Annotated in this window: 73 protein-coding genes; 52 read left to right on the top strand and 21 right to left on the bottom strand. The window is 46.8% G+C overall.

Features of this window, described 5'->3' with window-relative positions:
- From AB4Z17_RS02110 to AB4Z17_RS02070, 9 genes are all read left to right on the top strand, one after another.
- Window positions 1-4,381: S-layer homology domain-containing protein (locus tag AB4Z17_RS02110; RefSeq protein WP_441957866.1), on the top strand; the 4,381-nt coding region annotated here is incomplete at its 5' end.
- Window positions 4,382-4,671: 290 nt separating this feature from the next.
- Window positions 4,672-6,705: a hypothetical protein gene (locus AB4Z17_RS02105; protein WP_441957864.1), complete on the top strand. Its 2,034-nt coding sequence runs from the start codon at window positions 4,672-4,674 to the stop codon at window positions 6,703-6,705.
- A 64-nt stretch (window positions 6,706-6,769) separates the two neighbouring features.
- The gene (locus AB4Z17_RS02100; RefSeq protein WP_441957862.1) at window positions 6,770-7,417 is read left to right on the top strand and encodes a hypothetical protein; all 648 of its coding nucleotides are present in this window, start codon (window positions 6,770-6,772) and stop codon (window positions 7,415-7,417) included.
- A gap of 114 nt (window positions 7,418-7,531) precedes the next feature.
- A complete protein-coding gene (locus AB4Z17_RS02095; protein ID WP_441957860.1) occupies window positions 7,532-9,757 on the top strand; it encodes a GH92 family glycosyl hydrolase in 2,226 nt (741 codons plus the stop codon).
- Complete coding sequence (locus tag AB4Z17_RS02090; protein ID WP_441957858.1) at window positions 9,744-11,798, top strand: hypothetical protein; 2,055 nt, start codon at window positions 9,744-9,746, stop codon at window positions 11,796-11,798. Before AB4Z17_RS02095 ends, AB4Z17_RS02090 begins: the two co-directional genes overlap by 14 nt.
- 288 nt (window positions 11,799-12,086) lie before the next feature.
- Window positions 12,087-13,010, top strand: coding sequence for a PLP-dependent cysteine synthase family protein (locus AB4Z17_RS02085; protein WP_441957857.1), 924 nt, complete (start codon window positions 12,087-12,089; stop codon window positions 13,008-13,010).
- Between the two features lies 1 nt (window position 13,011).
- Complete coding sequence (locus AB4Z17_RS02080; protein WP_441957872.1) at window positions 13,012-14,148, top strand: bifunctional cystathionine gamma-lyase/homocysteine desulfhydrase; 1,137 nt, start codon at window positions 13,012-13,014, stop codon at window positions 14,146-14,148.
- 86 nt (window positions 14,149-14,234) lie between these two features.
- Window positions 14,235-15,362: a copper amine oxidase N-terminal domain-containing protein gene (locus AB4Z17_RS02075; RefSeq protein ID WP_441957855.1), complete on the top strand. Its 1,128-nt coding sequence runs from the start codon at window positions 14,235-14,237 to the stop codon at window positions 15,360-15,362.
- A gap of 271 nt (window positions 15,363-15,633) precedes the next feature.
- Window positions 15,634-17,214, top strand: a complete 1,581-nt coding sequence (locus AB4Z17_RS02070; RefSeq protein WP_441957853.1) for an ATP-binding protein — start codon at window positions 15,634-15,636, stop codon at window positions 17,212-17,214.
- Between the two features lie 65 nt (window positions 17,215-17,279).
- Here the strand turns inward: AB4Z17_RS02070 and AB4Z17_RS02065 are convergent, their stop codons facing one another.
- On the bottom strand, window positions 17,280-18,101 hold the full coding sequence (locus AB4Z17_RS02065; protein ID WP_441957851.1) for a hypothetical protein: 822 nt from the start codon (window positions 18,099-18,101) through the stop codon (window positions 17,280-17,282).
- Between the two features lie 185 nt (window positions 18,102-18,286).
- Window positions 18,287-19,084 carry an AraC family transcriptional regulator gene (locus tag AB4Z17_RS02060; protein ID WP_441957849.1) on the bottom strand — a complete coding sequence of 266 codons (798 nt, stop codon included), beginning with the start codon at window positions 19,082-19,084 and terminating at the stop codon, window positions 18,287-18,289.
- 117 nt (window positions 19,085-19,201) lie between these two features.
- Between AB4Z17_RS02060 and AB4Z17_RS02055 the strand changes: the two genes are divergently transcribed.
- The 6 genes from AB4Z17_RS02055 to AB4Z17_RS02030 all read left to right on the top strand — a co-directional run bounded on the left by AB4Z17_RS02055 (window position 19,202) and on the right by AB4Z17_RS02030 (window position 25,765).
- Complete coding sequence (locus AB4Z17_RS02055; protein ID WP_430055861.1) at window positions 19,202-19,651, top strand: SRPBCC family protein; 450 nt, start codon at window positions 19,202-19,204, stop codon at window positions 19,649-19,651.
- A 462-nt stretch (window positions 19,652-20,113) separates the two neighbouring features.
- Complete coding sequence (locus AB4Z17_RS02050) at window positions 20,114-20,893, top strand: Cof-type HAD-IIB family hydrolase (protein ID WP_441957847.1); 780 nt, start codon at window positions 20,114-20,116, stop codon at window positions 20,891-20,893.
- A gap of 282 nt (window positions 20,894-21,175) precedes the next feature.
- The gene (locus AB4Z17_RS02045; protein ID WP_441957845.1) at window positions 21,176-22,939 is read left to right on the top strand and encodes an ABC transporter ATP-binding protein; all 1,764 of its coding nucleotides are present in this window, start codon (window positions 21,176-21,178) and stop codon (window positions 22,937-22,939) included.
- Window positions 22,936-24,726 (top strand): ABC transporter ATP-binding protein, encoded by a 1,791-nt coding sequence (locus AB4Z17_RS02040; RefSeq protein WP_441957843.1) that lies wholly within the window; start codon window positions 22,936-22,938, stop codon window positions 24,724-24,726. The genes AB4Z17_RS02045 and AB4Z17_RS02040 overlap by 4 nt, the downstream gene beginning before the upstream one ends.
- Before the next feature lie 13 nt (window positions 24,727-24,739).
- On the top strand, window positions 24,740-25,276 hold the full coding sequence (locus tag AB4Z17_RS02035; protein ID WP_441910617.1) for a GNAT family N-acetyltransferase: 537 nt from the start codon (window positions 24,740-24,742) through the stop codon (window positions 25,274-25,276).
- Between the two features lie 105 nt (window positions 25,277-25,381).
- Window positions 25,382-25,765 (top strand): GNAT family N-acetyltransferase, encoded by a 384-nt coding sequence (locus AB4Z17_RS02030; RefSeq protein ID WP_076268532.1) that lies wholly within the window; start codon window positions 25,382-25,384, stop codon window positions 25,763-25,765.
- Window positions 25,766-25,993: 228 nt separating this feature from the next.
- Here the strand turns inward: AB4Z17_RS02030 and AB4Z17_RS02025 are convergent, their stop codons facing one another.
- From AB4Z17_RS02025 to AB4Z17_RS02015, 3 genes are read right to left on the bottom strand one after another with little or no spacing between them, the layout of a single operon-like run.
- Window positions 25,994-26,515 (bottom strand): GNAT family N-acetyltransferase, encoded by a 522-nt coding sequence (locus AB4Z17_RS02025; RefSeq protein ID WP_441910616.1) that lies wholly within the window; start codon window positions 26,513-26,515, stop codon window positions 25,994-25,996.
- Window positions 26,516-26,532: 17 nt separating this feature from the next.
- Window positions 26,533-28,692 (bottom strand): ABC transporter transmembrane domain-containing protein, encoded by a 2,160-nt coding sequence (locus AB4Z17_RS02020; protein ID WP_441957841.1) that lies wholly within the window; start codon window positions 28,690-28,692, stop codon window positions 26,533-26,535.
- Between the two features lie 23 nt (window positions 28,693-28,715).
- Complete coding sequence (locus AB4Z17_RS02015; RefSeq protein ID WP_441957839.1) at window positions 28,716-29,246, bottom strand: hypothetical protein; 531 nt, start codon at window positions 29,244-29,246, stop codon at window positions 28,716-28,718.
- Between the two features lie 175 nt (window positions 29,247-29,421).
- Here AB4Z17_RS02015 and AB4Z17_RS02010 point away from each other — a divergent pair, with 175 nt between their 5' ends.
- The 10 genes from AB4Z17_RS02010 (at window position 29,422) to AB4Z17_RS01965 (ending at window position 40,856) form a co-directional block, all read left to right on the top strand.
- Window positions 29,422-30,240, top strand: coding sequence for a protein-glutamine gamma-glutamyltransferase (locus AB4Z17_RS02010; protein WP_441957837.1), 819 nt, complete (start codon window positions 29,422-29,424; stop codon window positions 30,238-30,240).
- 148 nt (window positions 30,241-30,388) lie between these two features.
- Complete coding sequence (locus AB4Z17_RS02005) at window positions 30,389-31,069, top strand: response regulator transcription factor (protein WP_076268528.1); 681 nt, start codon at window positions 30,389-30,391, stop codon at window positions 31,067-31,069.
- The gene (locus AB4Z17_RS02000; protein WP_441957835.1) at window positions 31,066-32,442 is read left to right on the top strand and encodes a sensor histidine kinase; all 1,377 of its coding nucleotides are present in this window, start codon (window positions 31,066-31,068) and stop codon (window positions 32,440-32,442) included. The genes AB4Z17_RS02005 and AB4Z17_RS02000 overlap by 4 nt, the downstream gene beginning before the upstream one ends.
- A gap of 222 nt (window positions 32,443-32,664) precedes the next feature.
- A complete protein-coding gene (locus AB4Z17_RS01995; protein WP_441957833.1) occupies window positions 32,665-33,531 on the top strand; it encodes an AraC family transcriptional regulator in 867 nt (288 codons plus the stop codon).
- A 142-nt stretch (window positions 33,532-33,673) separates the two neighbouring features.
- On the top strand, window positions 33,674-34,627 hold the full coding sequence (locus AB4Z17_RS01990) for an ABC transporter permease (protein WP_339206306.1): 954 nt from the start codon (window positions 33,674-33,676) through the stop codon (window positions 34,625-34,627).
- A 22-nt stretch (window positions 34,628-34,649) separates the two neighbouring features.
- Window positions 34,650-35,543 carry a carbohydrate ABC transporter permease gene (locus AB4Z17_RS01985; protein ID WP_441957831.1) on the top strand — a complete coding sequence of 298 codons (894 nt, stop codon included), beginning with the start codon at window positions 34,650-34,652 and terminating at the stop codon, window positions 35,541-35,543.
- 59 nt (window positions 35,544-35,602) lie between these two features.
- Complete coding sequence (locus AB4Z17_RS01980; RefSeq protein ID WP_441957829.1) at window positions 35,603-37,252, top strand: extracellular solute-binding protein; 1,650 nt, start codon at window positions 35,603-35,605, stop codon at window positions 37,250-37,252.
- A gap of 149 nt (window positions 37,253-37,401) precedes the next feature.
- The gene (locus AB4Z17_RS01975) at window positions 37,402-38,397 is read left to right on the top strand and encodes an N-acetylglucosamine kinase (protein WP_441910609.1); all 996 of its coding nucleotides are present in this window, start codon (window positions 37,402-37,404) and stop codon (window positions 38,395-38,397) included.
- Window positions 38,382-39,701 carry a 6-phospho-beta-glucosidase gene (locus AB4Z17_RS01970; RefSeq protein WP_441957827.1) on the top strand — a complete coding sequence of 440 codons (1,320 nt, stop codon included), beginning with the start codon at window positions 38,382-38,384 and terminating at the stop codon, window positions 39,699-39,701. Before AB4Z17_RS01975 ends, AB4Z17_RS01970 begins: the two co-directional genes overlap by 16 nt.
- A gap of 168 nt (window positions 39,702-39,869) precedes the next feature.
- Window positions 39,870-40,856, top strand: a complete 987-nt coding sequence (locus AB4Z17_RS01965; RefSeq protein WP_441957826.1) for an oxidoreductase — start codon at window positions 39,870-39,872, stop codon at window positions 40,854-40,856.
- A 52-nt stretch (window positions 40,857-40,908) separates the two neighbouring features.
- Here AB4Z17_RS01965 and AB4Z17_RS01960 read toward each other — a convergent pair whose 3' ends face one another.
- A complete protein-coding gene (locus AB4Z17_RS01960) occupies window positions 40,909-41,331 on the bottom strand; it encodes a DUF4395 domain-containing protein (protein ID WP_441957824.1) in 423 nt (140 codons plus the stop codon).
- Window positions 41,332-41,533: 202 nt separating this feature from the next.
- On the opposite strand from AB4Z17_RS01960, the gene AB4Z17_RS01955 reads away from it, so the two are divergent.
- From AB4Z17_RS01955 to AB4Z17_RS01905, 11 genes are all read left to right on the top strand, one after another.
- Window positions 41,534-44,149: an SLC13 family permease gene (locus AB4Z17_RS01955; RefSeq protein ID WP_441957822.1), complete on the top strand. Its 2,616-nt coding sequence runs from the start codon at window positions 41,534-41,536 to the stop codon at window positions 44,147-44,149.
- Between the two features lie 26 nt (window positions 44,150-44,175).
- Window positions 44,176-45,939 carry a CHASE2 domain-containing protein gene (locus AB4Z17_RS01950; RefSeq protein WP_441957820.1) on the top strand — a complete coding sequence of 588 codons (1,764 nt, stop codon included), beginning with the start codon at window positions 44,176-44,178 and terminating at the stop codon, window positions 45,937-45,939.
- Window positions 45,936-48,098 (top strand): FecR family protein, encoded by a 2,163-nt coding sequence (locus AB4Z17_RS01945; RefSeq protein WP_441957818.1) that lies wholly within the window; start codon window positions 45,936-45,938, stop codon window positions 48,096-48,098. The genes AB4Z17_RS01950 and AB4Z17_RS01945 overlap by 4 nt, the downstream gene beginning before the upstream one ends.
- A gap of 268 nt (window positions 48,099-48,366) precedes the next feature.
- Window positions 48,367-49,830: a stalk domain-containing protein gene (locus tag AB4Z17_RS01940; RefSeq protein ID WP_441957816.1), complete on the top strand. Its 1,464-nt coding sequence runs from the start codon at window positions 48,367-48,369 to the stop codon at window positions 49,828-49,830.
- 41 nt (window positions 49,831-49,871) lie between these two features.
- Window positions 49,872-50,693, top strand: a complete 822-nt coding sequence (locus tag AB4Z17_RS01935) for a class I SAM-dependent methyltransferase (RefSeq protein ID WP_441910602.1) — start codon at window positions 49,872-49,874, stop codon at window positions 50,691-50,693.
- A gap of 144 nt (window positions 50,694-50,837) precedes the next feature.
- A complete protein-coding gene (locus AB4Z17_RS01930; RefSeq protein ID WP_076268514.1) occupies window positions 50,838-51,437 on the top strand; it encodes a TetR/AcrR family transcriptional regulator in 600 nt (199 codons plus the stop codon).
- Between the two features lie 231 nt (window positions 51,438-51,668).
- Window positions 51,669-52,445, top strand: coding sequence for an ABC transporter ATP-binding protein (locus tag AB4Z17_RS01925; protein WP_441910600.1), 777 nt, complete (start codon window positions 51,669-51,671; stop codon window positions 52,443-52,445).
- Window positions 52,446-52,492: 47 nt separating this feature from the next.
- Window positions 52,493-53,518 carry an aliphatic sulfonate ABC transporter substrate-binding protein gene (locus AB4Z17_RS01920; RefSeq protein WP_441957814.1) on the top strand — a complete coding sequence of 342 codons (1,026 nt, stop codon included), beginning with the start codon at window positions 52,493-52,495 and terminating at the stop codon, window positions 53,516-53,518.
- 79 nt (window positions 53,519-53,597) lie between these two features.
- On the top strand, window positions 53,598-54,398 hold the full coding sequence (locus tag AB4Z17_RS01915; RefSeq protein ID WP_441957870.1) for an ABC transporter permease: 801 nt from the start codon (window positions 53,598-53,600) through the stop codon (window positions 54,396-54,398).
- The gene (locus AB4Z17_RS01910) at window positions 54,398-55,219 is read left to right on the top strand and encodes an ABC transporter permease (protein WP_441957812.1); all 822 of its coding nucleotides are present in this window, start codon (window positions 54,398-54,400) and stop codon (window positions 55,217-55,219) included. The genes AB4Z17_RS01915 and AB4Z17_RS01910 overlap by 1 nt, the downstream gene beginning before the upstream one ends.
- Window positions 55,220-55,254: 35 nt before the next feature.
- Window positions 55,255-56,610 carry an LLM class flavin-dependent oxidoreductase gene (locus AB4Z17_RS01905; RefSeq protein WP_441957810.1) on the top strand — a complete coding sequence of 452 codons (1,356 nt, stop codon included), beginning with the start codon at window positions 55,255-55,257 and terminating at the stop codon, window positions 56,608-56,610.
- A 420-nt stretch (window positions 56,611-57,030) separates the two neighbouring features.
- Here AB4Z17_RS01905 and AB4Z17_RS01900 read toward each other — a convergent pair whose 3' ends face one another.
- Window positions 57,031-57,228 carry a sporulation protein Cse60 gene (locus AB4Z17_RS01900; protein ID WP_076268509.1) on the bottom strand — a complete coding sequence of 66 codons (198 nt, stop codon included), beginning with the start codon at window positions 57,226-57,228 and terminating at the stop codon, window positions 57,031-57,033.
- A 544-nt stretch (window positions 57,229-57,772) separates the two neighbouring features.
- Between AB4Z17_RS01900 and AB4Z17_RS01895 the strand changes: the two genes are divergently transcribed.
- On the top strand, window positions 57,773-59,122 hold the full coding sequence (locus tag AB4Z17_RS01895; protein WP_441910596.1) for an asparaginase: 1,350 nt from the start codon (window positions 57,773-57,775) through the stop codon (window positions 59,120-59,122).
- Window positions 59,123-59,142: 20 nt separating this feature from the next.
- A complete protein-coding gene (locus tag AB4Z17_RS01890; protein WP_441957808.1) occupies window positions 59,143-61,368 on the top strand; it encodes an asparaginase domain-containing protein in 2,226 nt (741 codons plus the stop codon).
- Window positions 61,369-61,541: 173 nt separating this feature from the next.
- Here AB4Z17_RS01890 and AB4Z17_RS01885 read toward each other — a convergent pair whose 3' ends face one another.
- Together AB4Z17_RS01885 and AB4Z17_RS01880 are read right to left on the bottom strand one after the other, a co-directional pair.
- Window positions 61,542-63,062 carry a glycoside hydrolase family 43 protein gene (locus tag AB4Z17_RS01885; RefSeq protein WP_441957807.1) on the bottom strand — a complete coding sequence of 507 codons (1,521 nt, stop codon included), beginning with the start codon at window positions 63,060-63,062 and terminating at the stop codon, window positions 61,542-61,544.
- 107 nt (window positions 63,063-63,169) lie between these two features.
- Window positions 63,170-63,871: a peptidylprolyl isomerase gene (locus AB4Z17_RS01880; protein ID WP_441957805.1), complete on the bottom strand. Its 702-nt coding sequence runs from the start codon at window positions 63,869-63,871 to the stop codon at window positions 63,170-63,172.
- 401 nt (window positions 63,872-64,272) lie between these two features.
- On the opposite strand from AB4Z17_RS01880, the gene hisS reads away from it, so the two are divergent.
- Window positions 64,273-65,562, top strand: a complete 1,290-nt coding sequence (hisS, locus tag AB4Z17_RS01875) for a histidine--tRNA ligase (RefSeq protein WP_441957868.1) — start codon at window positions 64,273-64,275, stop codon at window positions 65,560-65,562.
- A 108-nt stretch (window positions 65,563-65,670) separates the two neighbouring features.
- Here the strand turns inward: hisS and AB4Z17_RS01870 are convergent, their stop codons facing one another.
- The 5 genes from AB4Z17_RS01870 to AB4Z17_RS01850 form a co-directional block, all read right to left on the bottom strand.
- Window positions 65,671-66,168: a MerR family transcriptional regulator gene (locus AB4Z17_RS01870; RefSeq protein WP_441957803.1), complete on the bottom strand. Its 498-nt coding sequence runs from the start codon at window positions 66,166-66,168 to the stop codon at window positions 65,671-65,673.
- A gap of 248 nt (window positions 66,169-66,416) precedes the next feature.
- On the bottom strand, window positions 66,417-66,893 hold the full coding sequence (locus AB4Z17_RS01865) for a glutathione peroxidase (protein ID WP_339206340.1): 477 nt from the start codon (window positions 66,891-66,893) through the stop codon (window positions 66,417-66,419).
- Between the two features lie 179 nt (window positions 66,894-67,072).
- Window positions 67,073-67,564 (bottom strand): hypothetical protein, encoded by a 492-nt coding sequence (locus AB4Z17_RS01860; protein WP_441957801.1) that lies wholly within the window; start codon window positions 67,562-67,564, stop codon window positions 67,073-67,075.
- Between the two features lie 88 nt (window positions 67,565-67,652).
- On the bottom strand, window positions 67,653-68,630 hold the full coding sequence (locus AB4Z17_RS01855; protein WP_441957799.1) for an aldo/keto reductase: 978 nt from the start codon (window positions 68,628-68,630) through the stop codon (window positions 67,653-67,655).
- 53 nt (window positions 68,631-68,683) lie between these two features.
- Window positions 68,684-69,133 (bottom strand): MarR family winged helix-turn-helix transcriptional regulator, encoded by a 450-nt coding sequence (locus tag AB4Z17_RS01850; protein ID WP_076268501.1) that lies wholly within the window; start codon window positions 69,131-69,133, stop codon window positions 68,684-68,686.
- A gap of 204 nt (window positions 69,134-69,337) precedes the next feature.
- On the opposite strand from AB4Z17_RS01850, the gene AB4Z17_RS01845 reads away from it, so the two are divergent.
- Complete coding sequence (locus AB4Z17_RS01845) at window positions 69,338-69,574, top strand: DUF6953 family protein (protein ID WP_441910590.1); 237 nt, start codon at window positions 69,338-69,340, stop codon at window positions 69,572-69,574.
- A gap of 224 nt (window positions 69,575-69,798) precedes the next feature.
- The gene (locus tag AB4Z17_RS01840; protein WP_076268500.1) at window positions 69,799-70,164 is read left to right on the top strand and encodes an IDEAL domain-containing protein; all 366 of its coding nucleotides are present in this window, start codon (window positions 69,799-69,801) and stop codon (window positions 70,162-70,164) included.
- Between the two features lie 132 nt (window positions 70,165-70,296).
- On the opposite strand, the gene AB4Z17_RS01835 is transcribed toward AB4Z17_RS01840, so the two are convergent.
- The 3 genes from AB4Z17_RS01835 to AB4Z17_RS01825 are packed head-to-tail and all read right to left on the bottom strand — an operon-like array spanning window position 70,297 to window position 73,540.
- Complete coding sequence (locus tag AB4Z17_RS01835) at window positions 70,297-71,286, bottom strand: 2,3-diaminopropionate biosynthesis protein SbnB (protein ID WP_441957797.1); 990 nt, start codon at window positions 71,284-71,286, stop codon at window positions 70,297-70,299.
- Between the two features lie 48 nt (window positions 71,287-71,334).
- Window positions 71,335-72,282, bottom strand: a complete 948-nt coding sequence (gene sbnA, locus AB4Z17_RS01830) for a 2,3-diaminopropionate biosynthesis protein SbnA (protein WP_441957795.1) — start codon at window positions 72,280-72,282, stop codon at window positions 71,335-71,337.
- Between the two features lie 13 nt (window positions 72,283-72,295).
- The gene (locus AB4Z17_RS01825) at window positions 72,296-73,540 is read right to left on the bottom strand and encodes a hypothetical protein (RefSeq protein WP_441957793.1); all 1,245 of its coding nucleotides are present in this window, start codon (window positions 73,538-73,540) and stop codon (window positions 72,296-72,298) included.
- Window positions 73,541-73,731: 191 nt separating this feature from the next.
- Between AB4Z17_RS01825 and AB4Z17_RS01820 the strand changes: the two genes are divergently transcribed.
- The gene (locus AB4Z17_RS01820) at window positions 73,732-74,529 is read left to right on the top strand and encodes a YheC/YheD family protein (protein WP_441910586.1); all 798 of its coding nucleotides are present in this window, start codon (window positions 73,732-73,734) and stop codon (window positions 74,527-74,529) included.
- Window positions 74,530-74,735: 206 nt separating this feature from the next.
- Here the strand turns inward: AB4Z17_RS01820 and AB4Z17_RS01815 are convergent, their stop codons facing one another.
- A complete protein-coding gene (locus tag AB4Z17_RS01815; protein WP_441957791.1) occupies window positions 74,736-76,406 on the bottom strand; it encodes a PucR family transcriptional regulator in 1,671 nt (556 codons plus the stop codon).
- 218 nt (window positions 76,407-76,624) lie between these two features.
- Here AB4Z17_RS01815 and AB4Z17_RS01810 point away from each other — a divergent pair, with 218 nt between their 5' ends.
- The 8 genes from AB4Z17_RS01810 to AB4Z17_RS01775 all read left to right on the top strand — a co-directional run bounded on the left by AB4Z17_RS01810 (window position 76,625) and on the right by AB4Z17_RS01775 (window position 86,817).
- Entirely contained in the window at window positions 76,625-77,386 is a 762-nt protein-coding gene (locus AB4Z17_RS01810; protein ID WP_339206353.1) for an ABC transporter ATP-binding protein, read from the top strand.
- Window positions 77,387-77,427: 41 nt separating this feature from the next.
- Complete coding sequence (locus tag AB4Z17_RS01805) at window positions 77,428-78,282, top strand: ABC transporter permease (protein ID WP_441878021.1); 855 nt, start codon at window positions 77,428-77,430, stop codon at window positions 78,280-78,282.
- 57 nt (window positions 78,283-78,339) lie between these two features.
- The gene (locus AB4Z17_RS01800) at window positions 78,340-79,407 is read left to right on the top strand and encodes an ABC transporter substrate-binding protein (RefSeq protein WP_441957789.1); all 1,068 of its coding nucleotides are present in this window, start codon (window positions 78,340-78,342) and stop codon (window positions 79,405-79,407) included.
- Window positions 79,408-79,610: 203 nt separating this feature from the next.
- Window positions 79,611-80,984, top strand: a complete 1,374-nt coding sequence (locus AB4Z17_RS01795) for an allantoinase (protein WP_441957787.1) — start codon at window positions 79,611-79,613, stop codon at window positions 80,982-80,984.
- A 28-nt stretch (window positions 80,985-81,012) separates the two neighbouring features.
- The gene (gene allC / locus AB4Z17_RS01790) at window positions 81,013-82,299 is read left to right on the top strand and encodes an allantoate deiminase (protein WP_441957786.1); all 1,287 of its coding nucleotides are present in this window, start codon (window positions 81,013-81,015) and stop codon (window positions 82,297-82,299) included.
- The gene (locus AB4Z17_RS01785; protein WP_441957784.1) at window positions 82,296-83,522 is read left to right on the top strand and encodes a pyridoxal-phosphate-dependent aminotransferase family protein; all 1,227 of its coding nucleotides are present in this window, start codon (window positions 82,296-82,298) and stop codon (window positions 83,520-83,522) included. The genes allC and AB4Z17_RS01785 overlap by 4 nt, the downstream gene beginning before the upstream one ends.
- Window positions 83,523-83,651: 129 nt before the next feature.
- Window positions 83,652-84,524, top strand: a complete 873-nt coding sequence (locus AB4Z17_RS01780; RefSeq protein ID WP_441957782.1) for a hypothetical protein — start codon at window positions 83,652-83,654, stop codon at window positions 84,522-84,524.
- Window positions 84,525-84,810: 286 nt separating this feature from the next.
- A complete protein-coding gene (locus AB4Z17_RS01775; protein ID WP_441957780.1) occupies window positions 84,811-86,817 on the top strand; it encodes a copper amine oxidase in 2,007 nt (668 codons plus the stop codon).
- A gap of 72 nt (window positions 86,818-86,889) precedes the next feature.
- Here AB4Z17_RS01775 and AB4Z17_RS01770 read toward each other — a convergent pair whose 3' ends face one another.
- The 3 genes from AB4Z17_RS01770 to AB4Z17_RS01760 all read right to left on the bottom strand — a co-directional run bounded on the left by AB4Z17_RS01770 (window position 86,890) and on the right by AB4Z17_RS01760 (window position 90,522).
- Complete coding sequence (locus tag AB4Z17_RS01770) at window positions 86,890-89,028, bottom strand: sensor histidine kinase (RefSeq protein ID WP_441957778.1); 2,139 nt, start codon at window positions 89,026-89,028, stop codon at window positions 86,890-86,892.
- A complete protein-coding gene (locus AB4Z17_RS01765) occupies window positions 89,006-89,722 on the bottom strand; it encodes a winged helix-turn-helix domain-containing protein (protein WP_441957777.1) in 717 nt (238 codons plus the stop codon). The genes AB4Z17_RS01770 and AB4Z17_RS01765 overlap by 23 nt, the downstream gene beginning before the upstream one ends.
- A 185-nt stretch (window positions 89,723-89,907) precedes the next feature.
- Entirely contained in the window at window positions 89,908-90,522 is a 615-nt protein-coding gene (locus tag AB4Z17_RS01760) for a PH domain-containing protein (RefSeq protein WP_430055751.1), read from the bottom strand.
- 273 nt (window positions 90,523-90,795) lie between these two features.
- On the opposite strand from AB4Z17_RS01760, the gene AB4Z17_RS01755 reads away from it, so the two are divergent.
- Window positions 90,796-92,235, top strand: a complete 1,440-nt coding sequence (locus AB4Z17_RS01755) for an amino acid permease (protein ID WP_441957774.1) — start codon at window positions 90,796-90,798, stop codon at window positions 92,233-92,235.
- A gap of 557 nt (window positions 92,236-92,792) precedes the next feature.
- On the top strand, window positions 92,793-93,270 hold a 478-nt coding region (locus AB4Z17_RS01750; protein ID WP_441957772.1), incomplete at its 3' end, for an S-layer homology domain-containing protein.

Genomic DNA, 93,270 nt, shown 5'->3' with positions numbered 1-93,270 from the left:
GGATGGCATTCAGTCCTTTGCCTTGCAAGCTTATTATTTCTCCGGATCAACTGCGGTCATTACGTTCTATGGCTCAGCGGACGGTTCTGCTTGGACAGAAATTCCTTCTCAATATTCAGATCCTGTAGGAACAGGCTCCGGCTGGTATGGAACGGAATACAGCTCTTCGGGAGCCCTGCCAAGCGGAATCGATTATTTGAAAATTGAAGTGAGCGGAGACATCGATACTTGGCTTATGCAGCTTGGATCGTTTACGGTTTCCAATCTGTCAACGGCACCTCAGACGATTGACGATAAGCTTGATGACATTTCCAAGCTTRCTTCGTTTACGGCTAATTGGTCGATTGACAACACGAATCCGGCTTTTTTTGGCGGGGATGCTTCTAGAATTGTGAGAACGGCCGTATCGGATGAGTTAGTCGTTTATCATCTGCATGGCATTAAGCATTTTGCAGCAAGGCTTCACTCCTTCGCAGGTTCAACGGGCGTTATTACGTTTTATGGCTCGCCGGATGGCGCGGTGTGGACAGAGCTTGCTGCTGTGCATGATACGCCTGAATCGACCGGGGACGGGGCTTGGTCAGGGGCTACATATACGCCGGCTGATCCGCTGCCCGCAGACATTAATTATTTGAAAGTAGAATTATCTGGCGATCTGGCGAATTGGCTCATGCAGCTGGGCTCTGTAACGCTTGCGAATGTGGTGCCTGGAAACGGCGGCGGCACAGGTGGCGATGGCGATTATTTCGTAGATGCCGCGGCTGGCAGCGACAGCAATGACGGCAAATCGCAAAGCACGGCATGGAAATCGTTTGCGAATGTCAATAATACGACTTTTGCAGCGGGTGACCGCATTTTGCTTAAAAAAGGCAGCGTATGGAACGAGCGGCTGTATCCCAAGGGAAGCGGGACAGCGGAAGCGCCGATAACGATTACGTCTTACGGCAGCGGCAGCAAGCCAATCATTAACGGCGGCGGCATGGCCGGGGGCGCTGTATATCTTCGCAATTCTTCGAACGTCGTTATTCAAAATTTGGAGGTAACCAACTACGCCGCTGAACGCGGAACGACGTACCGAGAGGGCATTCTTGTTGAAAATGCAAACGCGGGTACGCTGACAAACATTCAGATTTTGGATAACTATGTGCATGACGTATCCAGCAGCTTCAGATATCCGACCGAATCAGGAGCAGAGGGCGGACCACATGCCTTTGGGGGCATTTCCGTATATGTAGGCGGCACCACCGCAACGGATAAGTTCGATCAAGTGCTCATTCAAGGAAATACGGTGGAGCGTATTGGACGAACGGGCATTGTCGTATGGGATCAGCGCTGGAATGGGCAGAATTTCGCTTCAACTGGCGTGAAAATCCGTCAAAACTATGTGAAGCAAGCCGACAGCGACGGCATTCTTACTTTCGGCGTCGATGGCGCGTTAATTGAACATAATGTGGCAGAAGGCGGCGGCAATTACTCTGAGGTTGGTGAGTTTAACGGTTCGGCTGCAATTTGGCCGACTCGAGGCAAAAATAATGTGGTGCAGTTTAACGAATCCTTTAATACGAATAAGCCGGAAGGCGACGGTCAAGGCTTCAATCTAGATATTGATACGAACAACAGCGTCGTTCAATACAACTACAGCCATGACAATAAAGGCGGCTTTATTCTCTTTGTGGATGCGCGCTTAACACCCGGCGTTCTGGTCGGCTCTTCAAACAATGCGGTTAGATACAACATCAGCCAAAACGACCTGACTCATACGTTTAACTTTGCGGGCGGAGTTTCGCCTAATACGCAAATTTACAACAACAGCATTTATATCGGAACAGGTCAAAATACGAAAATTATGGATCATGAGTGGAACGAAGCAGGGGACCTGCAGGCGGCTTTTTCATTCAAAAACAATCTTATTTATAATCTTGGAACAGGCGATTATCATGTGCCGGGCATGAATGGCGCTTTTGACCATAACTTGTTTTATGGCAACCATCCGATCAATGAGCCTGCTGACCCGAACAAAGTTACGGCTAACCCGATGCTCGTTTATCAAGGCGGCGGCAGCAAAGGCTGGAACACGGTTGATGGTTACAAGCTAAGAGCCGGCTCTCCTGCTTTGGGTGCTGGCACGCTCATTGCTGACAATGGCGGTTTTGATTATTGGGGTAATCCGGTATCGGGCACGGAAGCTCCGAATATTGGCGCTTATAATGGAGCAGGCTTAAATCCGGCGACGCTGCCGGAGCCGCCTGTCGATGATTTGAGATTGTATTTCCAAGGCTTGAAGGTCATACCGATAATTACCGACGATGGCGGCAGCAAGTCGCTCCGTCTTCAGTTCGTAAACAGCTCTGAAAAAGACAGCTTAACGGTTGGAAAGATTGCTTGGGAGGTTGGCAAAGGTTCGGGTCTCGGCACAATCAGCGGCACGGATACGAAAGTCCCTATCGTCGCGCCAAGCGGGCAATCGACGTATGTTATTCCTTTGCCGGGCTTGGCTGAAGGGGTTAAATATCCACTTGATTTGAAGGTTGAAATTGCCGGATATGAGAACATTCATATCACAAAAGAGATTGATTTTAACCGTATATTGCATGAAACGGACAGCCGCCAGCCTATAACGATTGATTTGGCGAATGGCAGCAATGTGATCACAGGTTTTCAAGGCGACGATGACTTAAGCGGTACAGCCAAGCTGCGCTGGGATGAAGGCTTTTTCTATCTCTCAGCAAGCATTAAAGATGATGTGTTTAACCATGCAGCCTCCGGCAGCTCGATTTGGCAAAACGATGGTATTCAGTTCAGCGTAGCGCCTGGCGTTCCCGGCGAGAGCCAGTCCTGGTATGAATACGGCATTTCGCAGACGCCGGACGGGCCGCAAATTTATCGCTGGCTTACAATGCAAGGCAAAGCAACAGGTTCGGTAACGAACGGGACGCTTAACGTAACGCGAAATGAAGAGACGAAGATAACTTCCTATGAGCTGAAGCTTCCTTGGAGCGAGCTTTATCCGATCCAAGCCGCTGCGAATCAAGCATTAAGCTTCTCGATGCTGGTCAACGATAATGACGGTGCAGGCCGCAAAGGATATATCGAGTGGGGCTCGGGTATTGGCGGAGTGAAGGACCCAGCGCTATTCCGTACCTTCCAGCTGCTGGCTAAAGCAACGGTCACTCCACCGACACCAGGGGGAAGCACAGGCGGCAGCGGCAGCAATGGCAGCTTGAACACGATTGATAAGGGCATCATTACAGCAAAAGGAGCTAGTATCGACAAGGGGATTGCTCAAATCAATATTTCCAACGAGGAGCTTAACAAAGCACTCGAAGGGGCGAAAGACGGGCAATTGTTCATTAATGTGGTACCGTCTGGAGCATATGCGAAGGGTGCTGCCATTCACATTTCCGCAGCAGCGCTAAAGGATGGGAACGATAAAGCGAAAACCATAATCGTCACAGCAAATGGCGCATCGCTTTCCATTCCAGTAGAAGCTCTCTTAGGTAGCCTTCCAGCTGGCTCGAAGCAGGTGGAGATCTCAATTGTCCAGCAAGGAGATGCCTCGCTTCCACAAAGTTTGCAGCAAAAATGGAAAGGCAATCCGATTTACGATTTCACCGTTAAAGCTGATGGAGCAGCTGCCCGCAAGTTTGATTCGAAGTCGCCAATGACGGCGACAATGAAATACGAGCTGAAGCCAGATGAGCAGGCTCATCAGGTTGTTGTATATACAATTCTAGAAGATGGCCGTGTAGAAGCGGTGAAACAAATAAAATACGACTCCGTTACGGGGACGGTAACTTTCCAGACTAATCTTTCTAGCCGTTACGCAGCTGCCTATGCAAATGTACATTTTACAGACGTCAAAGCTGCATCGCGGACGATTATTGAAGCTTTAGCAGCTCGTGAAATGGTGAAAGGCGTGGGGGAGAGCAGGTTTGAGCCTAATCGTTCCATTACCCGCGGCGAGTTTGTTCAGCTTCTCGTCAATGCCCTCGATTTGGCACCTGCTGCTGCAGGGTCTAGCAGCTTTACGGATGTCCGTAAGGAAGCATGGTATTATGCTGCGGTTTCCACGGCTCAGGCACTGGGTATTGTAAACGGAAAAGGAGACGGCTCGTTTGGCGTATCGGACGTCATTACCCGTGAGGAAATGGCTGTCATTGCCTTCCGCGCAATAGGGGCGGTTGTGAAGCTGCCAAAAGCGGCTGGCGAATCGGATATTTTTAAGGACCAGAGCCAAATAAGCAGTTACGCTTTGGAGGGAATTATTGTTTTGCAGCAGGCGGGATTCATCAAAGGGTACGAGGATGGATCATACAAACCAAAAGGCTTGTCTACCCGCGCGGAAGCAGCAGCAGTTATTTACCGATTGATGGGGTTATAGGTTTGTTGAAAGGACTGCTCTCTTGTTGAAAAACAGGAGGGCGGTCTTTTTTCTATAGTAAAATCGGCTGGTTGCTGGAAATTTGCAAGGAGAACAAGGATTTTGAAGGAAATTAAGCAAAAAAGGATGCCTACTTAACCATTTCGCAGCATTGACCCCTAATCAAATAAAATGGAATCGCTTACATTTGTAGTGCGTACGAAAGTGAATTTGCTTTCAGAACGCTATTATGCAGAAAAGGAGGACAGGGATAAACGTTCTTTATACCGACTATTGAGGAGGAAAAAGAAATGTTGTTGATTAAGCAGGCTCGAAGATTAGGAACAATGGCTTTGATCGCTATTCTGCTTATACCTTGGTTATGGCTGCCGAGTGCAACCGACAGGGTTTATGCGGCAAACGCAACGTATTATGTAGACTCTGCTGCAGGAAGTGATACGGCTAGCGGCACAAGCACGGGAACCGCATGGCGGACATTAGCGAAAGTGAATGCGGTGACGTTCCAGGCTGGGGACAAAATTTTGTTCAAAAGAGGGGGCAGCTGGAACGGACAGCTGCATCCGCTAGGTTCAGGAAGCTCCGGCAATCCCATTACGATCGACGCATATGGCACAGGCAATCGTCCGTTGATTAACGGCGGCAGTATCGCTTCTGGAGCAGCGGTATACCTCGTTAATCAGCAATATTGGGTTATTCAAAATTTGGAAATAACGAACAATTCGGGATTAGACAATTCTGGCACAGCAACGACAGGAGGCGTCCCCCGGCATGGCATTTACATTGAATCAAATGGGGGAGGCAAGCTCAATTATTTTCGAATCGCCAATAACTACGTGCATGATGTGAATGGATGCTTCAACTGCGGAGCGGTCGCCCCGCATACAAACGGCGGAATAAGCATGTTTGCTGGCGGAAACACAGACGGCTTCAACGATGTAATTGTGGAGAACAACACGGTGGATCATGTCGGTCGAAATGGCATCAACATTTGGGATGCCAGCTATCATGTTGGGGATCAGACAGTCGTTGTTGCTTCGCAGCTTAGCACCGGTTTAAAGGTACAAAATAATAGCGTATCTTATACAGATGGCGATGGCATTCTTGTTTTTGGTTTTAAGGATTCTATTATTCAATACAATGTGGCAAACGGAGCGGGGCAAAAGATGATTGCGGGCTTTAATATGAATGCAAGCGCCGGAATTTGGCCTACTCGTTCCATCGGTACGATTGTGCAATATAACGAGGCTTACGGCACTCGAACGACAGATACGGACGGGCAAGGTTTTGACGTCGATCTGGGTCATTATGGAGCGATTGTCCAACATAATTACAGTCATGACAACGAAGGCGGGTTCATACTGTTGATGGGCCCTTATACGAACACGAGTACAATTCGCTATAACCTAAGTGTTAATGATGCGTATGGCGGAGAAAAGGGGGTCATTACCTTCTCATATGGTGTTCCAGAGGGAACTAACATCTACAACAACACGATCTATATTGGTTCGGGGCTGAAAAATCCGATCTATTGCGATGGCTGTGATGCGAATACGCCGGGGACATGGAGCTTTAGAAACAATGTCATTTACAACATGGGTACAGGTACTTATTCGTATCCAAGCGTAGGAGCGACTATTGATTACAATTTGTTTTACGGCAATCATCCTGCCAGTGAACCGGCAGATGCCCATAAGCTGACCTCTGATCCGCTGTTTGTGAGTGCGGGCGGCAGTGCGCCGGGCTTAAGCTCAGCAGATGGTTATAAGCTTGAAAGCGGATCTCCAGCGGCTGGAAGCGGGCTGCTCGTTGCCGGCAATGGCGGTAAGGATTATTTCGGAAACATAGTGTCAAATACAGCTGTTCCAAGCCGAGGTTTCCATGAAGCCGGTACGTTTACAGCGCCTACTCAATTAATAGATGATGCAATGGATTGGAGCGTTTCGAGCTCGCACTCAACCAACATGACGTTTGATGCAACAAATCCCTCTTATTTTAACGGGGATACTTCACGTTTTAAACGCAGTTCAACTGCAACGGGCTACGTTGTATACAACTATGCAGATATGGTGCAATTCTCAGCAAGCATTTATGAATTTAATATTAACCTCGCTAAGGTGAAGTTTTATTCTTCTTCGAATGGCACAACTTGGACGCTTGTTACAAGCGCCTATACGACGCCTGTGGCAACTGGTGCGGGCTGGGCGGCAACGCAGTATACGCCAGCAGCTAATTTGCCTGCTGGCACCAATTACTTAAAGGTGGAGTTTTCGGATACTTCATCCGCATGGGGAACGCAGCTCGGCCAGATTGTCATTTCGAAGTAGCTTTGCAGCGTGAAGGGCAGCTTTTCCTGCTGCTCTTCCATTTCTTTGAGAAAGGCGTGACAATATGCTTGTTAAACGCTTCATTGGTTTGTTGCTATTTCTAGCTGTCCTATTTCTTGCGAGCTGCTCTGAAAATACCGTGGCTGAGACGGACTTGTCTAATATAAATGTACAAGAAATTGTGGCTACGGTTAATGGAGAACCGATTCGATACGGTGAGCTTTCGATTATGATGCAGCGCAAACGAAGTGATGCTGTTCGATATTTTTATGACAATTATCAAGCAGAGGATAGTGCGAATTATTGGACTACTATTTATGGCAAAGAGAAACCAATGGATTGGCTTAAAGCCGCAGCACTAGATGAAGCCGTGCAAATAAAAATGCAGCAAATCATCGCGAAAAACGAGGGTATTGTTCAGCGTATTGATTATATAGATTTTCGAGAGAATTGGGTGCTGGAAAATAACCGCCGCAAAAAAGCAGCAGAGCAGAAGCAGCTCATCTACGGCCCTCTGCAATACGAGGAGAATGCTTACTATGAGTATGTCTTTAGCAATATGGTGCTTCAGTACAAAGAAAAGCAGAGGGAGCGTTCAGGCTTGACGGTTGATGAAGCGGAACGGTTGTACAAAGGGCAGCTGGAGCAAAAGCTAAGCACTGCAGTGGAAGTCATTGAGCACGCTGTCTATGATCGCATCCAAAATCCATAGCCCAGCAAACGATTTCGCAGGGTTGTCGGATGTTATCCTACGATATAAAGCGCTATCATAAGATGAAAATGTCAGGCCAAATCAACATTAGCCAACTACCCGGAGGTCGTTTCCATGAACTATTTGTCTTATGTTAATCCGCTGCAAGGAACGGATTCTGTGTATACGTTCTCGAACGGAAATACGCTCCCGCTCGTTTCAAGGCCTTGGGGTACTGCTTCATGGAGTCCGCAATCCCATGAGGACGGAGCGGGGTGGTTTTACCATCCCTCCCACCGCAGATTTCAAGGCCTGCGGCTAACGCATCAGCCTAGCCCGTGGATAAGGGATTACGGGCATCTTGTTCTCATGCCGCAGAGCGGGCCCATTTATTTAGATGCGGATTCCCGTGCTTCCTCCTATAGATCAGATGAAATGGTCGTGCAGCCGCATTATTTTCGAATTCGGCTTCCGCGTTACGAAGCATCGCTGGAGCTGGTTCCGGGAATGAGGAGTGCGCGCCTTACATTTACTTTCGACAGGAGAGAGGACTGCAGAGTTATTGTGTCTCCTTTTGAAGGGGAATCCTCAATTTTAATTGATAGCGCCAATCGCCGCGTGACGGGCTTTACTCGTGCTCATCACGGGGAAGTACATGAGAATTTTGCGATGTACTTTGTTATGGACTTTGATTGTGATTTGCAGGATGAGCAAAGCGGTACATTTAATGGGGATTTCACTGCGTGCGAGCAGCTGGCAGGAGCGGGAGAACGAGTAGGCGCTTTCGCTGGACTTGCTGTCCCTGCGTCTGGGATCGTCAATGTTCGCTTGGGCACTTCCTTCATCAGCCATGAGCAGGCGCTTTGGAATATGCAGCAGGAGCTGGGGAATTTAAGCTTTGCGCAATTGCAGGAACAAGCTGCACAGGATTGGGAACAACGGCTGAGCACAATAAAGGTGGAAAGTGAAGATAAGGATGAGATGAGCACCTTCTATACATGCTTATATCGCACCTGTCTATTTCCTCGTACATGGCATGAATACAGCCCTAATGGGGAACAAGTACATTTTAGTGCATATGACGGTAACGTTCATAAAGGCCCTATGTATATGGATATTGGTTTTTGGGATATCTATCGTACGAGCCTTCCGCTGTACAGCCTTTTATTTCCCACCATGCTGGGTGAAATGACAGAAGCATGGGTTCATATTTATAAGGAAAGCGGCTGGATGCCCAAATGGATTTCGCCTGCGGAACGAAGTGCCATGCCGGGTACATTAATCGATGCTGCAATAGCGGATGCTTATGTGAAAGGAATTCAAGGGTTCGATGTGCAAGCGGCCTACGAGGGGCTGCGCAAGCATGCCACACTCGCATCAAGTGATGGAAAGCATGGACGAAAAGGATTGGCAGCCTATTTGGAATATGGCTATCTGCCCGATAATCTTTTCCACGAAAGCGTTAGCAACGCCTTGGATTATTATTACGGTGACTTCTGCATTGCTCAGATGGCGAAAGGCCTCGGCAAAGCGGAGGATTATCGTTTCTTTATGGAGAGAGCGGCGAACTATAGCAAACTGTTTGACGCTGGCGAGGGTTTCATGAAAGGCCGCAATGAGCAAGGGCAGTGGCAGGAGCACTTCGATCCTTTGCAGTGGGGCAACCCGTTTTGTGAAGGCGGAGCTTGGCAGTGCAGCTGGTCCGTACCGCATGATATAGCTGGGTTAGCAGAGCTGATGGGCGGAAATGATGCTTTTGCGAAAAAGCTCGATGAACTGATGACGATGCCTCCGTTGTTCAAAACGGGCACGTACGGCACGGAAATCCATGAAATGTCGGAAATGGCTGCGATAGATTTCGGCCAGTTTGCCATTAGCAATCAGCCTAGCTTTCATATTCCCTATATTTATACCGTAATCGGCAAGCCGTCCCGAACGCAATATTGGGTGAGAAAAGCGATGAAAGAGCTATTCAGCAGCAGGCCTGATGGACTGCCTGGCGATGAGGATAATGGGAGCCTCAGCTCGTGGTATATATGGAGTGCGCTTGGCATGTATCCATTCTGTCCCGGAACTCCGGAATATGTCATGGGCAGCCCCTTGTTCCGCAAAGTGACCATTCAATTGGAGAACGGCAAGGAGCTTGTCATTGAAGCGGAGAACAACGGCGCTGAAAATGTATATTGGGATAAACTGAGTGTAAACGGCGAACCGTGGCATAAATTGTCGATCAGTCATGATCAGCTGGCGGCTGGAGCGGAGCTTCAATTCCATATGGTAGACGCGCCTTCTGGGTCAGTAACACTAAGTAATGCTTTGCCATACTCAATGAAAAATGAGGCTGCTTATGAGCCCGAATAATTTGATTTTTGCTCCTGGCCGTTATGTCCCTATTAGCTCGTTTACTAGTCTTGACGGTACCTCGTCGTTCGCAGATATAAAGGTGAACCCGAAGCTTTTAGCAGCTCTTACGGAAAGCGAAGCAACGATTAAAGCGGCTCGTTATACGGATAAAAAAGTTGAGTTTTTGGAAGTAGAGCAGGTGGATTTCTATCGCGGGCTTGTTCGAATACAATCGGCGACAGCTGGCATTTATACCATTGTCACAGAGAAGCTGAATAATGATTTTCCGATTGTGACGAATTGGAATGCCGCATTAAATGGCGGCAGAGGCGGTCCACAGGCATGCGGCACCGATGGAATCGGCGTTCTTCGACTGCATGAGGAAACGGGCGAACGTGAAGTCGAACTTCCGCTGCAGGACAATGATATCGCCAGTCCTTATTATTACCGGACGGATGCTTATGCTTTGTTCGCAGGGGAAAAGGGCGGCGAGCATCAAAGGACGCCAGCCTATGAATGCTATATTGGCGAGACGTATAGCGTGGTTCGCGTGACGGATGAAGCAGCTTTGAAGCTATCGGATGAAGTGATGAAACTTACGGGTTATCCAGTCATTTTCCGCCATCCGGGGACGGCACTTGACGAGCTAGAAGGAGTACCTGCCTTTCAGCTTGTACATGGACGTATTGCGGGTCAAGGCGAGCATCGCAGTATGGTTAGCTACATCCTTCCTCCGGAGTGGTCTCGTACACCTGAAGCAAGGTATCCTGCTTTATTCAGCGGGTTTTATGATCAGAATGAAAATGTGTTCGCAAACGTTGGGCCAGCTCTTCTAAACGTGCTTGGCCTGACGTTATTGGACACAGGGAAAGGTGCAGTCGGCATCATATGGAACGGCGGGGGTTCGTTCGGTACGAGAACGATGCACGGCTCTGTGTATGAGAACTTGGACGATCTGTTCCTGACCGCTATAGAGCAGTTCGCCGTGGATGGGAATGCCATTGTGACGGTTGGCGGCTCACGCGGAGGCATAACAAGCTTAATTGCGGCGGGTAATCCGAATAGCAGCGTGTACTCCGTTCGTTATGCCATCTGCTATAATGTGCCGCTCGCTTTTGGAAAACCCTTTAAGGAAATGCTTAATCCTACCTGTCCGATATGCTGGCGCGCGGTTTGCGAGGATACGGGCTATAAATACGCGTGGCAGCCTGGCTGGCAGGATGCGGACGGCCGCAGCGCAGTCAATCTATTCTTCACAACGCTGCTTGGTACTGATGATATGGAGCTTATTGCGAGCGAGCGAAGCCCTGCGTCGAATCAAATCATACATGCCTTGAAGTCCAAAGGGACTAAGGTCTGGCTGACACACGGAACGCATGACGCGTATACCTCAAGCTGGCTGTCCTTTGAGTGGGCTGATCGCGCCCGCAGGCATGGCGTGGACGTTAGGCATGAAATCGGCTACCGTTACGGACATAACAATTGTACAGACCCATTCCAAAGCGCAAAAACCTGCTTAGCAGCTCTTCTGAATCAAGTAGATTTGCCAATAGAGGGGATATGGCATTATCGCAGAGCTAGCGAGGTGCAGGAAGAGTGGGAGCGATCGGAGCTATTCGAGCCGACACATCAGCCGGTATTTGTGGAAGCGCCTAAAATTGCGGTTGTGGGATTGCCTATTCTTCTTATCGTCTATGGCGAGCCGGGCATGGAATACGAGTTGATTTTGCATCCTTCGAGCGAGGTGGAATGGGCGGAGCCTGTTGTTCTCATGGCAGGTACGATGAGCCAGTTGGAAGGCTATCGCACGACATTTTCCTTTGAGAAAACCGTTCAGATCGTGTCAGAGCAGATTAGGCCTGGGTTGTATGAATACCGTTTGCTTTTTAGAAGAAATGGCTCGGAGAAGTGGGAGAACACGGCTGTATATTGCCCGCATCCCGGCTTTGAAGGACAGGCGACGCTTACGGTAACAAAGGACATTCCGAACTTCGCAAGCAATGAGTGGCTTGAACAGACGACAAAACATGCAATTGGTTGGGGACTAAGCGAGGCTTAATGATAAGGGGATGCTCCTTAAGTAGACTTTTCTACTTGAGGAGCATCCCCTTTTTTAAAATATAAGAATTTATAAGTTTTTTAGCTAATATAGGGTTTATATTTCTCCGTCAAAGCTGCTTCAGCATCCAGAGGACGCTGAAGGCGTTTTTGCTTGTAGGCTTGAATAACGCCTAAAAGTAGGCTTACGGGACATAAACACAAAGAGAAGCAGGTTCATATGATGAAGAGTATAGCCCGAGTAAAGGATGCGCGTAGGAGGAAATAGGAGTCGTGGGAGGGATTGCAAATGGCGTTGTATCACAATATCCACGCACTGATTGGCAATACACCGCTAGTTGAGCTTACAGGTTTTGCGCTGCCAGAAGGTGTAACGCTTTATGCGAAGCTTGAGTATAAAAATCCGGGAGGAAGCGTCAAGGATCGGCTTGGTGTCGAGCTGTTGAATGCCGCGTTCGCAAACGGACAGCTGAAGCCCGGAGGAACCGTTATCGAAGCGACAGCAGGCAATACGGGAATAGGTCTGGCATTGGCGGCGATCGGACGGGGAGTATCGACGATCTTTGTTGTCCCCCATAAATTCAGCATAGAGAAGCAGCAATTGATGAGGGCGCTTGGCGCACAAGTTGTAAATACGCCAACAGAGCTTGGCATAGCAGGCGCGGTGCAGAAGGCGGAAGAGCTGATGAAGGAAATACCCGGTTCCTATTCGCCAAGGCAGTTTTCTAATGCAGCAAATCCGTTAGCCTATTACAAAACGTTAGGCCCCGAGCTATGGCATGATTTGAATGGTACGGTTGATGTGTTTGTTGCCGGAGCGGGAACGGGGGGCACCTTCATGGGAACAGCGCAGTATTTGAAGGAGCAGAGCCCAAAGGTGAAGACGGTTATTGTTGAGCCGGAAGGCTCCATACTTGGCGGCGGAGCACTAGGGCCGCATAGGATAGAGGGAATTGGCGTGGAGAAGCTGGCTCCATTTATGGATAGCAGCTATTTCGATGCCATTCATACGATAAAGGATGAGGATGCTTTTGCAAGGGTGAAGGAGCTGGCGCAGCTCGAAGGAATGCTTGTCGGCAGCTCATCGGGCGCCGCTCTGCATGCTGCGCTGCTTGAAGCGGAAGCAGCTGCGCCCGGCAGCCGAATCGTTACTATTTTTCCAGATGGCAGTGAGCGGTACTTAAGCAAACAGATTTACAACGGAGGTGCTTAAGCTGAGGCGAAAAACAAAGCTCATTCATGGAGGCAGCCCTTTTGACCCTTTTACAGGTGCAGTCAGTGTTCCCATTTACCAAGTGAGCACCTATAAACAGGACGACATCGGCGTTCATAAAGGCTATGAATACTCACGTACGGGCAATCCAACGCGTCATGCACTGGAGCAGTATATTGCTGATTTAGAGGAAGGTGCAAGAGGTTTTGCTTTTAGCTCAGGCATGGCAGCGATTAACGCTGTATTTTCGTTGCTGAGCGCTGGCGATCATATTATTTTGACGGATGATGTGTATGGGGGAACGTATCGCATTGTGACGAAGGTGCTCAGCCGACTGGGGATTGAAGCGACCTTTGCGGATACGACGAGCCTAGAAGATATGGAGAAGGCGCTTCAGACGAATACAAAGGCATTGTTTGTGGAAACACCGACAAATCCGCTGCTTAAAGTAACGGACATTGCAGGTGTAGCCGCTTGGGCCAAAGCGAGGCAGCTGCTATTCATTGTGGACAATACGTTCAGCACGCCATATTGGCAAACCCCGATAACGCTAGGCGCTGATATCGTGCTGCATTCCGCTACCAAATATATTGGCGGGCATAGCGATGTTGTCGCTGGCCTGGCTGTTGTGAGCAACGATAAGCTGGGAGAAGAGCTGCATTTTGTGCAAAATGCGACGGGAGGCGTGCTTGGCCCTCAGGATTCGTGGCTGCTCATCCGCGGATTGAAGACACTTGGCCTGCGCATGGAAGCTCATGAAGAAAATGCTGAAGCAATCGTCGCTTATTTATCGCGTTTGGAAACCATTCAAAACATCTATTACCCGGGGCTGCCGAGCCATCCGCAGCATGAGCTTGCGAAGAGGCAGGCACGCGGCTTTGGCGGCATTATATCATTTGACGTAGGCAGCGCAGAGAAAGCGTCTGCGATGATCAAAAAGTTAAAATATTTTACGCTTGCCGAGAGCTTAGGTGCTGTAGAGAGCCTTATTTCCGTTCCCGCGAGAATGACGCATGCATCTATACCAAGCGAGCGGCGGAAGCAGCTTGGCATTACGGATGGTTTAGTGCGAATATCAGTCGGGATTGAAGACAGCGAGGATCTGCTTGAAGATCTAGAGCAGAGCCTTAAGTCATGAAAAATTAGCCGATTGCAACTTATATTCATCTTTGTTCGTTAGTTTGGGTACGCACCAAAAGACTAACAACAAAGGATGGTAGACAAATGGTCTTTAAACAATTGTTAAATAAAAACCTCATGATAGCATCTCTTTCGTCCGCTTTATTTCTTAGTGCAGCAGCTAGCGGAGCAACCGCTTATGGCGCTTCAGCCGTTTCGCCTGCTCCTCTTCAATTTCAAATAGGAAGCACCAAATCGATTGATTACCGCGGAGAGCATAAGCTTGCGGTGGCGCCTTATTTACAGAACGGCATTGCGATGGTCCCTGTCAGAGCGCTGGCTGAGGGATTGCAAGCAAACATTCAATTGGATGCGGCAGCGAAACAAATTATTTTAACCCGTGCTGGACTTGCAGTGACTCTCACTCAGAATAGCGATGCGGTAGTTGGGAGCTTCATTAAAAATGTGAAGCTGCCTGCCAAAGTTGTTGTTATTAAAGGCACGACCTTCATACCAGCAAAAATGGTGGCACAGCTGTTAGGAGCAAAAACGAGCTGGGACGCGAAGCAGAAAAAAGTTACCGTACAAACGAGTGAGGCTGCGCTATCGCTCCATTATAACTTTGATCAGGGCGAGGAAGGCTGGAAGGGAGCTTTTGCCGATTTGCCAGTAGACTACAATCCGGATATTTACGAGCTGCAATATGCTAGAGAACTGCTTCCCCTTGCGAATAACAAGACCAATTACGCACTGAAGCTTAAAGGGATGAATCGCAGCGATGATTTGTTCATGTTCGCGACGAAGAAGGTCGATGGGCTGAAGCCAAATACGGTATATCAAGCATCATTATCCTTTAAGCTGTATACGGATCAATCGGGCGGCATGATGGGGGTTGGCGGCGCTCCTGGAGAGGCTGTCAGCATTAAAGCAGGATTTGTAAGCAAGGAGCCTCAAGCTGTCAAGGTTGATAGCGGTGGCGATCATTACTATCGAATGAATTTGGATAAAGGCAATCAGAAGACCGAAGGCAAAGATATGAAGATCGTTGGAAACATGGTGCAGCCGGATGATTCGCTGAAAGGCTTTCAGCCAGTCGCCATGGATTATACGGCAACATTGCAAACCAACGAGAAGGGTGAGCTTTATGTCATTGTGGGCAGCGACTCCGGCTATGAGGGCCTGACAACTTTGTACCTCGACGACATGAAAATTGAGCTTTTGCCAAAGGGCTAATCATAACATTGCATAACATTGAAAAAAGCGATTTCTTAATGGTTCTTAACTATTAAGCATCGCTTTTTTTTATTTTAGGATTGATTTGGTGTAAATTTCGAGCAATGGAATGTCGCTTTTTGGGGTCTCGACGCTGATTTTGGAGATTGTTGTAGATAATAAGTGATTTTTAATGAATTTGGGAAGGAATATGCCAGGTTAAACTAGAATATTGGATAATGTCCAACAAAATGGAAGCTAGCTGTCCTGGAAAGGTTAATTGGTATACCATATGATAAATAACGATTTAATCATAGAATCACATCGAAAATGCGAGCAATATGGACTTAATCGTGATGAACTGCCTATATTTACCCAGCGGTTTACGGATGCGGAGCTTAAAGCTCAGCAGGGCCATTATAAAGAAACGATTGAAGTTATCAGCGTGTTTGTAGAAAAATTTTTATCGACCGTTGCAGATGACCCTTTTTTCCTTGCCATATCAGACAATGAGGGGTATATCCTTGAGTTCAGAGGAAACGCTTCTATTATTAATCAGGTGCGCCAGCTAGGTATTGTTGAAGGCGTGCGATACTGCGAAGAGATCGGTACGAGCTCGGTTGATCTATGTTTGCGTGAACAGCTGCCTATTCAGCTCGTAGGCGAAGATCATTATCAGAAAGTACTACATCAGCAAGCTTGTTATACAGCTCCTTTTTTTATGGAGGACAGCGGTCAGCTGCTTGGTTCGATTTCGATCATGACGGAAATTCAGTTTGCCCATCCTCATTTGCTTGCACTTTTATGCACAATCGTTGATTCTATCGAGCGAGAGCTGCTGCTTCGTAAACACAATACACAGCTTCAAATCTTAAATCAGGTTCTTCTGGAAACGAATTATTATGGTGTCATTATTGCCGATGCGCAGGGTGCAATTGTAGAAATAAACAAATACTGCGCTGCGATATTGAACAGTTCGGATCATGAAAAAAATGGCTGCTTAGGCACAAGTGTATTTGAAGTCGGCATCATTGGTACTTATTTTGAACGCGTTATGAAACGCAGTGAGTACTGTGTAGGGATCGAGCTATCTATTCTGGTTGAAGAGAAGCTGCGCTACTACATGCTGGATGTGGTTCCTATCTACGACAGCGAGCGCCAGCTTACGCGGGTTGTCGGCAGCTTGCGGGATATTACGGAAATGAAGATCGCGGAAGAACTTCTTCGCAATAGTGAGAAGCTTGTGTTTGCAGGCCAGCTGGCCGTCAGCATCGCGCATGAGATTCGAAACCCTATGACTACAGTTAAAGGCATGCTTCAATTATCCAGCAAAACGACKAATCCCCATCATTACAACTTGATGATGTCAGAGCTGGAGCGGATGAATGCGATTGTGGGCGAATATTTAATATTGGGAAGACCGCAAGCGATTCAGTATAAGGAAGAAGATTGTGATGTTATTTTACAAGAGGTCATATCGGTGTTCGAGCTTCAATTTGAGATGAACGGCATTCAAATACGGAGCGCAAAAGTAGGCGAGACAAAAATTCTATGCGACCGCGATCAAGTCAAACAGGTATTTTTAAATATTTTAAAAAATTGCATGGAAGCTCTGCCCTTCGGCGGAGAAGTTAACATTAAGCTCGATGTGGTGGACAATTATCAACGCATTCAATTTATCGATAACGGCGTAGGTATGACGGATGAAGTGATGCGGCGTATTGGACAACCGTTCCATACGACAAGACGGGACGGGAACGGCTTAGGCATGATGATTGTAGATAAAATAGTATCGTCGCATGGGGGACGATTATCGTTGTCCAGCGAGCTTGGTGTAGGTACTATTGTTGAGGTATGGCTCCCTACTGTATAAAGATGATGAATCATAAATGGAAGCGCGTTTCGGATGCCGAGACGCGCTTTTTTGCTGTGCTTTGCTTACTTGATAGCTGCTATTTGCGCGTCGACTTTAGCTATAATGCTCATCGTCTGCTGCTCATAGGTGTATGTTTTTTGTTTCTGCTCGTTAATTTGCTTTGTGTAAGCGAGCATGCGAGTAAAAGAGCTTGAGGTTGCTGTTGTATCGCCTTTTTTCAACACTTGATTCAAAATGGATGTCTCCGTCGTGAACTGTTTCTTTATACTGCTGATGGTGCTCTTGGATGCTTTGATTTTCACCTTAAGCGGGTCGATGCCGCTCAGCAGCTCGCGCAAATCTTTTATCGTTTTGGCGGTGCTCGCTTTGGCTGTTCTAAGCGCCGTTTCTTTGCTGCGTATATCTAGCTTGGCGAGCTGAACGGCAGCTTTAGTCGTTTCGACCTGCGGCTTCAGCGCATTCGTAAGCCACTTATCCTTGAACGATTTGGCGAGGCTCAGCTGTTGATTCAAGGAATCATAAAGGTTGAATAGGGCTTCGTACTTCTTTTTGGTTTGCACGACAGCTGCCTCTAGCTGAACCAGCTTCTCCGCACCAACTTCTTTAATCCGCTTGCGAGTAGCGAGAACGGTCTCCTCGTTCTGGTAATGGAGCTTGTCTATCCGCACATCCCAATCAAGGGTCAGCTTCTGAATTTCTTGCAATTCCGTGTATTGAGACGTTAACTTGGCAGAGGTACCTTTATCCGCGGTTCCTTTCATCTTGTCAAAAGCTGTTTTGGCAGTAACGCTGAATTCATACGGTGCGGCAGCAATGGTAGCTGGACTGAAAAACGCAAGCAAGAGCGCAAACAAAACTACAGTTAATTTGGAAGCAGATGGCATGATCGATAAAACCTCCTTTGGTTTTGGGCAAACAACGCAAAAAAAGCACCTGCAAGATAGGCGGTATACGCCTTCTCTTACGGGTGCTTCCATCGTAAGCCGTGCTTATTTTATTAATTTTTATAAATATACAGGATCATTTAAGCCTCAGTCAAATTGGCTAAGCAGCAGGCAAACTACAAAGCTTATCGCTTTGCATATTCATCAGGCGTTTTCCCAATAATGGATTTAAAGTCCTTAATAAAATGTGATTGATCATAATAGCCAAGCTCTGCTGAGAGCTTAAGTGAATCATAATGAGTGCTCTTATCGATCGCTTCCGCCGCATTTTGCAGCCGGTACAGCTTAATCACCCACTTTGGCGTTATTCCGACATATTGGCTGAAGAGACGCTGCAGCTTCCTTTTGTTAATATCGAAGGTTTCGCATAGCTGCTCTACCTTGGTCAGTTCTTGATCCTCGTGTATTCGTGAGATGATCTGATTGACGAGTGTAATCGACTCATCCGGCTGCGGGAGTTGACGTAGAAGTAAGGCTTCGGTAAGTGCGATCATGCCAGCAGGATCTGCTGCCAACCTTAGCTGCTGCTCGTACGCGATAGCTTCCGTCCCAAAAACAGCCTGAATCGACAACGCTTGGTCCGTAAGCTCTGCTAAAGGCGAGTTTAGAAAAGGATAAAAACCGCCAGGCTGAAACTTAATTCCGAATACTCGTCCTTTGCCTTCAATTTTTTTCGTATACATTTGACTGGCAACGCCATAAATGCCGCTTTGGTGGTCTTCGATAACGAGATTGACGCAAGGATTCGGCACGACATCCTGAAAATAAGGAGCATGGCCTTCTAAATCCCAGTTTATTATCCAGTAATGCTTAATGAATGGAAGGAGAGGATCGGAAGGAGCATAACGGGAAAGCTGAAATTTTTTCTCGCTCTCACTCCGCTGTAAAATACCCAAACTGCGTTTTTGGTCGATAGTGTTCATTACTATATCACTCCTATTGATCAATTTGTCGCGTTTTTACAATACGATCCTAGCAGATAGTTTTATACTACGAGTAGAAAACATCAACCATTTTAAATAGAAAAAGGAGTGCAACACATGGAGTTTAAATATGAGTTTTATATTGGTGCAGCGCCCGAGAAGGTATGGGATGCCTTCGTATCGCCTGAGGGAACGCGTCAAACATTTTTTGGCTGTATTATTGAATCAACTTTCGAAGTAGGCTCATCGCTTAAATATGTTGGGCCAGGTACGGAAGGCGATGAAACCGTTCATATTTATGGTACTATTTTAGCATATGAGCCAAGCAAAATACTTAGCTTTTTGGAGCATCCAGGTCCTTCTTATCGGTCGAATCATGCGGAGCTGGAGTCAAGGATCACTTTTACTCTAGAAGAGGTTGGGGCTACGACGAAGCTGACTTTGGTTAATGACCAATTTACTGAAGACCATCCTTCGATTCCAACGACGGATAGTCAGTGGTGGATGATTCTAAGCAATTTGAAAACCTTTGTTGAGACGGGCAAGGGATTGGATTATGGTTGGTAACGATATTAAAAAATTTAGTAGCATCAGCAGCCGCTGGTGCTATTTTTTTGTTGAATTCGGTAAACGCTTGTTTAAACTCTTAACAGCAATAAGTTCAACGGACATGAGATGCGTTATTTTGCGGAATTCCCCTCTAATTGCTTAGCTTACGGACATATAGGCCCTTATTTGGGTTAAAAAGCTGATTTGACACCCCAATCCGCCCGATTAGCGTATCGTATGTCCGTTACCCCGCCACTTTTATCTTTATTTCATGAAATAGCGGATCCTATGTCCGTTAGATGATAAGTGGCATGCTGCACCACTGCACACTGCACGCTGCGCGCTGTGAGGTAAAGCTTTCAATGGCGGGTAGAGCTTGCAAAATAAGGCGAAAGATTTCTTTTCATGGCTTAATTCTTTATACTGTATAAAAAGGACAGGCGTCATACGTCTGCGACAACGGATAGGAGAGAACAGAGAATGGGGTATAAAATCGTTTTTTTTGATATCGATGGCACGCTAATTAATGAGCATAAGGAAATTCCGGCAGATACGATCAAAGCTATTGCGGAGCTGAAGGAAAGTGGAGTGGAGCCGGTTATTGCAACAGGAAGAGCGCCTTACTTTATAAAGCCGCTTGCTGAGCAGCTTGGCATTGAGTCATTCGTATGTCTAAACGGCGGATACGTTGTGTACAAAGGAACTCCGCTATACAGACGAGAGATCGAAAAAGGCCGTTTGGAGAGACTTGTAAAGGTTGCAGCTGAGCATAATCATGGACTCGTATTTGAAGGGGAGCATAACTTTTTTGCGGACAAAGAGGATCATCCCTTTATTATAGATTCGGTAAATTCATTAAAGGTAGATCTGCCAGGCTATAATCCGGAATTTTGGAAAACGGACGATATCTTTCAAGTGTTTCTACACTGTGAGAGCCACGACGAGCATCTGTATGATGAATTGCATGACGAGCTGAAGCTTATTCGCTGGCACCCTCAAGCGATTGATGTTCTTCCCGCAGGCGGCTCCAAAGCTCAAGGAATTGAGGCATTGCTCGAGAAACTTGATTACACAACTGCCGATGCGGTCGCTTTTGGAGATGGCTTGAATGATATTGAAATGCTGGAGACAGTAGGCCTAGGCATCGCAATGGGCAACTCGCATCCAGACCTGCTGCCATTCGCAGATTATGTGACAACGCATGTGGATGATCAGGGGATTCGCAACGGATTAATCAAGGCTGGTTTGTTAAAGGGATAATACTGGATTTGTGTGAGTATATGCAAAAATAGAAGTAAACAAAAAAAGCTGGCGCGTACTTATAGCGTTAGCTTTTTCTTATTAGTAGCCACTTGAATCTACATCCTCAGATAGAAACGGCGGAATCCTTTCGCTTCCTTTTTAGCCCCTTACCCGTTATAACCTTTAATAATCGCTTTCTGTGCTAAGCGGCTATAACTGTTCTTTACCTTGCCACCAGTCCTCTCCTCATTTTAAGATAAATATGAAATATATGGATGGTGTGTTTGGAGGCAATAGAAAATGAATATCCCCATTAAACAATATTGGAGACTGTTAAGCACTTATTTAAAGCATGAGCGGCACAAGCTCGTTCTGCTCTCTGTACTGCTGCTTGCCAGCATTGGTTTGCAGCTTTGGAATCCGCAAATCATACGGCATTTTATTGATAGCGCGCTGCAGCCTGGCATTCAGATTAATGATCTTATCGGCAGCGCTTTGCTGTTCATTACGGTTGCGCTTATGCATCAGCTCGCTAGCGTTTCCTCAGGCTATATTGGAGAACAAGTCGGCTGGACAGCAACGAATGAGCTAAGAGGTGATTTGGCGAAGCATTGCTTGCACCTCGATCAGAGCTTTCATAAGGAGAGAACGAGCGGTGAATTAATTCAGCGGATCGATGGCGATGTGAATGAGCTGTCGCATTTTTTCTCCAATTTCATATTTGTGTTGGTTGCGAATCTGCTGCTCATAGCAGGTGTACTCGTATTGATGTTCCGCGAGGATTGGCGCTTAGGGGCAGGCATGACGGTTTTCGTCGTACTGACGATATTCGTGCTTCAACGAATACGAACGGCTTTTTCGCCTTTTTGGGTGAAATCAAGCGAAGTACAAGCGGAGTTTTATGGGTTTGTTGGCGAGCATTTGGCGGGAACAGAGGATACACGCGCAAATGGAGCAAGCGAATTTGTGATGAGGCGATTTCATGGACTGCTCCGCAAAATATTTCCGATTACGCTGAAAGCAAGCATAGGCGGATATTCGATGTGGGTATCCACTATTTTTGTATTTACGCTTGGCCGGTCACTTGCATTATTATATTGCGCATATTTGTGGACAACGGGTTCGATGAGCCTTGGCACGATTTATTTGGTCTTTACGTATACCGAGCTGCTCAATCATCCGCTTGAGCAAATCCGTACACAAATTCAAGATTTACAACGGGCGGATGCTAGTATTGTAAGGGTTAGCGGGCTAATCGCTACGGAATCTAAGCTAAAAGAGAAAGAGATAGCGGCTGATATGCCTGAAGGCGCGCTTTCAGTAAGCTTTTCGAATGTCGCATTCGCTTACACAGGTGAGGACGGGGACGGGGAGCGAGTGCTCTACGATGTCGATTTTAAACTTCAGCCCGGTCGAGTGCTCGGTTTGCTTGGACGAACGGGGAGCGGTAAAAGTACCTTGGCCAGACTGCTTGTTCGCTTCTATGATGTGAAAGCAGGGTCTATTGAGCTGGGCGGTACAGATATTAGGGATTATACGCTGGCTGACCTGAGAGGCCGAATCGCGATGGTATCTCAAAATATTCAGCTGTTTCAAGCGACCGTGCGAGATAATCTCACGCTTTACGATCCAACGATTTCGGATGAGCGGCTGCATGATGTATTAGAAGATTTAGGACTGGGCGCCTGGTTAGCTTCGCTTGGCGAAGGGCTGGATACTCAGCTGGCCTCAGGAGGAAGCGGTTTGTCGGCTGGAGAAGCGCAGCTGCTTGCATTTGCTCGTGCTTTTCTCTCTAATCCGGGTCTCGTCATTCTTGATGAGGCGACTTCAAGGCTCGATCCTGCTACGGAAGCGCATATTGAGAGGGCAATCGATAAACTGCTAGAAGGGCGCACTGCCATTATTATTGCCCACCGGCTTGCTACAATTAAACGAGCGGATGACATCCTAATTTTAGATGCTGGAACGCCCGTGGAATCCGGCAATAGATCGAAATTAGCGGCTGATCCAAGCTCAAGGCTATACCAATTACTGCAAACCGGCGCTGTGGAGGTGCTTGTATGAACAGCAAAGAAATGACAACGGTGCAAGCGATGTGGCGGCTTATTTGCTATCGCCCGGTTCTCTATTCTGCCAATGCTATCCTTTGGGCGACCATTCATCTATTCCCGCTGCTGCCCGGCTTAATCATTCAGCAATTTTTTGATTCGCTCACAGGTCATGCCAGCTGGTCGCTTAGCGCTTCAAACCTAGCCATCTTGTTAATGGCTGTAGCTGTCGCGAGAATCGTTACGATCTATGCGGGTGCTTTGACGGATACGATCCACCGCTTTAGCATGGGATCTTTGCTTCGGTGGAACATGCTGCGCTGGATTTTGCGTCAGCCGGCAGCGGCGGCCATTCCGATCTCTCCAGGCGAGGCCGTTACACAATTTCGAGACGATGCCAATCAAGCAGAGGATGCCATCAGCTGGACGCTTGATTTTATTGGCAAATTGTTATTTGCGGCAGCGGCAATCTTCATTTTACTGCGGGTTAACGTCAGCATTACTTGTTATGTATTTCTGCCGCTTATACTCGTTGTATCAGTCACCCAGCTTGCTTCCAAGCGCCTGCAGGCCTACCGTGCTACCAGCCGCGATGCTACGGGCAAAGTCACGGGTATGGTCGGTGAAATGTTCAGCTCGGTGCAGGCCATTCAACTTGCTGGCGCGGAGAAACGGTTTATCGACAGACTTCGCTTATTGAATAAGCAGCGCAGGCAGGCTGCGCTTAAGGATCGATTATTCACATCAATACTTGATTCGGTATTTTCTAATATCGTGAATATAGGAACAGGATTTATTTTGCTGCTGGGCGCTTCTGCAATGCAGCGCTCGGAGCTGAGCGTCGGTGACTTTGCATTATTCGTTTATTATTTAACGTTCGTGACCGATTTCACTGCGTTTTTTGGCAGATTTTTAGCTACGCTGCAGCAAACAGGCATTTCGTTTAAGCGAATGGTGAAGCTGCTGCAAGGCGCATCAACCGAAAAGCTTACCGAGCATACCCGCTTGCAGCTGGGCGGTGCATTTCCTGAAAACGATCGCGCTTCAAAGGAGCAGGAGGAGGCTCCATTTCGTACGCTTTCAGTACGGGGACTCAGCTATCGGCATAAGGATTCCGGCAGAGGAATTGATGATATAAGCATGGAGCTGACAAGAGGCAGCTTCACCGTTGTAACGGGGCGGATAGGTTCAGGCAAAACAACGCTGCTCCGCTCTGTGCTTGGGCTGCTGCCTCCTCAGGCGGGAGAAATTTGGTGGAATGACGAGCGCGTAGCAGATCCGGATTCTTTTTTTGTTCCGCCGCGCAGCGCCTATACCTCGCAGGTTCCTAATTTGTTTAGCGAAACGCTTGAAACGAATATTTTGCTTGGTATGCCAGATGTACCAAGCCGCACGCAGAAAGCCATTCACACCGCTGTGCTGGACAAAGATATTTTGCAGCTTGAGCATGGACTCGAAACGATGATTGGGCAACGCGGCGTGAAGCTGTCTGGCGGTCAAGCACAACGTACAGCGGCTGCCCGCATGTTCGTTCGTGAGCCGGAGCTGCTCGTATTTGACGACTTATCGAGCGCGCTGGATGTGACGACAGAGAAGCTGCTTTGGGAACGAGTGGAACAGACGCCGCATGCGGCATGCCTGATTGTTTCCCACCGCAAAGCCGCTTTGCAACGTGCCGATCATATTATCGTCATGAAAAATGGGAAAATAGAAGCGCAAGGCAGTCTACAGCATTTGCTTGCGGTTTCAGCGGAAATGAGATTGTTATGGGAAGAAGAAAATATGGAAGCAGCAGAAGAGTAAGGGGATGATCAAAATGCGTGAAGACATGCAAATAAGAGCGATGGAAAGTGATGATGTCAATGTCATTTTTCATGCGATTGAACATCAAGATATTAGTAAGCGATTAGATTATATTGCAAGATGCTGGGAAGAAAATAAAACGGGACAGCGCGTCACCCTTGTCGCTTTCTACGAGGGTCAGTTCGCTGGATGGCTGCATCTGCTGTCACAATCGTATTACCCTTATTTTCAGCAAAAAAACATTCCTGAAATAAACAATTTTGATGTAATCCCAGCCTTGCGGCGCAAGGGGATTGGAAATGCTTTGATGGATGGCATTGAGCAGATTGCATTTGAAAAATACGGAATTGTTGGCATCGGTGTAGGGCTCTACCCTAGCTATGGCAGTGCACAGCGCATTTACGCTCGCAGAGGCTATATTCCTGACGGTAGAGGGATTTCGTACGAGAACGTTATTGTAAAGCCCGGCAGCATGGTTCGTCTCGATGATGAACTGGTGTTGTACATGGTGAAGGAAGCGCCTAATTCCTCTTCGGAAAATAGCAAATAGATTGCCCATACGATTCATTGTTCCTCTATCGGGGTAAGAAGTAGTAGACCGATAGCTTGACCACAAGAAGCTATAACTAACAGCTTTCTAGGAGGTGCAGCAACAATGGATACAGATAGAGACTTGTATGGCGAAGTAGAAGAGGAAATATTGGCACAAAAGCAAGGAAACAGCTACGTTCTGACAACAACCAAAGGAACGATCGGTAAGATCACTTACACGATGGTCGACGTAGACACCTGGGTCATTGACCACACATATGTGGATGGCGATTATCGCGGCCAGCATTTGGGGCGGCAGCTGCTTGACTTTGTAGTAGAAGAGGCTAGGGAGAAGGGGAGGCGGATTATTCCTTCTTGCTCCTATGCGTTAGCCGAGTTCAAGCGGAATCCCGCATATGAGGATGTATGGGATAAAACAAACACGGAATATTCCGATTCGTACAGCTCCAGCGGAGCGGGTGCAGCAAGCGGCGGTTTGTCCAACTAATAAGCAATAAAAAAGAGCTGTCTACCTACAAAGGTGGATGGCTCTTTTGCTGCCTATAACGATTACTTCGCAGTAGTTACTCGAGCTTGTTCATTCAGCTTAAGCAGGTTTGAAAATTGAAGAGGTTTGCGGTCGTTTTTATTGTTTAGATCTACTCTTGGTGGATACATATATAGGCCTCCTTTGCTAATACGATAGTTTCACAGTAACATATGGAATAAAGTGGAGTCAATTGTCATTTTTTGTTCGATTTAAGTAGTGAAGAAGTTGGTTGAAATCAGTGGAATAGGCATTTTCTATTTCATGGTACCCATCTCTTTGTCCTACTATAGTCGCAAATTTGGAATAAAGTCTGTTCAGATAGGCATGGCTTGCAAGCGCGTGAAATTCAAATGTCCTGACCTTCGGATTCTCAGCGGCGATATGGTTTGCTAGAAAACGAAAGCCGTTAATGAACAATCGGCCGCTTCGATAGGCGTCGTTTATAATGACGGAATCTACGAAAGCAATTTCCCCTTCGCGAACAGGCTCATATTCCGTAGACAAATATCTATAATGCGCCCATCCAATCGTGTCGCCCTCCAGGCTCAGGATTAGCATTACTTTGGATTGCTGTATAGACTGTAAAATATGATATAAGGTATCCGGAAGCGAAAACTTGCTGCTGAAATCGGTGCGATGCCTGATGAAATATAGGGCATACTGTGCTAAATCAGCATCATTCTTACAAACGCGGTACTGCGCAAGCATCGATAAGCAGCCTCCTTCTATTTTCGTTCCTTCAGCGTTTGCCTGACTCGGTTATTGATTTCAGGATGTTTAGATAACACGTAATGAAGCCCTTTCCTCTGCAAGGTAAGGAACACGCAAGGCGTAATGGCTGTGATATCGGCTGTGCGCGGCACATTGTTAAGCAAAGCAATTTCGCCAAAATGGTCTCCGTCCTCTAATATGGCAAGTCGAAGCTTTCCATCAATCGCATTTGCGTCCTTGCGTGATACTTCAACCCGGCCGCGTGCAATCAAGTAAAATTTCTCACCCTGATCACCGGCATGAATAACAGGTTGGCCTGCGCTAAATGTCTCCGTGTTGAATAGACTTCTAATTTCTTTCAGTACTTCGTTATCAATACCTTGAAAGAAAGGAAGCTTTGCGAGCCTTTCCTCATCAATATCAGCTTCCTGCCCGCTATTTGAAATCAGCATACCATTCTGCTTTTCCCATAATTGTTTATAATAGCCTCCGCGTGCAAGCATTTCTTCGTGAGTCCCAATGTCGACCAGCTCACCTTTATCAAACACAAAAATGCAATCTGCACCTGTTATAGAAGATAAACGATGAGTAACGGTTATTACGGTTCGATTGCGTGACAAATCCCTAAATGTCCGGTTAATAGATGCCTCAGCTATCGGGTCTAGCGCAGAGGTAGCTTCATCCAACAATAATAGTTGGGGATCTTTTAATATCGCGCGAGCAATGGCGAGCCGCTGCCTCTGCCCTCCAGACAAATTAGACCCATCATCCAGCACCAGCGTATCGTAACCATTTGGCAGCGTCATGATGAACACATGAATTTCAGCTTGTTTCGCAGCTTCTATGATTTCTTCCCTCGTTGCCGTTGGTTTGCTGATGCGAATATTGTCCATAATGGAACCTCGGAAGAGAAAGTTATCTTGAAATACAACGCCTAGCTGATCTCGGTAAGAGCTTCGACTGAGTTCCTGCATGGGAATACCATTGATTTCGAGCTGACCTGCACTCGGGTCGTAGAAGCCCAGCACCAGCTGTACGAGCGTGCTCTTGCCAGAGCCGCTAGAGCCTACGAATGCAGCTGTTGTTCCAGCTTTAATATGTAAATTAATCTTTTTAAGTGCTTCCTGCTCCTCGTTATAGCGAAAGGAAACGTCTGAAAAGCGAATATCCGGCAAATGATTTAGGGGGCTCGTCATAAGTGCTTTGCCCGTTGTTTCCTTAGGCGCTTGCAGCAGCTTGTTCATTCGCTCAATGCTGACGGAAGCATCCGTAAAGACTGGAATCGTTGCGGTTAAATTAAAAACGGAATTTCCCATTGAAGTATACATCGTAAAAAAGGCAACCAAAGCCCCGATCGTAATATGCCCGTGAAGTGCGAGATAAGAGCCAAGCCCAATAATGGATAAATTGATCAGGAGTAAGCTGATCAGCGGAATTCGCTCCAGCTGAGCGTTAATTACATTTTTTCGATAGTGAATGAGATACATCGTTTGCAGTCTGCCCACAAATTTATGTGTCATCGCCTGCTGAAGATTAAAACCTTTGACTACTTTTTGCGCTCTAATGTTTTCCTGTATGTCGCCTGTTAAATGATCGAGTTGCTCCTTATGAGCGACGTTAATGGCTTGCGCGCGAGCGCCCAGCAAGTAAGGACCGGCAAAAATAAGGGCTGCCCCAAACAATATGGCTAGTGCCATACTCCACTGCAAATAAAATAAAACCGCGGTGCTAATGACTACAACGGAAAAAGATTGTATTCCTACCGTCAGAATTGCGTTCATTGCTCGCTCAATGGCAGGAAGATCGACTGTGAAATAGGAGAGCAGCTCACTTGAGCGCGTCTTCTGGAAGAAAGCGAGGTTCACTTGCTGCATATGCTCAAATAATTGCTTGCGCAAATCCTGCTGCACCCTTGCACTCAGCTTGGCAAGAGCATAATCGCTGAAAACACCAGCGCTGAGGCAGAAGATGCCGCTAGCCGCCAGAATGATGATGATAAGTGAAAAGGCATGCAGGTCCTTAGGAAGGATGGCTTTGTCGATTAGAAATTGAAAGCTCAGTGGCGCTAATGACATGAAGATGAGATCCAAAAATAGCGTAACGAAAAAAAATATAGCCAGAGGCTTGTAGGCACGCATATAGCCTGCTAATTGCTTAAGAACAATAAATACCATGACGGATTGTGCTCCTTCTGAGCTTAGAAATAAATTTCATGAGGGTATTTCATCACATCATCGTGCCATTGGGTGAAATCCATTACATACTCTTCAATAACGCCATGATCCGTATCCTGAACCGCCACTTTCCTGGCTGACTTCGCGCAAAGGCGCTGAAGATTCGGCTGTGCGGGTATCCAGAACCGAAGCTCTGTAACAGGCTGTTTCAACTGGGCTAAGTATTGAGCGAGAAACTGTGAAGCCTGGAGAAACAATCGGGTGCTTCGATAGCTTTCCTTAATAAAAACCGTCTGAATCTGAACGATATGCTCATTTTCATAGTTTTGATCTCCGGTGCCGTGTATGTACCCTATTGCGCCTATGATTTCATCATCGGGATTGCGAAATAGAATAGATTCTTTCTCCATAAACAGAGGGCTTGAAAGATAGCTGAGAGAGACCGGAAAGGAATAGGGCAGGTTTAGCTGCACGAAATGCTCCAGCAAAAAAGTGATGAAGGCCTCTTGATACTTGGCAGTAGAGCAAATATTGAAATAATAGCTCATAGACATAATTACCTTCCTTCAAAATACTAGCCAAATTATACCATGATCTGACAATGAACAGAAGATTGATTGTATATTCGACAACATTTGCAGCGCTCTTATTCCACATCTATGCTCACATTTTTTCAATTTACACGTACAATAACCTAATCGATTTGGAATGAAATGGAGGGAAACTAAGGTGATACTTGTTGCGGGTAGTCCTACGTTTTCGATTAATCCTTTGACGTTATCGGAGATTGAACGAAAAATACTGCAAGAGAAGCAGAAGAGCCAGGTTGTCTATCGCTATCCATCGGTTGATGCGCTCGAATTTGAGCTGAAAACGCGCATGCATACGGTTGAAGCAGCCAAAGCGCTTTATGCCAGTGGAGTGAGCTTTGCGACCTTTGCAGGGTCAAAATGCAATGAGCAATACTGGACGCGTACGGAAAACGGCGGCTTTCAGCTAAAGGGAGGCGTACTGCCTTCGGTTGGCATTAACGATATTTTTGAAAATGGACATTTATACGGCTTTGAATGCGCAGGCGCCATTATCATTATCTTTTATAAGGCAGTGCTTGATACGGTTGGCGATGCCGTGTTCAACGCTTATTTTAAAAACCTGTTTTTAAGAGACTGGCAATACGACCGTGATTTAAGCTTAATAACTACCTATGATAAAAATGAAGCCTACCCCGGCGACGCGCTCTACTTCAAGAACCCTCACCATGATCCGGATACACCGGAATGGCAAGGTGAGAATGTCATCATGCTGGATGATGATTTGTATTTCGGCCATGGCATCGGCATTGAATCCGGCAAAGATATTATTAATGCGTTGAATCGCATGCGCTTTGAGAATGCCTCTATATCTGCGTACTTGCAGGATATTGTGGTCCATCCAGATTATGAATACTTGCGCGGCTTAAACGTTAGGGACGTTTGGTGGGACGGGGCAAGCGATTCCGAACAGCTTGGCATTGCGGCAAGAATAGGCACGGGTTCGGCTATTTATTAAAATGATTCGTGTCTTTGAAAATGGTGAAAAGACACCTGTAGGAGATGCGTTTGCTGCCTCTCGAATACAGGTGTTTTCGCTTCGCGTGCATGGAGGAGTATAATGGAAACAGCTATGATAAATATGATCATTTGTAGGGAGCAAGCCAATGAGAATGCATGTGTTAATTGTAGATGATGATCCTTCCATTCGGGAACTTTTGCGTTTTGTTTTGGGCAAAGACGGCTATGTCGTTCTCGAAGCGGAAAATGGACAAGCAGCGTCCATCTTGCTTGAGAATGAACAGGTGCATCTTGCTGTCGTCGATATTATGATGCCCGGTAAAAATGGGTACGAGCTGTGCCGCGAAATCAGAGAGCATTATGACATTCCAGTTATGATGCTGACTGCAAGAGCGGAGATGGAGGACAAGGAGCAAGGGTTTGACTCCGGGACGGACGATTATTTAGTTAAGCCGTTTGAGCCAAAGGAGCTTTTGTTTCGCATAAAAGCGCTGCTGCGCCGCTATCGCCTTGTATCCTCTGAGGTTATCAAGCTCGGGAACGTCTCCATTGATCGAAGAGGCTATGAAATTAAAATAGGCGATGAAGTGATAACCCTGCCGCTGCGGGAATTCGAGCTGCTGTCACAGCTTGCAAGCCACCCGGGCCGCATTTATACACGGGAACAGCTCATTCAGCTCATCTGGAGCGCGGATTTTAAAGGAGACAGCCGCACGGTTGATGTTCATATCAAACGGCTGCGCGAGCGCTTCGCGGATTGTCAGGACGATTTCACGATAACAACGATCAGGGGTCTCGGCTATAAGCTGGAGGTGCATGAGGGATGAAGTCGCTGTATGTTCGAATTGTGTTCACGTTTGTGATGGTCGCTATGATTAGCCTCATTCTAGGCTTGCTATTTACGGGGCTGTACTACCAAAATAATCAGCAATCCAGCAATGAGCAAAAAATGATCGCGATCGCTCAAAACATCAGCACCCAATATGAGCAAAATCCGCAAATGGATCTGGACAGCTATCTGACGCATATTGCAGCACTTGGCTTTCAAATTTATTTGGTTCGTGACCATTTGCAAGGACAAGCCTATGGCTCGCCGTTCAAGCATGGAAAGCTGAGCGAGCAGCAAATGCAATCGGTGCTGGACGGAGCTATTTATCGGGGGCTGGAGGAACAGAAGGGACGGCTGGAGCTGTTCTCTTATTTCAAAAATAGTGTTTTGAACACAGCGGGTATGAGAGTTCAGACGCAGGATGGATATGCAGCGCTGTTTATCCGTCCTGACTTGCAGCAGCAAATTGGCGAAATACGTATTATTGCAGCGATATTGATCGGCGCTACCTTCGTCATCAGCTTGCTGTTAATTGTGTTCTTATCGCGCCTCATTGTGAAACCGGTTAATGAGCTTACCAGAGCAACGAAAAAGATCGTTGCAGGTGATTTTGAAGCGGGGCTGCAGCTCTCGCGCAAGGATGAGATCGGCGAGCTGGCACGCAACTTCTCGGTGATGTCGGTGGCGATTAAGCAGCTGGATCAGATGCGGCAAGAATTTGTGGCGAATGTCTCGCATGAATTTCAGACGCCGCTTACATCCATGCAGGGATTAGCCCGGGCTGTGCTCGATAAGGAAACGACGCCGGAGCAGACGGATAGCTATATGGCCATTATAGAAAAAGAAAGCAAGCGTCTATCCCGCATGAGCAAGCAGCTTCTAACACTTGCTGCGCTCGACAAGGATAATAAGCCGCTCCATAAGACAAGCTTTCGTTTAGACGAACAGCTGCGACAGCTGCTAATTACACTCGAGTGGCAATGGTCGGAGAAAAATTTGCATTTGGAGCTTGAGCTGCCGGATACGACGATCCATGCTGATCAAGAGTTGCTCTATGAGGTGTGGTTAAACCTGATTGCCAATAGCATTAAGTTTTCGGATGCAGGCAAGCCGATCAGCATTAAAATAGTGGAAAGCGACGTCATTACAGTTGTCATCGAAGATTGGGGAACAGGCATATCGGAGGATGATCTCCCATTCATTTTTGACCGTTTCTATAAGGCAGACAAAGCTCGCAATGATGCTGCTTCAGGCAGCGGGCTTGGACTCTCTATCGTGCAGAAATTGGTGGCTTTGCATCAAGGCAGTATCGATATTCAAAGCAAACGGGCAGTTGGAACAACGGTTACCGTTACCCTTCCGCGAGCATAAGTTTTTATGTCATTAGTTGTCAATATAGAAAATGCCTCATTCCTTTAAATATAAGGGGAATGAGGTATTTTTATTTTGTAAAGATGTATGTTTTATGTGAGGTTATTCGGTTGAAAATCTTGTAACATGAATAAAAAAGGTTTTTAATTGTTTAATCTTATGTTAGTTTTATGTCATTTACATGCTTTGTGAAGCTCATTTTCAAGCTGAGGAGTGGTTTGTATGACAGAGTTGTCAAATATGGATATTCCGAAAGAAAAGCTCATATTGGCTAAGCATTATCCCATTCAAGTATTGGAAACGATAGGCGTCAATGCGACCTATCAGAAGCTTCATTGGCATGATGTGCTTGAAATCAATTTAATTAAATCAGGAACCGGCTATTACATCATTAACGGGCAAACATTTGAGTTTCAAGAGGGTGATATTTTGCTTATTAACTCGAATGATTTGCACTGCGCTTACGAAACCAAGGATTTGGTCATGCAAGTGATCTGCTTTGATGCTTCTTGGCTGCTAAATATTGTCCGTTATGATTCAGAAATTTTGCATCCCTATAAGGAAATGGGGGTCCATTTCACTAATTTGCTGGACCGCAATGAGCCTCATATGAACGAGCTTAGAAGCCTGCTTCTTGAAATTCAGGATGAACATGATCAGGAGCAAACCTCTTACGGTTCTTTGGTTTATTCAAATTTAATCCGCTTTCATGCATGCGTAAATCGTTACTTCCGCAGAGAGGGGTTAAATCGGGGAAAGGACAGCATCGGCGCAAGACAGCTGGACAAAATGCGCAAGGTCATTTACGACATGCAAAAAAACTTTGCATATCCATGGACGCTTGAGGAACTCGCAGGACTTGTTTACTTAAGCCCCTCCCGTTTTAGCGATATTTTCCGGCGTACAGTAGGGACGCCTCCGCTGCTTTATTTGATTCATATTCGCTTAGAGCATGCCGTCATGCTGCTCGAAACCAGCGATATGAAAATTACAGAAATCGCACTGGAATGCGGTTTTCGCAGCTTATCTAATTTCAACCGTTTATTTAAGAAGCACATTGGCTCCTGCCCGAAAATCGCAAGAGGCTAAATCATTTGGAAACAGTAAGATAGTGTCAGTTATCAATCGTTTAAGAGGAGAATCAACACAGCGGAAAAGATAAAATAAACACATGACGAATGGATAACGCATTTATGTTACTTTAACTAACATTAGAAAAAAGGGGGGGAGCATGCTGCAAACAGATCTACAAACCAAACAGCATGTGTACAAGCAGCCCGGGCAGACGAAACGCTTTATCAAACAATGGGATATTCAGCTCATGGTTATACCAGCGTTGCTCTTCATTTTTGTCTTTAACTACATTCCCATGTATGGGGTGCTGATGTCCTTTCAGGATTACAGCATTTTCAAAGGGTTCATGCACAGTCCGTGGGTAGGGTTTAAACATTTTGAAATGTTTTTTAATGCTCCTGAGTTTTGGGTGGTTATGCGAAATACACTCGTCATCAGTTTGCTGAAGCTGGGCATTGGATTTCCAGCGCCAATCGTATTGGCACTGATGCTGAATGAGATTAATAACCGTACGTTTAAACGAATTATTCAGACGGTTAGCTATTTGCCTCATTTCTTGTCATGGGTTATCGTGTCGGGCTTCGTAATATCGATGTTATCCACTGATAACGGAAGCTTAAATATGCTGCTGGAATCCGTGAATCTCATTAAAGAGCCAATCAATTTCTTATCCTTGCCGGAGTATTTCTGGGCGATCCTTGTCACAACCGGTGTTTGGAAGGAAATTGGCTTTGCTTCTATCGTTTACTTAGCTGCTATTGCAGGCATTAACCCGCATTTGTATGAGGCGGCTTCAATTGATGGAGCCAGCAGAGTGAGACAAATTGTTACAATTACGATTCCATCGATTATGCCCGTTGTTGTTGTGTTCTCGATATTAGCAATTGGCAACCTGTTGAATGCCGGATTTGAAGATATTTTGCTGCTAGCTGGGAATCCGGTGCTGCGCGACGTAAGTGATGTTATCGATACTTATGTATATAGGCTGGGTATTCAAAATTCCCGTTTCTCTTATGCAACGGCTGCCGGTCTATTCAAAGCAATTATTAGCGTCGGCTTATTAGCAGGAGCAAACTATTTGGCTCGCCGGTCAGGCAACAGCTTGTGGTAAAGAGAGAAAGGGCGGCGAAACGATGAAATTATCCTTTGGCGACAAAACATTTATGGCAGTCAACTATTTTCTATTGTTTGTGTTAGGCTTCACAGCCTTCTATCCATTCTGGAATGCTGCAGTGATTTCCTTTAATGCGGGAACCGATACGATGCTCGGTGGAATTACATTTTGGCCGCGCGTCTTCTCGCTAGACAATTATGAGGTCGTTTTCAAGGACAAACGACTTATAGATGGATTTATTATTTCTATTCTTCGTACGGCCATAGGTACGCTCCTATCCATTGCAGCAACAGCGATTTTTGCTTACGGAATGAGTAAGCGAAATTTAGTTGGACGAAAGTATTACATGATCTTTTGCGTGTTGACCATGTACTTTAGCGGCGGCTTAATTCCAAGCTACCTGCTCATTCGTGAGCTTCATTTGATGAATTCGTTCTGGGTTATGATCATACCGGGAATTATCAGCGTATGGAACATGATCATTTTCCGAACCTTCTTTCTTGGCATACCAAATGGGCTTGAGGAATCGGCACAAATTGACGGCTCCAGCAACTGGGGTATTCTATTTCGCATTGTACTTCCTCTATCGGGGCCTGTCATTGCAACGCTTTCGTTGTTCACGGCGGTGTATCACTGGAATGATTGGTTTTCACCGAGTCTTTATATTTCGGATATTAACCTATTGCCGATTCAAACGAAGCTGCAGCAAATATTGAACTCCAATATTATGCTGGAGCAAATGTCCCAAATGGATTCAGCGGCACAAGGCCGAATGAGTGCAATGAAAGCAGTAACTTCAAAGTCGTTATCCATGGCAACCATGATGGTGGCGACCGTTCCGATTTTATGTGTGTATCCTTTTGTACAAAAGTATTTCGTGAAGGGTGTTCTCGTTGGTTCTTTGAAGGAATAACAAAGGGTTTAAAGCGTCAGCTTTAACCATAGATAGACAAGCAGAAGGGAGTTTAAGCGATGGCTAAATTCAGTAAAGCTTTTCATGCAGCATTGTCAATCACACTTGTCGTTGTACTTGCACTAACAGGATGTTCTAGCAATAATGGGGCGAATTCCGGGGTAAAGGAAGGAACCGACAACAAGCCGGATTCAAGCAAAGCTGCGTTTGTGCTGGGGGATCAACCGCTCGAGTTTTCTTTTTACGGCCATTATGATTGGTATACGATGYCTCCTTGGGGCGACGATTTATCGACGAAATGGATTAAGGAGAATAAGAAAGTAAATGTGGTGCCAATCAGCTCAGGAGGCAATGCGAAACAAAAGTTCAACACGATGATTGTAGCGGGAGAGCTGCCTGATGTGATCTGGATGGAGCGCAACGCAGACGTAGAGAAGCTGCGCTCAGAAGGAATGCTCGTTGCTTTTGACGATTACTTAGATAAATATCCGAATTTGAAGAAATGGGCTGGTGAGGCTACGCTTGATATGCTTCGCTCATCCGACGGCAAGCTGTATCAGTTTCCGAACTGGTATACGACGCAGCCTAATGGCAATGCAGGTTATTTGGTAAACAAGAAGATCCATGGTGAGCTTGGCAAGCCGAGCTTGGAAACAACGGATGATCTTTATGCTTACTTGAAGATGGTGAAAGAGAAATATCCGGATGTAGTCCCTCTGGAAGTAGGCCAAAGCGCTTCGGGTATCGATATTATGGCATCCGCTTTTGCTGAAAATCGTCCTTATACGTACAATGCAATGATGGCTGTACCGTCAGGAGATAAGCTGGTATCGATCTTTACAGATCCTGTCTACCGGGAATCGATTCAATACGCAAGCAGATTATACCGTGAAAGATTGATTTCGCAGGATAGCTTTACGCAAAAGGCGGAGCAGGTCGAGCAGAAGATTGTAACGGGAAAAATAGCGGTTTACGCGGCTTCCAGCCCGACGGAGTATGGTGCGAAGGGCAATGCGCTATTAGCGGCAAAGGACCCAAGTGCGGGGTATTTCATCACATGGCCGGTTCATAAAGCGGGACTTGATAAAAACAAAATATTCCCTGGCGATTACAAGCAGCTAGGCTGGAACGTCAGTGTCATTACGAAAGCGGCCAAAAACCCAGAAGCGATCTTCGCATTTTTGGATTGGTTCACGGGTCCAGAAGGACAGCGCCTAAGTATGTGGGGACCAGAGGGGATTTATTGGGACGGAGTGGATGCTGATGAAGCGCCATTGTTCACCGATAAGTTTGTAAATGACGTGGAAGAGCGCGAGGCATTAATGGCTTCAATCGTTAACTTTCAATGGGTAGGAAATACGGTATATGTAGACAACTCGAAGATGAAGTTTGAATCCACGCTGCCTGTGGAGAAACGGAGCTGGGAAACGTACTGGCAATCGGAAATTACGTGGAAAACGCAGCTCGATACGACAGAGTTCGTTAACTTGGACCCTGCTGGAGATACAGATGAGGGAATCGTTGGTTCAAGCGTATTCTCAATCTATGAGAAGTCGAGAGCGAAAGCGATTATGAATGCATCCTCCGATGCGGAAGTTAATCAAATTTTGGATAAGGCTGAAGCCGATGCACAGCAAGCTGGTTATGAGAAGCTTTTGAAATACAAGACCGAGAAGTGGCAAGAAAATGTAAGCAAATTAAAAAAATAGTGGTATTAATTACAGGCTAGCTGGCTTTAACTGCAGCAGTGGGATTGGAGGCTATATTCTCTATTGTTCATGCTTAAGCGATAAGTTTGCATGCATGGCGAGAAGAGAATAGCCTCCAAAACCAAGTATTCGCATGGGAGAGAATATAATTGACATATTATTTGGGTGTGGATGGTGGAGGCAGTAAAACGATCGCAGTTGTATGTGACGATATGGGGAGGGTTGTGGGCGCTAGTGAGAGCGGCTGCGGCAATCATCAATTAGGAGTAGAGCTTGCTAGAAGCAATATTCAGGCTGCTGTTATCCATGCCATGATGCATGCGAAGGTAACTGAGGAGCAAATTGCGTATGCGGTATTTGGTTTGGCGGGAGCAGATCGCGAGGCTGACTTTCAAATATTAAGGCCGATGATCGCGAAGCTTGGGTTTGAAAACTACGAGATCGTTTGCGATACGGTAATCGGTCTGAGGGCCGGTACGAAGCAGCCGGATGGGGTTGTTGTCATTTGCGGCAGCGGGACAAACAGCTTTGGCGTTAATCGCTATGGCGAGAGCTTGCAATGCGGCGGATTCGGTTATGCTTTCGGTGATTTTGGCGGAGGAAGCTTGCTGGCAGTGGAGGTTTTTCGTTCAGTTATACGCTCATGGGAGGGCAGAGGGCAAGCTACCTTGCTTACGGATCTGACCCTTGAACAACTAGGCTACGACACCGTTGAAAATATGTTCCACGACTACTTGAATCAGGGCAGGATGATTCCTCACCAGCTTGCGAAGCTGCTGTTTGAAGCGGCGGAGCAAAAGGATGAGGTAGCTTGCAGCATTCTGCAGAGGCAGGGCGAGGAGCTTGGCATGACGGCGAGTGCTGTCATTTCGAAGCTGAATATGAATCATGATGTATTTGATCTCGTTATGGTTGGCAGTGTGCTGACCCGCGGCGACAGCCGCTACGTTGCGCCTTATTTGGAGGAGCATGTGAAACGGGCAGCTCCAAATTGCAGCTTGACCGTGTTGACGATGGAGCCTGTGGCAGGCGCAATTTTATTAGCTATGGATAAAACGACTTCTTCTATTGAAGAGTCTGTATATGCTTGTTTACAACAATGTTTATCAGTGAAGGAGGCGCAAGCAGAATGGGTGATCGATTAAAGGTAGTCGTTATTGGCGGAGGATCTTCTTATACGCCAGAGTTAATTGAAGGTTTTATATTAAATTATGCGACCTTTCCTGTGGCGGAAATTGTGCTAGTAGACATACCGGAGGGACGGAATAAGCTGGCTATTGTCGGTCAGCTTGCCAAACGCATGATTGAGAAATCAGGCTTGCCTATTAAGCTGGATTTGACGCTGGATCGACGTTCGGTGCTGGCGGATGCTGACTTTGTAACGACGCAAATGCGTGTCGGCCGATTGGAAGCGCGCGGCTGGGATGAGTCTATTCCGCTCAAATACAATATGATTGGGCAGGAGACGACGGGTGCAGGCGGGATGATGAAAGCTCTGCGCACCATTCCTGTTCTTCTTGAAATCTGCAAGGATATGGAGGAGCTTTGCCCAGAGGCATGGCTGCTTAATTTCACCAACCCGGCCGGCATGGTTACAGAGGCTATCCATAAGCATTCACGCATCAAATCGATTGGGCTATGCAACTCTCCAATAGCTGCATATAAATGGCTGTCATCGTTGTACCAAGTACCGATAGAGCAAATCCAATGCGAATTCGCTGGGCTTAATCACCTGCACTGGATTAGCTCCATTACAGTTAATGGCGAATCCAAGCTGGATGAGCTCTTGAATAACCAAGACGGGTACTCCGCCAAAAACGTACCTCAATACGCTTGGAATGGCAGTTTGCTTCGTTCATTGCGAGCAATTCCGTCCTATTATTTAAAATATTTTTATTTGCAGCGCGAAATCTTGGCCGAGCAGCAAGCAGCGGCTGCCAAAGGTGAAACGCGGGCGGAGACGGTTCAGCGGCTTGAGGACGAGCTGTTCGAAATTTACAAGGACCCGAATCTGTCGGAGAAACCAAAGCAGCTTGAACAGCGCGGCGGTGCTTATTATTCGGAGGCGGCTGTAAAGCTGATGAACTCGCTATATAACGACAGCGGTGATATTCAAACGTTAAACGTGCCAAATCAAGGGGTGCTGGACTTTCTGCCGGATGACGCTTGTATTGAAGTAAACTGTGTCGTTACGAAGGAAGGTCCAATTCCGCAGCCTGTAGCTATTGTGCCAGCGGCGGCGAAAGGACTCATTCATGCTGTGAAAGTGTATGAGCAGCTGGCTATTGAGGCAGCTGTATCCGGCAATAGGGATACAGCATTGCTGGCACTGGCGCATCACCCGCTCGTTGATTCAACGAATGACGCGCAGCGTATGCTGGATGAGATGCTGGAGCAGAACAAAGTGTATTTGCCGCAGTTTTTTGCAGAGCAAGCAGAATATGAATGATCGAAGACGTCTTCGCCAAATAGGGTGAGAGACGTCTTTTTTTTGCGCTTAGCAAGCTCAGTCGCAATCGCCTGCAATAACTGTTACATTAGAATTAAATATGAGTTAGGCATAGGTTCCGTATAATTTCAGCTTGTTTATAAGCCTATATAATGGAGGGTTGCGTATATGTCATCTTTTAAAGCGCTTGTGATTAACAAAGTAGAAAATGAGATTATCGCAAATACACAGCAGTTGGACTTAAACGATTTGCCGCAGGGTGAATTGCTTATTAAGGTTGCGTATTCCAGTGTGAATTACAAAGATGCGTTAGCTTGTTTGCCTAATGGCGGTATTGTGAAAAGTTATCCTTTTGTACCGGGTATTGATTTGGCGGGTACGGTTGTATCGAGTGAAGATGAGAGATTCCAAGAGGGCGACGAAATTGTGGTCACGGGATTTGGGCTCGGCGTCAATCATTTTGGCGGTTTTAGCGAATATGCCCGTGTGCCTGCGGAATGGACAATCAAGCTGCCGCAAGGCTTGTCGATGAAGGAAGCCATGATACTGGGGACGGCAGGTTTTACTGCGGCTTTGTCCGTATATGAGCTTGTGCAAAATGGCATTCGGCCAGAGGATGGTCCTATTCTCGTGACTGGTGCAACTGGAGGAGTAGGCAGTATTGCTGCTGCAATTGCGGCGAAGCTTGGATATGAGGTGGCAGCGAGTACGGGGAAACTGGATAAGCAGCAGTATTTGCTTGATTTAGGCGTGAAGCGAATTCTGCCAAGAGAAGAGCTTCTATCTGGTTCCAAGCAGCCTCTGGACAAGCAGATATGGGCAGGAGCTATTGATTGTGTGGGCGGGGAGACATTAACCGCGGTGCTGTCTCAATTAAAATATGGCGGCGCCGTAGCGGCGAGCGGTTTGACAGGCGGAGCGGGCCTTTCGATGACCGTATACCCATTCATCATAAGAGGAGTACGGCTGATCGGTATTGATTCTGTCATGGCAGGGATGGAGATTCGCAGCAAAATATGGGCGCTATTGGCTGATGCCTATAAGCCAAGTATGCTGGGCGAATTATTCTCGGAAATTAGTCTGGACCAGGTGAGCCACCAGGTAGCTACCCTCTTGAATGGGCAAGCCAAAGGCAGAGCCATTGTAAAGCTATAACGACAGAAAAGAGCAATTGCCTGCATGCGGGCAATTGCTCTTTTTGTTAAAGCTAACCTCGTTTTAATCTCCGTGCGCGGAATTGCTTGTATTGAAAATAGATCGTGCAGCCGATGCAAAAGCCGAGAATGGCGGCTAGCGCAGCAGCTCCCATCATCCCAGCAAATATATAACCGGCTGCAGACCAGCCGAGCATAAAGCTAAGCAGCGAGAAAGTGAGGAAACCTACACCTAGGGAGTTGTTGAAGCGCTGCAGCTCAGCTGCTTCTGTTTGTGCGGAAGAAATTCGACCGTTTAGGAAAGGGCGAGCCGCAATAATGAATAAATTAGCTTTGGTACCGAAAATAAGTCCAATTATTTGAATAATCCAAAGTGCTGCAATAAGCCAAGGCAACTGCAGGCCTATCGCAAGAAGAAGTACGGCAACGATACCGACTTGATTACTTCGAACAAATGGAATGGGAATTTCTTTCATTATAAAAACCAACTTTCCGTATTGGATTTATATAATTTAATAGTAGATAATTTAAGCTCTTTTGGCAATAACCAAATGATTAATCGATCAAAAATATTATGAAATGACAACTTTCGATAACTACCAATTTTTTTCAATATTCATATATAATAGATTAATAATACTAAAGAACTAATTTCTTTGATAAGAGGTAGATAGATTAGTGAAGCTCACAGGTATCGATATGTTTAAAGGGCTCTCTAATGTAGAGCTTGCGAAGCTGCTGGGGATGCTTGATAAACAACAGATTCCTGCGGGAACGAGGTTGTTCCATCAAGGCGAGCATGGCGATCAAATGTTCATCATAGAAAGCGGCACGATTGAGCTATTCTCAAAAACGGATGACAGCGTTCGGCGTTCGCTTGCCGTGCTTGGGCCAGGCGAGGTTTTTGGTGAAATGGCTCTGCTTACTGGGGAAGCGCGGTCTGCTGAGGCCGTAGCTGCGGAGGATGCTGTGCTGCATATCATTGACAGCAGGATGTTTGACCGCCTTGTTGCTGAGAATGCAATTTTCTCATCCTATTTCATCAAGCTGCTTTCGCAACGTTTGATCGCAACGAATGCGAAGCTTCAAGCATCTAAGAAAACGGAATCCGAGCGAATTGCGTATGAGCTTGGACAATTGCGCGAGCTAACGGCTCGTTTTCTGCAGTGGTGCGCACATGTTCCTCTTATTAGCAGAGGGCTTGTGGAGCATACCTATGGCATGACGATGCAAAGGGAGCTCTCAGACAATCCCTTCCTTCGGGAGTGCTTTCAAGATGATCCGTTAACATCGGAATGGTTGACTCTTGCAAGCGGTATTAAGCCAGTTCTTAATGATATAAGCAAGGAACGGTATGGGTACGAGGAAATGGCTGGTTGGCTGGAAAAAGCGACCTCGTGGTATGTTTCTCAAGGCAACTGGGTGGCATTCATCATGATCCAAGCGGATAAAGGGAACTGGCCAGCAGCGCTAGACACGTATGCTCGCATAGAAGGAGAGGTTACGGATCATCAGYGCGCAGAGCTTTTTCGTACCATTAGCCGCTGCCCTAGAGATATACTCGCAGGGAATTACACAGTGCTGCAAACCTATCTTCCTTACTGTGAGAAAAATGCGCCGGAAATTGGGCTTGCTGTTATAGAAGCCTCTTTAAATCAGCCTAACAAATTTCAATCGCATGAGCTTTTGTTTTTGTACGAGTGCGGAACGGAGCTTAGCAGACGTGTGGGCAGAAACAATCAAGCGCTGGATTATTTAAAGCTGGCGGATGCATTAGCTAGCACTTTATCCTTCAATAAAGTTGAATTGCCGGATGCTGATCGGGCGTATGGATTAGCCAAACAAAAGCTGGCTCGAAAACGCAGCGAGGTGCTCGTGAAAGGCGCCGGACGTTTGTTGAAGGGGAATCGTGCTGCTGAAGCAGGGGCTGTCATGGCGGCGCTGCTCTGCATCATACTTTCTTTCCTATTAGATCCTATTGGCGGTTTATCTGAGGCGGGCATGCGGTTTATCGGAATTGCGCTAGCTGCAGTCATTATGTGGATTGTTCCGATTATGCCGGATTACATTGTGGCGCTTGGCATGATTATGCTGTGGGTGCTGGGGGGCGTTGCCCCTCCGGAAACGGCACTCTCAGGATTTGCGTCAAGCTCGTGGCTCTTCATGATTTCTATTATGGCGATAAGTGCGGTAATAACAAAATCAGGCATTTCTTACCGCTTTGCGCTCCATGCTTTAAAAAGATTTCCTGCCCATTACCGCGGACAGCTTTGGGGCATTATTGCAGGCGGGGTCCTGCTTAATCCGCTGCTTCCTTCATCCTCTGCCAAGGTATCGCTTGGCGTTCCGATGGCACAGACGCTCGCCGAATCGCTCGGCTTTGAAGAGAGGAGCAAGGGAGCCGCTGGCCTTGGGCTGATGGCTATGATTTTCTTTGGCTTTACCGCGCCTTTTGTTATGACAGGCTCATACACCAATATTATGGCTTATGGCCTTGCTTCTAAAGAGCAATCGGTATCGTGGCTGCAATGGTTATTGTATGCGCTGCCGGGGTTTGTTATTTTTGGCACTGTATTGATTATCGTATTGCTTTTTATGTTCCGTAAGATCGAGCCTGCCAAAGTTGTTACAAGCGAAGTGCTGAGTGAACAGCTAAAGCTTCTTGGCCCGCTAACAAAAGATGAGCGAGTATCGCTCTGGACGATTATATGCTGCATTGGGCTTATGGTGCTTCAACCGCTTCACGGGATTGAGAGTACGTGGATTATGCTGATGGGTTTTGCGGTTTTAGTTATTAGCGGCGTGCTCGATAAACAGACGATTTCGACAGGGATAGATTGGACTTTTTTATTGTTTCTCGGGGCTGCATTCAGTTTTGCGGGCGTCGCCGAGCAGCTAGGGATTGCTGAGCTGTTATCCTCCTTTCTTGGAGAGCATATGTCTGTTTTTGTCAGCACGCCTGCCTTATTCCTTGTTGCAGTCATTCTCGTTTCCTTTGTCGTTACGCTAGTCATTCGAGATGATCCAGCTGTTATTTTACTTATCACCGCAATTGTTCCTTTAGGAGAGACAGTAGGCATTCATCCTTGGGTGCTCGTGTTTGTCATATTGCTTGCAACAGATCCGTTTTTCTTTGCTTATCAGTCCCCTACCTATTTAACTGCCTATTACAGCTCGGAGGGGAAAGCGTTTACCCATCGTCAAGCCGGGAAGCTTGCACTCGGTTATGCATTTGCAGTTCTACTTATAGCTGTGCTCTGTGTTCCATATTGGAAGTGGCTTCATCTCATTTAACGGAAAAGAAGGGAAAGGAGGATAGTATGAAAATAAAGCTTATACATATTATGGCCCTGCTTGCTGTACTGGCTATTTTCTTCATGTATAGAGGAACATTTGATCGAATGGACTATTTTTTCCAAGATCGTTTTATGCAAAAGGAAAGCCCTGTCGAAACTCAAATTGCCATTATCGCTATTGATGATGAAAGTGTGAGTGAATTTGGGAGCTGGCCTTGGAATCGAAATGTTCATGCTCAATTGGTTGATATGCTCTCCGAAGGAAAACCGGCAGTTATTGCGTTTGACGTCACTTTTCCTGCACCGTCGGCAGATGATCCATCATCGGATGAAGCGCTAATCAGCGCAGTGAAAAATGCGGGCAATGTCGTATTTCCCGTATATGGAACATTTGAAGCTTCAGCCAAACAGGGCGCAATTGACGCACTTGAAATATCTGAGCCGTTTCCGGCACTTAAGGAAGCGGCAGCGGCGGTTGGACATATCAACACGATACCGGATCGCGACCACGTTGTACGCAACTCTTTATATCGTTTTATGTATGAAGGCGAGCAGGTCGAAAGCTTTTCTTGGACAATTTATAAAATGTACATGGAGCGCCTCGGCAAAAGTGTAAGTGCGGATATGCTTCCGCTTGATGCATTTGGACAGTTTCATATTCCCTATACGGAGCGGCCAGGGCAATATGAAGCGATTCCTTATGCTGCTGTACTGAACGGAGATGTGCCTGCGGATTATTTTCAGGATCGCATTGTGCTCATTGGACCGTATGCCACGGGCTTTAAGGATGAGTACCTGACGCCATTGCAGGTGAAAAAAATGATGTACGGGGTGGAAATACACGCGAACATTATACAGGCTCTGCTCGAAAATGATCTTAAGCATGAGCTTAATTGGAAATGGAATGCGTTGATTTTGCTCCTTGCGGCTTCGCTTGCCTACTTCTTATTCCGGAAGTGGAATATGCTTATCTCGTTTTTGGCGGTTGCGGTTATTCTCGTTGCGTTTGTAGTAGGAAGCAGCTACTTGTACGGTCAGGGAATCATTATATCAATCGGCTATGTGGTGCCGCTGCTAATTATTAGTTGCATCATCGTCGTTGGGTTCCATTACGTAGAGGAATTGCTGGAGCGGCGCAGGGTGACGGATATATTCGGCAGATACGTGGCGCCCGAGGTCGTTAACCAGATTTTGAAAAATGGTGAAGAGGGCCTAAAGCTGGGCGGAACGCGCCGTGAGTTAACTGTGCTTTTTGTCGATATTCGCGGCTTTACGCCTCTCTCAGAGAAGGCGGAGCCGGAGGAAATCGTTGAAATATTAAATGAATACTTGGATCTTGCCGCCAACTGCATCTTTAAATTCGAAGGTACGCTGGATAAGTTTATCGGTGATGCAGCCATGGCAATTTTCAATGCGCCGCTGCTTCTTGAAGACCATCCAATGCGAGCGGTGGAAGCGGCGTGGGCAATGAAAGAGGGCTCAGCCGCATTGGAGCGCAAGCTAATGGAACGATTTGGCTTTGGTGTGAAGTTTGGTCTGGGCATTCATACGGGACCAGCCGTCTTCGGCAACATAGGTTCGAAGAGCAGAATGGACTACACCGCTATTGGAGACACGGTTAATACGACAGCTAGGCTGGAGAGCAATGCAAAGCCCGGACAAATCATTATGAGCGATGCGGTCTATCAGGCGGTTAAAGATCGTGTTATTGCGAACGCTCTTGGCGAGATCAAGGTAAAAGGAAAAGAACAGGGCATCTCAATCTATGAATTGGAGGGACTAAAATGAAGACGTTAAAGCTAGTTTTTATGACTTTGCTAGTCATGGCCATTATTATGCCGACATCTGTTTTTGCGAAGGATACGGAAAAGGCGGGGAAAATAACGGCCATTTCAGGCAAAGCGGAAGTGAAAAAGAGCGGCGGGTCCAAGAAATTTAATGCTTTTAAAGGAATGGCTATTACGAAAGGCGATACGATACTAACCGGCAGTGATGGGAAAGTAACGATGGATCTGGACAGCGATAAAGAAGTCACAATTGGCACGGATACCACGCTTGTTGTGAGTGAGCTGGTCAAAAGCGCAAAGGCACTGGGCGGCAAAACGAGCCTGAGCCTGCTAAAGGGAAAGGTTCTTGTCACGATTAAGAAGAAGCTTGATGGCGATTCTAGATTTGAGATCGAGACGCCAACTGCCATTATGGGCGTTATGGGGACGCAGTTTACCGTTACGTATGAGAATAACGAGAGCTACGTGGGTGTATTTGAAGGCGCTGTAAAAACGAAGCACGGTCCAGGGCTAACGGACGAGACGACTGTTAATTCGAATGAACAGCTGCCACTGAATAAAGATGGGGCAGGAGTAAAGGAAAAGCTGAATTATCTCGATCTTCCGTTGGTCGGCCTGGAGCATTATCTTCTGCTGCTTCAAAAGGACGCCAAAGCGGATAAGGCATTAATTGAGCAAGTTAAAGCACTAATTGAAAAGAGAAAACAAGAGGAAGCGGCGGCAGCTGCAGGCGGTAGTGGAGGTTCACAATCCAACTCTACTATTGTATATGAGGATAATGCGGGAACAGGCGGCGGCAGTGGTGGAGGCGGCAGCCCGGTCGTGACGCCAACACCAACAGCGTCACCGACGCCAACACCAACAGCGTCACCGACGCCAACACCAACGGCGTCACCGACGCCAACGCCAACGCCAACGCCAACGCCAACGCCAACACCAACGCCAGAACCTGTGCCGCCAACGTTAGATTTAACGATGTTTTATAATCATTTAGAATCGTATATGAGAAATGATAAAACGTTTATTTTGCCATTTACGACAACACTTGCTCTTAATGATTCTAGTGCAAATATCGTCAAATTTGAGGTGCGTCAGGATGACGCTGGTGAATTTGAAAGTCTAGATATCGTTGAGACGGTTGCTATACATCCATCTGAACCTAATCAGCTGGTGGTTAAATTAAAAGAAGCTGTGCAGTACGGATCAATAATTCGTATAACGGTCTATGAAAATAAATTAAAAAATTCGGAAACCAATGATGTGCAGACGAATGAACAAGTTACAGCAAGAGGAGAAATGGAGCAAGGGTTTCAATTTATAAATAACAGTGAGTACCCGCCAATTGAATTTATTTTAGGGAAAACCGATTACTACACAAATATATCCTTTAAAACTTTTGGTTATGGAATGCCTGAATGGCCTTCTGAGGGGAACTCCCCTTACATCAAAATAACTAGAGTTTGCCCAGTTGAAGGAACGGAGGAGTGTTATCCGTTTTTTGAATATAACCTTAGTGGTGCTTTACAATTTAGCGTAACGGGTCCTGATACGGCAATGGTCATGTTAAAAGGAAATTATTTTGCCGAAGGCAATTTAAGGCCTGGAGCATATCGCTTAAGTGTTTCTTTAAAAAATGGCAGTAATGGTCAGGTTGAAAACTTTCTAGAGCTTGATATTACGGTACGGGTAGCTAATCCTCCAAAGGCTTTAACCAAAGCGGCATTTATGGAGGATGAGTATACGTTAGTGCTTCCTTTTACTACTAGCCTTGCTTTTGGGAATTATTTTCCAAAAGATGGTTTAATAATTTATAAATGCGACGCGGTAGAGCTTCCAGAGGGCAGAACATGTAGAAATGCGGAGCTGCCCCTCCTCAACATAACGGATATTGAGAGTGTTGCTGTTGACCAAGATAATCAAACGCAGCTCATTGTAAAGCTTAAAGATCCCATTGCATACAACTCAAATATTGATGTGTATGTAAAACYGAATGCTTGGAAGAACCCAGTTAATGATGATTTTCAAGAAAACGAGCAGCATTTCTCTTTAAATAGCAAAGTAACTGCCTTTCCTGATTACGTAGATTTTGAGAACAGGCCCGATATAGTAAAGGATAAGGAGCTTTTCATCTACACACATGTTATGAACTGGGAGAGATAATAATTAATGGATATTTTTGTGCGGAAGAGGCATCTTGCTTTTGGTTTGAAGATATGCCGCTAGATAGCGATGCATATGAGCTCGAGAATGATGGTGAATATACAAAACTCATACTTAAAGGATCTTATTTCAGTATGGAACTAGCAAGAGGCGAGGGAAATATTACAATACCCATTATGAAAAAAGAGGAACAAATTGACGAGATAATTATACCCTTCAATATTATAAGACCAATAACTATAGATTAAATATCGAAAGGAGCAATGCTATGAAAAGCAATATTAAATGGCTAGCAGCAAGCACGGCGCTTGCAACGATGCTAGTTTCGTTTCATGCAACAGCATTCGCGGCGAATGAGCAGCCAGTAGAAATAAGAGAGACGGAGAACGTCGCTAAAGTTGCCAATGTCATCGAGAAAGAAAGCCAACCTTGGGGGCTGGCTTCTGCCCCTGACGGCAGCATCATTGTTGTAGGCACGGGCAGCAATCAGATTAGCAAATGGCAAAATGGGAAGCTTACTCCTGTTACGACAAAGACGGAAGCGGGCTATTTCGATGGGACGATTGCCAATTCAACGTTCAATCAACCGTCTTCTACTGTAGTGAACAGCAAGGGTGTCATTTATGTAAGTGACACCGACAACCACGTTGTGCGCAGAATTGTAAACGATCGAGTATACACGGCTGCGGGCAATGGCAAGCCAGGAAATAAAGACGGCAAATTTGGCGATGCGCAGTTTAACTCCCCAACGGGACTAGCAATAGACAGCAAAGACAATGTTTATGTAGCAGACTCCCTAAACCATGTCATTCGTGTCATTACTCCCGAAGGCGTAACATCTACCTTTGCTGGAATTGCTGGCGAAACAGGCGGGTACAAGGACGGAAGTGCAGCGCAAGCTTTGTTTAATGAACCGATGGGACTTGTGTTCGACGATAAGGGCGGCTTGTACGTAGCTGACAGCGGCAATCATCTTATTCGTTATATTTTTGATGGCAAGGTCAAGACGGCAGCTGGAAAACCGACAGCTGTCGATGCGCTTACCGGTTATATGGCAGGCGGCTATGGCAATGGCATAAGCGCTGAAGCGCGGTTTAATCGGCCGCGCGGGCTGGCATTTGCCGATGGGGTTTTGTTTGTTGCAGACAGCTTGAATAACCGAATTCGCGCTCTGCAAGCGGATGGAAAAGTCATTTCAATTGCAGGCCAAGGCGCGCCTGGCGATAAAGTTGGAGAGGTTGAACAAGCGCAGTTCAATCAACCGTCTTCCTTGCTGTATTTGAACGGAAAACTGTACGTAGCCGACACGTTAAACAATAGCGTTAAGGTGCTGGCGGTGAACCCTAAGGCTCTCAATCCTATTCGTACGAAAGAAGAATTGATTGCAGGTACGGAGCTGCTGCCGGCGAGCAAAGACATTCAAGTATGGCTGGATAACAAGCAAGTGAAATTCACTGCTTTGCAAAAGCCTTTTAAGAGCGGAGAAAAAACATATCTTCCTGTGAGAGCTGTCTTTGGTGCATGGGGAGCGAATATCAAGTGGAATGCTGCGGCCAAGGAAGTGCAGCTGACCAAAAACAACTGGAAGCTTTCACTAAAAGTAAACGCGAAGCATACGGTTATTGTTGAAAAAGGCACTTTATTCGTAGATGCACAATATTTAGCTGATGCCGCTTCATTTTTGTTTGCTTTTGATAGTGAATACAATGCTATTATTATGAGTAGTGAGTAATAAGTAGCAAAATTCCCTATCGCTGGAATGGAGGCTGTACAATGACTTTGGAAAACCGCTCGCAAAATAATGTAGACCGTTTCTCAGGCTTTCAAAACGATTACGACCAGCATCGTCCGAAAGCTCCTGCCGCAGTTGTAAATATTTTGACAAGCTATTTGGGAAGAGTGCCAAGCGTTGTGGCGGATGTTGGATGCGGAACGGGGCTGTCCTCCTTTATATGGCTCGGGCATGCGGAGCGAATTGTAGGTTTTGAGCCAAATGACGATATGAGAAGCAAAGCGCTGGCTCATTTGTCCAAGCTCCCGGAGGATCAATCCATTTCCTTCATCAAAGGGTATTCTGACCAGCTTAATTTAGATGCGGGCAGTGTTGATGTGGTAACCTGCTCGCAGTCATTTCATTGGATGGAGCCCGTCAGCACGCTCTCTGAATTTGCCCGCGTTCTGAAGCCGGAAGGTGTATTTGCCGCCTATGATTGCGATTGGCCTCCAACGCTGCACTGGGCTGTCGAATTAGAATATAAGCAGCTTATGGATCGTTCTGAGGAGATTATTGCTGCTCATATCCCAGAGAAGGATCAAGCGAGCAAACGAGATAAGGAACAGCATTTAACACAAATTCATAACAGCGGTCTCTTCCGTTTCTCCAAAGAAATCGTGTTCCATAACATGGAGCGCTGCGACGCAGAGCGTTATATGGGTCTGGCTATTAGCCAAGGCGGCATTCAGGCTGTCTTCAAGCTTGGCTCGAAGGCGCTGGAAGAGCAATTGCAGAGCTATCGCAGCAGTGTCGAGCGTTATTTTGCGGGAAGAACGCTTGATGTCATGTTCAGCTACCGCATGCGGATAGGTGTAAAATAGAGCAGCTTTAACGCTTAAATGGTGCTGAAGGCAGTCTTGTCGTGAGGACAAGGTTGTCTTCTTTTTTTATTGCTAAAATGACCGCAAAACGTATTTGCATGTATAATGCAGGTTAAGTGTGATTTATTGTAAGGAGGACTTAGCTTGTCACCTAGAAATGTAGAAAAAGATAAAATGATGCGTGAAAAAAAGATGCAGCATATTCTCGACTGTGCCCTGAAGGTTATGGCGATCAATGGTTTTCAATTAACGAGCATTCAAGATATAGCGAAAGAAGCAAAGGTTAGTGTGGGTAATGTCTATCACTACTATGCTTCCAAAGAAGAGATATTCAGCGAGGTGCTGCGCTCGGGGCAGACGAATTATGGGAAGTATGTAACCGATTTAGCGGCCATGGATATGGAACCGATCGCTAAGCTTAGGGTAATGCTTACCTCTTGGCTCTCATTGGAGACAAACTGGGCGTTTACGATTCTTATGCATACGGCAAGGTTATCGGGGTCTACTCCGCCAGACATTAAGAAGGCGATCACAGACCGTTTTACAGTAAACCTAGGCCCTGTTGCTGATATTATGAGTGACGGCATACGTAGGGGAATCATCATTGATGAAGATCCCTTGCAGCTTGCTTTTTATTTTGTAAGCCTTATTCAAGGCCTGACACTCCAGCGCCCGCCCGATTATGAGGTGAAGGTGGAGATGAATGTTGAGGCGATTATTCGATTATTTGAGATCAAAAAATAGCTTTTTTAGGCATGCGAAAAAAATGTTGACAAAGTTGAAATGATGCCGCAAAATAAGCAACATAACAAACCGAATGAACATTCAAATTGTAGATTGGTTTGACATAGGGGCGAATCGACCAGACCACTGGAGATTTAACGTTAGTTATTATACGCGTTAAGTCTTTTTATTTTACCATAATACCAAGTAATCGGGTATTAATAATGCAATATTGAATAGGAGGGGCAGCTTATGGCGGCGGAGATGCTCGTAGTACATGAACTTAATAAGACATTTGCAACACCCTCGGGAGATGTCATTGCGCTTGATCGCATTGGGCTTCAGGTGAAACAAGGGGAATTTATTACGATTATTGGACCGAGCGGCTGCGGCAAAAGCACATTGCTCAAAATTGTAGCGGGGCTCGATACCGGTTATGAAGGCACGGTTTTGTTGAATGGAAAACCGATTGAAGGACCGAGCATAGAAAAAGGATTTATTTTTCAAGAACCGAGGCTGTTCCCTTGGTTGACGGTAGAGAAAAATATAGCCGCAAATTTGTCGCTTCGCAAGCCGGAGGTTCGTAAACGAGTAGATGAGCTCATCGAGCTTGTAAGGCTGAAGGGCTTCGAACAGTCTTATCCTCGCGAGTTATCTGGAGGCATGGCGCAGCGTGTAGCTATTGCAAGAGCGCTGCTTCGCAGTCCTGATATATTGCTGCTGGATGAGCCGTTTGGCGCATTGGATGCTTTTACTCGGTCGCATATGCAAGAGGTGCTGCTTGATATTTGGCAGAGAAACAAAACGACGATGTTGTTTGTGACACATGATTTGGATGAGGCGGTATTTCTGGGCGAGCGAGTCGTCATTATGAATCCGCGTCCGGGTCATATTCGAAAAATATTGCCGATTGATTTGCTGTATCCTCGGAAACGAGCAGGCCATGCTTTTCAAGAGATGCGGCACAAGGTGCTGGGTGAGTTTGAGAAGGTTGAGGGGCCGGAAATCGATCAAGGCGCGGATATTTAATGAACTATTTTTCACCAAAAATATAGATCGTCGAGGAGAGAATGAAGATGAACAGATTACGCCTTCTTACGGCAGCAATTATTGTATTAGCGGTATTTATTAGCGGCTGCGCGGCTTCTGGCAACGGAAATTCAGACAAGAAAGAAACAGGCAACGCGGGCAACAAAGCAGCAAAAAGCTATGACGGAGTTACTGTAAAGATCGGGTATCAGGGCAGCGGCGGCTTAATGGGCAAAGCGATTGAGGAGAAATGGTTTGAAGATGAATTTGGCAAGCTTGGCGTGAAAGTGGAGTACGCGGAATTTCAGAGCGGCCCTCCAATGACAGAGGCAATTGCTTCTAACCGTCTTGATTTCGCTGGGCTTGGCAACATGCCGATCATTGCAGCACAAGCTGCGGACATTAAATTCACAGTCATTTCTCAGGCGCTCGAAGGCAAAAACAATGTCGCGATCATCGTGCCTAAAGATAGCCCGTTTCAAACGGTTGCTGACTTAAAAGGCAAGAAGGTAGCTGTTGCCAAGGGGAGCAACGCATTTAACTTCCTTTACCGCGGCCTTGAAGGTGCGGGGCTTAAAGCATCGGATTTGGAAATTATCCAACTGCAGCCGGATGAAGCGCAGCCTGCTTTTGAGACGGGGAAGGTTGACGCATGGGCGACATGGGAGCCGAACATTACGCTGAACACACTGCAGGATAAAGCGAAGGTGCTTGCGGACGGCGAACAGCTGGGCGTGCTTTCTCCTTCCTTCAACATTGTTAGAAAACAATTTGCTGATGACTATCCTGAGCTCGTTACCCTGTATCTGAAAGTATGGAACAAAGCGCTTGCTTGGGAAAATGATAATCGTGCCGAATCCACCGAGCGTTATGCGGCAGAGCGTAAAGTGCCTGCGGCATTAATTGAAGCGATCTTCAATCGCTCCAGGACAATTAATATCCCTGTATCGGACGAAATTATTGCAGAGCAGCAAAAGACGGCGGACTTCCAGTTCGACATTAAAGTCATTCGCAAGAAAATCGACGTGTCCACCGTATTTGATAACAAATTTATTGAAGATGCGTTGAAATAATACACTGAACAAGAGGAATGGGGCGTTTCTTATGGTTGGAGCTGGCTCAGAAAGCGCATTGCATAAGCCCATCAAAGTAATGAAGAGGCGGCCAAGGAGCCGTCTCTCTATTCAAACGGTTAATCTGCTGCTCAGTTTGCTGCTTCCAATCGGCTTATTAGCTATCTGGCAAATTGCTGGAATGATGGGGAAGCTTAATCCAACGCTGCTGCCAACACCAGGCTTAATTGTGGAGGAATTCGTTCATTTAACTTTATCTGGTGAGCTGGTTTATCATCTCGGTATTTCAGCTCGGCGTGCGCTGCTTGGATTTTTGCTGGGCGGAGGATTAGGTTTAGCTGCGGGATTATGGGTAGGATTCTCCTATAAGACGGAAAGGCTCATTGATCCTTCCTTGCAAATGCTTCGTACTTTGCCCCATTTGGCAGTAGCTCCGTTGTTTATTTTGTGGTTTGGCTTTGATGAGACATCTAAAGTGTTATTGATTGCAAAAGGTGCTTTTTTCCCGCTGTACGTCAATACCTTTCTTGGTATTCGTTCCGTAGATGGCAAACTGTTTGACGTTGCTCGGGTGCTGCAGTTCAGCCGCTGGCAAATGATTGCGAAGCTTGTTCTTCCGGCATCGCTTCCTAATATCTTTCTCGGCGTGCGACTTTCTATCGGTGTGGCATGGCTTGGGCTTGTTGTAGCGGAAATGATGGGTTCGAGCTCAGGAATTGGTTTTCTGATTAATGATGCGCGTTATCTCATGATTACTTCGGTTGTATTTGTAGGCATTATTATTTTTGCCGCAGTCGGTAAGCTGACGGATTCGCTTGTTAAGCTGCTTGAGAAGAGGCTGCTAAATTGGCAGGACAGCTACAAAGGAGGCAGCAAGTAATGAGCGAACGAACCGCTTCGCGTGAAATGGGCGCAAAGGCAGCTGGCCGGGACTGGTTAAGCGTTATTCCAAAGCCGCTTCATGGCTGGATTGTTCCGGCTTTAATTGTAATTGTCTGGCAGGCGGTCAGCGGGCTTGGTTTGTTGTCTGAAACACTGCTGCCGGCCCCGTCAAATATTGTGAAGAGCTTTGTGTCATTGTGTGAATCGGGAGAGATGGGGAAGCATCTCGGTATTAGCATGTACCGCGCTGGTTTTGGGTTTCTTCTTGGCGGAGCGCTCGGGCTGCTGCTTGGTTTATCGGCGGGTCTTGGCAAAGTGATGGAGAGGACGCTTGATCCTTCGCTGCAAATGCTGAGAACGGTGCCGCTGCTTTCCGTTATTCCGTTGTTTATTTTGTGGTTCGGGATCGGAGAGTTTTCGAAGGTGCTGCTTATTGGGCTTGGCGCTTTTTTCCCGGTTTATGTGAACACATTTCTTGGTATTCGAAATACGGATGTGAAGCTGTATGAGGTTTCGCGTATTTTCCAATATACGAAGCTTCAGCAGGTAACAAAGCTTATTATACCAACGGCCTTGCCGAATATTTTATTGGGCGTACGGCTATCGCTTGGCGCTTCATGGCTGCTGCTTGTCGTTGCAGAAATGATGGGGACGAGTGCAGGTATCGGTTATATGATTCAGGATGCAAGAGCATACTCGCAAACGGAAATTGTTTTTGTAGGCATAATTTTGTTCGCTGTATTTGGCAAGTTGTCGGATTCGGCCATTCGGCTGCTGGAAACCAAATGGCTTCGCTGGCGAGATACGTATAAAGGATGACAAAATGAATCGTTTAGAGAGGCGGTTAACGGATTATGGGGAAACGGCAGGAGCAGCTCCATCTCGGAGCATTTATTTATTATACAGGGCATCATCATGCAGGCTGGCGTCATCCGGAGTCGGGTGTTGAAGGAATGTTTGATGTGAAGTTTTATCAGAAGCTTGCGCAAACCGCGGAGCGCGGCAAGTTCGACATGCTCTTCTTCGCAGATCTGCTGTATGCCACTAATGTGGGGCAAGCGGTAGCGGGCATGCTGGAGCCTCTTACGCTATTGTCCGCCTTATCGGCTGTTACGGAGAAAATCGGGCTGACTGCAACCGTCTCAACCACATACAACACCCCCTTTAATGTCGCACGAAAGTTTTCTTCGCTTGATCATATTAGCGGCGGGCGGGCAGGGTGGAATATTGTAACCTCGCAGCTTGATCTGGAAGCTCACAATTACGGGCAGCCAAAACATCCCGAGCACGGCCTGCGTTACAAGATGGCTCGTGAATTTGTGGATGCCACAACCCGATTGTGGGATAGCTGGGAGGATGGCGCGCTTGTGCTTGACCGGGTGTCGGGTCAGTTTGCCGATGAGTCTAAAGTAAGGCCGGTTGATTACAGCGGTGAATGGTACTCCACGAAAGGGCCGCTGAATGTGCCGAGATCTCCTCAAGGTTATCCGGTGCTAATTCAGGCAGGCTCATCAGGTCCAGGTCAAGACTTTGCGGCCAGCATTGGCGAAGTTATATTTACGGCGCAGCAATCGCTGGAAGCGGCAAAAATCTTTTATGAGAGTGTGAACAGCAAGCTTGGAGATTATGGCAGGGAACGCGGCAGTCTAAAAATCATGCCAGGCCTCTCCCCGATTCTTGGTGCGACGGAAGAGGAAGCGAAGCAGCGTTATCAAGAGCTGCAGGAGCTCATTCCTGCCGCCCATATTGTCGGCTTCTTATCCGGATTCCTCGGCGTAGATTTAAGCAGCTATTCGCTTGATGATCAGCTGCCGGATATTCCTGATCCTGTTGAAGCATCCAACGGCATGAAGAGCCGTGTTCAGCTTATTATGGATATGGCGCGCAAAGATAAGCTGTCGATGCGAGAGCTTGGAAGCAGGATGCTTGGAGCGAGGGGACATTTGCAGTTTGTTGGTACGCCCGAACAGCTGGCTGACCTTATCGAGCTGTGGTTTGAGGACTATGGCTGCGATGGCTTCAATATCATGGCTCCTGTTCTTCCTGGAGGGCTCGACGATTTTGTTCATTATGTCGTGCCGATTTTGCAGCAGCGCGGACTGTTTCGTGAAGATTACACGGGAGATACCCTTCGTGACCATCTTGGACTTGAACGTCCAAGCGAAGGGCATTTCCGCAAAAAACGTCCTGTGGTACAAGAACAAGCGTAACAAGAGCTGAGCGGCAATAGTGAAAAAAACGCAAAGAAGCAAGCAGCTGGCGCCATGATTAGGCGACGGCTGCTTGCTTCTTTGCCGTTGTTGCAGGGAAGGGGGACTAAGGTTTTGTGAATATTCCGCTCTTTAATAAACACCATCGATTATAAGTAAAATATTTCATGGCAAACCTCCACCTTAAAAATAAGTGATAACGGTTCCAAGACAGCAGCCTCTATTTTATGAAAAATGAATAGGTGACATAGCCGATAGCGATAGCTACCAAACCAAATGCTGCCGTGGAGGAAAGGATACGGAAAAATATTTCCCACTTATCTCTTTTTGTGTTTCGAATGTCCTTATCCTCATTCCCCTGCGTCTCATGATGCTTTAGATTATCTTGACGAGGCTTAATGATGGGATCACCCGCTTTCTTTATTCCTTCTCTTTGCTTTGCTTATAAACGACAAGTATAGTGCTGCGCTGATAAGTGTTGCCTGAAGTGGCTGTTTTGATCATGGAGCCGTAGCAAATATTAATGACTTGATCGTCGCTCAGTTCTGCCAAAAACTCATTTGCTCTTTTTTCAGCAAAAACAGAATCCGTATCAATAAATTCTTTTACTTGAATCATATTCGTTGTGTCCTCCCTTACCAAATAAATATGCAGATAGGCACCCCGCGTCGATAGCAGAATGCCTTCTGACGTCCACCATAGCATTGCGTACTATAAGTGTCAACAGGGAGATTTAATGATCCATTTTAGACGAAGAAAATAGGGGCAGCTTCGCTAAAATAACGAAGCTGCCCCTATTCGGCTGCATGGGCTGTTTAGCTTTTTTTCCAGACGCCGCCATTTAAATATCTGCTTGCCGCTCTTCAGCGTGACCTTGCTCCAGCGTGTGTTGGATTGTTCGAATAGCTCTTTGTAAGAAACTGATTTATAGAATCCTTTTTTATACTGAGCATTAATCTAGTAATCTCGTTAATTCATGTAAATAAAACTAACATATGTTTTCTTCGATTTAGTAAGGATATGAGCACAAATGAGTGAAAAGTAGAGTTAAACTTCGATGGTTACGCTTTTTTGTCTACTTTAATGATTTGTTAACTTATATAACATGAAATAGACTGATGTAGAAGAAAGAGAGAATTATATCGCATAGGAGGAGTTAAACATGACACAAGTTGTAAAGAGCGAGATAGCGAAAAAGATTTTAATTCCACTGCTTGTACTTTCATTGCTTGCAGCGATGGTAGGGGTACTGACAAAAACGGATTTTGTACGCGCGGAGGAAGCGCCGCAGCTGCCGACATTTGATATTCCGGCCCTATCCGCTGAACATCAAGCTTCAAGTCTTCCTAATGTTATTGTTGTTGCAACAGGAGGAACGATTGCGGGTAAGGCAAGCAATAATGATCCTACTAACTTCCAGAGCTATGCGGCTGGTACTTATAAAATGGCAGATATGGTTGCTCAACTGCCTGGGAAAAATAAAATAGCTGATGTTTCTACCTATCAATTCGGCAACAAGGGTTCGAGCGGCTATAGTATTAGAGATCTTTATGATCTATCGCTTGCGGTAGACGAAGCTCTTAAGACTTATGATAGTGCAGTTGTAACGACGGGTACGGATACGATGGAAGAAATCGCGTATTTCCTCGATCTAACCGTTCGCAGTGAAAAGCCTGTTGTTGTTACAGGCTCTATGCGTCCATGGGATGTTATTGGAACGGACGCGCCTGCCAATCTCTATCAAGCTATTAAACTAGCTGGCAGCGGTAAAACAAAATGGTTTGGCACAGTGGTCATGTTGAATGATGTCATTTATGCGGCGCGTGAAGTTACGAAGTCAAATTCTCACCGTACCGATACTTTTGATGCTCCGATGTTTGGTGCGCTAGGTTATGTGGATGACCCGGCTGTTCGTATTTATCGTGCTCCTGCTAGAGCGGCAAAAGCAGGAACGCCGGCATGGGCTTCACCATTCGATTTGAAAACCATCTCCAAAGATAGTCTTCCGATAGTAGAAATCGTATACAGCTATCAAGAAGCAGGCGGCGGCGCTATTCGCGGCTTGGTGGAAGATGGCGCGAAGGGAATTGTAACCGCTGGAACAGGTGCTGGCGGCATTTCGTCGAAGCTAAGTGCTGCGCGTTCCGCGGCCATTAAGGATAAAGGTGTCGTATTTGTATCGACAACAAGAACAGGCTCAGGCTCTATCTATGATAGCGGCAGCGGAAGTGTTATTGGCGGAGACAACTTGAACGCGGCGCATGCTCGTATGATGTTGTTGCTGTCCCTAGCATTTACAAACGATGTAAACAAGATTAGAAGCTGGTTCACGACTTTTGGTACACAGGATGTAGAAATTTCAGTTGATGAGAATACGGTACTAAGCACGACAGTAGAAGAGCCAATCGAAGAGCCTGTTGTGACGGAACCGGTCGTTGTTGTTCCTACACCGGAAGCAGAAGTTCCAGCTGTTACAGAAACAACGCCTGAAACAGCGCCAGTGACGCCATAATTAGGGGGAGGAGTACGGTTATGACCATAAGAAGTGAATCAACTACAACAAAGAAAGTTTTCATTCCCCTCCTCATTGTGGCTCTCCTCAGTACGATACTGACTGGCTATGCCAGCTCAGTTCGTGCCGAGACCGCAGCACCTCAGCTGCCTACCTTTGATATCCCGGCATTATCCGAGGAGCATAAAGCTTCTCCATTGCCAAATGTCATTGTAGTGGCGACTGGCGGGACGATTGCTGGTAAAGCGAGCAATAATGATCCTACTAATTTCCAAAGCTATGCTGCAGGAACGTATAAAATGGCGGATATGGTAGCTCAGCTGCCTGGGAAAAATAAAATAGCGGATGTCTCTACTTATCAATTCGGCAACAAGGGCTCGAGCGGCTACAGTATGAAGGACCTGTATGATCTCTCCCTTGCGGTGGATGCTGCGCTTGAAATTTATGATAGTGCAGTTGTTACGACAGGTACGGACACGATGGAGGAAATTGCTTATTTTCTCGATCTAACTGTTCAAAGCGAGAAGCCGGTAGTTGTCACCGGTTCAATGCGGCCCTGGGATGTCATTGGAACGGATGCTCCAGCCAACCTGTATCAAGCGATTAAAGTGGCGGGGAGCGGCAAAACAAAGTGGTTTGGCACGGTCGTTATGCTAAACGATGTCATTCATGCGGCACGCGAAGTAACAAAGAGCAATTCGCACCGGACGGATACGTTTGAGACACCGATGTTCGGCGTGCTTGGTTACGTTGATGATGCAGCGGTACGCATGTATCGTCTGAATGCTAGAGCGCTCAAAGCTGGACAAGCGGATTGGAAAACGCCGTTTGCATTGAAAAATATTTCGAAGGACAATTTGCCTATCGTTGAAATCGTTTATAGCTACCAAGAAGCCGGCGGCGGTGCCATTCGTGCTTTAGTAGCTGATGGAGCCAAAGGGATTGTAACAGCCGGCACTGGGGCGGCTGGCATTTCGTCGAAGATGAGCGCGGCGCGGTCCGCAGCAATTAAGGATCATGGCGTTACATTCGTATCGACGACCAGAACAGGTTCTGGAACGATTACTGGCGGCGGAAACGGCATTATTGCCGGAGATAATTTAAACCCGCAGCATGCACGCATCATGCTTATGCTTTCGCTGGCATTCTCGAATGATTTTGCTACAGTGAAGAACTGGTTTGAAACGGTAGGGACACAAGATATTAAGGTTGATGTGCCTGAAACGCCTGTAACGCCTACACCTACACCGACTCCAACTCCTCCAGTAGAAGGCGGTACAGGTGGTTCGGGTGGCAATGTACCAAATAAAGGACAGGTTTCGATTGGTGCAGGCAGCGCAGGTACGCTTGGCTTGGATGATAGCGTTACTGTATCTATTCCAGCAGGTGCGACGAAGGAGCAAATGCTGCTTTCTATTGAGAAACTGACTGAAACGGGCGGCATTGTTGAGCCATCGAGCAAGCGAGTATCTTCTATTTTTGAAATACTCAAGTCGATACCAGCTGATTTCTTCGTTCCAGTCACGCTGACCTTTAAGTTTGATACCGCTTTGATCAAGAGTGGTCAGACGGCGTCCGTATTCTATTACGATGAAGTGAAGAAGCAATGGGTAGAGATGGGTGGTACGGTAAAGGATAACTTTATTACTGTACAATCTGATCATTTTACTAAGTTTGCTGTATTCGCTGTAGACAAGAAAGCTGAAGAAGTGCCTTCTTTTACAGATATATCAAAGCACTGGGCAGAGGCCGCTATTAAAGAGGCGGTCGCATCTGGAATTGTGAAGGGATATGAAGACGGTACTTTTAAACCGAATAAAACCGTAACGCGTGCGGAATTTTCCGTTATGCTGATGGTTGCGTTGAAAGCGGATGGTGCAGGCTCGGCGCTTGCCTTTGCTGATAATGATAAAATCGCGGCTTGGGCAAAGGAAGCTGTTGCACAAGCGGTCAAAGCGGACATTATTAGCGGCTATCCAGATGGGACCTTCCGTCCGGGCGCAAACATTTTGCGTATGGAAATGGTGTCAATGATTGCAAGCGGTGCTGGATTAACGTTAGATCCGGATGCGACAACGAGCTTTGCTGATAACAAGGATATCCCGGTATGGGCGAAGGGTGCGGTTAAAGCAGTTAGCGATAAAGGCATCATTCAGGGCCGTACGGGCAATATCTTTGCGCCAAAGGCTACAGCAACGCGGGCAGACGCGATTACGGTTATTATGAATATGCTTAAAAACAAATAATGGCTTAACAGAAAAAGAGCGGTTTTTAAAGGTTGATTAGAACCTTTAAGAACCGCTTTTTTTACGCCATATCCTAATACACGCCATGCGGCTCTTTCTATCACCCGACGGAGATGATGATTGGGGATCAGGCCAAAGAATCAGGTTAGTGACGAGGCAAAGTAATATAAAAGCTACTCTTTGGAGACGTGGCTGCCCCAAACGGCAGCTCCTTCTTTGGATAGTGCGCTGAATGTCATCACATAGCTGAGTGTGCCTTCATTCCACTGACGGAGTAAAACGCCGTGATACAGCGAACCATCAATTGTAAGATCGATAGTAGCAGCGCCAGTGGTTCTCCATGAGCCGCTTACGCTTCCAGAGATCGTGCCGTCTTTGTTGAGAGAAAGCAGTGCTGCTGGTTTCACATCAGCTGTAATGTCTTTGCCATGGTTCACGTATTTGTATTCGCCGATGATTTGCTCGGTTTTTACGCTCTCTGCGGTTTCGCCTGCATAACGATGAGGCGCGACGACAGGCCAGCCTTCCGTGTTCATAAGCATTTGATGAACTCTTATCTCGTGGCTTTCTCCGCGAGATGGAAAACGAGTGTGGAAAATAATAAATATTTTACCCGTGTCAGGATCGGTGTAAGTGGAGTTATGACCAGGTGAAGTGTAACCCGTCCCAATATTAGCAATTTCTCCGTCGACATTGTCCATTCGGAAGTTTCCCATGAGCTTCACTCCATAAGGCGCAATAGAAGCATCATCAAACAGCGTGCCGAAGGCGCCAAATGCGTCAATCATTTCCTTGCCCTCTGAATCGAGGAACGGGCCGTCGGGATTTTTTGAGCGTGCCACACGAATGTTGTATCCGCCTGTGGAGTCTAGTCCGCCATAGGAAAGGTATAAATAGTAATAGTCCGTTTCTTTGTTGTACATCATATAAGGCGCCTCGATGCGGCTGTGGTTGTTGCCGAGCAGTCGTTTGCCGTAGCCTTGATCGGGATAGGGCAGACCTGTTTTTGGATTCATTTTCATAATAAAGATACCGCCGGAGTATGAGCCATAAACCATCCACAGAATGCCGTCTTTATCATAAAACAAATTTGGATCGACTACGTTTGGATGCACTGCCGCGTCATACAACGTTCCATCCTCGCTCAAATCATTCCACATGCCCGATTTGAGAATTGTGCCCTTATTTTTATAAGGCCCTTCAACCTGATCGGCAACCGCGTAACCAAGCACCGACCGAGGCGAGTCGCCCTTGCACATGCTGTAATACATATAAAATTTGCCGTCCGGCAATTGGATGACATCGCCTGCCCAGAACGTATCAGTCTCGGCCCAAGCTAGCTCCTCGCTCATTTCTGTCAGTACATCCGGTATGATGGGATTCCCTTCATAGACACTGGAGTTCAACTGCTCCCAGGCCATGAGATCCTTCGACTTCGCCGCAGCGAGATGCGAGCCGAAAATATAGAAGGTGTCACGAACTTTAATAATCGACGGATCATGAACGGAGGCGTTAGTGAATAGAGGCTCCTCCACTGTAATCGCTTCCGTTTTTGGTTGGTTTGAAGGATCATTAGCTGCGGATGGCTGATTGCTCTCTGCTGGTGGAGCTGCATTTCTGGCGTTATTTCCACTGCAAGCGCTCATAAATGTCATCATGCATACCGTTAACAAAATGATGGTTTGTTTTCTCAAGCAGAAATCCTCCTAGGTTAACGTTAAGTAGTTACTAAAAATATTAATTGATTAATAAATGTATTATACCCTAGGAGATAAAAAAAGAGAAGGGCTCAGCCCTTCTCTTATTTCGTCTTAACTGGTTCTTCGAACGTCATGCCGAGCGTGTCTACAGTTACTTTTTTCATCGAAATTGGCGTTTCCGGCTTATCGCCCGGGCCAACCTTCTGATTGGCAACCTCATCGACCGCCTCGATGCCTTCGGTTACTTTTCCGAAAGCTGCGTATTCATTATCGAGTGAAGATGCATCAGCATGCATGATGAAAAATTGCGAGCCTCCAGAATCTGGATCATTCGTACGAGCCATGGAGATAACACCGCGAGTATGCTTCAGCTYGTTCTCGAAACCATTGCTGTTAAATTCGCCTGGAATGCTGTATCCTGGACCGCCGGTGCCAGTACCTTCTGGATCTCCGCCTTGAATCATAAACCCTGGAATCACGCGGTGAAAAATAACGCCATCATAGAAGCCTTTATTAATAAGAGAAATAAAGTTGTTTACGGTATTAGGTGCAACCTCTGGGTAAAGCTCAAGCTTAATGATTTTGTCATTGCTAAGTTCAATCGTTACAACAGGATGCTTGTCCGAGCCGAGAAGCTCAGGGCCTTCCTCAGCAGGTGCTTCAGTAGGGGGAGTTGTGCTTGTGTTGCCACTGCCTGATCCTGTTTTCTCATTACTCCCGTTTGCGCCGCAGCCTGATGCTACAATGAGCAGAGTTAGTGCGAGAAGAAGCATGATCCCAAGACGTTTGTTCTTAAACAGCATTTCAATATCCTCCTTAAATTTGCGAATGCAAATGACCTTGAGACGATCAGGTTTGCGCAGCATTCACCTTTTATATCCAACTTGTATAATATCATATTGCGTGATTTAAATGCGAATTCATCGTTATATCATTGTGTTGATTGTCTCTAATAAGTTAAGGTCTTGCGCGACAAGCGCTGATTCGCTATAATCACATTAATTCAGTCGAAGGGATTGGGTCTTATGTACACATTCCAATTGAATCAGCTTCATCATTTCACCAAGCGTTAGCACCCCTGATCAACATTCAGGGTGGGCTAGCGCTTCTCGCGTTGGCCTCCCTGCAGCATACGATGCGCGCAGGACCAAGAGGTCCTGCGCGTTTTTTTTATTCCAATAACGTAGTGAGAGGAATGATCGTGATGCAAAATGTAAAGGGAACCTATGATTATTACGGCAGGGAGCAAGCGCTTAGAAGAATGATTCAGGAGACTCTGCGGGAAAAGTTTGAGCTGTATGACTTTGATGAGATGGTGTCTACCGAGCTGACTGATCTTGCTTTCTTGACATCCAAATATGCAGGCGGCGATGAGATTGTTAAGGAAATGTACCAGCTTACAGATCAGCGAAAACGACGATTAGGCTTGCGCTATGATTTGACGATCCCTTTTGCCAAGGTGATGGCATTAAATCCAAGTATTGAATTGCCTTTCAAGCGATATGAAATGGGGAAGGTATTCCGCGATGGTCCCGTTAAACGCGGGCGGCTGCGAGAATTTTTGCAATGTGATGTGGATGTTGTTGGGGTGAAGGGGCCGGAAGCTGAGGTGGAATTGATGCAGCTGGCTGTCGATGTGTTTCGCACCCTAGAGCTGGATATCCAATTGAAATGGAATAATAGGCGGTTTCTTGGCGAAATGCTTGCAGCAATTGGCGTCCAGGGAGAGGATTCGTTGTCGGTTATGCTGACTTTGGATAAGCTCGCAAAAATCGGAATAGACAGTGTGAAGGCGGAGCTTGCTGAGAAGGGTTTGGCTGACGGGGTCATCGCTGCGATTTTAGAATTGATTGAGCTGGAGGATCCTACGCTAGGGACGTTGATAGATAAATATGACCTGCAATATAGTGCTGGGGCGCAGGAGGTAATCGAGGTTCGTGATATTTTGCGCAAGCTTGGATTAGAGTCTGTTTGTGTGTTTGACCCTTTTCTCTCACGCGGGTTGTCTTTCTACACAGGTACGGTTTATGAAATATTTGATGCTTCGAACGGCTTCGCATCGAGCCTTGGCGGCGGCGGTCGGTATGATGCCATTATTGGACAGCTTATAGGCAGGGATGATGCTGAGTATGCAGCGGTCGGCTTGTCGTTTGGGATGGAGTCAATTATGGCTTTGCTTGAAGAGCGTTGTGCAGCTGCAGCGAAGGCGTCGGTTAACGTGGTGCTCATTCCCGTAAGCGTAACGGCGGCAGAACTGCTGCAAACCGCAGCGGATTTGCGTGCGAGCGGCATTCGAGTGAAGCTCGATTCTAGCGGACGAAAGCTGAAAAATATACTTGCATCGGTAGCGAACAGCGGCATACGTTACGCTCTTCTGGTCGGAGAGGCGGAATGGGAGGCGGGCTTAGTGCGCTTGAAGGATATGGAGGAGCGGGTCGAGAGGGAAATGAGTGTCGATGAAGCCATTTATATTTTAGAAAAGGTAAGTGGATAAGGATCGATAAGTTAAAAATTTTTATATTGGAGCAGCCAAGTTGTACTCGTCGTCTTCTTTAGCTTGGCTGCCCGTCATGAGACATTACGAGAGCTAGAGGATTAGTCGTTATAGGAAAGGGAATAGGAAGCTGATCAGCTTGCGTCGTTTGGTGCGATCCTTTGCTGGAAGCGATGCGGCGGCGATATGCTGCTTGGGGTATTGCAGAGCGTCCATGCTTGCGGTTAGCTGAGTCAGAACGAGCCTAAGCTCATCGAGCTCCTGCCGGTGGCTCAGCAGCTGGTAAGTGACGACTTCATCCGCTTTCTGGGATAGGGAAGCTTCCAAACGGCTCAGTCGATGGAGCAGTTCCTCGTGATCCTCGTATACAGGTGCGGATGCCTGCAGATCTTGCGGAACGGGAGAAAGATTGATGTCTTGCAGGCTGATCCCTTCCTCCAATTCTTGCTTAATCAGCTGCAGGTTATGAAGAGCCGTCTCATCAAAAGAATAGTGACCGAGCGTATCCTTGCCGAAAGAAGAGGGGAACTGGGATATCCAACGTCTGACTGTTGTTTCACTAACAGCAAGAAGCTGAGCGGCTTCTTTGGTTTTTAACAACGCCATTGTCATCACCTCGCTTATTAATTACTAGAGTTATTCGTGCTGAAAACATGCTCTCCTGCACGGCTGACAAAGGTAGTGGTTAATCGCTAAAAGAAGTGATCATCCGATTGTTTTTTCATGCTCGCAGCAGTAATGCGAATATTGCGGCAATTAAAAAAGAAGCTTTCTTATCCACGCTCTGAGTGGGGAAGAAGGCTTCTTTATTTGCGGGATATATTAACTGAAGCGGTTAAGACCTAAACAGAGCTTTACAGCAGCTTCTGTACATATCGTTCGATTTTCTCAGGCGTATCCTTTGATCCAAAGCGCTTTAATACCTTGCCGTTCTGGTCGACAAGAAATTTGGTGAAATTCCATTTGATCGACCTTGTGCCGAGGAAGCCGCGCGCTTCATTCGTCAAGTGTTGGAATAAAGGGTGCGCAGTGCTGCCGTTTACATCCACTTTGGAGAATAAAGGGAACGATACTCCGAAATTGATTTCGCATGCTTCTGCAACCTTGCTGTCATCGCTAAGCTCTTGATTGGCGAATTGCGAGGAGGGRAAGCCTAGTACGGAAAAGCCTTGTTTATTATAGGTGTCATGAAGTTTTTGAAGTCCTTTGAACTGCGGGGCGAAGCCGCATTTGGTAGCTGTATTCACGATGAGCATGACCTTGCCTTTATAAGGGGCTAGAGTCTGATTTTCGCCTCTAATGGTCTTTACTTCAATATTGTACAAGGACATAGGAACAACCTCCATCAACCGATTTTATATTTTTTATAATTTAATTGTACTCAATCTATATAGGGGTGTCAAATGAAATAAATAGAGGTGAGTTAGCTTGTGGCCAGAAGCTGTTTTTATTGGTCTGTAAATGAATAAGAGGCCGCCCCTATTTGCTAGGGACAGCCTCTGGCTTGCTTTTAATAAAGAACTTTATATGCACCCGACTGAAGTAGCAGGGCTCCTGCTGCGGCTTCGTTATCGGTGTCAGCCACTAGCAAGTAGTAGCCTCGATCGATAGCTTCTTTGCACGGTTCGATGAATTTGTCTTCTATGCCAATATCATGGAGCACGTCTTTAGTATCAGGCTCGTTATCAAGCTTCACAGCGCCTGCGGCTATGCCGGTAGGGCCGCCGCTTATGCCAGTGCTTCCAGCGGTATAACCTGAACCTGCTGCAAATGGAGCGGCGCTAAGCGGAGTGATTGTTCCGGATTGGTTCACCTCTTGCGCTTCTCGAATTTCATAAACTTCCTCAATAGGGATGCTTGAATCGGAAACAAGAAGCGGAGCCGATTCCTTGTTCTTCAGAACGATTCTAAGATTATGTCTATTTGTTCTCGCTGCTTGAAACCGTTTGATCGCTTCCAAGACACCTTCTTCTTTGTCAAATACTCCAATGGCTTTCGTCATAGGGGAGTTCTCCTCTCGTATCTAAGCTAGAATGAGGTTACATGTACTTATATACCCTGCATTCCTTGCTTTGAATCGAGAGGCTGGATTAGCGAGCTGCAAGTGCTGAAGCTTCGCTAATTTCGTTAATTTCATCTATTGTCAGCTTAAAACGCATAGCTTTCACGTTTTGCTCGGCGTGGTGAATTTTTGATGCTCCGGGAATCGCGAATACGGTATCTCCATGAGCATGGATGAGCCAATTTAACGCGATTTGTGTTGCAGTAGCCTCATAACGAGCAGCTACCTGCTCAAGCGAATCAATAAGCGGCTTAGAGCGTTTTAGGCCGTTTGCTTGAAAAGCGGAGCTCCATTTGCGCGGGCCGCTAATGGCTTTGATCAGAGAAGGATCATGATGAAACTTCCCGCTTAATATACCCTGTTCAAGCGGAGAATAAGCAATGATTGCACAACCGAGTTCTTGCGCCGTCTCGAGAATGCCATTTTTCTCGATGCGGCGGTCAAGCAGGCTGTATTTTACTTGATTGGAGGCGAGCTGCAAGCCATGCTCCCGTAGAACGCGATCGGCCTCGCGCATTTGTTTAGCGGAGAAATTGCTTACACCTATATTTTTGATTTTTCCGGCAGCGGCCAGCTTCGCCATTTCCTTCATCTCACTGCTGACTGAAGAGAAGGAGAAAGGCTGGTGCACCTGATAGAGGTCGATTGTACGCCCCTCAAGCTGTTTAATTCTCACATCAATTGTACGGCCAATGTTGCTGGCGGTACGCATTGCCGGCCACCACTTGGTCGCAATATAGACCTTATCCTCTGCTGGCAGGGCTTCGTGCAAAGCGCTGGCGAGCAGCTGCTCGGATTGGCCGTTTCCATAAATTTCAGCGGTGTCAAACCAGTTAATGCCGCCTTCGTAGCTTGTTTTTACGATATCATTAATGATTTCACCCTTCAGAGCGGGCCAAAACTTTCCGACGAGCCCTTTGCCATTGCTGAATTGCCAGCAGCCAAGGCCAAGCGGAGATAACTGCAAACTCGTTTGGCCAAATCGCCTAACCGTAGATAATGTCATGGCTTGCTCCCTTCAGAACATCAGAATAAGTAATGGGCAGCTGTCTTTTTCCGTTATGCTCTAGCTGATCCTTGCTGTATTCGGTCTAGGAACTGATGCATTTGTTCCAGCAATGCAGCACCTTCTTCAGGTGTACCGTCAAGCTTGCATGCGAGCTGATGAGGAATGTCGACGGCTTGTTCCTTTAACGCTCGGCCTTGCTCTGTGAGTTCCACGAGTACGCTGCGTTCATCGTTGCGGTCACGCGTACGCGTAATATGTCCTGCAGCCTCCAGCTTCTTAAGAAGCGGGGTCAACGTGCCTGAGTCCAGATAAAGCTTATTGCCAAGCGCGGTTACCGTGACATGGTCCTGCTCCCATAGGGCGAGCATTGTAACGTATTGCGTGTAGGTAAGGTCGATCTTCTCGAGCATTGGGCGATAAAGCTTAGTAATCTCGCGAGAGCAGGCATAGAAAGCGAAGCATATTTGATTGTCCAGTTTTAAAATTTCGTTGCTGTCCATGTTGTTGTCCTCCGTGGGAAGGTGAATTTGTTTGTTTAAAAGGCAATGAGCTAATGTTCTAAGTTTAACAAAATTAAATTGTGATAAATATAATATAGAGGAATGGACAATACACTGTCAATGCGCACAGCGGCTTCTTATATTGTAGAGGGAGGATGAAGTGTGCTATAGTTACAGCGTTTATTTAATGAAGGAGTGAGAACGATGTCGCATACTGCTAATGAGGTTGCAGAATGGATGCTGAACGAATTGAAGGAAAAAGGGATTTTGCATCAAAGCGCCGCAGTTGAGCATATAAAAAGCCATTTTGGCGAATCGTTTATATATGTGAATGAGCACGGCAACGCTTCAATCGACAAAGAAGTGAAAAAAATGTTCCGTAAGCTCCATAAGGGAAAGGCAGCTTGGGAGAGAGACGGGTTCTTCTGGGGCTGGAGCTAAACCGCATATTATTGTAGTGGGAAGCTGGGCGTTAAAGCCAAAACGTCCATTTCTCATGAACAACTTGACAAAGGTAACTGTAATTATTAAACTTACAGTATGGAAGTCACCAAAAGGACGTAGCTTAATCATAAAAGAAACGTCTACTTTTTTAAAGCAAGTGTACCAAAAAAAGTTACAGTTAACGGGGTATTCTTACTATTAGGGATAGGTGGTGTTTGGAGATGAAATTCAACATAAGCGATTGGGTACAAGGTAAAACAAAAGATGGCGAGCTCATTCATGGTTTTGTCGAAACCATCGATATTTTGCAAGGATTTGTAACCGTGAGCGTTGTAAAGTCGGATAACGTAGAGGTTATAGGGAAAACTGTAGCCGTTCGTTCATCATGGCTCAAAAACGTATCCGAAATTACTATAAATGATGCGCAGGTTTTTCAAAATGCAATTGACTTAGCTTTAGATACATGGGACGAGGCTTGGTTTATGGAGCTGACCAATGCGAAGAAAGCTAGCGAAGAAGCAGCTGAGGCTGGAGAGCGTTCGAAGGTATATTCATTTCCAGTCAATCGACTTGGTCAATCTGCTTAATCAGAGCAGGCTTGCCTCACATCACATCATAGCACTAACGAAAAAAAGGATGATGCCGTGCGTAACGCTGGTGTCATCCTTTTTTTTTGTATACCCGAGAAGCGGCATATAGCCATTTTGCCGCTGGGAGCATTACTTAAGCTGTAATCCGATTCCAAGCGCTTGCGCTCGCTGGACGAAATAATCGGCTATCGCCATATCAAACACGGCCATGCCCATCGGACAAAATAATATAGGCTCCGAATCGGAGATGCTGGCAAGCGCTCCGCGGCAAATCACATCGGTTAGGGAGCTGGTTTGTGCTTCTGTTAAGCCGCTCTCAAGATGCAGCAGCTCAATGTCAGTGTTTTCGCGGCAAACCTCATTCCAATCGTCGACGATAATCGCGTTAATGCCGCTTATAGCTGCTGCTGTATAATCCCGTAAAGAAACATCGAGCAGAAGAGTGCCTTCAGCGGGAGGAGTGTCGATATAACGCTGAGAGCTTACTGTGCAATTAATAATGAGATTGCACTCGTTATATAACTGCTGCCAGCTGCTGGCGAGACGCGTACGATGGCGCAGTGCAGCGTCCACAGCAGAGAGGTCAGTGTTATCCAGCTCGCATCCGCGTATATCATACACCTGTATATCCTCTAAATGCTCCCTGAATAAGCGGCAGCACATAACATAATGAAGGCGGCCTACAGGCCCGAAGCCGATGATTCCAACCTTTAAGCGTTTTGATGCGGTACGTGTTTTTAGATAATGACGGATGAATAAACCGCTGACTGCAGCTGTCCGGGCAGCGCTCGGCAGCGGGGTGCCCAGCATGGCGTAAGGAATGCCTGTTTCTGCGTTGTTGAGCAGTGTGACGCTGTGTGCCCTTGGCAAACCGGCGTCGATATTGCCTGGGAAGCTGGCGATCCACTTCATGCCGGCAGTCTTTACCGATCCGCCGATGTAAGCCGGCATAGCTATGATACGATTAGCTGGATTGCGGTAACGCAGGTAGGGCTTTATCGGCTGTGCATAATCGCCTGAATCGATAATTTGCACCGCAGCCTCTATGCTGTCAACAAGCTCTTCCCAGTGCAATCCGATCGTGCGAATATGTTCATCGCCGAGATATAGCACGGTCATGTTCCTCTCGTTTTTGGATTAGGGAGTGTGCTGGATTTCAGAGCGAATTCAGCCGAATTGCTGCTTTACCCACTCATCGTTGAATACGGTATCCATGTATCGCTCTCCGCGATCATGTATAATAACGACGCATATGGCATCATCGGGCAGCTCGTGCTCGATCGATTTTAAGGCATGGATAATCGCGCCAGAGGAAGGTCCTGCCAAAATCGATTCCTGCGCAACGAGCAGTCTGCAGCCATCGACCATATCTTTATCGGCTACCTTTATAGCTTGATCCATAAACCTCGTCTGGGCAAAGGGCGGTATGATTCCTGTTCCAAGTCCTGGGAAGCGGCGGTTGCTGTTCACTCCTCCAAAAATAACGCTGCCTGCCGCATCGACAGCTACCACTTTCGTAGATAGCTTATGCTCGCGTACATATTGCGAGCAGCCTAACATGGTGCCGCAGGTGCTGACGCCGCCGACAACAAAATCGACATGGCCCAGCTCTTCAACAATTTCGTGCATCGTACCCTCATAGTGAGACAAATAGTTGTTTTTATTCGCATATTGATTCGGCCAGAAGCTATTGGGAATGCGCTCTAATAATTGCTGTACTCGATTTAACCTTGCGGGCAGAAACTCACCTGTCTCAATATCAGGCTCTTCAACCAGTTCGATCTCTGCGCCATAAGCACGCATGATGCGGATATTTTGCTGCGTCGCCTTCGGATCAATGACGCTTACGAATTTCATGCCGAGATAGGAGCTGATGGCAGCGAGACTAATTGCCATATTCCCTGAGCTGGACTCAATGATGACGGAGCCGGGCCCGATCAAGCCTTCATCCCATGCTCTATTAATAATACGGGCGGCGGAGCGGTCTTTCGCGCTGCCTCCCGGGTTTAGCAATTCAAGCTTTGCGAATACTTTAATGCCGCGATCGTTCGCAAACAGCTTCGAGAGCTGAACAAGCGGCGTATTCCCGATGATGGACAACAAATTTCTCTCCAAAGGCCAGCACCCCTTAAAAATAAATTTTTTTGGATTTCACCGTCCCGCGTTCAAGTTGTTCATTTTCCGCTGCGCGTGTTACCGTAATGCCCTTAAGCATGCGATTTTGAATCATTTGTCCAATGTCCCCAATTTTATGCTCGATAGCATGCTTAATATGGACAAGCATTTCATCTTTCAGCGATTTGCTTTGAATATGAACATGCAGCTTATTCTCGCGGAGCCTTACTCGAAGCTGAGCGTCATGGATGTATTGGTGCACGACACTTTCGATATCGTATAGGCTGATTTTTTCCCCATGCTTCAGATCTGTACCGATTCGCTTGGAGATACAGCTGAAGCATTGCCGCTGCTTGCCTTCTATGCAGATGGTTTGAAAATCACGCACGACGTCGTAGGTGACATATCTCATGGCAGGGAACAATGAACGTACAAAAGAGGTCAATACGAGAACGGCTTCGTTCTCTTTCAGCGGTTCAAAGCTGTAGTCGATTTGCTCCGCCGGTATTGCCTCGGCATAGATGCCATCAGCGATAACATATAGCCCAAGCTCATGTGAATAGGAGGCGATCGCTCCAACTTCAATCGAGCCATACGTGTCTAAAATATGCTGCGGCTCGATTCCAAACCGTTCGGCCATGTTGTGCTGCCACTGGAGCGGGGCGATTTCGCCGACCACTATTATTTTTTTGATGCCAAACTGCTTTGGTTCCTCCGCGTGAGAGACGATAGCATCCAAAATCGACGGCATCGTATAAAGAAGCTCTGGCCGATAAGATTCCAGCCTCGCAATATGCTCTTCAATCGGGAGCGAAAACGACAGGGAGTCCGCTTCCAAGCCAAGCCGGTCAAAGATGGTCAGCGCTGTATTTGCTGCATGCCCTGTACCCATGTCGGCTAATGCTCTGCGAATAGGAACGGGAGGCTCAGCGTCAGTACTGGCTGTACTGGCGGTCAGCCAATCCTGAAAGCAGGCTGTTTTTGCATCGATATAACTCTCGTCATCTTCCTTTGAATAATAAATCGCCTTACGAACGCCTGATGAAGTGCCTGAGGTTCTGTAAACGGACAAACCTTCCTCTTCTCGAGCTCTCCCCGTAAAATAATGCTGCTCCAAAATGTCCGACGTGATGAGCGGAAGATCAGACAACTGGCAAACTTGCGGATCTATTCCATCCTGTTGAAGAAGGGTGTTGTACCAGGGGTGATGCTGGACGATTCGCTTGATATGCGGATGAAGCAGAGCTAATGGTGACATTTGTTGTTGAGCCTCCTGTAGGACAAATATCTCGAATGAATGCGTTAATTAAGCATATGTCGTTTGCGCCTCTAGGTTCTGATTATGGGGACAAACGCCTACATCCATTTCGTTCAAGCTTCGTATGCTAATAAGAGTGAATTATGAGGCAGTAGTATTTTGCGAGAGAGAGGGTGGCTGCTATATCGTTTATGAAAAAACATCGTCGTACGGTTGCGGATAAGTGGGCCAAATCGGAAGTGATGAGACGCGACTCGGTGTTAAAGAATCATTTGCCGGAAGCGGAGATGATGACAAGGAAGAGCCTGCGTAAAATGTTGAAACAGTGGGGGATGGTGTATGTAAAGCCGATCAGAGGTGGACAGGGCAGAGGTGTGATGAGGGTAGAGCTTGACGAGGAGGGTTTTCGGCCCTATTCGTACCAGCTTGGCGAGAAAAGATTGGCTTTTTTCACCTATAAAGCGGCTTATCGCTCTATTTTGAGAGATTCGAAAAGAAAGGCTTACCTAGTGCAAAAAGGGATTCGCTTGCTGAGGCATAAGGGGCGTCCGTTTGATATAAGGCTCGTGGTGCAGCAGTCGCCGCACGGGGTTTGGGAGGCGACTGGAACTTTGGGCAGGGTAGCTCATCCTCGGAAAATTGTAACGAATGGCAGTCAGGGAGGGACAATCTATCCAACGGGGTATTTGCTGAAGCGATATATGAGTGCACCAGTGAGGCGGCGAATGTTGAATGGGATGGATAAGCTTGGCGTTCTCACCGCAATGAAGCTCCACCAGACGTATCCGGGAATTAAGGAGTTAGGTGTGGATCTTGCACTTGATCGCGAGCTTAAGCCGTGGATACTTGAAGTTAATACGCTGCCTGATCCATGCCCGTTCTTGCTGCTTGACGACCAATCGATGCTTCGTAAAATCGTACGCTACGGCAAGGCGTACGGAAAAACCTACAAGCTGAACTGTAAAAAGGCGAAGCGCGGGGTTAGGTAGAGCGGTGCGGTGGGCAAGCTCGACTAACCGCTTTAAGGGCGCGGATGCTCTTGCAGCACCTAAGTGCCAGAGTTAGCACCTAATAAGCACATATATATGCTTATTAGGTGCATTTGGCATACGAGGCAGCTTAAAAACTTGCTGGTAAGCACAAATATGCTCTTACAGCGTGGAAAGTAATACGAGTCCAGTGCTCAAGTTTGCACTTAGTCTGTCATGAACATCAACTGCATCGAAAATGCGGTGCGGAAGCGAAGGCTCTCCACGGGATCGCGCAAATCGCGGCCGGTGAGCCTTTCGCATTTTTCGAGGCGATAGGTGACGGTGTTGCGATGCACGAACAGCTGCTTTGCCGTTTCGGCAAGCTGACAATGCGTATCGTAGAAAGTGCTGAGCGTCTTCATTAAATCGCTGCGCTCCTTGCCTTCAATGCTTAATAAATCCTTGAACGTCTCCTCGTAATATTCCTTGAGCTCCTCCTTCGGGATCATCCGCAGCAAGTTGCTGAAATCTTTGGCGCGGTAAGGTTGGACAAATTGCTTCTTTCGCGCGTCGTAGCCTGTTTGCAGCGCTTCGATCGCTTCCTTATAGGATAAAGGGACATGTGTAAGCTGTGATACTGGATTCCCGATGCCAATCGAGATGGGGATGCCGTGCTGCTCGCTTAGGCAAAGCACCATTTGCTTCAGCTGCCCTAAAAACTTATCTTCGGTGCCTTTGGCAGCATCTTGATTTGCCTTAAGCGCGATAAGGAAGCAGAAGTATTCGTTTTTCGTAAAAAGTACAAAACGCAAATCAAGCTTCGAAAATTCGCTTTTCAGCACATTGTAATGGCGGTCGCGCTCGGATATAAAGCGGCCATCGGATTCGAGTGCGCTGGGCGGACGAAAAGAATCAAAAGAGGTATCGCGCTTGGCGACAATGCTGACGTAAACGGGATGATTCAGCAAATCATAGTTTTTGCTGCGATGAATAAGCTCTTGCTCAGAGGTAATGAGGCCATCAACAAAGTCGGAGAAAAACTCATTTTTATAACGCCGCGACCGCTCTTTGACCGCTTGTTTCTTGATAAGCTCAAGTCCGATAACGTTGGCGGCTTGTTCCATTGCATGTTTCGTTAAGTTGCTGAAGTGTTTGCTGCTGTCGCTCGTCAAAGCGACCAACACTCCTTCTAGTTGAAAGGTAACAATGGGGTACAGTTCAACGGCTGTAAAAGGTGCGCCAATGAAATCTTGAGAAGTAAATGGGATGCTGTAAGAGCTGTGCAACGAGGGTGAGATCAGCTCTGCTTGAAGATCGGACGACAATGCAACATACAAATCCGTTGTCATAGCGTTTGAACGATGTAGAAGTCCGCCATGTGGATTGATCAKCATAACCGGGGAGTCGATAAGAAGCGACAACGCTTCGATGACGTCGACGGTGCTTTTGCCCTGCATGATCATTTGTGAAAACTGTTTATGTGTCGTCAATGCATAATGCAGCTCATCCGTGCGCTTCTCTAAAATATGGCTAAGCGAATCGTTGCATATATCACCCAGCGAATGCGCCAGAGACAGTTCGATAATCGGGAAATGCAGCTTTTCCGCACACTGAAGCACGTCGCTTGGCACCTCCTGCAAAAAACGTTTGGTCTTAATCGCTAGGCCGGCACATCCGAACTCAGCCATGCTTTTGACGAGTGAGAGCAGAGCCTCTGGTTGATCCTTCATCGCATAACCCGTCGTGAGAAGCAATTCCTGCGGTTTCAAATAGTTAATAATATCTGGAGCGTCCATGATGTTGACCGATTGGACGCTATTTGTCATGCCATCATGTCCAGCAAGTATTTTTGCATTCGCATATACCGGGAGAGATAAGAGTTCTTTTAGGAGCATAACCACACCGCCAATGCTTTTTATGTTAGATTATATGACACAATATATCATCTATGCAGCGGGGTGTAAATATATGATTGTGCGGATTATGCAAGGAATATGGGATATTTTTAGCTACTATGCACAATGACAATGACATGGATTCGGATTATGATGTAGCTACAAAACAAATTTGTGTTATATAACCTGACAACAACAAGGGATTGGGGTTGGTACAAATGAAATTAGTGGTGAATCAGGTTGGGAAAAGCTTTGGAAGCAGAACGATTTTGAAAAATGTAGATCTTACAGTTAACTCGCATGAGTTTATTTGCATACTTGGCCATAGCGGATGCGGCAAATCGACGCTGTTAAATATGATTGCGGGTTACCTTCTGCCTGATGATGGTGCGATTACCGTAGATGGAGAAGAAATTAAGGGGCCTTCCAAGTCAAGAGGAATGGTATTTCAGGATCATGCCTTATTCCCTTGGATGACCATAAAGGACAACATTGCCTTCGGCCCAGAAGTGCAGAAGATGCCAAAAGCACAGGCAAAGGAAACCGCAATGGAGTTTCTGAAGCTGGTAGGGCTGGAACAATACGCCGGACATTATCCTGGTGAATTGTCGGGGGGCATGAAGCAGCGGGTAGGCATTGCAAGGGCGCTTGCGAGCAAACCGGATATTTTGCTAATGGATGAGCCGTTTGGCGCACTGGACGTACTGACGCGAGAGACGATGCGAGTAGAGCTGCAAAAGATTTGCAGTCAGCTCAAACCAACAATCCTGTTCGTGACACACAGCATAAGCGAAGCGGTTTATCTCGCGGATCGTGTTGTCGTGATGAAGCATGGTGAAATTGCAGAAATTTTTGAGGTCGGAATTAAACATCCGCGATCTTCCCATTCTGCTGGTTTTGGCGAAATGATGAGCCGCATTGAACGGGTTCTTATGGATGAGGAGCATCTGGAGCTAGCGCAAGCAAAGGTGGGGTCATAATGAACGGAGCCAAATTATCTACCGTGAAGGACACAGGAAGCATGCAGGCTTCACGGACGGGGACAACGGTAATAAGCAAGCAGGCGCGAGGCAAACGGCCATCGGCAATGAATCAGTTTTTTCAGAAATATAACATCCTCCCATCCATAATGTTTTTCGTTTTTTGGGAGCTGTTCTCTAGAGTGAATGAAACGGCAAAGTTTTTTAATCCGAACTTTCTTCCTGCACCGACCGTGCTGCTATCGGAGGGCTGGGAGCTCGCGAAGACGGGGATTATTACAGACAGCTTGATCTCTAGTACGATTCGAATTGCACTTGGGTTTGTTATCGGAAGCGCGGTGGCGGTAGGGGTTGGCGTCATCATGAGCAAGTTCAAAACGGTTGAACGGTGGTTTTCGCCCATTCTCAACTTAGTTGGCCCGATTCCGACCTTGGCGCTGCTGCCCTTGTTTATTATCTGGTTCGGGATCGGCGAGTTTCCGAAGGTTCTGCTTATTGCGTGGACAACGTTTATCCCGGTGCTGGTGTACACGCTAGACGGCTTTAAGTCGGTGCCTTCCACGCTGATCCGATCTGCGCTCAGCTTGGGTGCGACGGAGCGGCAAATTTTCACGAGAGTGATGCTGCCGTCAGCCATTCCGAATTTCCTCGTTGGCGCGCAGGTGAGTCTGGGCTTATCGTTCTCAGCGCTCATCGTCTCCGAGATGATGGGGGCCAAATCAGGGCTTGGCTACATCATCGTAGATGCGAGAAATTATTTTAAAATATCGAATATGTTCATTGCCATCATTCTGATTGGCCTAGAATATAGCTTGTTCTCTTACCTGCTGAAGCTGGTTGAGAAGAGGGTAATGGCTTGGCGTAAAGGCGGACTTCGAGATGCCATCGAGAAGTAACGCTACATACGAAGCTGAAGCAGTACAACTAAAAAGAGATAAGTGGAGGGAATACCAATGAAAAAATCGGGAAAATGGTTTAAATCTGCAATTGTCCTTACGTCGTTAACTTTTGTGCTTGCTGCGTGCGGCGGCAACGAGAAGGCGCCAGCAAATGCAAATGCGTCGGCATCCACTGAGCTTGAGATGAAAGATCTAACGCTGGTTGGTGTTCGTGATGCACAAATCTCATCGCAGCAAATTATTGCCGACAAGCTTGGTTATTTCAAGGAAGAAGGACTTAATGTAACGAGTCAACTGATCGAGAGCGGGCCGGATATCGGACCGATGGTTGCCGGCGGCAGCGCACCTGTAAGTATTCAAACGAACTTTATGGATATTATTTTGAAATCAACAGACATTCCGGTCAAAATCATTGCGCCGCTCGCACAAATTGCTGGCACGCAAGCGGTTGTAGGTTCAAGCAAGCTTGAGCTGAAGAGCGCGAAGGATCTTGAAGGCAAAACGATTGGTATTCCAAGCGGAGCTGACGTTACGATTGCAATCAATAACATGGCTAAAGAGCTTGGCGTAGACGCAAGCAAAATCAAATATGTAAATCTTGCACCGAGCGACGCGGTTGTCGCTTTGGAGAAGGGTGACATCGATGCGCTGGCTGCTTGGGAGCCGTTTATTACGAAGGCGATTCAAGGCGGCGGCAAGTTCCTCTTCAGCGGCACGAAGAGCGAGCTTCCTGACAAGCAGGGTGATGTGAATTGGATGAGCGTGCATACGACGATCCAAGTTTCAGATGATTTCCTTAAGAAAAACCCGAACACTTTAAAAGCTGTCCTGCGCGCTTTGAAGAAAGCGACGGATTATATCAATGACAACCGTGAGGAAGCGATTAAAACATTAGCGCCTGAGCTGCACCTTAGTGAGGATGAGCTGACTCAAATCATGTCACGGAATGTGTATTCGATGGAAGTTGGCGATACTTATGTGTTTGGAAGCAACGGGCCTGCTGTCGGCGAGTATCTGAAATCGGTCGGCAACATCAAATCGATTCCTGCTCCAGCTTCCTATCATGATCTGAGCCTGCTGAAAGAGGTAGATGCAAGCTTGATAGTTACTGAACTGAAATAGAAATAGAGCTGAAAAAGTAATAGAGTGCGGCTAAAACATGCTCATCTCCTTTAAAATTAGTTTTACACAAATAGGTAGTTAATAGGGCCGCGGACCTCGTTGTCCGCGGTCTATTTCATTAGCAGCGCAGCTGCTTCGCGATTTGGCAGATTAGGCTCATAAACGGCATAAAAGTGACTGGGCAATGAAAGGCGGAGGGTGAGATGGTTGGACGAGAGAAACTGGATGTATTGATCAAAAACGGCAGCGTCGTATTGAAGGATGAAGTGCGGATGCTGGGCATAGGAATCAAAGCGGGACGTATTGTTGTGCTTGGCGAGAATCTCGATGATATAGAGGCGAATTCGGTAGTGGATGCAGCGGGCTTAACCATTATGGCTGGCATGATTGATGTACACGTCCATCTGAATGAGCCGGGCTTGGGAGAGTGGGAAGGCTTTGAGACGGGGTCTGCTGCTCTCGCGGCTGGCGGCTGTACTACCTATGTGGATATGCCGCTAAATGGCATTCCGCCTACAGTTACAGTGAATGCTATGCACCAGAAGCTGGCGGCTGCAGAGGGGCGGTCCTATGTGGATTATGCCATCTGGGGCGGTTTGGTGCCTGGCAAGCTGCATGAGCTTGCGCCTTTGGCTGAAGCCGGAGTGGTTGGTTTTAAAGCATTCATGTCATCGCCAGGTGATCCGAGTGAGGATGCGTTTCGAGAGGTAGATGATTATACGCTGCTCGAAGGCATGAAGATCATCGCGGGTCTAGGCAAGGTACTAGCTCTTCATGCCGAAAGCGAGCCGATTGTTGCTAAGCTTGGTCAAGCGATGCGGGCGGAAGGGCGATTGACGCCTGCTGATTATGTGGCCTCGCGGCCTATTATTGCTGAGCTGGAGGCTATCAATCGGGCACTCTTTTATGCGGAGCAAACGGGCTGTGCGCTTCATTTTGTTCATATTAGCAGCGAGGCGGGCATTAATCTGATTACGGCTGCGCGTGAGCGCGGGATGAACGTTACGGTTGAAACCTGTCCGCATTATTTAGCTTTAACGGCGGCTGATTTGGATCGTAAGGGAGCGGTGGCGAAATGCTCTCCGCCGCTGCGAGATGCCGAGGAGCGGGCGAAGCTGTGGAATGCCATTGCCGAAGGGCGAGTGGATATGATTTCGTCGGATCATTCGCCTTGTCCAGCCTCGATGAAGGAGGCGGACAACTTCTTTGATGCTTGGGGCGGTATCGCCGGAGCGCAAAGCTCGGTAGAGCTCATTGTGGGAGAAGGTCATGTGAAGCGGGGGCTGCCGCTCACGCTGATCAGCGAGCTGCTGGCAAGCGGGCCGGCAAGACGATTTGGACTGCAAGATTCGAAGGGTGAAATACGCATTGGTGCAGACGCTGACCTTGTGCTGATTGATTTAAACAAGTCTTATACGCTGGAAGTGGAGCAGCTGTATCAACGTCATAAGCATAGTCCATATGTCGGTGAAGAGCTTCATTGCAAAATAAAGGCTACCTATGTAAGGGGTCGCCTTGTCTATGAAGAATCGGAAGGGCTAAGCGAGAGTATGCAAGGCGAGTGGATTAGGCACTAGGCTTAAGTTAATGGAAGGAGGAGCAGCTATGATGCGAAGTGTACTTTCCCATCCGAGAGAGAAGGAACGGCTATTATCGTATTTCGAGACGCAGGTTATGCAAGTGTTAGATTGGCTGGCAACATATAGCCCGGATGAAGAAGGCGGCATAACGCGGCTGCTTTATACCGAGGGATGGCTGGAGACGCAGCAAGCGCTTGCGCTCAAAATGGAGAGCTGCGGTCTAACGACGGAGTTTGATAACGTTGGCAACTTATTCGGAAAATTACAAGGCGACGATCCGGATGCGCCTTCTATTATAACGGGCTCACATATTGATACGGTTATTCAAGGCGGGCATTATGACGGAGCCTATGGCATTGCGGCGGGTTTGCTTGCACTTGATTATTTGYAAAAGCAATTCGGCAAACCGAAGCGAACGCTGGAGCTTGTATCCCTCTGCGAAGAGGAAGGCAGCCGATTTCCGATGGCTTACTGGGGATCGGGCAGCATCGCCGGCAAACGAAACTTTGAGCAAATTGTCCATTTGCAGGATGCTCAAGATGTATTTTTTGCGGATGCGATGCAGCAATGCGGCTTTGGCGAAGGGACGGGCAGGGATAGCCGACGACATGATGTTGGCGCGTTTATTGAGATCCATATCGAGCAAGGGGCGGTGCTGGAGCAGGAAGGCGTCGCTATCGGTGTAGTGGAAACAATTGCCGGCCAGCGAAGACTGAAGTTTGAAGTCATTGGCGAATCGAATCATGCGGGAACAACTCCGATGCATATGCGCAGGGATGCGCTTGAAGGGGCTAGTGCGATGATTGGGGCGCTGCGTCAAGAGGCCATGCGGCTTGGATCGCCATTAGTGGCGACCGCTGGCAGGCTGCAGGTGTTTCCCAATGTACCGAATGTCGTTCCAGGAAAGGTTGTATTTACTGTAGATGCGCGACATGCCAATGAACAGGCTCTCGATAGCTTTTGCCGCTGGGTCATGCAGCGTTTTACGGCATTGGCCGGTGAGAGGCAGCTGCAGATTCAAGGGACGGAGTGGTTTAGGGAAGAACCGGTTCCGATGAATAATGTGCTTAAACAGCATATGGATCATATTTGTGGTGAAATGGGCATTTCTTCGAAAAGAATGGTTAGCGGAGCGGGGCATGATGCACAAATGTTTGAGCATATTTGTCCGACTGCGATGTTATTTGTTCCAAGTAGACGAGGCATATCGCATTCACCGGAGGAGTATACAGAGCCGCGTGAGCTTGCGGTTGGTGTACTCGTGCTGACAGAGCTGCTGTATCGACTAGGCTATGAGGGGGAAGAGGTATGAAGCTATACAAAGATTTGGCGCCGTCACCGCGTACGATTATGACACCAGGCCCAGTCGAGGTGGATCCGCGGGTGCTGCGGGCGATGTCTTATCCGATATTGGGACAATTTGACCCAGAGTTTACGGCRTTAATGAATGAAACAATGGAGATGCTGCGCCAATTATTTAAGACTGATAATGAATGGGCATTCCCTGTGGATGGGACGTCGAGGTCGGGTATAGAGGCTGTTCTCGTAGGCTTGATCGAGCCTGGCGATAAGGTGCTGGTACCAATTTATGGACGCTTCGGCCATTTGCTGACCGAGATTGCGAAGCGCTGCGGTGCTGAGGTAGTAACGCTGGAGAAAGATTGGGGCAGTGTATTTTTAACGGAGGAAATAGTTAATGCCATAAAGAAGCATCAGCCTGATGTCGTAGCTCTTGTGCATGGCGAGACATCAACGGGAAGAATGCAGCCGCTCGAAGGCATCGGGCAAGCGTGCAGGGAAGTGAATGCGCTCTTCGTTGTGGACGCTGTTGCGACAATTGGCGGTATTGAGGTAGCGACTGACCGGCTGCTCATCGATGCGGTAATTGGCGGCACGCAGAAGTGTTTATCCGTACCGGCAGGCATGGCGCCGATTACGTACAATAAACGCGCAGAGGTGAAGCTGCTCAGCCGCAAAAAGGTTGAAAGAGGGCTGCTTCTCGCTGACGACGAGCATGACCCGCTGCTGCGCCCAATACAAAGCAACTATTTGGATTTGAGTCAGCTGCAGGATTATTGGAGTCCGGCTCGGCTGAATCATCATACGGAAGCGACGTCCATGCTTTATGCGCTTCGTGAAGGGCTGCGGCTCGTGCTGGAAGAGGGGCTGGAGGCGCGTTTTGCACGGCATCGTGAGCAAGAAGGAGCGTTGATTGCTGGTTTGGAGGCAATGGGCTTGCGTCTCTACGGCGACCCCGCCTGCAAAATGACCGTCGTTACTTGTATTGAAATTCCGGCTGGCATAGACGGAGAATCTGTACGTTCGATGCTGCTTGATCATTACGGCATCGAGATCGCCAGCTCCTTCGGTCCCTTGAAGGGGAAAATATGGCGCATCGGCACGATGGGCTACAGCTGCAGCAAGCGCAACGTGCTGCTTACGCTCGGCGCGCTGGAAGCCGTTCTGCTGCGACATGGTCATCAGTTGGAAGCAGGCCTGGCACTGCAGGCGGCTATGGATGTTTATGGGATGTAGAATGTAGGACATGAGATGTAGCTACATTTTATAAAGACTTTACTTTAACTTTACTTTGCTATGGCTTTAGATTTACCCCGTACCTATACAATGACCACATAGTGATGTTATCGAAGTGGGGGAATGGGTATGGCGAAGCACAAGTGGGCAGTAATGATGACGATGCTGATGATTGCTTTTGTGACGGCGTTTCTGCTGCAAGAGGTGGATTGGTCTAATGCATCGGGAGATTTGTCAGACCCCCTTCTTGATCCTTATGCGTTGTCATTGGGTCATCGGCATTCKGGAGCTGGCATGGAAACGGCGACGGAGAAAGCTGTGAAGATGAACGTTGCATGGCCGCAAGGGACGCCTTCCGCGGGTGTCTCTTCGATGCTTTCCATCTCTATTGATGACGGAAATGGGGCAGCCGTTGAAGCTTATGAGATTACAAACGAGAAGCTTATGCATCTTATYGTTGTGAGCGGGGATTTGCAGCATTTTCAGCATGTTCATCCTGTGTATAATGGCGGTGGACAATTCGAGGTTCCAATTTCATTGCCTTCGGGAGGCGGATACAAGCTGTATGCGGATTTTTTGCCGAAGGGGATGAATGAGCTTACGCGCATAGGAGAGGTAGAAGTGCAGGGCGCAGCGTCCAAGGCAACCGTCTTGGTGCCAAGCGAAGATCTGGCAGCAAATGTTGATGGTATGAGAGTGGAACTTGCGTTTGCTGAACCCATTTTACCTCAGACGATGTTAACGATGACTTATACGTTTACTGATGAGAAGACGGGGGAGCCGATTAAGGATCTAGAGCTTTATCTTGGCGCAGTAGGTCATGTTGTGGCGATTGATCAGTCTACGCAGCAATTCATTCATATCCATCCGCTTAACTGGGCATCATCGGGTCCGCAGGCCGTTTTTGGCGTTAGTTTTCCGGTAGAAGGGCTGTACAAAGTGTGGGGCCAATTTCAAAGAAAAGGTCAAACCATTGTAGTGCCGTTCGTCATCCAAGTGTAAATAAGCGATTTTTTATAAAAGTCTAGCTGCATGAGCGATCTCCTGTTTCCTGATGGAAGCGGGAGATTGCTGTTTATGCGGATAGGCTTTTTTTGCTAAAAAGCTTTACCGAAATGGGGGCAATTTATTAAGTTTCTTTTACCTTGATGACCGTGATTCATTACCTTCAAATGTTAGAGTATATAACATAACCAATGGAAAATGAGGGATGCGATGAGAGAGACGTGAGTAGCTGCTGGCAGGTTTAGTAAAGAAATAGTAGAGAAATAATAATTGGAGGGAAACGATGAGAAAGAAAAAATTGTTTGTATCCGTTATTGCAGCGTCCGTTGTCATTGCTTCTATTAATATCTTTCCAGGGGCGCTTGGTCTAGGTCGATTAAGCGCTGCAGAGATTGATAAGATCGTCTACCATCCGCTTAATCCGCTAAGCCCGCAGGAAATAGAAGAAGCAGCGAATATAATTAAATCGTCGCAATATGGCAGTAAGGATATGTATTTCTCAGAAATTAAGCTGGAGGAGCCTGATAAACAACGAGTATGGGCTTGGGATGATGCTGGCGGTTCTAAGCTGCCAAGGGAAGCGACTTTCACGCTTATAAAGGGAAATAAGCCGTATGAAGGAACAGTCAATTTGGATACAGATAAAGTGGTGTACTGGAAAGAAGTGAAGGAAGGATGGCCTTTCTACACAGAATGGGGCCAGACGGAAGCGATAGTTGAAAAAGATAAGGAAGCTGTAGCTGCTCTAGCAAGGCATGGCATAACGGATCTAAGCAAGGTGTCATTCGCAGATGGGCCGCTTGGCGATTACGGTCCAGAGCTTACGCCGCCAGGCTCGCGCTTAGCAATGTCAGTTCCGCGTCCGAAGATTGAAGGTGCGGTTAACAACTTTGCGCATCCGATGGATGGTCTAGCTTTCCTCGTTGATTTGAATGCGAAGAAAGTGTTGAAAATTTATGAGTCAGGCAATCCTCCAGTTTCGAAAGACCCTAATGATTATACGAAGGTAATTAAGACGAAACGGACTGACGAGATCAAGCCTCTCATTATCAGCCAGCCTCAAGGTGCGAGCTTCTCGGTCAAAGGCACGATGGTGGATTGGCAGAATTGGAAGTTCCATTTCCGTCTAGACCCGCGTGTAGGGCCTATGGTATCTACTGTATCTTACACAGAGAATGGGAATAAGCGAAAAATTATGTATGAAGGCGGTCTTGGCGGCATGATGGTGCCGTACGGCGATCCGGATGCGGCGTGGCTGTACAAAATATTTATGGATGCTGGTGAATATGGCGTTGGTTTGTCGACAAGGCCGCTTAATATAGGGTCCGATGTTCCAAAAAATGCGACGATGTTTGATGCGGCCCTTAACGGCACAGACGGAAAAGCGCAAATCATTAAAAACTCTTTTGCTTTGTTTGAAAGATACGCAGATCCGGAATGGTCACACAATGGCGATGCAAGAGAGCGTCGTGAACTCGTTCTTCGAGCTATAGCTACGATTGGCAATTATGATTATGTCTTGGATTGGGTGTTTTTACAAAATGGTTCGATTAAGCTTATGGCTGGTGCAACGGGACTCGCTCAGGTAAAAGCGGTCGATTCGAAAACAATGGCGGATAAAACCGCTGAAAAGGATACGCGCAATGGTAAACTCGTAGATGCGAATATTGTGGCGCCTACGCATCAGCATATTTTCAGCTACAGGCTGGATCTGGATGTGGATGGAGAATCGAACTCCGTAGGGGAAATTTTGCCGAAAGCTATCTCGGTGAAAAATCCGGAATTTGCACGGAGCGAGATGATAACGGTGGAGAAGACGTACAAAGTTGAACAGGACGCGATTCAGAAGTTTGATGCAGACAAAATTGTGCTAGTGACGAATACATCCAAACAAAATAAGCTGGGCTATGCAACAGGTTATCAGGTTATGCCTTACGCAGGGGGCACTCATCCATTCATGGAGGAGCCGCTCTTCACGAAAACGGACTATGTATTGAAACGTGCGGAATTTATAAATAATCATATTTGGGTAACGCCTTACATGAAAGATGAGCTTTATTCTGAAGGCAAATATACCACACATAACAAAGACACTGGACTTGGCCTATGGACACAGCAAAATCGCAGTATTGAGAACAAGGATACGGTCGTATGGCTGACGACAGGGACGACGCATGTCATGCGGGCAGAAGAATTCCCGATCATGCCTACGGAATGGGTAACGGCGATGATTAAACCTTTCAACTTCTTTAATGAAACGCCTACGCTTGATTTGAATAAGACAGAGTAGCATTATAATTAAAACGAGCCTGTTCATTTGCCGCAAAGGGCGAATGAGCAGGCTCTTATTATTATGGAGTCGTTAGTTGGATAGAGGAAGAGTTAATGAGAAAACACAACCATGGCCTTCTTCTGCGTTTGGTATAACGGTTAGCTGGCCTCCATGAATGTCGGCGATTTCTTTGGCGATGGATAAGCCGAGACCGCTGCCGGGGATACCGCTGTTTCTTGACTTATCTACACGGTAGAAGGAATTGAAGATATAAGGCAATGCGTCATCGGGTATGCCTGATCCGATATCGATAACTCGAAAGATTGCAGTATGACTAGTGAGTTCATACGTAAAAGTAATGGGGCTGCTGCCGGTAGAATATTTCAACGCGTTATCTATGAGATTGTCGATTACGCGGCTAATTAGGTGTGTGTCGCCACGCAATCGCCCGCCGCTGGCATGCTTTCTTGTATGGAAGGGGCGCTGCTCCAGCTTCATGAAGGGTTCCCATTTGCTGACCATCGCATGAAAGAAAGAATCTGCTGCGAAAGAAGTGAACTTAGCTTCAAGCTGTCTCGTTTCCAGTAAGCTTAGCTCATTTAAGTTGCGAACGAACTGATTAATCGTCTGAATGTCCTCATAAATTCTGCGCAAAAAGATACCAGTATCTTCTCCGCTAATGGTGCCATCGTTAATAGCCTCGATATAACCGCGTATCAACGTTATCGGCGTTTTTAAATCATGTGAAATATTCATGAGCAGCTCCTTGCGCCAATGCTCTAGTCGAAGCAGCTCATCGACACGTACTTCCAATTCATTATTCATATCACGAAGCTCTTCCGTTCGCAGCTCGACCTTGTACTCAAGCTGATGATTTAATTCGGTCTGCTCCTCCATGAGCTCCTGAATTTTGTGTGACATTCGGTTGAACGCGCGCAGCAGTTGGTTGAATTCGAGTGACCATGTGTCTTCTAGTGAGGAGGTGAACTGTCCCTCACTCATCTCAGCGAATGCTTCGGCAAGCATATTGACGGGCCGTGAAATCTTAAATCGTAAATAGAAAGAGAGCAGAACGCTCAAGCATACCGCGACTAAGCCGAGCAAGGAAAGTTGGACGATAAGCTTGTCGCTCGTCTGGGCAGAAAGCATAAGGGTGGCTGAGTGGATCGGTTCAAGCAGTTTATGTTCAGGGATGATATAGCCAAGTGTCCAATTTGTTGATGGGATAGAGCGGCTGAAGACGACCTTCTGCTGACCGTCTAGCTGCATGCTGCGGAAGCTGTTTAACGTATCATTACTGAAGAGCTGGGCTAAATCGAGCTGTTGAATCTCGTTGGCGCCATGCTGCTGGGCAGCGATAAGCTCGTGATCCGTATCTAGCAGCAATGCAATGCCGTTCTCGTCGGCGAATCTAGTATCCAGCACATTATTTACGAAACGCTCAATCGTCACGTCTGCCGCTACGACTCCTTTGAGGACTCGATTCTCATCATAGACAGGCGTCGTAGTTGTGAACATCCAGCCTCTTGGCGTGATGTCGAGGTAGGGCTTCGTCCATGCTACCCGGTTCGATTTTGGCCTGACGTTAAGCGCATCGGAATAAAAGTTGTATGAAGTTAGAAGATGAATAGGTTTCGAGGGAGCATCGGAATCTTGAGCAATAAATTCCGGATAATAATAGGAACCGGATTTGGGATGAATATAGTAAATCGAAACGATGTTTTGCTTCCGTGACGATTCAGATTTAAAAAGTGGAAATAAAGCCTTGCTGCGTGCTAAATCATAAGCCTGCTCCGGTGTTGGATATTGCAGCGGGTTGTCTGTTCGGATAGAAACGACCCCCATGCCATCAGGCTGCTTCTCTATAAATCGCTTTTGCGCTAAATCATACTTGAAAGCGAGCGGCCGAACCTCAGCATGATTTTCCGTGGAAAAAATAGACTCTGCGAGTGCTTTGGCCAGCAAAACGGCATCCTCGACAAGGCGCAGCTCGGTATCGATCGCCCGGACCTGTTCTTCAATGTTGGCTTCGTACATGCTGAAATAATTTTTCTCAATCATGGCGGTATTCAGCTCATTGAAATGATTGAGCTGTGAAGATACGGTTTGTCCGGCGAATACGGATAAAAGCAATAGCGGGATGAGGGAGACGGTCAGCATAGCCGCAAGCATCTGGAAAGCGAAGGTGCGCGGCTGGAGGAGAGACTTAATGTTCTTTAATCGGTTCATCGAATTTATATCCAATACCGCGTATCGTAATGATGCGCGAAGGAGTGGAAGGGACTTGTTCTATTTTTTTGCGCAAATGCCCGATATGTACCTGCAAAGTTTTGGTGTCGAGGCTGCTCTCGTAGCCCCATATATGACTGAGTAATCGTTCTGTTGTAAGCACCTGCCGCGCGTTTTGCATCAGGTAGGCGAGCAGTTGAAATTCTTTGGTGGACAACTCGATTCGCTTGCCTTCGACGTAAACCTCATGTGCATCGATGCGAAGCTCGACATGTGCAGAGGAAATGACAGAAGAGGGARTGATGTCAGATTGCCGATGGTTGACGATTCGATTTCGACGGAGCTGCGCTTTGATGCGGGCGATTAGTTCTATTGGGCTGAAAGGTTTGCTGACGTAATCATCCGCACCGACGCTCAAGCCAACAACCTTATCGATTTCAGTATCCTTGCAAGTGAGGAATACGATCGGGACATCGGTTGTTTGTCGTAGCCTTGCACATAGCTCGTAACCCTCCATATCAGGAAGCAAAACGTCCAGCACGATCAGTGAAGGCTGTTCATTCTCCGTTAATTCAATCGCTTGCTTGCCTGTCGTTGCGTTCAGATGGCGGAAACCATCCTTGGATAAATACATGCCTACGAGCTCGCCGATTCTAACTTCGTCGTCAACGGTTAATATGAGTTCACCTGGCAAGTTGAATCACCTCTTCACATGTGATATGTATGGCAACCATTTCTTTAAATATATACTCGAATGATGGGTTTGCGCAATATTTGTGTTAGATAATATTACATTAAAGTGATGTAATTGGTATGAAAAAAGCAGATCGGCTCAAATGAGCGGATCTGCTTTGTGATGATAAGGTTTAAACGTCCGAATTAATTATTGATATAACGCTCAAAAATAGCGCCAAAATCCTTGATGCGATATTGCTTGTGTGTATTTACAAGCCAGTTGAACGCGGATTTGTTCAGTCCGTCGAACTGTTCGACGACATTGAAGTCGCCTTTATGGATTTGCTGCAACGTTGTGGATGCGAGATCCAGGCTGCGTCTTGCATATTCAAGCGAGATTTCATTCTCGCGTGTAATTTCTGAAATTTTGATAAGTGCTTTATAAAGGTCCTTCAGCTCTTCGATATGCTTCTTGTTGACATCAATGGAGAATGGCACTGAGCCAATCGTGAACTTGATTTCAACGTCAAGGTCGACCGTGCCTGCTGTTTCCAATGCAACCTGTGAAATTTGGTTCGCGCTGTAAGAGTAACGCTTCAATGTCCGTTTTTTGCTTAGTGCGCTTTTGCCGTCCAAATGAATGAGTGCAAGGTTTGTGAAGCAATATTCGTCGGTTTTTGACTTAATGAGAAAATAAATCTTCTCATTATCCTCGTGCATGACGTAATCGTCAGAATCGGCTTTGCTGAAATCTGCGGGCTTGATGATCGCGCCAATATCACTTATTCCTAGGGCATCTGCTGCTAATTTACCAAACATTTTACCATTCCTTTCATGATTGCGTGGAATTCACACCTTCCCATTATATATTAAAATATGGAAATTATGATAGTCCATTTGTCGTATTTTGGCGCAGTGTGATACTGGATAATCATCTAGTTTATTAGCGGCTTATTCACAAACTTTTGCATCGTTTATTTAGAAGGTCTTATCTTAATATTCTTCAATCTAGCGTCTTGTTAAATTTTTTATCGGATGGATAAAATACGGGAAATTCAACAAACTGAGGAGATGGAAAGGAGGAACGTGACGATGAGTGAGCAACGAGAGGATTCAAACACGCTGCGCAGAGGTCTGAAGGCTCGGCATATGACTATGATATCGCTTGGAGGTTCTATCGGCACGGGGTTGTTTCTTGCGAGCGGCGGTGCGATTCACTCTGCTGGGCCGGGAGGGGCGGTACTTGCTTATTCGCTGATTGGCATTATGGTATATTTTCTGATGACAAGCTTAGGGGAAATGGCTACCTATATGCCTGTGTCTGGAACGTTCAGCACCTATGCAGCACGTTTTGTTGATCCTTCGCTTGGTTTTGCGCTTGGCTGGAACTATTGGTACAACTGGGCGATTACGATTGCAGCGGAGCTGTCTGCAGCCACGCTTATTATGAAGTTTTGGTTTCCGAACAGTCCGTCTATTTTGTGGAGCGGTCTATTTCTATTGCTAATGCTTAGCCTTAACCTTCTGTCTGTTAAGGGTTACGGTGAATCGGAATACTGGCTTGCCATGATCAAAATTGTAACGGTAATCGTGTTTATCGCTATCGGCTTGATGATGGTGATCGGCATTTGGAATGGGAAAGCGGTTGGCATAAGCAATCTGACGGACAATCCGTTTCCTGCTGGTTTTTTAGCTACGTTAGGCGTATTTATGGCAGCTGGCTTCTCTTTTCAAGGAACGGAGCTAATTGGAGTAACGGCTGGAGAGAGTGAGAATCCTCGCGAGAATATCCCGCGTGCCATCCGTTCTATTTTTTGGAGAATCCTCTTGTTCTACATATTGGCGATATTGCTAATTGGCATGTTGATCCCTTATTCAAACGCGCAGCTCGCGAGCGGAGACATTTCGACGAGTCCATTTACGATCATTTTCGAGAGAGCAGGTCTTGCCGTAGCGGCTTCGATTATGAATGCAGTCATATTGACCTCGGTATTGTCAGCAGGCAATTCCGGTATGTATGCCTCTACGCGGATGCTTTGGGTGCTGGCGAAGGAGGGGAAGGCTCCTCGATTTCTGGCAAAACTGAACGTGCGCGGGGTTCCTGTAGCGGCGCTCCTTGCGACGGGTGCTCTTGGCATGCTCGCTTTCTTAGCTTCCTTCTTCGGTGACGGCGTCGTCTACGTGTGGCTGCTGAATGCTTCGGGGATGTCTGGCTTTATCGTTTGGTTTGGCATTGCAATTAGCCATTACCGCTTTCGCAGAGCCTATGTATCACAAGGCCGCAAGCTTGAGGATCTGGCCTATCTGGCGAAATGGTTTCCGTTTGGTCCGATCCTAGCTATGCTGCTCTGTATTGTTGTGATTGGCGGTCAGTTTATCGGCGCGCTCAAGGATGGCCGTATTGATTGGGCCTATATCTTCGCCTCCTACATCGGCATTCCCCTTTTCCTTGCCATCTTTATCGGACACAAATGGAAGTATCGTACTCGAATGCTGACGCTGGCAGAATGTAAGCTAGATCCGGAGGATTGAGGTGTGATTGTGATTGAGAGTTGGGTTTAGTTTTTGGATGCATAAGAAAAAATGACCCATATAACAGCCATGACTAAATGAGTTATGGCTGAATAATTTATTGACGCCAGAGCAGCATCCTCTTTGTTTTGCATCTGCATGCTTTCGTTGAGTCTCATGGCAAGCGCTGCATGTTGTTATTCCTCGCTTCGTGAAATAACGTTTGTAACTCCGCAGTTTGTCTAGCTAGAATGATTCGTTTGCAGCCATCCCACTTAATCTAAAGTCACTGAAGTTATAAAAACTATTTAAAAAAGAAAATTTAAATAGAATTACTGGACAATAGCAGATCTTAAACCACGAATTATGGTGAAATGATGTTTAAGTTAGATTGAAAAATAGGAATGGAAAATTGCCTCAACTTACTATAAAGCCATAAATAGTATTCAAATTCTCTGTTGAAATAAAAGTAAATTTATTGCTATATAAGATAATTTTTCTGATATACTATTATATGGTGTTATCTAGTATTTTTACATATTTAGTTAAAACAATAATGTTAGCAGGGGGCGAATAGGTTGTCTTTATTTACTAGAGCAAGGAAGTTTTTGAGTGTTGCTGTTATTATGGCAATGTTGTTTTCGGTCTTGCCAGCAGTTTCTGCGGCAGGAGCTGTGAAAGACGATGTTAGTGGTCATTGGGCACAAGAAAATTTAAAAAAATGGGTGAAAAGCGGCTTATTGGAAGGTTATGAGGACGGTTCAATTCAACCTGATCGTCCGGTTACACGAGCTGAATTAATGACACTCATTAATCGTGCTTTTCTGCTTAGTGAGAAGGAGACTATAACCTTTGCCGATTTACCTAGTTCGAATTGGGCCTTTGAGCAGGTTGCAATAGCTGTAAAAGCAGGTTATGTAAAGGGTTATGAGGATGGTACGATACGCTGGAATCAACAGGTAACAAGAGAAGAAGCAGCCAAGATGGTTGCCGACCTCATTCAAATTAATGTAAGCGATTCAGCGAGTACTTCATCATTTAAAGATGCTGCTATCA

Source organism: Paenibacillus sp. TAF43_2, from assembly GCF_052113545.1.
Taxonomy (GTDB): Bacteria; Bacillota; Bacilli; order Paenibacillales; family Paenibacillaceae; genus Pristimantibacillus.
Note: the sequence above shows the minus strand (reverse complement) of the source record. Positions and strands in the feature narration are given on the sequence as shown.

Bases quoted from the DNA above. Each gene is read 5' to 3' on its own strand.
- AB4Z17_RS02105 (WP_441957864.1), top strand. From the start codon at position 4,672: ATGTTGTTGATTAAGCAGGCTCGAAGATTAGGAACAATGGCTTTGATC.
- AB4Z17_RS02100 (WP_441957862.1), top strand. From the start codon at position 6,770: ATGCTTGTTAAACGCTTCATTGGTTTGTTGCTATTTCTAGCTGTCCTA.
- AB4Z17_RS02095 (WP_441957860.1), top strand. From the start codon at position 7,532: ATGAACTATTTGTCTTATGTTAATCCGCTGCAAGGAACGGATTCTGTG.
- AB4Z17_RS02090 (WP_441957858.1), top strand. From the start codon at position 9,744: ATGAGCCCGAATAATTTGATTTTTGCTCCTGGCCGTTATGTCCCTATT.
- AB4Z17_RS02085 (WP_441957857.1), top strand. From the start codon at position 12,087: ATGGCGTTGTATCACAATATCCACGCACTGATTGGCAATACACCGCTA.
- AB4Z17_RS02075 (WP_441957855.1), top strand. From the start codon at position 14,235: ATGGTCTTTAAACAATTGTTAAATAAAAACCTCATGATAGCATCTCTT.
- AB4Z17_RS02065 (WP_441957851.1), bottom strand. From the start codon at position 18,101: ATGCCATCTGCTTCCAAATTAACTGTAGTTTTGTTTGCGCTCTTGCTT.
- AB4Z17_RS02060 (WP_441957849.1), bottom strand. From the start codon at position 19,084: ATGAACACTATCGACCAAAAACGCAGTTTGGGTATTTTACAGCGGAGT.
- AB4Z17_RS02055 (WP_430055861.1), top strand. From the start codon at position 19,202: ATGGAGTTTAAATATGAGTTTTATATTGGTGCAGCGCCCGAGAAGGTA.
- AB4Z17_RS02050 (WP_441957847.1), top strand. From the start codon at position 20,114: ATGGGGTATAAAATCGTTTTTTTTGATATCGATGGCACGCTAATTAAT.
- AB4Z17_RS02045 (WP_441957845.1), top strand. From the start codon at position 21,176: ATGAATATCCCCATTAAACAATATTGGAGACTGTTAAGCACTTATTTA.
- AB4Z17_RS02040 (WP_441957843.1), top strand. From the start codon at position 22,936: ATGAACAGCAAAGAAATGACAACGGTGCAAGCGATGTGGCGGCTTATT.
- AB4Z17_RS02035 (WP_441910617.1), top strand. From the start codon at position 24,740: ATGCGTGAAGACATGCAAATAAGAGCGATGGAAAGTGATGATGTCAAT.
- AB4Z17_RS02030 (WP_076268532.1), top strand. From the start codon at position 25,382: ATGGATACAGATAGAGACTTGTATGGCGAAGTAGAAGAGGAAATATTG.
- AB4Z17_RS02025 (WP_441910616.1), bottom strand. From the start codon at position 26,515: ATGCTTGCGCAGTACCGCGTTTGTAAGAATGATGCTGATTTAGCACAG.
- AB4Z17_RS02020 (WP_441957841.1), bottom strand. From the start codon at position 28,692: ATGGTATTTATTGTTCTTAAGCAATTAGCAGGCTATATGCGTGCCTAC.
- AB4Z17_RS02015 (WP_441957839.1), bottom strand. From the start codon at position 29,246: ATGTCTATGAGCTATTATTTCAATATTTGCTCTACTGCCAAGTATCAA.
- AB4Z17_RS02005 (WP_076268528.1), top strand. From the start codon at position 30,389: ATGAGAATGCATGTGTTAATTGTAGATGATGATCCTTCCATTCGGGAA.
- AB4Z17_RS02000 (WP_441957835.1), top strand. From the start codon at position 31,066: ATGAAGTCGCTGTATGTTCGAATTGTGTTCACGTTTGTGATGGTCGCT.
- AB4Z17_RS01995 (WP_441957833.1), top strand. From the start codon at position 32,665: ATGACAGAGTTGTCAAATATGGATATTCCGAAAGAAAAGCTCATATTG.
- AB4Z17_RS01990 (WP_339206306.1), top strand. From the start codon at position 33,674: ATGCTGCAAACAGATCTACAAACCAAACAGCATGTGTACAAGCAGCCC.
- AB4Z17_RS01985 (WP_441957831.1), top strand. From the start codon at position 34,650: ATGAAATTATCCTTTGGCGACAAAACATTTATGGCAGTCAACTATTTT.
- AB4Z17_RS01970 (WP_441957827.1), top strand. From the start codon at position 38,382: ATGGGTGATCGATTAAAGGTAGTCGTTATTGGCGGAGGATCTTCTTAT.
- AB4Z17_RS01965 (WP_441957826.1), top strand. From the start codon at position 39,870: ATGTCATCTTTTAAAGCGCTTGTGATTAACAAAGTAGAAAATGAGATT.
- AB4Z17_RS01960 (WP_441957824.1), bottom strand. From the start codon at position 41,331: ATGAAAGAAATTCCCATTCCATTTGTTCGAAGTAATCAAGTCGGTATC.
- AB4Z17_RS01950 (WP_441957820.1), top strand. From the start codon at position 44,176: ATGAAAATAAAGCTTATACATATTATGGCCCTGCTTGCTGTACTGGCT.
- AB4Z17_RS01940 (WP_441957816.1), top strand. From the start codon at position 48,367: ATGAAAAGCAATATTAAATGGCTAGCAGCAAGCACGGCGCTTGCAACG.
- AB4Z17_RS01935 (WP_441910602.1), top strand. From the start codon at position 49,872: ATGACTTTGGAAAACCGCTCGCAAAATAATGTAGACCGTTTCTCAGGC.
- AB4Z17_RS01925 (WP_441910600.1), top strand. From the start codon at position 51,669: ATGGCGGCGGAGATGCTCGTAGTACATGAACTTAATAAGACATTTGCA.
- AB4Z17_RS01920 (WP_441957814.1), top strand. From the start codon at position 52,493: ATGAACAGATTACGCCTTCTTACGGCAGCAATTATTGTATTAGCGGTA.
- AB4Z17_RS01915 (WP_441957870.1), top strand. From the start codon at position 53,598: ATGAAGAGGCGGCCAAGGAGCCGTCTCTCTATTCAAACGGTTAATCTG.
- AB4Z17_RS01910 (WP_441957812.1), top strand. From the start codon at position 54,398: ATGAGCGAACGAACCGCTTCGCGTGAAATGGGCGCAAAGGCAGCTGGC.
- AB4Z17_RS01905 (WP_441957810.1), top strand. From the start codon at position 55,255: ATGGGGAAACGGCAGGAGCAGCTCCATCTCGGAGCATTTATTTATTAT.
- AB4Z17_RS01900 (WP_076268509.1), bottom strand. From the start codon at position 57,228: ATGATTCAAGTAAAAGAATTTATTGATACGGATTCTGTTTTTGCTGAA.
- AB4Z17_RS01895 (WP_441910596.1), top strand. From the start codon at position 57,773: ATGACACAAGTTGTAAAGAGCGAGATAGCGAAAAAGATTTTAATTCCA.
- AB4Z17_RS01890 (WP_441957808.1), top strand. From the start codon at position 59,143: ATGACCATAAGAAGTGAATCAACTACAACAAAGAAAGTTTTCATTCCC.
- hisS (WP_441957868.1), top strand. From the start codon at position 64,273: ATGCAAAATGTAAAGGGAACCTATGATTATTACGGCAGGGAGCAAGCG.
- AB4Z17_RS01870 (WP_441957803.1), bottom strand. From the start codon at position 66,168: ATGGCGTTGTTAAAAACCAAAGAAGCCGCTCAGCTTCTTGCTGTTAGT.
- AB4Z17_RS01860 (WP_441957801.1), bottom strand. From the start codon at position 67,564: ATGACGAAAGCCATTGGAGTATTTGACAAAGAAGAAGGTGTCTTGGAA.
- AB4Z17_RS01855 (WP_441957799.1), bottom strand. From the start codon at position 68,630: ATGACATTATCTACGGTTAGGCGATTTGGCCAAACGAGTTTGCAGTTA.
- AB4Z17_RS01850 (WP_076268501.1), bottom strand. From the start codon at position 69,133: ATGGACAGCAACGAAATTTTAAAACTGGACAATCAAATATGCTTCGCT.
- AB4Z17_RS01845 (WP_441910590.1), top strand. From the start codon at position 69,338: ATGTCGCATACTGCTAATGAGGTTGCAGAATGGATGCTGAACGAATTG.
- AB4Z17_RS01840 (WP_076268500.1), top strand. From the start codon at position 69,799: ATGAAATTCAACATAAGCGATTGGGTACAAGGTAAAACAAAAGATGGC.
- AB4Z17_RS01835 (WP_441957797.1), bottom strand. From the start codon at position 71,286: ATGACCGTGCTATATCTCGGCGATGAACATATTCGCACGATCGGATTG.
- AB4Z17_RS01825 (WP_441957793.1), bottom strand. From the start codon at position 73,540: ATGTCACCATTAGCTCTGCTTCATCCGCATATCAAGCGAATCGTCCAG.
- AB4Z17_RS01820 (WP_441910586.1), top strand. From the start codon at position 73,732: ATGAAAAAACATCGTCGTACGGTTGCGGATAAGTGGGCCAAATCGGAA.
- AB4Z17_RS01810 (WP_339206353.1), top strand. From the start codon at position 76,625: ATGAAATTAGTGGTGAATCAGGTTGGGAAAAGCTTTGGAAGCAGAACG.
- AB4Z17_RS01805 (WP_441878021.1), top strand. From the start codon at position 77,428: ATGCAGGCTTCACGGACGGGGACAACGGTAATAAGCAAGCAGGCGCGA.
- AB4Z17_RS01800 (WP_441957789.1), top strand. From the start codon at position 78,340: ATGAAAAAATCGGGAAAATGGTTTAAATCTGCAATTGTCCTTACGTCG.
- AB4Z17_RS01795 (WP_441957787.1), top strand. From the start codon at position 79,611: ATGGTTGGACGAGAGAAACTGGATGTATTGATCAAAAACGGCAGCGTC.
- AB4Z17_RS01775 (WP_441957780.1), top strand. From the start codon at position 84,811: ATGAGAAAGAAAAAATTGTTTGTATCCGTTATTGCAGCGTCCGTTGTC.
- AB4Z17_RS01770 (WP_441957778.1), bottom strand. From the start codon at position 89,028: ATGAACCGATTAAAGAACATTAAGTCTCTCCTCCAGCCGCGCACCTTC.
- AB4Z17_RS01760 (WP_430055751.1), bottom strand. From the start codon at position 90,522: ATGTTTGGTAAATTAGCAGCAGATGCCCTAGGAATAAGTGATATTGGC.
- AB4Z17_RS01755 (WP_441957774.1), top strand. From the start codon at position 90,796: ATGAGTGAGCAACGAGAGGATTCAAACACGCTGCGCAGAGGTCTGAAG.